The organism is Senegalia massiliensis (genome assembly GCF_900626135.1).
In the GTDB taxonomy this organism is placed as follows: domain Bacteria; phylum Bacillota; class Clostridia; order Tissierellales; family SIT17; genus Anaeromonas; species Anaeromonas massiliensis.
This window is the reverse complement of sequence record NZ_LR130785.1, coordinates 218079-311898: the sequence shown is the minus strand read 5'-3', so window position 1 is coordinate 311898 and position 93820 is coordinate 218079. Positions and strand designations below refer to the sequence as shown.

The 93820-nt window shown below is 27.3% G+C and carries 96 protein-coding genes, 2 tRNA genes, 1 rRNA gene, 1 other RNA gene and 5 other annotated features; of the genes, 11 read left to right on the top strand and 89 right to left on the bottom strand.

The genetic code is table 11. The annotated features are described in order from the left end of the window. From E0D94_RS01510 to E0D94_RS01455, 12 genes are all read right to left on the bottom strand, one after another. Positions 1-479, bottom strand: a 479-nt coding sequence (locus E0D94_RS01510) for a hypothetical protein (RefSeq protein WP_165442828.1), incomplete at its 3' end; no start/stop codon positions are given. A gap of 82 nt (positions 480-561) precedes the next feature. Then, complete coding sequence (rsmA, locus tag E0D94_RS01505; protein ID WP_130805544.1) at positions 562-1431, bottom strand: 16S rRNA (adenine(1518)-N(6)/adenine(1519)-N(6))-dimethyltransferase RsmA; 870 nt, start codon at positions 1429-1431, stop codon at positions 562-564. Next, on the bottom strand, positions 1421-1969 hold the full coding sequence (gene rnmV, locus E0D94_RS01500) for a ribonuclease M5 (RefSeq protein ID WP_130805543.1): 549 nt from the start codon (positions 1967-1969) through the stop codon (positions 1421-1423). The genes rsmA and rnmV overlap by 11 nt, the downstream gene beginning before the upstream one ends. An 88-nt stretch (positions 1970-2057) precedes the next feature. Then, positions 2058-3119, bottom strand: coding sequence for a 3D domain-containing protein (locus tag E0D94_RS01495; RefSeq protein WP_130805542.1), 1062 nt, complete (start codon positions 3117-3119; stop codon positions 2058-2060). A 272-nt stretch (positions 3120-3391) separates the two neighbouring features. Then, positions 3392-3784 (bottom strand): hypothetical protein, encoded by a 393-nt coding sequence (locus tag E0D94_RS01490; RefSeq protein ID WP_130805541.1) that lies wholly within the window; start codon positions 3782-3784, stop codon positions 3392-3394. A gap of 66 nt (positions 3785-3850) precedes the next feature. Continuing rightward, positions 3851-4618, bottom strand: a complete 768-nt coding sequence (locus tag E0D94_RS01485; RefSeq protein WP_130805540.1) for a TatD family hydrolase — start codon at positions 4616-4618, stop codon at positions 3851-3853. Positions 4619-4653: 35 nt separating this feature from the next. Further along, on the bottom strand, positions 4654-4839 hold the full coding sequence (locus E0D94_RS01480; RefSeq protein WP_130805539.1) for a cysteine-rich CWC family protein: 186 nt from the start codon (positions 4837-4839) through the stop codon (positions 4654-4656). An 11-nt stretch (positions 4840-4850) separates the two neighbouring features. After that, entirely contained in the window at positions 4851-5357 is a 507-nt protein-coding gene (locus E0D94_RS01475; protein WP_130805538.1) for a DUF5673 domain-containing protein, read from the bottom strand. Between the two features lie 90 nt (positions 5358-5447). Then, positions 5448-7403, bottom strand: coding sequence for a methionine--tRNA ligase (gene metG / locus E0D94_RS01470; protein WP_130805537.1), 1956 nt, complete (start codon positions 7401-7403; stop codon positions 5448-5450). Between the two features lie 60 nt (positions 7404-7463). Then, positions 7464-7693: a binding site (T-box leader), on the bottom strand. A gap of 116 nt (positions 7694-7809) precedes the next feature. Continuing rightward, positions 7810-10182: an immune inhibitor A domain-containing protein gene (locus tag E0D94_RS01465; RefSeq protein ID WP_130805536.1), complete on the bottom strand. Its 2373-nt coding sequence runs from the start codon at positions 10180-10182 to the stop codon at positions 7810-7812. 373 nt (positions 10183-10555) lie between these two features. Further along, complete coding sequence (locus tag E0D94_RS01460; RefSeq protein WP_130805535.1) at positions 10556-11644, bottom strand: dipeptide epimerase; 1089 nt, start codon at positions 11642-11644, stop codon at positions 10556-10558. Positions 11645-11779: 135 nt separating this feature from the next. After that, the gene (locus tag E0D94_RS01455; RefSeq protein WP_130805534.1) at positions 11780-12043 is read right to left on the bottom strand and encodes a hypothetical protein; all 264 of its coding nucleotides are present in this window, start codon (positions 12041-12043) and stop codon (positions 11780-11782) included. A 161-nt stretch (positions 12044-12204) separates the two neighbouring features. Between E0D94_RS01455 and E0D94_RS01450 the strand changes: the two genes are divergently transcribed. Next, positions 12205-12951 (top strand): DUF6612 family protein, encoded by a 747-nt coding sequence (locus tag E0D94_RS01450; protein WP_130805533.1) that lies wholly within the window; start codon positions 12205-12207, stop codon positions 12949-12951. A 34-nt stretch (positions 12952-12985) separates the two neighbouring features. Here the strand turns inward: E0D94_RS01450 and E0D94_RS01445 are convergent, their stop codons facing one another. The 6 genes from E0D94_RS01445 to E0D94_RS01420 form a co-directional block, all read right to left on the bottom strand. Then, the gene (locus E0D94_RS01445; RefSeq protein WP_130805532.1) at positions 12986-13603 is read right to left on the bottom strand and encodes a ribonuclease H1 domain-containing protein; all 618 of its coding nucleotides are present in this window, start codon (positions 13601-13603) and stop codon (positions 12986-12988) included. Further along, positions 13600-15240: a diguanylate cyclase gene (locus E0D94_RS01440; protein ID WP_130805531.1), complete on the bottom strand. Its 1641-nt coding sequence runs from the start codon at positions 15238-15240 to the stop codon at positions 13600-13602. The genes E0D94_RS01445 and E0D94_RS01440 overlap by 4 nt, the downstream gene beginning before the upstream one ends. 207 nt (positions 15241-15447) lie before the next feature. Beyond that, on the bottom strand, positions 15448-15975 hold the full coding sequence (locus E0D94_RS01435; RefSeq protein WP_130805530.1) for a GNAT family N-acetyltransferase: 528 nt from the start codon (positions 15973-15975) through the stop codon (positions 15448-15450). 47 nt (positions 15976-16022) lie between these two features. Continuing rightward, the gene (locus E0D94_RS01430; RefSeq protein ID WP_242620457.1) at positions 16023-17543 is read right to left on the bottom strand and encodes an HD domain-containing protein; all 1521 of its coding nucleotides are present in this window, start codon (positions 17541-17543) and stop codon (positions 16023-16025) included. After that, entirely contained in the window at positions 17491-19344 is a 1854-nt protein-coding gene (locus tag E0D94_RS01425) for an ATP-binding protein (protein WP_130805529.1), read from the bottom strand. Before E0D94_RS01425 ends, E0D94_RS01430 begins: the two co-directional genes overlap by 53 nt. Positions 19345-19356: 12 nt before the next feature. Beyond that, positions 19357-20373 (bottom strand): DNA double-strand break repair nuclease NurA, encoded by a 1017-nt coding sequence (locus E0D94_RS01420; RefSeq protein WP_130805528.1) that lies wholly within the window; start codon positions 20371-20373, stop codon positions 19357-19359. 139 nt (positions 20374-20512) lie between these two features. On the opposite strand from E0D94_RS01420, the gene E0D94_RS01415 reads away from it, so the two are divergent. Next, complete coding sequence (locus E0D94_RS01415) at positions 20513-20749, top strand: AbrB/MazE/SpoVT family DNA-binding domain-containing protein (protein WP_130805527.1); 237 nt, start codon at positions 20513-20515, stop codon at positions 20747-20749. A gap of 73 nt (positions 20750-20822) precedes the next feature. Here E0D94_RS01415 and rsmI read toward each other — a convergent pair whose 3' ends face one another. The 40 genes from rsmI to E0D94_RS01230 all read right to left on the bottom strand — a co-directional run bounded on the left by rsmI (position 20823) and on the right by E0D94_RS01230 (position 48637). Next, the gene (gene rsmI / locus E0D94_RS01410) at positions 20823-21671 is read right to left on the bottom strand and encodes a 16S rRNA (cytidine(1402)-2'-O)-methyltransferase (RefSeq protein ID WP_130805526.1); all 849 of its coding nucleotides are present in this window, start codon (positions 21669-21671) and stop codon (positions 20823-20825) included. A gap of 11 nt (positions 21672-21682) precedes the next feature. Beyond that, a complete protein-coding gene (locus E0D94_RS01405) occupies positions 21683-22417 on the bottom strand; it encodes a tRNA1(Val) (adenine(37)-N6)-methyltransferase (protein WP_130805525.1) in 735 nt (244 codons plus the stop codon). A gap of 103 nt (positions 22418-22520) precedes the next feature. Next, positions 22521-22691 (bottom strand): DUF362 domain-containing protein, encoded by a 171-nt coding sequence (locus E0D94_RS01400; RefSeq protein ID WP_130805524.1) that lies wholly within the window; start codon positions 22689-22691, stop codon positions 22521-22523. 85 nt (positions 22692-22776) lie between these two features. Then, a complete protein-coding gene (locus E0D94_RS01395; RefSeq protein ID WP_130805523.1) occupies positions 22777-23586 on the bottom strand; it encodes a PSP1 domain-containing protein in 810 nt (269 codons plus the stop codon). Between the two features lie 5 nt (positions 23587-23591). Continuing rightward, complete coding sequence (holB, locus tag E0D94_RS01390; RefSeq protein WP_130805522.1) at positions 23592-24569, bottom strand: DNA polymerase III subunit delta'; 978 nt, start codon at positions 24567-24569, stop codon at positions 23592-23594. A 92-nt stretch (positions 24570-24661) separates the two neighbouring features. Beyond that, a complete protein-coding gene (locus tag E0D94_RS01385) occupies positions 24662-24991 on the bottom strand; it encodes a cyclic-di-AMP receptor (protein WP_130805521.1) in 330 nt (109 codons plus the stop codon). Positions 24992-25046: 55 nt separating this feature from the next. Beyond that, positions 25047-26087, bottom strand: coding sequence for an ABC transporter permease (locus E0D94_RS01380; protein WP_130805520.1), 1041 nt, complete (start codon positions 26085-26087; stop codon positions 25047-25049). Beyond that, on the bottom strand, positions 26078-27157 hold the full coding sequence (locus tag E0D94_RS01375) for an efflux RND transporter periplasmic adaptor subunit (protein ID WP_130805519.1): 1080 nt from the start codon (positions 27155-27157) through the stop codon (positions 26078-26080). Before E0D94_RS01375 ends, E0D94_RS01380 begins: the two co-directional genes overlap by 10 nt. Next, complete coding sequence (locus E0D94_RS01370; RefSeq protein ID WP_130805518.1) at positions 27157-27969, bottom strand: carbohydrate ABC transporter permease; 813 nt, start codon at positions 27967-27969, stop codon at positions 27157-27159. Before E0D94_RS01370 ends, E0D94_RS01375 begins: the two co-directional genes overlap by 1 nt. Further along, entirely contained in the window at positions 27969-28790 is an 822-nt protein-coding gene (locus E0D94_RS01365) for a carbohydrate ABC transporter permease (RefSeq protein ID WP_165442827.1), read from the bottom strand. Before E0D94_RS01365 ends, E0D94_RS01370 begins: the two co-directional genes overlap by 1 nt. A 21-nt stretch (positions 28791-28811) precedes the next feature. Next, complete coding sequence (locus tag E0D94_RS01360; RefSeq protein WP_130805516.1) at positions 28812-30137, bottom strand: ABC transporter substrate-binding protein; 1326 nt, start codon at positions 30135-30137, stop codon at positions 28812-28814. 113 nt (positions 30138-30250) lie between these two features. Continuing rightward, positions 30251-30874, bottom strand: coding sequence for a dTMP kinase (tmk, locus tag E0D94_RS01355; RefSeq protein ID WP_130805515.1), 624 nt, complete (start codon positions 30872-30874; stop codon positions 30251-30253). Positions 30875-30886: 12 nt separating this feature from the next. Then, positions 30887-32287, bottom strand: coding sequence for an aminotransferase class I/II-fold pyridoxal phosphate-dependent enzyme (locus E0D94_RS01350; RefSeq protein WP_130805514.1), 1401 nt, complete (start codon positions 32285-32287; stop codon positions 30887-30889). Positions 32288-32349: 62 nt separating this feature from the next. Then, positions 32350-32529, bottom strand: a complete 180-nt coding sequence (locus E0D94_RS01345) for a sigma factor G inhibitor Gin (RefSeq protein ID WP_130805513.1) — start codon at positions 32527-32529, stop codon at positions 32350-32352. Positions 32530-32611: 82 nt separating this feature from the next. Continuing rightward, complete coding sequence (locus tag E0D94_RS01340; protein WP_130805512.1) at positions 32612-33109, bottom strand: hypothetical protein; 498 nt, start codon at positions 33107-33109, stop codon at positions 32612-32614. Positions 33110-33205: 96 nt separating this feature from the next. Next, positions 33206-33379, bottom strand: a complete 174-nt coding sequence (locus E0D94_RS14680; RefSeq protein ID WP_165442826.1) for a hypothetical protein — start codon at positions 33377-33379, stop codon at positions 33206-33208. A gap of 119 nt (positions 33380-33498) precedes the next feature. Continuing rightward, complete coding sequence (locus E0D94_RS01335) at positions 33499-34116, bottom strand: 50S ribosomal protein L25 (protein ID WP_130805511.1); 618 nt, start codon at positions 34114-34116, stop codon at positions 33499-33501. Positions 34117-34187: 71 nt separating this feature from the next. Then, entirely contained in the window at positions 34188-34451 is a 264-nt protein-coding gene (locus E0D94_RS01330) for a pro-sigmaK processing inhibitor BofA family protein (protein ID WP_130805510.1), read from the bottom strand. A gap of 64 nt (positions 34452-34515) precedes the next feature. Then, a complete protein-coding gene (locus E0D94_RS01325; protein WP_242620456.1) occupies positions 34516-34812 on the bottom strand; it encodes a DUF2508 family protein in 297 nt (98 codons plus the stop codon). A 73-nt stretch (positions 34813-34885) separates the two neighbouring features. After that, complete coding sequence (locus tag E0D94_RS01320; protein WP_165442825.1) at positions 34886-35134, bottom strand: hypothetical protein; 249 nt, start codon at positions 35132-35134, stop codon at positions 34886-34888. An 86-nt stretch (positions 35135-35220) separates the two neighbouring features. Beyond that, positions 35221-35853, bottom strand: coding sequence for a CBS domain-containing protein (locus E0D94_RS01315; protein WP_130805508.1), 633 nt, complete (start codon positions 35851-35853; stop codon positions 35221-35223). Positions 35854-36073: 220 nt separating this feature from the next. Further along, positions 36074-36772, bottom strand: a complete 699-nt coding sequence (locus E0D94_RS01310; RefSeq protein WP_130805507.1) for a pirin family protein — start codon at positions 36770-36772, stop codon at positions 36074-36076. A 181-nt stretch (positions 36773-36953) separates the two neighbouring features. Beyond that, a complete protein-coding gene (locus E0D94_RS01305) occupies positions 36954-37361 on the bottom strand; it encodes a DUF6438 domain-containing protein (RefSeq protein ID WP_242620455.1) in 408 nt (135 codons plus the stop codon). A gap of 102 nt (positions 37362-37463) precedes the next feature. Beyond that, complete coding sequence (locus tag E0D94_RS01300; RefSeq protein ID WP_130805506.1) at positions 37464-37919, bottom strand: GNAT family N-acetyltransferase; 456 nt, start codon at positions 37917-37919, stop codon at positions 37464-37466. Positions 37920-37970: 51 nt separating this feature from the next. Further along, positions 37971-38648: a hypothetical protein gene (locus tag E0D94_RS01295; protein ID WP_130805505.1), complete on the bottom strand. Its 678-nt coding sequence runs from the start codon at positions 38646-38648 to the stop codon at positions 37971-37973. Positions 38649-38908: 260 nt separating this feature from the next. Then, positions 38909-39088 (bottom strand): hypothetical protein, encoded by a 180-nt coding sequence (locus E0D94_RS01290; protein ID WP_130805504.1) that lies wholly within the window; start codon positions 39086-39088, stop codon positions 38909-38911. Between the two features lie 585 nt (positions 39089-39673). Next, on the bottom strand, positions 39674-39856 hold the full coding sequence (locus E0D94_RS01285) for a hypothetical protein (RefSeq protein WP_130805503.1): 183 nt from the start codon (positions 39854-39856) through the stop codon (positions 39674-39676). A gap of 486 nt (positions 39857-40342) precedes the next feature. Then, positions 40343-40465: a hypothetical protein gene (locus E0D94_RS15060; RefSeq protein ID WP_278044673.1), complete on the bottom strand. Its 123-nt coding sequence runs from the start codon at positions 40463-40465 to the stop codon at positions 40343-40345. A gap of 44 nt (positions 40466-40509) precedes the next feature. Then, complete coding sequence (locus tag E0D94_RS01280) at positions 40510-40689, bottom strand: hypothetical protein (RefSeq protein WP_130805502.1); 180 nt, start codon at positions 40687-40689, stop codon at positions 40510-40512. A gap of 119 nt (positions 40690-40808) precedes the next feature. Next, on the bottom strand, positions 40809-41192 hold the full coding sequence (locus tag E0D94_RS01275; protein ID WP_130805501.1) for a hypothetical protein: 384 nt from the start codon (positions 41190-41192) through the stop codon (positions 40809-40811). Positions 41193-41481: 289 nt separating this feature from the next. Continuing rightward, positions 41482-41772, bottom strand: a complete 291-nt coding sequence (locus E0D94_RS01270) for a sodium:dicarboxylate symporter (protein WP_130805500.1) — start codon at positions 41770-41772, stop codon at positions 41482-41484. Between the two features lie 95 nt (positions 41773-41867). After that, a complete protein-coding gene (locus tag E0D94_RS14675; RefSeq protein ID WP_165442824.1) occupies positions 41868-42023 on the bottom strand; it encodes a hypothetical protein in 156 nt (51 codons plus the stop codon). Between the two features lie 858 nt (positions 42024-42881). Further along, entirely contained in the window at positions 42882-43481 is a 600-nt protein-coding gene (gene recR / locus E0D94_RS01265; protein ID WP_130805499.1) for a recombination mediator RecR, read from the bottom strand. 52 nt (positions 43482-43533) lie between these two features. Beyond that, positions 43534-43869: a YbaB/EbfC family nucleoid-associated protein gene (locus E0D94_RS01260; protein WP_130805498.1), complete on the bottom strand. Its 336-nt coding sequence runs from the start codon at positions 43867-43869 to the stop codon at positions 43534-43536. An 18-nt stretch (positions 43870-43887) separates the two neighbouring features. Then, entirely contained in the window at positions 43888-45558 is a 1671-nt protein-coding gene (gene dnaX, locus E0D94_RS01255; RefSeq protein WP_130805497.1) for a DNA polymerase III subunit gamma/tau, read from the bottom strand. A 106-nt stretch (positions 45559-45664) separates the two neighbouring features. Then, positions 45665-45929: signal recognition particle sRNA large type (ffs, locus tag E0D94_RS01250), an RNA gene on the bottom strand. A 13-nt stretch (positions 45930-45942) separates the two neighbouring features. Continuing rightward, positions 45943-46035 (bottom strand) — tRNA-Ser (locus E0D94_RS01245). Positions 46036-46156: 121 nt separating this feature from the next. Further along, complete coding sequence (locus E0D94_RS01240; RefSeq protein ID WP_130805496.1) at positions 46157-46633, bottom strand: DUF948 domain-containing protein; 477 nt, start codon at positions 46631-46633, stop codon at positions 46157-46159. 29 nt (positions 46634-46662) lie between these two features. Beyond that, the gene (locus tag E0D94_RS01235; RefSeq protein WP_130805495.1) at positions 46663-47079 is read right to left on the bottom strand and encodes a YtxH domain-containing protein; all 417 of its coding nucleotides are present in this window, start codon (positions 47077-47079) and stop codon (positions 46663-46665) included. Between the two features lie 88 nt (positions 47080-47167). Continuing rightward, positions 47168-48637, bottom strand: coding sequence for a nicotinate phosphoribosyltransferase (locus tag E0D94_RS01230; RefSeq protein WP_130805494.1), 1470 nt, complete (start codon positions 48635-48637; stop codon positions 47168-47170). Between the two features lie 248 nt (positions 48638-48885). Here E0D94_RS01230 and E0D94_RS01225 point away from each other — a divergent pair, with 248 nt between their 5' ends. Beyond that, entirely contained in the window at positions 48886-50196 is a 1311-nt protein-coding gene (locus E0D94_RS01225; protein WP_130805493.1) for a DUF2254 domain-containing protein, read from the top strand. 63 nt (positions 50197-50259) lie between these two features. Continuing rightward, positions 50260-51120, top strand: coding sequence for a YitT family protein (locus E0D94_RS01220; RefSeq protein WP_130805492.1), 861 nt, complete (start codon positions 50260-50262; stop codon positions 51118-51120). Between the two features lie 79 nt (positions 51121-51199). Here the strand turns inward: E0D94_RS01220 and pyrE are convergent, their stop codons facing one another. The 11 genes from pyrE to E0D94_RS01165 all read right to left on the bottom strand — a co-directional run bounded on the left by pyrE (position 51200) and on the right by E0D94_RS01165 (position 63775). Further along, positions 51200-51763, bottom strand: coding sequence for an orotate phosphoribosyltransferase (gene pyrE / locus E0D94_RS01215; RefSeq protein ID WP_130805491.1), 564 nt, complete (start codon positions 51761-51763; stop codon positions 51200-51202). A gap of 20 nt (positions 51764-51783) precedes the next feature. Further along, positions 51784-52686: a dihydroorotate dehydrogenase gene (locus tag E0D94_RS01210; protein WP_130805490.1), complete on the bottom strand. Its 903-nt coding sequence runs from the start codon at positions 52684-52686 to the stop codon at positions 51784-51786. Beyond that, positions 52679-53377, bottom strand: coding sequence for a dihydroorotate dehydrogenase electron transfer subunit (locus tag E0D94_RS01205; protein WP_130805489.1), 699 nt, complete (start codon positions 53375-53377; stop codon positions 52679-52681). The genes E0D94_RS01210 and E0D94_RS01205 overlap by 8 nt, the downstream gene beginning before the upstream one ends. Beyond that, positions 53370-54221: an orotidine-5'-phosphate decarboxylase gene (gene pyrF, locus E0D94_RS01200; RefSeq protein WP_130805488.1), complete on the bottom strand. Its 852-nt coding sequence runs from the start codon at positions 54219-54221 to the stop codon at positions 53370-53372. The genes E0D94_RS01205 and pyrF overlap by 8 nt, the downstream gene beginning before the upstream one ends. Further along, a complete protein-coding gene (locus tag E0D94_RS01195) occupies positions 54208-55380 on the bottom strand; it encodes a dihydroorotase (RefSeq protein ID WP_130805487.1) in 1173 nt (390 codons plus the stop codon). Before E0D94_RS01195 ends, pyrF begins: the two co-directional genes overlap by 14 nt. Before the next feature lie 10 nt (positions 55381-55390). Continuing rightward, on the bottom strand, positions 55391-55813 hold the full coding sequence (locus E0D94_RS01190; RefSeq protein ID WP_130805486.1) for an aspartate carbamoyltransferase regulatory subunit: 423 nt from the start codon (positions 55811-55813) through the stop codon (positions 55391-55393). Then, positions 55814-56728, bottom strand: coding sequence for an aspartate carbamoyltransferase (gene pyrB / locus E0D94_RS01185; protein ID WP_130805485.1), 915 nt, complete (start codon positions 56726-56728; stop codon positions 55814-55816). A 178-nt stretch (positions 56729-56906) separates the two neighbouring features. Next, positions 56907-58169: an NAD(P)H-hydrate dehydratase gene (locus tag E0D94_RS01180; protein WP_207289594.1), complete on the bottom strand. Its 1263-nt coding sequence runs from the start codon at positions 58167-58169 to the stop codon at positions 56907-56909. 2 nt (positions 58170-58171) lie between these two features. Further along, positions 58172-60562 carry an ABC transporter permease subunit gene (locus tag E0D94_RS01175; RefSeq protein ID WP_165442823.1) on the bottom strand — a complete coding sequence of 797 codons (2391 nt, stop codon included), beginning with the start codon at positions 60560-60562 and terminating at the stop codon, positions 58172-58174. Between the two features lie 80 nt (positions 60563-60642). Further along, on the bottom strand, positions 60643-61464 hold the full coding sequence (locus E0D94_RS01170; RefSeq protein WP_130805482.1) for a hypothetical protein: 822 nt from the start codon (positions 61462-61464) through the stop codon (positions 60643-60645). Positions 61465-61492: 28 nt separating this feature from the next. Then, the gene (locus tag E0D94_RS01165; RefSeq protein ID WP_165442822.1) at positions 61493-63775 is read right to left on the bottom strand and encodes an ATP-dependent DNA helicase; all 2283 of its coding nucleotides are present in this window, start codon (positions 63773-63775) and stop codon (positions 61493-61495) included. Positions 63776-63893: 118 nt separating this feature from the next. Between E0D94_RS01165 and E0D94_RS01160 the strand changes: the two genes are divergently transcribed. From E0D94_RS01160 to E0D94_RS01145, 4 genes are all read left to right on the top strand, one after another. After that, complete coding sequence (locus tag E0D94_RS01160; protein WP_130805480.1) at positions 63894-64253, top strand: ArsR/SmtB family transcription factor; 360 nt, start codon at positions 63894-63896, stop codon at positions 64251-64253. 16 nt (positions 64254-64269) lie between these two features. After that, on the top strand, positions 64270-66402 hold the full coding sequence (locus tag E0D94_RS01155; RefSeq protein WP_130805479.1) for a heavy metal translocating P-type ATPase: 2133 nt from the start codon (positions 64270-64272) through the stop codon (positions 66400-66402). 161 nt (positions 66403-66563) lie between these two features. Next, entirely contained in the window at positions 66564-68099 is a 1536-nt protein-coding gene (locus E0D94_RS01150) for an AbgT family transporter (protein WP_130805478.1), read from the top strand. A 68-nt stretch (positions 68100-68167) separates the two neighbouring features. Next, positions 68168-69283: a M20/M25/M40 family metallo-hydrolase gene (locus tag E0D94_RS01145; protein WP_130805477.1), complete on the top strand. Its 1116-nt coding sequence runs from the start codon at positions 68168-68170 to the stop codon at positions 69281-69283. 42 nt (positions 69284-69325) lie between these two features. Here E0D94_RS01145 and E0D94_RS01140 read toward each other — a convergent pair whose 3' ends face one another. Genes E0D94_RS01140 through E0D94_RS01130 form a run of 3 tightly spaced genes read right to left on the bottom strand, consistent with a single transcriptional unit; the run spans position 69326 to position 72080 of the window. Continuing rightward, positions 69326-70519 (bottom strand): TraB/GumN family protein, encoded by a 1194-nt coding sequence (locus E0D94_RS01140; RefSeq protein WP_242620454.1) that lies wholly within the window; start codon positions 70517-70519, stop codon positions 69326-69328. Between the two features lie 42 nt (positions 70520-70561). After that, positions 70562-71446, bottom strand: a complete 885-nt coding sequence (locus E0D94_RS01135; RefSeq protein ID WP_165442821.1) for a diacylglycerol/lipid kinase family protein — start codon at positions 71444-71446, stop codon at positions 70562-70564. 43 nt (positions 71447-71489) lie between these two features. Next, a complete protein-coding gene (locus E0D94_RS01130; RefSeq protein ID WP_207289592.1) occupies positions 71490-72080 on the bottom strand; it encodes a rhomboid family intramembrane serine protease in 591 nt (196 codons plus the stop codon). 126 nt (positions 72081-72206) lie between these two features. Between E0D94_RS01130 and recQ the strand changes: the two genes are divergently transcribed. Next, the gene (gene recQ, locus E0D94_RS01125) at positions 72207-74345 is read left to right on the top strand and encodes a DNA helicase RecQ (protein WP_130805473.1); all 2139 of its coding nucleotides are present in this window, start codon (positions 72207-72209) and stop codon (positions 74343-74345) included. Between the two features lie 14 nt (positions 74346-74359). Here the strand turns inward: recQ and msrB are convergent, their stop codons facing one another. Both msrB and E0D94_RS01115 read right to left on the bottom strand, forming a co-directional pair. Beyond that, on the bottom strand, positions 74360-74806 hold the full coding sequence (gene msrB / locus E0D94_RS01120) for a peptide-methionine (R)-S-oxide reductase MsrB (RefSeq protein ID WP_130805472.1): 447 nt from the start codon (positions 74804-74806) through the stop codon (positions 74360-74362). A 61-nt stretch (positions 74807-74867) separates the two neighbouring features. After that, entirely contained in the window at positions 74868-75677 is an 810-nt protein-coding gene (locus E0D94_RS01115; RefSeq protein WP_130805471.1) for a nucleotidyl cyclase domain-containing protein, read from the bottom strand. Positions 75678-75847: 170 nt separating this feature from the next. Here E0D94_RS01115 and E0D94_RS01110 point away from each other — a divergent pair, with 170 nt between their 5' ends. Beyond that, positions 75848-77368, top strand: a complete 1521-nt coding sequence (locus E0D94_RS01110) for an FAD-dependent oxidoreductase (protein WP_130805470.1) — start codon at positions 75848-75850, stop codon at positions 77366-77368. Positions 77369-77375: 7 nt separating this feature from the next. Here E0D94_RS01110 and queG read toward each other — a convergent pair whose 3' ends face one another. The 13 genes from queG to E0D94_RS01045 all read right to left on the bottom strand — a co-directional run bounded on the left by queG (position 77376) and on the right by E0D94_RS01045 (position 90302). Beyond that, complete coding sequence (queG, locus tag E0D94_RS01105) at positions 77376-78281, bottom strand: tRNA epoxyqueuosine(34) reductase QueG (RefSeq protein WP_130805469.1); 906 nt, start codon at positions 78279-78281, stop codon at positions 77376-77378. 13 nt (positions 78282-78294) lie between these two features. Beyond that, on the bottom strand, positions 78295-79098 hold the full coding sequence (locus E0D94_RS01100) for a Cof-type HAD-IIB family hydrolase (protein ID WP_130805468.1): 804 nt from the start codon (positions 79096-79098) through the stop codon (positions 78295-78297). 145 nt (positions 79099-79243) lie between these two features. Beyond that, positions 79244-79885: a lactate utilization protein gene (locus E0D94_RS01095; protein ID WP_130805467.1), complete on the bottom strand. Its 642-nt coding sequence runs from the start codon at positions 79883-79885 to the stop codon at positions 79244-79246. A gap of 115 nt (positions 79886-80000) precedes the next feature. Then, positions 80001-80459 (bottom strand): tRNA adenosine(34) deaminase TadA, encoded by a 459-nt coding sequence (tadA, locus tag E0D94_RS01090; RefSeq protein WP_130805466.1) that lies wholly within the window; start codon positions 80457-80459, stop codon positions 80001-80003. A gap of 73 nt (positions 80460-80532) precedes the next feature. Continuing rightward, positions 80533-80609 (bottom strand) — tRNA-Arg (locus tag E0D94_RS01085). Positions 80610-80673: 64 nt separating this feature from the next. Continuing rightward, positions 80674-81816, bottom strand: coding sequence for a D-alanyl-D-alanine carboxypeptidase family protein (locus E0D94_RS01080; protein ID WP_130805465.1), 1143 nt, complete (start codon positions 81814-81816; stop codon positions 80674-80676). Positions 81817-81835: 19 nt separating this feature from the next. Next, on the bottom strand, positions 81836-83359 hold the full coding sequence (locus tag E0D94_RS01075) for a M1 family metallopeptidase (protein ID WP_242620453.1): 1524 nt from the start codon (positions 83357-83359) through the stop codon (positions 81836-81838). Between the two features lie 63 nt (positions 83360-83422). Next, a complete protein-coding gene (gene serS, locus E0D94_RS01070) occupies positions 83423-84700 on the bottom strand; it encodes a serine--tRNA ligase (RefSeq protein WP_130805464.1) in 1278 nt (425 codons plus the stop codon). Positions 84701-84755: 55 nt separating this feature from the next. Beyond that, positions 84756-84957 (bottom strand) — a binding site (T-box leader). 103 nt (positions 84958-85060) lie between these two features. Beyond that, the gene (locus tag E0D94_RS01065) at positions 85061-87886 is read right to left on the bottom strand and encodes a UPF0182 family membrane protein (RefSeq protein WP_130805463.1); all 2826 of its coding nucleotides are present in this window, start codon (positions 87884-87886) and stop codon (positions 85061-85063) included. A 54-nt stretch (positions 87887-87940) separates the two neighbouring features. Then, on the bottom strand, positions 87941-88939 hold the full coding sequence (locus E0D94_RS01060; RefSeq protein ID WP_130805462.1) for a PTS sugar transporter subunit IIC: 999 nt from the start codon (positions 88937-88939) through the stop codon (positions 87941-87943). A 67-nt stretch (positions 88940-89006) separates the two neighbouring features. Beyond that, positions 89007-89531, bottom strand: coding sequence for a transcription repressor NadR (locus E0D94_RS01055; RefSeq protein ID WP_278044672.1), 525 nt, complete (start codon positions 89529-89531; stop codon positions 89007-89009). Between the two features lie 60 nt (positions 89532-89591). After that, positions 89592-90005 (bottom strand): hypothetical protein, encoded by a 414-nt coding sequence (locus tag E0D94_RS01050; protein ID WP_130805460.1) that lies wholly within the window; start codon positions 90003-90005, stop codon positions 89592-89594. Between the two features lie 51 nt (positions 90006-90056). Beyond that, on the bottom strand, positions 90057-90302 hold the full coding sequence (locus E0D94_RS01045) for a hypothetical protein (protein ID WP_130805459.1): 246 nt from the start codon (positions 90300-90302) through the stop codon (positions 90057-90059). Between the two features lie 191 nt (positions 90303-90493). On the opposite strand from E0D94_RS01045, the gene E0D94_RS01040 reads away from it, so the two are divergent. Further along, positions 90494-90988 carry a hypothetical protein gene (locus E0D94_RS01040; protein WP_130805458.1) on the top strand — a complete coding sequence of 165 codons (495 nt, stop codon included), beginning with the start codon at positions 90494-90496 and terminating at the stop codon, positions 90986-90988. On the opposite strand, the gene E0D94_RS01035 is transcribed toward E0D94_RS01040, so the two are convergent. Both E0D94_RS01035 and rrf read right to left on the bottom strand, forming a co-directional pair. Then, positions 90985-92874 carry an LTA synthase family protein gene (locus E0D94_RS01035; protein ID WP_130805457.1) on the bottom strand — a complete coding sequence of 630 codons (1890 nt, stop codon included), beginning with the start codon at positions 92872-92874 and terminating at the stop codon, positions 90985-90987. The genes E0D94_RS01040 and E0D94_RS01035 overlap by 4 nt on opposite strands. Positions 92875-92992: 118 nt before the next feature. Beyond that, positions 92993-93109: ribosomal RNA gene (gene rrf, locus E0D94_RS01030) — 5S ribosomal RNA — on the bottom strand. Between the two features lie 95 nt (positions 93110-93204). Then, positions 93205-93467 (bottom strand) — a sequence feature (23S ribosomal RNA rRNA prediction is too short). A 19-nt stretch (positions 93468-93486) separates the two neighbouring features. After that, positions 93487-93646: a sequence feature (23S ribosomal RNA rRNA prediction is too short), on the bottom strand. Positions 93647-93665: 19 nt separating this feature from the next. Continuing rightward, positions 93666-93811: a sequence feature (23S ribosomal RNA rRNA prediction is too short), on the bottom strand. Positions 93812-93820: the final 9 nt, after the last annotated feature.

Here is a 93820-nt window from a genome sequence, read left to right as displayed (position 1 = left end):
CCTTCTTCTTGCTTTTCCTCTACTTCCTCAACCTCTACTACTTCTTTTTGTTCTTCTTCTGCTTCCTCTTGTTTTGTGTCCTTTCTAGATACTATAGAAAGAATATCTTTATCCTTCTCTTTTCTATGTATATATCCATATAAGACTTCTGAATTGGAACTTTTTATTGCTATAATATTATAGTCATCTATTGCTCTATCTGAATGTAATACATTTTTAGGATTAAAATCATTTTTATAGAATGATTTACCTCCTCCTACATCAGACATAGTTCCAAAATATAAAAATCCTTCTTTTGAAGCATTGTCATCAATAAGAATTATGTCATATACGTTATTTACATCTTCTATTCCACTGATATTTACTTCTAATTTCCCTCTTCCATCTCTGACTTCAATTTTGGAATGTCCTTTTATATGGGTATTAGAAGTCGCACTTTCTAACATAATAAATTTTCTTAAATATTTAATATTACTCACAATTGACCCCCCTTTAATCCTTATTAGTATTATATGTACAAATACTCAAATAGTTGACAAAAAAAATTAGAGGATTAATCCTCTAATTTTTTTTGCTATATATACTATCTGCAAGGAGAGCAAATTGTTCTATTGAAAGTTTTTCTCCTCTTATATTTTCTTTTATATTTAAATCTCTTAATATTTCTTTTATTTCTTCTTTGTTTATACCTACATCACTAGAACTCAATGAATTCACAAGGGTTTTTCTTCTAAGAGCAAAAGCTCCTTTAACTACATTAAAGAATAATTGTTCATCTTTAACATCTACTCTTGGCTTACTATAAACATCTAATTTTATAACTGCAGAATCTACATTTGGCTTAGGTATAAATACATTTTTAGGAACTATAGTTACTATCTCAGGATTACTATAATATTGAACTGCAATAGATAATGCACCATAAGCTTTAGAACCAGGTGAAGCCTTCATTCTTTCTGCTACTTCTTTTTGAACCATAACTATTATGCTTTCTAAATTTACCTTCTGTTCTAACAATTTCATTATTATAGGAGTAGTTATATAATAAGGCAAGTTTGCAGCAAGTTTTACTTTCTTATTCTCAAACTTTTCTTCTATTATATTATTTAAATTTAATTTTAAAACATCTCCATGAATAACTTCAATATTTTTATAACTGTTTAAAGTATCATCCAATATAGGTAAAAGTCTTTTGTCTAATTCTATAGCTATAACTTTCCTAGCTCTTTCAGCAAGAGCACTAGTAAGTGTGCCTATTCCTGGACCTATTTCTATTACTTCATCATCCTTATCAAGATTTATTCCATCACATATCTTATCTAATATATTCCCATCTATTAAAAAATTTTGACCAAGATTTTTTGAAAATCTAAAATTATACTTTTTTAAAATATCACTCATTACCTTTGGTGAATATAATTTATTTTCCATCTATATTTTCAATCCTTTCTAAAGCTATTTCAAATTCATTTCTTGATATTCCATAATTATTAAGTCGCTTTAAAAACTGTTTTGAATTACAATATCCTATAGAGAGGATTTTTCCAAGTATAGCACGCCTATAAGAAGCGTTATTTCCACCATTTAATCCATTTTTCAATAAATCTACTTTAGTAAATTCATTTCTCTTTTTACTTGCTTCATATCTTGCACCTTTTAAAGCCTCTATTATATCTTTTGGTTTAGCATTTTCTATTCCTATATTATCATTTAATGTTGCTTTTTCTTGTGGTAAAAATGCATGCTTACATCCTTGCACGCGAGATGATATAAAATTTCTTATTTTTTCACCTGCAAAATCTGGATCAGTAAAAATTATTACACCTTTATTTTTTTGTGCAAGTTTAACTCTTTCTATAAGATCATCAGGGTATCCAAATCCACCTGTAGTTATAACTTCACAATCTACTGCTCTTTTAAGTGCAGACACATCATCTTTACCTTCAACTACTATAACCTCTTTAATCATCAGTACACTCCTTTTATAATGTATAGTATATTATACCATAAGTAACTTTGAATTATATAAAAAAGCAAAGGCGGAAATCCGCCTTTGCTTAATTTAATATATGAACTTTTATTTTTCTTCTACCATATTGTAATGCTGTACTTCTATTTGAGTAAAATAAATCAACCTTATTTCCTTTTATTGCTGAACCAGTATCTGCTGCTATTGCATATCCATAATCTGACCAGCCATCTAATGATTCAATGTATAATCTTGTTCCTAATGGTATCACATTTGGATCTACTGCTACTTTCCCTGGACCTGATGGAACACCAGAAGCAGTAATACCTTTTATACTATAAGCAGTAGAACTCATTACTATTGTTCTCTTTGCATTAAACTTGTTACTTGAAGAACTGCTACTTGAAGAACTGCTACTTGAATTAGAAGATGGTTTTGATACCTTATTTCTATCTGAGCTACTACCTCTTGAAGCTACTGTTAAAGGTTTTTTACCTTTTTCTATAATTTGATTTACAGGTTCTTTAACTACTTCTTCAGAAATTATATCTTCTTTTACAAGTTTTCCATTTTCAAATATTTGAGCTTTAGTTATTTCTTTTATTCCTTTAGCACCTTTTTTAACTGTATTTGTTTTACCAAGTTCTAATCTCTTATTGTCTTTATACAGAGTTTTAAATTCTAATTCTTCTTCTTCAACTACTTTTTTCTTATCTACTTTTGTAAGAATTATATTTCCTTCTGTATGTTTTGCATTTAAACCTGGTTTTACTTTATCATCTTTATCTACTTTTATGCCAAAGTCTTTTAAGATTTCCTTTATATTATCTTTATATGTCTTTTTTGTGATTGTTTTAGTTCCAATTTCAACAGTAACTGGTTTGGAACGCTTTACCACTATCTCCATATCTTCTTCTACTTTATCTTCCAGATCAAAATTAATATAATCTGATTTTCCTATATATATCTCTTTTTCTTCAATTACTTCTCCAACTGTTTCGTTAGATGTTTTTATATTCTGAGTCTTATCGTCTATTGTCAATTTTACTTCTGCAAATGAATCTTGATATAGGAAAACAGAAAATAATGCAATTACAAAAACAACACTAATAGCTATAAGCCATCTTTTGCTTTTTAATATATTTTGCATTTTATAACCTCCATTTCTTGATTCTTAAGTAGTATATTAAGTATTTTTCTATTTGTCAAATTTATTGACATATTTATTTGTTAAATATACTTCAATGAACCTCCTTTTATGTATATAACCCACTTTAATCATATTGAAATATAAATGTTATATTTCTGTAATAATATGTACATGTATAGATAATATTATTCAAAAAAAACATAAAAAAGAAGAACTTTTTAAAAAAAGTTCTTCTTTTTTATGTTTTTACTTAATATATACGTAATATACTTTTAATACATTGGATACATACCATTATATCCTTCATCATCATCCCAGTCTTCCATACAATCTTCCATATCTGGCATCATTGGATATGGACACATTGGATACATTGGACCACAATTATTATTCATTCTATCTCCCAATACTTCTTCTATACATTCCATTATGCAATAACATAATTTCATTTTAATTGGATCCATATTCATAGGCATATTTGGCATTGGCATAGGTCTAGGCATTGGCATAGGTTTTGGCATTGGTCTTGGGCAAGGTCTCATCTCTGGATTTGGCATATGTGGAGGTGGACATGGCCTCATAGGTTTATCTTCTATAGGTAATCTATCTGGCTTATATGGTTTTTTGGGCATTTTAGGATAATCATATTTTTTATCTTTTTCCATTTAACAATCTCTCCTTAATAATAGTATTTATATCTACTATCATTATATGGAGATATATTAGGGGTGTTACTCTATACCAAAAATTTTCTTAGCATTTCTTGTAGTACTATATTCTATTTCTTCTAATGGTACATTTTTTAAATCTGCTATAGTTTGAGCTACATATTTTACATATTTAGGTTCATTTCTTTTCCCTCTATATGGATGCGGTGTTAAATAAGGAGAGTCCGTTTCAATTAATAATCTATCTAAATCTATACCTTTTGCTACTTCTTTTGGTGTTTTTGCATTTTTAAATGTAGTAGGACCTGCTAAAGATATATAAAACCCTAAATCTATAAACTGACTACTCATCTCTAAAGAACTTTGATAGCAGTGCATTATACCTCGTAACTTTTCATCATTTTCTTCTTTTAAGATATTATATGTGTCTTCATGTGCATCTCTATCATGTATAATTATAGGTAAATCAAGCTCTTTAGCTAATCTTATCTGCTCTTTGAACCATTTTTTTTGTAATTCCCTAGGTGAATTATCATAATAATAATCTAGTCCTATCTCACCTATTGCAACAACTTTTTCTTCTTTTGCAAGTTTTCTTAATTCTTCTATTGTATTTTTATCCATATCCTTTACATCATGAGGATGTACTCCTACTGCTGCATAAATCATCTTATTATTTCTTGCTAATTCTACAGCACTTTTAGATGTATCTAAATCTGCACCTGGATTTACTATAAATTCTATATTATTTTCCTCTAATTCTCTAATTATATCTTCTCTATCTTTATTAAATCTTTTGTCATCTAAATGTGCATGACTATCTACTAACATTATCAAATCTCTCCTTTAACTCTTTTGTACATCTATTACCCATTATTATATTTATCTATACATGTTTTACAAATACATGCTTTTCCTTTTTTGTCTTCTGGCACTTTTTCTATAAGTTCTTTTGGAACTTTAACTTTGGTACACCAGCAATCTCCATCATGAGCCTTACAATAATTAGGTTGTCCACACAATGGACATATTTTATCATTTAATCTATTCAATCTATTCACCTCTAAATTTTTCTTATAACTTTTTTTCGGAATATATTCTCTATTTCTTCTTTATCATAAATATCTATAATAAGTCTTTTTACTTTTAGTTCAGTATCTCTTTTATACTTTATAATCAATTTATATTTTTCTCCTTTTGTATCCTTAAACTCATAATTTTGAATATGTTTAAACCTTATAAAGTTATTATATTTTATTACACCTTCTTCTCCTATAACAAAAGGTTTTGTATAATAATTTGCAAAGAATATATAGTATACTGAAAAGAATACACCTATATCAATGTTTTTTATTATATTTTTATCTATTATCATATTATATCCTGAATATATTAAATATATTGAAGCTACTCCAAATAATATCCATTTTATAATATTTATAATGCCATTTTCTTTTTTATCCTCATATAAAACTTCTCCTACTAATTTCATATTAGCCCTATCTTTTAATAAACTCACTACAGCAAAAACTAATACTAGAAAAGTAAGAACAAAATATGTGCTATCCATATCAATTCCTCCATTCATATATACTATAATTTAATTATATCATTAAATTATAATAATCCCCATATAGAAATTTCTATATGGGGACTGTTATTATAATACTTTTGCTCCACTTTCTATTTCATCTAATGTTGTAAGAAGTGAAATTGCTTTTCCTTTTTCTGCTGAAAGAATCATTCCTTCTGATTTTACTCCTCTTAGTTTAATAGGTTTTAAGTTTGCTACTATTACTACTTTTTTACCTATAAGTTCTTCAGGAGAATAAACCTCTGCTATTCCTGAAACTATTTGTCTTTCTTCCTCTCCAACCTTTAGCTTGAATACTAAAAGTTTATCTGCATCTGGATGTTTTTCTGCTTTTATTATTTCAGCTATTTTTAAATCAACTTTATCAAATTCATCTAATGATATATAATTTGTTTCCACTTTCTTTTCCTCCTTATCCTTCTTACCTGTTCTTTGTTCTACTAACTTTTTATTGGCTTCATCTAATTTTTCTATTTCTTTTTCTACCTCTAATCTTGGAAACATTGGGCCTTGTTTTCTTACATTTAATCCTGACTTAAGTCTTCCCCAATCAGATAAGGATTCCCAAGTAGTTACTAGTCCTTTATCTACACCTAATTGCTTCCATATTTCATTTGATGTATTTTCCATAAATGGTCTTATAAGTACAGATATTATTCTTATAGATTCAGATAAATTATAAAGAACAGTATCTAACCTATCTTTTTTATCCTCATCTTTAGCTAGAATCCAAGGTGTAGTTTCATCAATATATTTATTTGTTCTACTTATAAGTTTCCATATTTCTTCTAATGCATTACTATATTTAAGTTCATTCATATGACTATCTACCATAGTAGGTGTTGATATAGCAAGTCCTTTTAAGCTATCATCAAACTCACCTTCTTCTTTAACATCTGGTATTATTCCGCCATTATATTTGTCAATCATTGCTATAGTTCTACTTACTAAATTCCCCAAATCATTAGCAAGATCAGAGTTTAATCTATTCATAAACTTTTCTTTTGTAAATGATCCATCTTGACCAAATGTAAATTCACGAAGCAAGAAATACTTAAGCGCATCTACACCATATAAATCTATAATAGACTCAGGATATACAACATTTCCTTTAGACTTTGACATTCTATCATTATCAAAAAGTATCCATCCATGACCAAATACTTGCTTAGGTAATTCTTCACCTAAAGCCATCAGTATTGCAGGCCAAATAATAGTATGGAATCTTACTATTTCCTTACCTACAAAATGTATATCTGCTGGCCAATATTTCTTATAATCGCTATCATCATCACTTAAATATCCTAAAGCAGATATATAGTTACTAAGTGCATCTGTCCACACATATATTACATGCTCCTCATCAAAAGGTACTTTTATTCCCCAATCAAATGATGAACGTGTTACAGATAAATCATCTAGACCAGGTTTTAAGAAATTATTTAACATTTCATTTTTTCTAGATTCTGGTTGTATGAAATCAGGATTTTCTTCTATATATTTAATAAGTTTATCCGTGTATTTAGATAGCTTGAAAAAGTATGTCTCTTCCTTTTGTTTTTCAACACCTCTATTACAATCTGGACATTTTCCATCATTTAATTGTTTCTCAGTAAAAAATGCTTCACAAGGTGTACAATAATATCCTTCATATACGCCTTTATAAATGTCACCTTTCTCATAAAGTGTTTTAAATATCTTTTTTACTGTTTCTTCATGATAATTATCTGTAGTACGAATAAATATATCATAAGATATATCCATAGTTTCCCAAAGTTCTTTTATTTCACCTACTATTTTATCTACATATTCTTTAGGTTTAACACCTTTTTCACTTGCTACTTTTTCTATTTTTTGTCCATGTTCATCTGTTCCTGTAAGGAACTTCACATCATATCCTTGCAACCTCTTATATCTTGCTAATGCATCTACAGCTACAGTAGTATAAGTATGACCTATTGTAAGATTTGCACTAGGATAGTATAAGGGAGTGGTGATATAAAAACTATTCTTATCTTTCATATTTTTCCTCCTCTAAATTTATTTTTACCCAATTTTCACAATAAAAAAATCCCCATCTCTTGTAGAGACGAAGATTCGTGTTACCACTCTAATTTACTTAAATTTCTCAATTTAAGCCTCAATAGGTTCTAAGACCTTCCAAATTAACGTTTTGTATACGTCTAGACCTACTTTAATTCAACCTAGAAGCTCAGGGGCCATCTTCAATTAATTTTCTACCGCTAGCTTTCACCTAACCTAGCTCTCTTTTGGGTATCTTCTTAATTTACTCTTCCCTTCATAGCTTTTATTTTATTATATACTATTATTGATTAATGATATCCAAACTATTCATTTTTGTCAAGATTTTTTATATGATAATAGAAAAAATCAAAGGAGATTGATCTCCTCTGATTTTTTAGTTTTATTATTTAAATAATAATATTTTACCTACAGAGTTATCTTTACTTTTGCCAACAACTCTTATTTTTAATCCATAACTAGAGATATTACGACCTGCATCAACTAAATCTGGATTACTGTAATCATTACTGTCATCAAATAAAGCATTGGCTTTAGTATAGTTATCTTTCATTGTTACACCTAGTAAATCAGTATAATCTAAGAACATCTTAGAAGATTTTTCTGTACTAAAAGCAGCATCATGAATTTGATATCTAGTAGAACCTATAGATTTGTCACTCCATTCATTACCACGCTGATCAGCATCTACTATTCCAAGGAATCCTTCTCCAGGATGTGCTCCCGTCCAATTGTTATCATAAGAATTATCAACATACCAAACAAGCATACCAGGATCGAAACTCATTAATGAATCTCCTCTTCTAATATTTGATAATCCTTCATCTACTCCTGTATGAGTTCTCCACTCAACTAAATAATAATGCTTTGAATAAGATTTACCTGTATCTTTTGAGAAACCATCCAATGTGAATAATGTATCTGATTCTGCATCATCAGAAAAGATATCTGTTCCATCAGCTGTTACATTTATATTATCTACATATAATCCATCAAGGTTAGTTCCCCAATCAGTCATATAACGGAATTGTAATTTAACTTTTTGACCAGCATACTCACTTAAATCAATAGATTCATTTAACCATCCGTTACTATTGCCAGTATATCCTGGTATATTCTCTTTTATTTCTGGATAACCATCTTCAACAATATCAGATACTGTATTTGGAGTTTCTAATGACGTCCAAGTCTCTCCATCATCAGTAGATATTTGAACCATACCAAAGTCCCAATTTGATTCAATATTATACCAAACATCATAATTTAAAGAAGCTTCTTTAACTCCACTTAAATCTACAGAAGTTACCATTTTATTGTCAATTTCGTCCCCTCTTCCACTGAAATACTCATATTCTCCTCCTGCTGGAGTATTAACTGTACTTTCCTTGTCAGGAAGATTAATTCTTACTACATCATTGTTAACTCCTTTTGAACTAGCTTGATCTAATACAGCTTCAACCCCTTTAGAAGTTATTTCATCAACCTCTATAGTAGTTCCACTTAACCAATTTCCTCCATGAACAGCTTGTAAAAATTCTTTAGCATATGGACTCATTCCTGTAGGCTCTGTTCCAGGAATATCTCCTGCCCAACTACCACTACTCATTAATGACCAATACCCTACTGGTTCTCCTTCACCTGTATATTGTGTGTCATATTCATCAGGTAGTCCTAAATCATGACCATATTCATGAGCAAATACACCAGCTGCTCCATCTTCTGGTTCTATAGTATAATCATATGCACCTAGTAATCCACCAAATCTATCACTATTTGATGTACCACCTGGAACTGCAACTAATTGTCCTAAATTCCATCTATGAGACCATATAGCATCTCCACCTAATTTTCCACCACCAGCTTCTTCTCCAACGCCAGCATGAATTACCATTAAGTGATCTATGATTCCATCAGGCTCATCATATACTCCATCTCCATCATAATCATCTCTGTCCCATACATCATATTCACTTAAATCAATATTAGGATCTTGTCCTGCTTTTGTAAGAGCTTCAAATACTAATTCACGAGGACGATGATCTGATCCATCAGGTGTTGGATAGTTTCCTCCATAATAAGCTGCTGGATGATCTGCAGTATACCAGCCTGCTACTGTCCCATCAACTGTATAGCTACCACCTGACTGTTCTTCATAATATTGTCTCATTGAAACTAAAGTTTCACCATTTGGTCCATTATATCCATCTTTACCAAATATCATATTTTGAAAATGCTCATTTGTATAGTCTTCATACCACATATCCGTTTCTTCTTTAGTAATTGAGCCATTTTCATAGTCTGGGAAATCAATAGCAAGAACTAAAACTTTATCTTTTCTTACATTGCCATTATAAGCTTCCTTTTCAAGAGAATCTAAATCTTCAACATGACCTTTTTTAACTCCTTTACCGTTAAAAGTTCCATTATTAAGATTTTTAGCTCCTGGAATAACTTTGTCTATGCCTTTTACTTGATTATCTCTTTTCTTAGTAGATTCAGCTTTAGATTTTAAATACTTATTTAATGCCTTTTCTGCTTCTTTAAGAGTTGCATTTTTAGATATTTTACCTTCATCTTTTAACATTTCTATTAATCTCTCATCATTAGCTATGCCTAGGTCAAAGGAACTTCCCCTATATGCCTGTACTTTATGTTCTGAATTTGAATCTAAAACTTTTGATTCTGGTGCTTCTGCTGCAAAACTAAATGAACTAAGCAACATACTGCTTGCAACTGCTAAACTTAAGATCTTTTTCATCAATAAACCTCCTTGATTAAATTTATCTTTTAAACCTGTTACATAAATATACCTCTTCTCTTGTACACCTCCTTATACTTTTTTATTTATGATTATGATATTATGCTCTATTAGTTTGAATATTGCGAATATTAGTTATTAATATAATACATCAGCCATTAGTTTAATGCAATATTTTCCAAATAAATAGTTCTAACTTCCTATAAGTTGTACAACCTAACTAATATATATTATTTTACTTTTTAAAATATTACTTGTTTTATTTATTATAACTAATATTTATTACAAAATTTATCGAAATGACTTGTAAATTTACTTCTATTTTTGAAAAAAACATAAAAATAAGAAGATTTTTTAATCTTCTTATTTTTACCTATATATATTCTATTCCTTCAATTCTTTCAATACCAAATCCAGGTGCATTATTTAATGTTATATTTGCATTTTCAAATATAGATCCACCTATTACAGGGTCTATTTCACATAATACTGGACCATCTAAATCTATTTTTGTAATTATTTTTTTAGATGCTGCCAAATGAGCTGCTGCATTTACACTTACTTTAGCTTCTAACATACATCCTATCATACATTCTACATCATATATCTCTGCCATAGTTATTATTTTAAGCGCCTTATTTATTCCGCCTGTTTTCATTAATTTTATATTTATAAGATCTGCAGCTCTTTTCTGTAATATTTCTAAAGCATCTCTTTCAGAAAATACACTTTCATCTGCAAGTACTGGTATATTTACATTATCTGTAACAAGCTTCATTCCTTCTATATCATATGCTGCAACTGGTTGTTCTACTAACTCTAAATCAAGTCCCAAATATTCCATCTTATTAAGAGTTTCTATAGCTTCTTTAGGTTTCCAGCCTTGATTTGCATCTATTCTTATATCTATATTATTCCCTACTGCATTTCTTATAGAGACAAGTCTTTTTATATCCATTTGAGAATCTTTTCCTACTTTTACTTTAAGAGTTTTATACCCTAATTTTATAGCATTTATACTGTCTCTAACCATTTCGTCTGGGTTATTTACACTGATAGTTATATCTGTAGTAATATTTTTTCTATATCCACCTAATATTTTATATATAGGTGCATTATAAAGCTGTCCATATAAATCATATAAAGCTATATCTATAGCAGCCTTTGCGCTAGTATTTCCTACAATAGATGAATGTAATTTAATCATTGATTCTTCAAAGTTTTCTATATCACATCCTTTAATTGAAGGTGCAATATGATCCTTTATAGCCCCTATTATAGATAAATTAGTATCACCTGTGATTACTCCAGTTGGTGGAGATTCTCCATAACCAATATTTCCTGTATCTGTATGAATTTCAGCTATTATATCTTCTACAGATTCTACTGTTCTAATTGCTGTTTTAAATCGAACTTTAAGTGGTACTGATATTTTACCAAGTCTTATATCTGTAATTTTCAAAATATGTCCCCCTATATTAGAAAATTTTATTTTATTACTTCTAATAGTATATTATTTAAAGAAAATTAAATTAATACTAATAAAAGCTATTAGATATTATATCCAATAGCTTTTTGTGATTTTATATTGAGTTTTTTACTGTTCTTCCTCAGTTTTCTTTTCGTCTTCATTCATATTATCGTCTTCTTGGTCCATATCTAATCCATCTTCTTCATTTTGTTCTTCAGATGGCTCCTCATCAATATCAGGCTCATATTCATCATCACCCATCTCATCATTTGGGTCTTCTGCTGGTTCTTCATCTAAATCAGGTTCTTCTGGATCTGAACTCGTATCACAAGCTATTACACTTAAAGCAAGCATAAAAGTTAATAAGATTATTAAAATTTTCTTTTTCATTTTTTATACATACTCTCCTTTAATTTTAAATTGTTTGTATAGCTCTTATAATTCCCAACATATATTTTTTTAATACATAGTTTAAATTTTAAAAATATAAATAAGCTATATATTTAATTATAAAGGGTATGAATTGTATAAATATAGAAAGGATGATATATATGAAAAAAATTAAATTGATTTTATTTATATTATTTATTTCTATAACTTTAGTGGCATGTAATTTAAATGAAGATGCTAATAGTAATTTAGATAAAGAACAAGTTATAGAAAAAACAGAAGAAAGTTTTAAAGAACTTAAATCTTTAAACGAAGAAGTAGATATGGTATTATCAGGTTTAGTTGAGGGCCAACAACAAAAACAAAGTATAGAAATGGAAGTAGAAATGATTTATGATGATAATAAAGATATCGAAAGCATTCATACAAAAACAGAAGTTACATCAAATAATCAAACTCAAACGATGGATTTCTATAAAAATCCAGAAAATATGTATATCAATCAAGGTAATGGTTGGATAAAATTTAATGGTCAAGAAGACTATTCTACAACTTATGAACCCATATTAGATTCTTTTTTAACTGTAGTAGAGGATTTAGATATGGAAGAAAAAGAAGAAAAATATATTTTTAAATATAAAGGAAAAGATGCAAAGATATACAGATTAATGGGAGTTCCTTATAATATCGAGTACAATGGTATAGATAATAAGGATATTGAACTAGATTTAGAATATAGTATCTCAAAAGAAAATATGCTTTTAAATGAAATAAAAATTAAAACCTTTGGCGAAATAGATGAACAAAATAATATTGAAATTAATGTAGATGTAGATTTTGATGATTTTAATGAGATAGATGAAATAGAAATACCAGAAGAAGTTACAAACTCAGCAAGTATTAAATAAAACTACTGGAATTTCCAGTAGTTTTATTTAATATTTATAAAGCCTCTTTAGCAAGTTTATCTGCTAAATCATTGTATTTATCACCTGAATGACCTTTTACCTTTACAAAATTAATTTTTATTTTTTTGCTAGCATCCATACAATATTTTTTATAAGCTTTTGTACCATCTTTATTAGCTTTCCAATCACCAGTAGCCCATTTTGATATTCCCTCATAATCATGATAAATAGCTATTTCTTTAATATTATTTTCTATTGCAAATTCTATAGCTTTCTCTGCTCCTTTTAATTCTCCTGATACATTTCGCATTTTTGAAAGTTCTTCATCATCAAATTTATCAGAAAAATGGTATTCTTTATTATTCCAAAAAATCACTGCTCCATATGAAAATTCTTTTGTTTTCTTTTTATAGCTGCCATCTACATATGCAATAGCTCTATTTTTATCTTTAACTATAATTGTATCTATATTCTTTTCTTTTTGTACTGTATATTCTTTTCTATCATTCATATATTTTTCTGCATCAATTTTACTTTTAAAAGATTTATATTCTGCACCAGAATAACCATTAACACTTTTCTTACAATCATCCCAACTTGTAAATATACCTGTTTTTTTACCTTGTCTTACTGCATAATATTTTTTTGTCATGAAATCACCTTTCTTAAAAACACTCTATTTCTTCCCATATTTTTAGCTCTATAAAGCTCTTTATCAGCAAGTTCCATAATATCTTGTATGGAATTGAAATCCGAACTATTACCTATTACTCCCCCAATACTTATTGTTACAAACTTCTTTTCTCCTTTATATATATAATAAAGACCACTATTTTCAACTTCCATTCGAATAATATTAGCTAGATTAAAAGCCTGTTCATAATTTATACAATTAGAAATATATACGAATTCTTCCCCTCCATATCTTCCAAAAGTATCATTTCTTTCTATTTGAATTCTCTTTATACAATCTACAACTTTTTTTATGCATAAATCCCCTTCAACATGTCCCCAATAATCATTATATATTTTAAACTTATCTATATCTATCATAAATAATGCCACTAAACTTTTTGATGTTTTATTTAAAATATTTTTAAGATGTAAATTTATGCTTCTTCTATTTTTAATTCCTGTTAAATCATCTTCATAAACTTTCTTTTCAAGAATTTTATTTGAATTTTTTATATTTTCAAGCTCATATTTTTGTCTAGATATTTCATTTTCAAGTCTTATTCTTATCTTTTCAACTTCTACTGTCTCATCAATATTTTGAAATTCTATATTTAATATTTCTAATTTACTCTTTAGCTTTGAACTCATAATTTCTTGATTTATATTAGAATATTTTTTGTAATATTCTAAAGAATTCTTATAATCCCCTTCTTTTTCATGATATTCAGAAATAAGTCTATATACATTACAAAGTTTATTTTTAGATCCAACAGTTTCTGCAAATTCCATAGCTTTTTCATAAAAATTTAATGCTCTTCCCGTTGACATCTCAATATAAAGCTCTGCTATATTTATCAATACATCTATCACATAATATTTATTATTTATGTTTTGAAGTCTTTTAAAAGATCTAAAATAATACTCTTTAGCTTTTTTAAAGTTTTTCATAACAAAGTAAACTTGTCCTATTCTATTTTCAAGCTCTCCGATGCTAATCATATCATTATCACAATCAAGCAATTTATATGCTTTATTAAATACTTCAAGTGCTTTTTCATACTCTTTTTTAGTAAAATAAACTTCACCAATATTCCCAAGTATAGCTGCATGATTTAAAGTATAGTTATTCTGAAATATAGTATCAATAGCTTTATTATAATAATAAACAGCCTTATCATACACCTCTAATTCTCTATATACTTCTCCAATATTATTCAAAACACTACTTACCAAAGATTCATCTTCATTAAATTTTAATAAATTATCTGCCTCTAAAAAATTTTTTATAGCTTCTTCATACATATCATTATAAAAGTATGCAATTCCTATAAGGTTTAGTGATTTTGCTTGTCCTACAGTATGGTTTTCTTGTCTAAATATCACAAGAGCTTTATATGAATAGTCAAGTATATTACTTATATCTGACTTTATTCTACTACCCAAAGAAACACTAAGAAATGCATAAGCTTCCTCTATTACTAAATTACTAGATTTAGCTAACTTACAGGCATCTTTACTTATTTTAATAGCCTCATCTGGATATATAGATACTATACTTTTTGCATAGTTAATTTTATTATATATTTCTTCTGATATATTTTTTATGGTAATCAAATCCTTTATTTATATATGATTAACTTGTTTTTATTTATAAAAATTTATCATTTATTTTCTTAAATTAATATATTCTATAAATAAATATAAAACCCTTTAAATGTTCAGATAAAAATAACAATAAAAAACCTATGAATCTATTATATTTATAATAACTTCATAGATAAAAGATTTAATCGTAAGGATAAGCTAGTAACTTATTTATCATCAATTTCTATTTGAATACACAACATTATATAACTTATTTTTAACTATATTAAATTCTTCTTTTTCTATAGCATTAGGATATGTCATAATCATTAATGGTATAGATTCTTTTTCTTTATCATAAGCTGGTTGCTCATATGGATATTTATTTAACTTAAATTTTAACCTTTCATAAAAGTTAATTCTTCTTTTTGCTTGAATTGTATTTGGTTTTTCTACTTCTAATACAATCTTTTTATTTGTTGTGTCTATAAGCCTTTCTAAAAATTTCTTTCCATAACTTTTCCCTCTATGTTTTTCATCTATTGCAAAATGTTCTACAAATAAGAACTCATCTAAATCCCATGTTGTTATAAAACCCACTATTTCTTCACCATCTTTTAAAGGTTTCATTTTATACCTAGGATTTTTTAATATCTTTTTTTGTAATTTTAAATCTCTCTTTTCATCTTTGGGAAAAGATTCATTATATATATCCCATATTTCATTAAAGTTTTCCATGTAAATTTTCCTTTCTTTTCTATTCATATAAATGCTGAGGAAAAGTTTCCCTCAGCATTTATATAAGTAATGCTTTACAATATATTTTTCAAATACTTCATAATAGAATTCTTATTCCTACCTATCTTACCCATAAATATTGCTTTTCTAATTTCTTCTAATATTTTTGATACAAGTAACTCTTCTGGCAACTCAAATTCTTCTAATATATCAGCTGCTGTAATTACATCTGAAATATCTTGTGATTCTTCAAATCTTGTAATATAATTATTTGCCATGAACTCTACATGTATTTTGAATTTACCCATTTCCTCATCTGGGTGCAATAGTTTTCTTGTGCCTACTATATCTGAAAGTGCTATTAATAGTATATCTAATGTCTCTTCTTTAGTTTCTTTAAACATCTTATATAAGAATTTAGAACTTACATCATTTGATTTATATGATACTAGTGGATACATGTGCTTTGCTACTATTCTATATAATATATCTCTTTCTTTTATACTTAATTTAAACCTTTCTGATATGTTCTTTATTATTTCTGCTCCAGTTATCTCATGTCCTTTAAATCTTACTCTTCCTTTATCATCTACTTTTCTAGCTGAAGGTTTACCTACATCATGGAAAAATGCTGCTAGTTTTATAAGTTCCATTCTAGTATGCTCACCTACTATTTCCTCACATACATGCTTTTCATAGGCTTTCCTTATATGATCTTCAAAATAACCTTCATAATATATGATATTTTCAGTAAGTTTAAGAACATATAATGAATGAGTAAATGAATCTACTACATGATATTTACATTCCCCTACATCTTTCATTTCTGATACTTCAGGGAATATTTCCTCTAATATATTTAATTCTTTATCCATAAAGCCAAAATAATGATAAGATTTTCTATTCCTAAGTATCTTAAATACTTGATCTCCAAGTTCCTTTCCATCAATTTGAGATACTAGCTTCTTATTTTCATTTATAATCTTTATAGTATTATCATCCATACCAAAATCAAGTTCACTCATTAGACTTACTGCTTTTATCATCATTATAGGTCTTTTTCTTAATACTTCGCTATCCCATATTCTAATTTTATTTTCTTCTATATCATCAAATCCACCAGTAGGGTCTATTATACTTTCTTTCATATCTCCTGAAAACTTAGATACATCTATTGCAAGCGATTGTATTGTAATTCCTCTGTTTCTAAGATATGAATTTATATCTTGTTCCAATGGTAAAAACTCTATTTTTAAATCTCTATCTATATCAATCACTTTAAAAGAATTATCTTCAGGTATAATATCAATATCTACTTTTTCAGCAAAGTTCTTTGCAATAGTAGCTGTATCACCTTTTACAAGTAGCTTCATTTTTTTGGTTACTCTACCTATTAGAAAATCTCTCAAATATCCGCCTATAACATATATTTTTGTATCTTCTTTTTCACTTATATCCTTTAATAGGGAAAAAATACTATCCATATATATCACTTCCTTTACTTTCTTATACCCAGTTTTTATCTTTATATACCTAGATAAATCATTCTTGTTTCTCTTTATAAGTTGTGGCAAATGCATTTTTAGTTTTTTCAATTAATCCTTCTTTTACTAAGGTTTCTAAAGCTTGTTGTAAATCTTTTGAAGTAAATGACTTTTCATTATTATTTTCTTCTTCAATTTCTGCTATTACATTACTCATATTTAAGTCAGTTATTGGTAACTTATCTTTTATTAATTCTAACAATTTATCATTTTTTTCATTCTTCATATTTTTAAGTTCATCAAATGGGTTTATAGTATGAGGACTTGTAGTAAGTGCTGCCCTTATTCTTATTGAAAAAGTTCTACCCATAATAGCAGATGAAATAAAAGAATCACCTGATCTTAAATAAGGAAGTCTTTTTGCTTCTTCTGCTGTTAAATCTGTCTCTTCTTTTATTGTTTGAATGTCTGAACTTCTAACTGTTCTAAATACTAATTTTGTATTTAACTGTGCTGTTATTGTTTCATCTAAAAGTGTAGGTCTTTGAGTTGCTAAAAGTAAAAATACACCATACTTTCTTCCTTCTTGTGATATTTCTTTTAGTATAGATTTTGAAGGAGAATCATATCCTTTTGGTGCAAAATTATGTGCTTCATCTGTTGCTATGATAAATGGGGGAAAATAATCCCCTGCTGTATTTTTATATTGTGCATCTTTATAATCTCTTCTCTTATGATAAATATTATTTAATAAATATGTGGAAAATACCTGAAGCAATCTAACATTTCCTTGTATTACTAAAAGTTTTCCTGTATTTAATCCATCATATATAGCATTTATATCATTACTGAATACTCCATCATTATATAGTCTATTAAGTCTCCATATTATTCCTTTTACAGAACTTGCAGGACAAGTTTTGTCATACTTATCAAATAATTCTTTTATATCTTTTAGTCTTTCAATTTCTGTATAATTTTGTTCAGCTGCTATAAGTTTATCTATTTTTTGAGTTGAACCTATATCTTGACCTCTTGATAAATTTTTTAATCTATCATTAAAACTTTGAAATGTATCTTTTCTTTTATGAAGCATATCTATTGCATTACTCATGGCATCTGATAATTTTCCTGAAGCATCAAGCAAATTTTTTAGATCTGAAGTATTTAAGTCTTTAAATTTCACACCTATATCATGTCCTATTTGAAGACATTGAAACCTTTCACTAAAATCTACTGTATCTTTTTTATCTAAATAGGGTGCAGAATTTGAAAAATCCATTTCAAAATGAGGATCAAGTACTATAGCAGGTATACCAAGCTTCATAGTTTCTTCAAGTAAAACTCTCATACCAAAAGATTTTCCTGATCCGGAACCACCAAATATTCCTATATGAGGATATTGATGCATGCTTTTTATATCAAATATAAATGGTATTTCTTTTTGAGCAATTAATGTTCCATCACTAAATATAGGAGAAATATCTCTTAATTCATTATCCATATCTTTTATCATTTCATCTGTGCTTTTTATAATTCCCATAACAAGCCCTTCATCTGGCCTCTGTTTTACCATTATATCTTTTACTTCATAAAATTTAGGGCTTCTCACATCAGATGCTGTTTCTACAGGGTACTGAGCTTCATTTAATAATCTTAATTTTCCTATATGTATAGTTTCATCATCTATATTGTAACCTATAGCATTTAAGGATTCTAGCACAGAAGAATCTACCATTCCATCATTTATATTAAGTGGAATATATCTATTGTATGAACTTGTTTCTACTATTTCACCCATTAATTCGCCTTGAGATTTATCCTCTATAATTAAAAATTCATTTATCCTAAATGGTTTCTCTTTTGAACCTATAAATACCTCTTGTTGTGTAGTAAGTCCTACTACTTTCATCAAAACTCCTCCTTAAAGTGTCCTTTTACTTCGTTCTGATACAAATAATTTTTCAAGTATATTTCTATCTAAATATTTATCTAAAAGTCCTAGCATTAATTTATCTGATATTCTTACTTCTTTATCTATTATATCAATCCAAAGCGGTATACCTCTACTATTTTCTGGAGTTAATGTATATACTAAGTTTGCCATCTCCTTCAAATAGCTTTCCTGAGAAGATAATATATCTACTCCTGTAATCATAGGGGATTTAGATGAACGAATAAAAAGTGAACTAAGGCCTTCTTCATATTTTGGTGTGTTTTTTTTCTCTGGAATTAAAAGTTCTCCTATATCTAATACACCATATAAAAGTTCTCTATCATATAAAAAACTCATAGGTGGATTCAAATATTCTTTTTCAGAAAGTATTGTACCTATTATATTAGTCTTTATATCCTTTACTACTCCTATTAATATTATATCCTTTTCATTACATATTTCTTTTAATTCCTTCCACTTATCAGCACATTCTATCTTATACCTTATAAGAGAACCATCCATCATTATTACCTTTGGATTTAACTTTTCTGCTGCACCTATTGCAGCTTTTAATTCTATACAAGATAATTTATAATTTTTAATAAAAGAATCTATCTCTACTTTAGTAGGGTTGTCCTTCGCTAATTTATCAATTATTTCACTTTCTCTTTCCATATACAGTGGAGTATAAAAGTCAACTTCAATTATAGGCGCATCATTTTTAAGTGAATTTTTAGCAAGACCTTGATATAATTCTATAAAATGAGGATAAGCTCCACCAAATTTATTATTTGAACCATCTACAGCAACTATTCCACCATTTTCAGCATACTCTTTTAATTCATTTTTCGACAAAATTCGACTTTTTCTTATATTTCCTACGTTTTCAGTTATAATATTTTTAATATCTTTTATATCTATATTAGATATATTTTGGTATTTTTCTCTTAAAATATCATTTAATTCAAAAACTACATTCTTGAGCTTTTCATCTATTTCTAGCACTTTTTCATCCCCTTTTATATTTTACCATTGGTAAATCTTAACTATATTTATTTTTATGTTGACTTTATTTGTAAACTCTGCTACTATTTAAAGTGTAAGAAATTTGTCGAATTATAATTTTAAATTAGGAGGATATCGTATGAAATCAACTGGTATTGTAAGAAAAGTGGACGAGCTTGGAAGAGTTGTTCTACCAATCGAACTAAGAAGAACATTAGACATAGCTGAAAGAGATGCTCTAGAAATATTTGTAGACGGAGAAAAAATTATACTTAAAAAATATGCTCCAGCATGTATATTCTGTGGAGAAGCAGAAGGAGTAAGTCAATTTAAAGGAAAAAATATTTGTGAAGATTGTAAATCTGAAATTAAATAATACTCAGTCAGATTCAATCAAATTTTTTTATAATTTCTAAGCTTCTCCTATTTAGCTTAGAAATTATTTTTTTCTATAAATCAATACTCTCTTTATATACTTCTCTTTTTGGAATATTTCTTTCCTTAGATACCTTTTTTACAGACTCTTTTTTGCTATATCCTTTTTTCATATATTCTAATATATGTTCTTTTATAGTTAAGCTAGCCCATAAATCATCCTCTATATCTTTTATATCTTCTTTATCTACACCTTCAACTACAATTACAAATTCACCTTTTGGTGATTGTTTTTTAAATCTATCTAGTGCCTCTCTTATGTCACTTCTAATAACCTCTTGATATTTCTTAGTCAGTTCTCGTGCTACTGATATGTTTCGATTTCCTAAAATTTCTAATAAGTCTTCTAACATATCTTTTAGCCTATGAGGAGACTCATAAAAAATTATTGTTCTATATTCTAATTTTAGTTCTGTTAATCTCTCTATTCTTTCTTTTTGTTTAGAAGAAAGAAATCCTTCAAATACAAATTTCTCTGTAGAAAGTCCAGATAATATTAATCCAAGTATACTAGCTGTAGCACCAGGTAATACATCTACTTCTATTCCATTATCTATTGATTTTTTTACCATATCACTACCAGGATCAGATATACCAGGCATACCTGCATCACTTACAAGTGCAATATTATCACCATCATATAGTTTTTCTATCAAAACTTCAGATTTTTCTTTTTTATTATGTTCATGATAAGAAATAAGAGGCTTTTTAATATCGAAATGATTTAATAATTTTAAAGTATGTCTAGTATCTTCTGCTGCTATTAAATCTACACTTTTAAGTGTATTTAATGTTCTTATTGTTATATCTTCCAAGTTTCCTATAGGTGTAGGACATATAAATAATTTTCCTACTGTACTCATATTGTTCACTCCTAATCTAATCTGCCATATATCTCATTTATTTCCTTTGTATAATTTCCATTTTGGTCATACACATATAATGGAGGTTTAATTTTAAGCTCTGGATTTCCATATTTTGATGCTTTAATAAGTACCATATTTGGTGATTTACCCATTTTTGGATATACAAATCTCATTGTTTTTGGTTCCAGTCTATGTTTTCTTAAGAGTTCTACTATATCTGCAAGTCTGTGTGGTCTATGTATCATAAAAAACTTACCATTATCTTTCAGAACCTTTTTTGCACTTACTATTACATCTTCTAAATTACATAATATTTCATGTCTAGATATAGCTTTTTTATCACTTGGATTTACAATACCATCTCCACTACTCATATATGGTGGATTAGATACTACTACATCTACTAAATCTCTTTTTATATATTTATCTGTATCTTTTAGATCTATATTTAATATTTCAATTTGTTCTTCTAAATTATTTAACTTCATGCTTCTTTGTGCCATTTCTGCAACTTCTTTTTGCACTTCTATCCCATATATTTTTCTTATATTATTTTTCCCCCATAATATAAGGGGTATTATTCCAGTACCTGTGCCTAGATCTACTACAGTTGCATTCTTTTTTATTTCACAAAAATTTGCAATTAAAACAGCATCTATTCCAAAACAAAAACCATCTTTATTTTGAATTATTTTGAGCCCCTTAAGCTCAATATCATCAATTCTTTCATTTTCTTTAAGCATATTATCACCTTTTAACTAAGTATATTATTATTATATCATTTCTACGGATTTTTAGACAATAAAAAAGACCCTTCAATTTAATAGGGCCTTTGGATATTTAATATTACTCTGGTTGAGGAGCATCTACTGGACAAACATTTGCGCAAGCTCCACAATCAATGCATCCATCTTGATCTATAACGTATTTATCATCACCTGCACTAATAACACTTACTGGGCACTCAGGCTCGCAAGCTCCACAGCTAATGCAATCATCATTTATAAAATAAGCCATCAGTTTCACCCCCTTATCCATATTCATTTTAACATTTCTTTCACAATATTAAAAGCTTTTTTTTATCATATTTAATTAATTTAATTTATTTTATTTCATCTAATACAAATGGAATTATTTCTTCTAAATCCTCTTCTGTCTTAATTTTAACTTTTACCATTTCAAGAAGTGGATTAGTGTCTACAACTATTCCACTTCCCCTAGGAGTTTTTACTTTCTTGCCAATATCTGGTAATTTTGCTATTGATTCTTCATATGTTTTATGTTCATATCTAAGACAACACATAAGTCTACCACATAATCCTGATATCTTTGTAGGATTTAGAGATAAGTTTTGCTCTTTTGCCATTTTTATACTTACAGGATCAAATTCACCTAAAAAGGTATTACAACAAAGAGATATTCCACAAGGTCCTATTCCACCTATCATTTTAGCTTCATCTCTTACACCAATTTGTCTAAGTTCTATTCTAGTTCTAAATATTGAAGCTAAATCTTTAACTAGATCTCTAAAATCTACTCTACCATCTGCTGTAAAATAAAAGATAACTTTGTTATTATCAAAAGTATATTCTACATCTACTAACTTCATTTCAAGATTATGTTCATCTATTTTTTCTGTACATACAGTAAATGCATGTTCTTCTTTTAATTTATTTTCTTTGTTATTTTCTATATCTTCTTTTGTAGCAATTCTTATGACAGGCTTAAGAGGTAGTATGTCTTCTATTTCTTTATCTGTTACTTGTTTTGGACCTACTACTACTTGGCCAAATTCTACACCTCTAGCTGTTTCTACTATTGCATAATTATCTTTTTGTATTCCAGTCTCATCAGGATCAAAATAATATATTTTACCTGCTTTTTTGAACCTAACTCCAACTACTTTAACCATTTATATTAACCCCCTATATTTAAGAGAAGTAATTCTATACTAATTTTAATATTGACATTACTCTTTATATTATCTTCTGTTTCTAATATATTATCTATTATATCATGAATTTTCCTATTAGAAAGCTTAAATGCTTGTTCTCTAAGCACATTTTTTTTATCATTATTTATTATAAGTTCATTTCTATCTGTATTTTTATAAATTAATAAGTCTCTAAACCAAGTTAACATCATATTAAATATTAATTCTATATTTTCACTATTTTCTTCAAAAAAATCACTTTGACTAAACACTCTAAAACTTTCTTTATCTATACTACTACTAATTATATTTATCAGTTCTTCCCTTAAGGCATTAAATTCATCAGAATCAGCTAAATCTATAGCTTTCCCCATATTACCTTTAGAAAAACTAGCTATAAAATGTGCTTTTTCATTTTGGATATTATATTTATTTTCTATATAGGTTTCAATTTCTTGATTTTTTAAAGGGGAAAATTTTAATATCTGACTTCTAGATATTATAGTAGGAAGTAATCCTTTAGTATTTTCTACTATTAATATTATTATAGTATCTTCTGGCGGTTCTTCTAATGTCTTCAAAAATGCATTTTGTGCTTCCACTGTCATTTTATCAGCACTTTTTATTAAAAATACTTTTTTACCTTCTTCATAAGGTAATGTCCTAATTTTTTTCATCATTTCTTCCACTTGTTCTTTTTTAAATGATTTACCTTCCTTTTCTTCTATATGAAAATCTGGATGATTTAAGGAATCAAATTTAATACAAGAACTACATTTATCACATGAATTTATACCATTTTCTTTACACAGAAGAGCTTTTGAAAATACTTTTGCCATCATTGTTTTACCAATTCCAGCTTCACCTTGAAATATGTATGCATGTGCTATATGTTTATTTTTTATAGCATGTTGAAGCCTATTTTTTATAATGTTTTGACCTATAATATCATTAAAATTCATAATATCCTCCAAACAAAGTAAAACTCACTAAACAATAAATTAGAGGATGACACATCATCCTCTAATTTATTATATCATAAAATTTATATTGATTATACCTTTTCAAACTTTTCTACGTCTACTACAAATATAGTAGCTCCCCCTACCTCCACTTCTACTGGATATGGCATATATACTCCTTGTGACCAAGTTGTTAAAGGTGGAGTTGTTGCTATTTGAGTTCTAGTCTTCGCTATACTATCTATAAGCTCTATAACTTCATCTACACGTTCATTTTCTACACCTATTATTAATGTTGTATTTCCTGATCTTAAAAATCCTCCAGTAGATGCAAGTTTTGTTACTCCAAATTTATTTTTCATTAGCTTATCCATTAATTTGTGTGCATCTTCATCTTGTACTATTGAAATTACAAGTTTCATAGGTATGCCCCCTTTATTGTTATTTATATTATATATATACCACTTTATTTATAATTTATTCTTTAACATCTCTAATTAGTATTGTAACCAGTATATTTATAATTATAAATATTACAAATATTATACCATATAGTTTTATGGTATCTATCCATATACTGATAAATCCACTTTGCATATAATATAAGAATTTTTCATAGATTCTTAAAATTACATCTCTATAAGATAACAAAGAAAACAAATTACTAGGTATCAAACTATTAGGTATAGTTAAATATCTTAATGAAAATATAGCAATATATATAATAGAAATAAATACTATTAACTTTAGTATTAATAAAGATATAGGTTTTCTTTTAATATAAATAAACTTATGAAAGTATTCTCTTCTTTTGTTTTGATTATAATAAGCTGTTAAAGTCTTTATATTCTTCTTTATTTTTAAATACAAATATATAGATAACTTTATAATTATAAATATAGATAATAGTATAATGATATTTAGAAAGCTATCTATATTATCTTTATAAATTATAGTATCTATAACATTTATTCCTATAGTTTTAAGTAAAACTTCTACATCTCTTATAAAAAAATCAGTTTCTTCTTGATTTACAGGTACATAGCTAATTGATACTTCATCCCAATATTCATTTAATTTTTTTTCATCATATGGTATGTAAATGTTATTATTATCCTTTATAATACCTATAATTTCATAATTTTCATCAAATACATTTATTTCTTTTCCTGTAATGTTTGAAAAACTATAATTTTTTTCAGCTATATCATCACCTATTACAGCTATTTTTTTATCCGTGGAATATAAAAAATCTCCTTTTACTAAATCTATATTTTTTATATCTAAATTATTACCATCAGTCATAATAATTTCTTTATTCTTATAATTTTTACTATAATTTATAGCATAATCTTTTATATATAGTCTTTCATTTATAAAGTTAAATTGTTCCTTAGTTATAGGCTGATCTAAAGTTATTTTTACTGCATCTTTATTGTAATTCATATTTAAAATTGCATAACCAAATAATAAAAGTATAATAAAGAATATTATTAATATAGTTTTCTTTATTCCCATATAAACACCTTTGATCCATCTTTTATTTTATATGATGGATTTGTTATAACTCTAAGTCTTGGTCTATCTAACCCTGATACTATAACTTCATGATCTCCTATCACTTCCATTTTTACATTTATCCTTTTAGCAATATATTCTTTGCCTAATATACCATCCTTTTCTTCTACGATATAAATATCTGCATCATTTCCATTTATAAAATCTCCATAAGGATTCAATACTGCTTTTGAAACAGTGAGATAACCCTTTATCTTTTTTTTCATAACTATCTTAGCATTTAACTTCTCTCCTATAAATAAATTTCTAGGATAATCATTGGTGAAATTAGCTTCTAATTTCATCATATCATCTTCAACTACAGTATTTATATTATTTATTTTAAGCTTTGTAACATCATCATAATATTCTTTTTGTAATTCTATTTCACCTACTTGATTGATAAAATCATATTGATCTCTTGAAAAGTTTGCCACATATTTATAATCCTCTTTTCCCTTTACATTTGCTATTTGAAGAATAATTGCATCTTGGACTAAAGGAACATTTGTATTATTTAAATTTATGACTATTCCATCTGTTTCTGCTTTATATACTCCATTTTTATCTACTTTTTGATAAAAAGTATTTGCTTTTTCCAAACGTTTTATCTTTGCCTCTATTTGTTCTATTTGTTTGTTTAATATTTCAAGTTGCTCTTTAGCTCCTTCACCTAATTGTTCCAAACTATTCTTTCTGATTTTTTCTATTTCTAGGCTATCTTTATACTCTTCTATTATTTCACTATTACCTTTTATTCCATAAGTTGTATCAATTTTAAATATAGGAGTACCTTTTTCTACTTCATCACCATTTTCCACTAAAAATTCTTTTATTATTACAGAACCAGGAAGCCTTATATCTATCATATTATTTGCAACTACTTGTCCATTTACTTGTATTGACTTTTCTACAGGAGAACCAGTAGCTCCTGTTACTTTTACTTGTGGTAAAAATAAATTTATTATACTTTTAGAAAAAAAGCCCATAAAAATTATCAATATAAAAAAAACCATTACTATTTTTTTCATTACTTATCTCCCCCTAGTATAAGTCCTTCACTTAAATACTTCTCTCCTTTATTAAATATAAATATAGCTGGTATTATATAAAGTGCTGCTCCTGCAAAAAATACAGATTTATCTTTTGTATATATAGTATTTAGAAATACAGATAAAGGCATCTTTTTGTCATCTTCAATTAATACTATAGCTTGATCTATAAGATTCCAATTATCTATAAATGTAAGAATTATAAGTGCAAATATAGCAGGTTTTATTATAGGTAATACTACTTTTCTTAAAATAGTTAAAGTTCCTGCACCATCTATCTTAGCTGCTTCTATAAGTTCATTAGGGATCCCTTTTATAAATTGAGTCAATATAAAAACTCCTAGTGGATAAAATATTCCAGGTATTATAAGGGCTAAATGAGTATCTAATATTGTTATACCAGATCTATCTAATGTATCAAATAGCAGAAAGTTTGGAACAAGAGTTACTTGATAAGGTAGTAAAAGTAAGAAAACATATAAAACAAATAATATTTTTTTACCTGGAAATTTTACTTTTGCAAATGTATATGCTGCAAATACACCTATAATCACTTGACCTAATATAATAAAAATCGTGATTTTTATAGAATTTAAAAAGAACTTGAAATATTCAGTTTTATTTATGACTAGTGAATAATATTGCTGTAGATTGAATTGTTCAGGTATTAATTGGATACTATCTTTTGACAATTGAATAAATGTCATAAAAGAATTTGCAACTGTATAAATTATAGGAAGTAAAAATAATAATGACAATAAAATTATAAATATATATACTATCTTTTTCATCAATTATCACCTACCTTTTTGCTATATCTCCTATCTAAAAAGACAAATAAAAATATAAATGCTAATATCATTAATGTAAAAATATAAGCAGCAGATGTTAAATGATGATATTCTATACTATTAAATTTATTTGTTAAGTAATGTTGTAACATATATAAGTTTGGATTTGGATACTTCCCTTGTAGTATGTAAATTTCTTTAAATACTTTAAATGAGTTGATTATAGTTATTATTCCAACTATAACAGTAGTAGGTGTAAGTAAAGGTATTATAATATATCTAACAAGGCCCCAATAGTTTGCTCCATCTATTTTAGCTGCTTCTATAGCTGATTTATCAATTTGTGTAAGACCTGCTAGATATATTATTAAATTATATCCAGTGTTTTTCCATAAAAACATAATTATAACAACAATCATAGCATATTTAGAATCAAGTAAATTTAAACCATATATACCAAAACTCTTTTCAAAAAATGCTGATATGCTAGCTGTAGGTATTGCAATAGGTAAGATTATGAATAATTTTATAATAGGATTTACTTTAAGTTCAAATATAGATAAAGCTAATAAAAAAGATATTATAATAATTAAAGGAATACCTAGTAACATAAAAATAGAAGTATTTTTAATTGCAAGTTGAAATGCTTCACTTTTAAATACATATATATAATTTTTAAATCCAGCAAAATTAGAATTAAAAGTTGTTTCACTAAATGATATTCTTATACCAATTACAAATGGTATTATATATAAAGTAAAAAATCCAATTAAGCTAGGCAAAAGAAAAGTTATGTTTTTAAACTTTCTTATGTCATTCAATTTTCCCCCCATGATATCCCCCTATTCATTTAACCAAATATTGTATGTGTCTTCTATTATTTTAAGCCTATAGGTTAATTCTTTCTCAGTAAACTCCTCTTCAGAAAATACATAATCTATAGTTAATTGATATAAATTTGCTTTTTCAGTATCAGGTGCAGAATTACCAGGTACTATTACAGAATATTCTCCATCTATAATTTTTTCTAATACAATTTCTCTAATTTTCAGAAATCTTTCTGGAATATCTCCTTTTTGCTTTATTGTTTTCATTAAATCTTCTTCTAAACTTTGTAATACAGGATACATATAGTAGTGATTGTAGTTTATCATATTTTGTTGAACTTCTTCTTGTAGAACATAATCTAAAAACTTCCAAGCAAGATCTATATTTTCACCATTTCTATTAACTATAAATCCACTTGTTAGAATATTACCATTTTTACTTTTTATTGGAGGTTGATGAATATATTTTTTCATCATGATACTATCAAATTTAGTTATAGGAAATAATACATTAAAACCTCCTCCTCCTAATAATCTTTCATTAGAAATACTATTAGAAATAGCATCAGCTCTTTCCCATTCTTCAGATTTATACTCTTTTAATAAATTTTCATAGTTTTCAAAGGTATAATTTTCAGGATGTTCGAAATATGATGAATGTATTATATCTTTGAATTCCTTGAATGCTTGTTTTACTTGGCCATTATTAAAATTAGCTTCCTTTTTTTCTCTATTAACAAATTGTATTTTATCAAATATAACACTAAATGCTTCTGAATAGGTTTGAGCACTTAATATCTTCCCCCTCTTCTTAGCCTCAGCTAACCATAAATCCTTATAATCACTATAATCCCATTCTAAAGGAGGAGGATTTTCTCCAATTTCTTCTAATACAGCCTTATTTATAACCCTAGAATATACACTTAATGATATAGGCGTGAAATGTTCATCCATATTTATATATTCCAATAATTTTTTTCTGTTTGAAACTTTTCCTTCTGCATTTAAAGCTACTCCAGATTCTATATACCATTTATAGCTGTCATTTGTACCTACAAATATAAGTGATGGACCATTTTCTTTACTCATCATAGAAGTTATAGCTTTATTTCTATCTTCATATTTGGTATCTTTTAATGTATCTATATTTATTTTCACATTATTTTCTTTTTCAAACTTATCTTTTTGACTCACTATAAATGTAAGTTCAGGATTATTATACATACTAGGAACATATATGGTTAAATTTTTAGTTTTTGAGTCCTTATTAGAACCTGTATCACTACAAGAGGTGATAATTACTATAGACATAAAAAAAAGTATTAATATGTATTTTTTCAATGGCGACTCCCCCAAGCCCTTTTTTAGAATTATCAAATAATTCTTTATGGATATTTTACCATATAATTACTATGGGAATTATTACGTTTTTTTAATAAAAAAGGGACTTTCAATTAAGAAAGCCCCTTTTCATATAATTTATTTATAACATCTTCATGTATATCTTCTATTGATTTTGTAGCATCTATTACTGTAAACTCTTCAGGATATTTTTCTATTAATTTTTTATATCCATCATATACTTTTTTGTGAAAATCTATTTTTTCATTTTCAAGTCTATCCCTTTTGTCTATTTTTCCTTTCCTCTTTAGTGCAACTTCAGGTGATATATCAAAAAATAATGTAATATCTGGCATTATTCCTTTTATTGCAAAATCATTTATCTTTTTTACTTCCTCTATGCCAAGTCCTCGACCAAGTCCTTGATAAATTAGACTTGAATGCACAAATCTATCACATATTACAACTTGTCCTTTTTTCAAAGCTGGAATTATTTTTTCACCTACATGCTGTGCTCTAGATGCTGCATAAAGTAATGCTTCTGTAGTATATTCCATTTTTATATTTTCATTATCTAATATTATATCTCTTATTTTTTCACTTATTAAAGTCCCTCCGGGCTCACGGGTAATTACTATGTTTTTTCCTTTTTCTTTAAAATACTTCTTTAATAATTCTATCTGAGTACTTTTCCCTGCTCCATCTGGTCCTTCTATAGTTATAAATAATCCTTCCATAAAAAACATCCTTTACTTATCTATTATATTTATTTTATTATTATTTAGTCCTAATATTTCTATATCTGCATCTATAAATTTTTTTATATGATTTATTATATCTTTACTTAAAATTTCTCCTGGAGCAACAAATGGAACCCCTGGAGGATATGGTATAATATAATCTGATGCTATTTCTCCTATGGCATCATCTAGATTTTCAAACTTACTATTTTCATTAAAAGCTTCATATATTTCAACATATTTTATAGGATGTAAAAATTTAATATCTTCTTTTATTTTAAGTTTCTTTTTACAATGAGTATTTGATATATCTTTAAGTGCTAAATACAGTTTGTCTAAATCCTCCTCTGTATTCATTACAGATACCATTGCAAGTGCATAGAATAAATCACTCATTTCCAATTCTATATTATAATTTTTTCTTAAAATATTTTCTAAATCACTTCCACGAAGTCCTAATTCTGTAGCATTTATTACTATTTTAGTTTTATCAAAACTATATTTTCTATCTCCTAAAAATAAATTTATTCCTTCTAAATTATCAACTTTAGATGTAAATTCATCTATATAATTTAATACTTTTTCTAACCTATTCTTTCCTTCATTAATCATATAGTCCATAGCCATATCAAGAGAGCTCATTAGTATGTATGAAGGACTTGTAGATTGAAACATACTCATCATTTTAGATAACCTATCACTATCTACTCTATTTGAATTTACATGTACCATAGAACTTTGAGTGTATGATGGAAGAGTTTTATGAGTGCTTTGAACTATTATATCAGCTCCTGCACTTTCAGCAGATATAGGAAGATTATTACTAAATTCTAGATGACTTCCATGTGCTTCGTCAACAATTAGTATTTTATCATGTTTATGAACTACATCAACTATGGTTTTTATGTCTGAACAAATCCCAAGATATGAGGGATAAGTCATAACTACTGCTTTAATATTTTTATTTTCATTTAATATATCATTAATCTCATTAGGATCAATTACAGTCAGAATATTATTTTCGCTATCATATTTTGGATATATAAAATTACCTTTTATTCTTCCTATTACTAGAGAATTATATATTGACTTATGACAATTTCTTTGTATGAGTATTTCTTCTCCAGGCTTTACTGAAGATGTTATAGCAGCATAAATTCCAGCAGTTGTTCCATTTACTGAATAAAATGTCTTTTTAGTTCCATATATATTACTTGATCTTTTCTGAGATTCATTTATTACACCTTTTGGATTATGTAAATTATCAGTACCTTCTACCTCTGTTACATCTATATCTGGTATAACTTTAGCTAAATCATATATTGTTCTTCCTTTATGTCCTGGCATATGAAATCTTATACTTTTCTTGTCACTATATTCTAAAAGTCCTTTTATAAGAGGAGTATACATATAATCATCCTTTTACTTTTAGATTAATTATAACATAAAATAAGGGAGATTTTACTCTCCCTTTAATTTGCTATGTAATCTAGCCACATTTTCTTTATATTAGCTTTATAATATTCATAATTAATAATATCATCTACATCAGTACTAGATATTTTATCTACACATGACTTGCAAATTTTACTGCCTAAAAAATCAATACTATCTTTATCATTTCCCCCGCATATTTTACAATTATAATCCACAGCTATCAACCCCTTATAATATTATATCTAGATTATTACCTTATTTATTTATTTTATTCATAACAATAGAAACCTGCTCATATTAATTATGGGCAGGTTCTAAATTTAGTGCTTTTTTCATTCTTGTTCCTGGTTCAAACAAAAATCTATATTTTTTATTGTTTCTTATAAATTGTCCAACATACATTTTAGATTTATCTTTTTTAAATATAAATTTATATGTTTGCTTTACTCCTTTACATTTTTCCGCTTCATAAAAGGGCTTTATCCATTGTATCTCATCTTGTTTTACTATAAGCTCAGCTTTTTCTTCTTCTCTTATGCCTTTTTTAAATATCAATACATTTTCATCCAATATATATATATAGTTTATAAGGTGTCTATATGAAAAATAAACAAATACAGCTAAGGAAACTATTAATATTGAAATGCTAACAATATATGCATAAATTCTTTGCAATTTATTACTCTGGGTTATAAGAAAATTAATAAATATAATTCCTATCATGACTATAATACTAGTTTGCCAAACTGGCCTATAATCACGATGTTTAACTTCTTTTACTACATGTCTAATCATATACATCACCTCTATAAAACATATTTATTGGCTTCATATATTATACGTGCTATAGATATAATTTTCAATACAAAAAAGCAAACTAAATCATAGTTTTTAGTTTGCTTTTTTAAATATTCTTTCCTTTTGTTCTTCTTTATAATGTTTTTCATGTATTTTAGAAGAATTATTTGTTTGTATTTTTCGTGAAGTATGTATAATATCTGATAGTATGGTTAGTTGCAAAAAGCCTATTGGAAGTATAAGTAAAATTAAGAATATAATTTTCACATAACCATCTCCATTCTCTTCTTTTGTTTATTATACTACAATTTAAACTGTATTTCTACATAATATTCAGAAAAATTATAAAAATTTTAAGAGAGTACAATTTGTACTCTCTTAAATATTTATTCTAATACACTTTTTTCATCTTCATATATTGGCTCTTCCGATTCATCTTCCTCATCTTCTTCAGGCTTTGAAGCATAAGTAAGACTTGCAATAACTTCTTCATCATCATGTAATATGTTTACTCCTTCTAAATCTAAATCACCTATAGTTATAGAAGGACTATCCTTTAATTTTTTAGCATCAATATTTACATGACCTACAATGTATTTTGGTAAACATTCTATATCTATTTCTGAAAGTTGTAATTGTACAATTGTATCATTGTCTTCTGCTGCTTCTCTATTTTCAAGATAAAGTGGTATAGTAAGTCTTATCTCTTCATTTTCGGAAAGTTCTTGGAAATCTGCATGTAAGAAATCATCTTTAACTATTTCTTTTTGTACATCTTTTAAAATAGCTGCAGTGTTATTTCCATCTATTTCAAGAGTTACTAATGCTCCATATCCTTCTTCTGATACAATTTTTTGAAGTTGTTTTGTATTAAAAGCTATGTTTTTAGTTTCTTTATTTCTACCGTATAAAACACCTGGCATATATCCTTCTCTTCTTAACTCATGTGATTTTCCTGTACCTACTTCTTCTCTTAATTTCGCTTTTAGTTTTCTCGTCGCCATTATTCTTCCCCCTTAGTTTTTTTCTACATACTTAATATATACCTAATAACTGAAAGTTTAAACATTTCAATTTATAATATTAGATTGAGTATTATTAATAATATAAATCCTGGAATTCCAAGTATAGTAACTACAAATACAGTGACTAAATTTATACCTATATAAACTCCGGTAATGCCACTTAATAACATATTATATAATAACAGTGATATTATGCCTACTATACTATTTAATACTAATTTCATTATTCTTCTACTATTTAACATGATTATAAAACCTAAGAAAAAAAGAGCTATAATTATTATGGGTATTGATATGCCCCACTCACTAAACATTTAATCACCTCTATAAATTTACTTACTATATTATATAGGGATTTAAATTTATATATTCTTAATTTTATGCTTTTTCTTTTGCTATCTTTTCTCTTACTCTATTTAAAAGATAAAAATATTTCTTTTTTGCTGCCTCCAAGTTATAGATTGCATGATCAATTAATTCATCATCTTTTACACTTTCAAAATATATTTCTGCTTGAGTCCATTCTTTATGAGCTTCTTTTAAATTTTTCATTTCTTCTTCATATTCAAAATCATTATTTTTCATATCTGGTTTCACCCTTTTAAGAAGATTTGATATATTATATATTATGCTCATATTTTTTTCTTTATTACTGAATGATTGTTGTCCTCTCATTTTTATACCCCCTGTCTTAATCTAATAAAGATTATTGACAAGGGGTAATCATATTATACATTTATTTTAGAGTTTATTCTTGTGTTGTATAGATATTATCCAATATACCTATACCTTTAATTGTAAAGCTTTCTCCATTTTCATATTGAAATTCTTTTTCTACTGTCATAAATAGTCCATATCCTTTTTGGACAGTCACCATATCTTGTATTTTTTTATTCTTATATTCATATATACCATAAGATTTATCTAGTACTTTCATATTATATTCCTTTGTTAACCATTCATTTATATCTTCAATATTAGGAACAGTTATAATCATTACCAGTATTATTAGTAAAAATATAAGAAATATTGTAGCTCTAAAATTCAACAAATACACCTACTTCTAAATACTAATTAATTAATTTATTTATTTAATTCTCTTATAGAAAATCCTCTTTTAGATAATCTCTGTTTTAGAGCATCTATATTATCTGTTTCTACTCTAATTATAACTTGCTTTACATTTAACGGTGTATCAGGATCATATACTACTAAACTTATGATATTGCTATTTGACTTTCTGATAGCATTAGTAAGATCTGACAACTTACCTTTCATTTCCGGTACATTTATTACAATTCTAGTACCTCTCTTATATCCTAAAAGCCTACTAAATCCATTAAATATAGCTTTTTGAGTTATGATTCCTTCAAGTCTTTCCTCTTCATCAATAACAGGTACAAAAGGAATGTTTTTCCTTCCAAATAATTCTGCAGCATCTTCAATTAAAGAAGTCGAAGATATTTTTGGTATGTTTTCTTGAATATAATTTTCTATTGTACTATTTAAAAACTCTTCTTCTTCACCTTTATCTTTATCAATTAGTTGTTTATAAATATTATATATTGGTATAGCACCTACAAATTTATCTCCATCTAATACGGGTAATGATAGAAATCCTCCATCTTCAATTACTTTTTTAGCTTTTTTTACACTATCATCTTTTTGTAAAATAGTAAGATTTTCTCGTCCTAATAAAACGCTTGTTATATACATTTTTTAAAACCTCCTTGAATTTCAAGCTTTATACCTTTATAAAGTTTATACCCATTTGTTTTCTATTTAACACCAAATAAAAGTATGGTTTAAATATAGTTTTCCAGGTAAGGTAAAATAATATTATAATTTTTTCCATAAAAAATATACCTATAAAGAATCATATGGTTCTTTATAGGTATATTTAAATTTTATAATAAGACTTAAAATACTAGTATCACTAAGCCTTTTTCATTTCAATAACAAGCATATGTGAGGTGCCATTTGCTTTTATCAATATATCTTCTTCTACAATTTCCAGGGCATCTCTTTCACCTAATGAAATATTGTTCACATTTGAAGTTCCTTCTATTTGAACTAAGTAAGCTTGTCTGTTTTTATCAACTGAAAAATCTATAGTATTATCTTTATCTAGCTCTAAAACATAAAAATTAACATATTGATTTATTTTAATTGGTGCTTTACCATTTTTACTAGATACAATATGAAACCATTTATTCTTTCTTTTTTCCCAATCAAATTCATAATCTCCATAATTAGGATTATGACCTTTTTTGTCAGGAACAATCCAGATTTGAAGAAATCTTAAAACATCATCTCCTAAATTATGTTCACTATGATATATACCAGTTCCAGCAGTCATATATTGTACATGTCCACGGGTAACTTTATTTTCATTACCCATATTATCTCCATGAGTTAATTCTCCATTTACAACATAGGATATAATCTCCATCTCTCTATGAGGATGCATATCAAAACCAGTATTTGATTCAACTAAATCATCATTTAACACCCTTAAGACTCCAAAGTTCATATTATCTGGATTGTAATAATTAGAAAATGAAAAATGAAATATACTTTTTAGCCACCCTAAATCGCTTGTTCCCATATTGTCGTGTTCAACTTTTCTCAGCATATCTTTATTCTCCTTTCTAAAAGCTCAATATGATATTTATTATAGTATCTAATTTATTATACCCATTGATTTATAGTTAAAATACTTATTTTTATACCCTGAAAAAAGGATCTCCCATAATTTTAATCATGTGTTCTCCTTATATACTAATGTTATATTAAATTAACTATCAAAGGGAAATTTAGGCCCCATTCCCATTTAGTTTTTGATTTACATATTTTTTAGTACCAATTATTCTCTCAATCTTATTCTCAAGTTTCGTTAGGCTGTCATCTATCAAAAAATGTCCATAGTAATGATCAATCTCTTTCTTTTTACCATTGATATATATCACTGTAGTAATACAAGAAGGCTGATCTGTTGCAAATTTATCATCTGGATTATATTCAAAGGATGAAAAGCCAAAATCATTAATTAATTTATTTAATTGTTCTACTTTTTTCTTTGATATTTTCCACTTATACTCTCCAGTCTTATATACAAAGATTTCTCCATAATAATTTACATTACCATTTTTATCTACAGTTACACTGTACACTGGACAAGGTCCGTAGCACATTGTTCTTTCTATTTTTATATAATCAAACATGATTTTCCTCCAAATATCCTAATAAAAATTTTGTGTTATATAAATAAAAAAGTCTATTATTTCTACTACCACGTCATTATATATATCAATAATATTAATTAATCACATTTCTAATTCCATTATTTCATTATTCATTGAAAAACCTTGACGTTCATAGAAAGTTACTGATTTTTGACTTGGCCAAACAAATAATAATTCAATTTTATTATTTATGGCCCATTGTTTTACTTTTTTTAAAAGTTCTGTTCCTACTCCTTTATTTCTAAATTCAGGCTTTGTATAAACATTTGTTACATAACCTATTTCCGCGAATAGTTTTTGTGGCTTTGGTACTTTCCGTATTCTATTTATGTAAATATTTGAAATAATTATATTGTTTTCTTCTGCAACCCAGTAATCCCAAGTGTCATTTTTAAGACCATCACCTAAAAATAATTTACACGCTTTAATAAAATCTTCTTTTGAAGTATCGAATTTTCCTTCTTCCTCATATTCATGTTCCCATCTCATTTCTGAAAGCATTGAAATGTCACTTTCTCTTGCCAATCTATATATCACATTAACATCTCCTTATACATTTTATAGATGATACGAAATAAGTGATTCTCCTTATCTTTCTGGTTCTTTGGGTTTATCTAAAGACTCATTATTAAAAAAATCTACTCCATCTTCTGCATTACTAGCATTTAAACCAAATGTAGAGATATATTTTTCTCCATCTACTTGATAATAAATTCTTATAATATTATAATGCATAAAATATTTTTCTTGTTGAGTTCTATATCTATTTAATTTATATCTATATTTCCCATCTTCATATTCCAATTTATCATTTATGATTCTATTATTCTCAGTATTATAAGGCGAAGTATCACTTGAACTTTCTGGTACTTCTATTTCTATTTTTGGCATATAATTTGGCTCTACCTCTTCTTCATTTTTTATAAAAGATATGTATATAACATCTTTATCATCTCTAAGATGAACTCTTGGAATATCACCCTCTATATTTCCCGAAATCGTATCCATTATTTTTCTTATTTTAATTTTATTAAATTTCTTATACTTTTCTTCTTTATACGTTCTGATAATAGGATTTCTAGTTTCACTTTTATCATTAATATCTACTTCTATTTTTACATTAGTTTCAGATATATTTCTCTCATGTTCTGGAGTAGGTCTAGTTGCCCTATCTATATAGAATATAAATCCCGCTAACACTATAAAAAATATTAACATTAAAAAAAGTATAATTTTAAATAATTTAATTAATATAGTTTTAATCATTTATTCTCCTTTCTCTCGTACTTTTCTACTAATATGTAATATATATACCATCTATTTCTCATTGAATCTTTAAATAATAAGATAAATCCTATAATCATAAGTATGATAGGTATAAAGTAATACTCCACTCGTATTTGTACGATACCATAATATTATACTTATTTTAAACCATTTCATCACTATAACTTTCTATTTAAGGCAATTTATCATGCATAAGGCCTATTTCAAAAATAATGTTAATTTAACTACTATTAATATTCTTATAAAATATGTTTTCTTTTCCAGAGTAATGAAACTATTAGAAGTATTGCACCAATAAATACACCTATAAGTTGATCTAATAGAAGTTCATCCATTCTAAAATAACGAATAGTAAAAACTCCCCCAAAAATAATAATCATTATATATGATAATTGAATTAAAAATTGATTGATTTTCATGTTATAATACTCCTTTATTAAAAATTCTGCCTAAATAATATCCATCTCTACGTGATATCTTAAAATCTCTTTTAGTCTTATATTAATATCAGTATACATTATATTAAGTAATTTCAAATCTTATTAAGGAATATATCCTGTATTAAAATATTCTCTCTTACTAAGAGTATATATAATTATCACACTATAAAATATAATAGATACAATCATACTAAAATTAGATAGCTGTTGACTATCTTCCTGAAATATAATTATATTTCTTAATAGTAAATAGAATGAATTAGCCATTAATACCCAATAGCCCCATTTCTTTAATTTTAAATATCCATATACCATTATTAAATACATTAAAATAACTAATGTTTTAACTATATTTTCTGATATACTCGATACTCCGTATCTAATTGCAAGATCAGTTTGTTCAGTGGGTTAATTATTAATACAAGTACGCCAAATATATAAAAATAACCAATTGCTTTTATTCCAAATAACGTTTTCCAGTTCATATATATACCTCCCCTTTATTAAAAATTAGCAAAATATATAATAAGAACTATTTTAGGAATATTATTCATTCATTTCCTTCTAGAACTTTTTAAAATAAATCTTTAATAATGTAAAGCATGAGAATATCCCTAATCCAATTGCCATATATGAATAATTACTACTAAAAAATAAAATACTTATTATTCCTATCAATGAACTTAATCCTGCTAGAATACCAATAATTAAACCGACTTTTTTATACGTTTCATCTGTTATAAACACATCAATCTCTCCTTCCTCTAAGTAAAAATTTACTATAAATATAATTTATTTTTGATAACTCCTTTTATTAAAAAGTATAGATATAATTGGTCTTATACCAATATATGAAAATGTCCATATCATTAAATCTTTTACAAATAATATTAAGTCAAATTTATCATGAAAAGGATTAAAGGATATGTCTGTGAACCCACGAATTAGTGTTGCAACAAGATATATTATTAGAAACTTAATAAATCCTAGTTTTATTCAACTGATTTGATGTTGGTGCTATCCAAAATTGCTTTAGATGCACAATATTCTATATTATAATCAATTCTTATCTCCAGAATATTTGTTCTATAAAACTATACTTTCTTTTTAATGCAATATATCTTTTTGTGGTATATAATCTTTTGCTTTTTTATAAACAAAATCTATAATTACTGTTCATTATCTCTATGATTAGTATCGTTGGAAATTTTTTATGATTAATATATGCATTTATTAAAAAAGAACACATGCACTTGCATTTAAAATTGGTGCTAGAATAAATGTAGTATCTATTATTTGAAAAATAGTGCTTATTAAAAAACAAAGCCCACCAATTATCCATAAGTTTCGAGTCATCTTAAAATTCTCCTCTGATAATTCTCTAAATATAAAAATATAGACTAAGAAAGTTCTCTCTTAAAGTAAAACCATTGACCAGATACACCTGCTAATTCCCATCCTTCTTTGCCAAACCCATTTAATTTTTCATGGATCCACTTATCATCTGGACTGTTATTGGATTTAAACACATCCTTTAATCCCATTTTAATGAACTCTACTTTATATTCATATTGTTTCACATAAATCACTCCTAAATTTAATTTTAGTTCAATATAATCTACTACTGCATATGGAGTTAAATCCACTATTAATCATTTTATTACATAGTTTATCAATGTCGAGAATTGACTTAAACTCATTACATTAAAATTTTCCATAAAATACTTTCTTTTTCGATAGTAATAATCATTTTTCCAATCTCTAAGGTTCTAATGGTAAAGCCTTCATCTGAATTTAATTCTCTAAATGCTATAACTGTAGAGCCACCCCCTAATAACTTTTCATCATCTTTATATTCAAAGTTTTGTTGTCTTGTTGCAAATATTCCAAAACGTTTTTGATACGTACTTCTATCAAATAATTCAATATCCCCTTTGGTATAATAATATAATTTATCACTTTTTTTTATATTATACTCGTCCTCTAACCATTCATAATAGTCATCTTTCGATGGTACTGTTAAATTTAGCATTACCAAAATTATAAATAGGCTTCCCAAGATAATTTTTGTTCTTTTTTTCAAAATATCACTCCAAACTTTTATTAATAAATAGTATTCATAAATATATTGTAGTTCTTTGTTGACTTTTTTCTACTATTACGTCACTTAAACTTTCTACCTTAAACCCTTAAATTTCCTTTAGTTATAATTTTCTATTTACCCTTGGCTCTTGTAAAGGGTAGAATTAATCCAAAAACTATGATTATAATAGGTGTATAAAATCATATCTAGTCGAACGCAATTCAAAAAAATAAAGGAATACTCCAATCACTAATAATACGATTGATAAGTTTTTAATGTTCTAGTCCCCCTAATTATCTCTTTTGGTATAAATAAACTTTCTTATAATAATTCCAAAAATAGCCCCTATCCAAATTCCTAAACAAATACTGATAGTAGAAACTCCTATTATTAACCATTCCCACCTTCTAATCTCCAGCAGACTATAGATGAATAACCCTATGCAGAATAAACTCAATACAATTGATATCGAAAATAAAATTTTTCTTGAAATTTTTAAAGATACAATTAAACTTCCAATAGCAAATATAATTCCTACAATATATATAAGATTCCAATCTTCTAGCAATAATGTGTCCATTTAATCCTCCTGCTTTGTAATTATTACACTTCAGTAAAATTCACTATTTAATCAATTTATTGCGTAGTTTATGAAAATTGTGTCATAAATTAAACTTACTCTTTTAACAGAAATATTAAAGTAAATCCTATCAGCCCACCTATTAAAAATAACCATTGATTCCATATTACATAACTTATACATCCTGCACACAATATAAGAGAACTCGAAACCAATGATGATTCCCTTTTTGGGTATTTTGATTTTTTCATTTAGTTTCCCCCATTTATATAAATAATCTTTGTTTCATATAATTCTACTATTACATCTTAATCCTTATCCCTAAAGTATTTTTTATGATAAAACTTTATTTTATTTTTGATACAACTTACCATTTTCTTGATTTTTATATTGATTACCTTTTCAGAAACAAAATTTCACCCCATGTTTTATCATTAATTAAATAAAATTATATCATTAATTGTAAAATTATTCTAATTATGTTTTAAGATATAAATCTATATAACACAGTAATTACAATACTTAAAACCTATTTTTAAAATTATAATAAGTATATAATAATAAATCTTTATTTTATTTTTTATAAAACTTTCCTTTAATCAATATTTATTTTATTTTTTTCCTTAAAACTTACCCCTTGAAACGTAATCCTAACTATATGTAACGCATTTAAAATTTTATCATCATGAATTTAAACTTCTTTCATAATAATCCCCCTCCCCACTCATTTTCTCATTCGTCTTTTCTCGACAATTTTCAACATTTCATCATTATTACCCTTGTTTTTACCCTCTTTTCCCTTGATCCTTGGTACTTATCACTAACAAAAAGCAAATAAAGATTTATCAGAATTAAGGACTAAGATTTAAGGTTTAAGTGGTGGTTTTTATCTATTTGTCTTTTCTATTTTCTTTTCTATTTAGTACTTCAATCCTTTGGTTTTAAGCCATTCTATTCTTTTCTATTTATCTTTTCAATAAAAAAACATGCTTTTAAAGGTGTTTCATTTCCTCTAAGAGCATGTATTATTATAAAAGTTTATTTTCAGTTATAGAACTAATTTACTTTTTGATAGGAGTTTATTTGATTTATACATCATAAATTATACTCTAAAATTCTCTTCTTCCCTCAAGAGCTTTTGCAAGAGTTACTTCATCTGCATATTCCAAATCTCCACCTACTGGTATTCCATGGGCTATTCTTGTAGTCTTTATTCCCATTGGTTTTACAAGTTTTCCTATATACATAGCTGTAGCTTCACCTTCTATATTAGGGTTTGTAGCTAATATCAATTCTTTTACTTTATCATCTTTTAATCTATTTAATAATTCTTTTATTTTTATTTCATCTGGGCCTATTCCTTCCATAGGTGAAATACTCCCATGTAATACATGATATAATCCATTAAAATCACGAGTTCTCTCCATTGCTACAATATCCTTTGGGTCTTCAACAGCACAAATGATTGAATCATCTCTTTTCTTGCTGGAACATATTTTACAAGGATCTATATCTGTAAGATTAAAACAATTACTACAATATTTTATATTTTTTTTAGCATTTATTATGGATTTTACAAAACTATTAGCATCTTCATTGTTCATGTTTAATACATGAAATGCTAATCTTTGTGCTGTTTTTTTACCTATGCCAGGAAGTTTTGCAAATTCTTCTATTAATGCTGATAGTGGTCTAGCAAAATAATCCATCATTTCACCTCTAATCATAAAAAAGTTAAAGGGCCTATTAGGCCCTTTGATATTACATAAGTCCTGGGATATTCATTCCACCAGTTAATTTACCCATCTCACTTGATACCATTTCTTCTGCTTTTCTAATAGCTTCATTTGTAGCTGCTATTATAAGATCTTGAAGCATTTCTATATCATCAGGATCTACTACATCTTCATCTAAGTTTACTTCTAATACTTCTTTTTTACCATTTACTCTTACTGTAACAGCTCCACCGCCTGCACTTGCTTCTACTTCTTTTTCTTCTAATTCCGCTTGCATCTTTTGCATTTTCTTTTGCATTTGTTGGACTTGTTTCATCATGCCACCCATATTTCCCATTCCTTTAAATCCACCTTTTGCCATTGAAAATCACTCCTTATTTTATTCTTCTATTTCTACAATATCTGCTCCAAACACATCGATAACTTCTTGTGTAAGGCTATCAACTACATCTTCTTTTTTAGAAACTTCATCTTCCATCATAAACTTTATATTTAGATTGGAATTTAGAATACTATTCAATGTATTCTCTATATATTTTTTATTATCATCTTTATCTACTGCATCTTTATGAAAACCAAATCCATCTTTAAATAAAACATATAATGTTTTCCCTTCTATATCATGAGGATTTCCTTCAGATAATAAAGCTTGAACACTTATTTTCTCTGACTTTATTCGCTTTAACATATCAGGCCATATTTTCATTATATCATTTATATTTATATTTTCATTTATTTCCTTATTATGAACTGTATCTTCTTTTAACTTTGTTTCTTTTATAGAGACTTGTTCCTTTTTATTTTTATCTATATCTTTTTTCAAAATTTCTTTTGATTGTATTGTTTTTTTCTTTTTATCTTCTCTTTTTTCTTGTAATTTTGATTCCTCTACTACTATATTACCCATTTTAATCTTATTTTCTAATAAATTTACACGAATTAAAAGAGATTCAATTGAAGTATCAAGTTCAACTGATATCATTTTCATAAGTGTAGTTTCTAATATTATTCTAGGTTGAGAAGAATATTTACTACTTACTTCAGCCTCTGATAGTAATTTAATTATTGATATTATCCTATTTAAACTTATATTTTGAGACTGTTCTTTAAATCTATTTATAGTTTCATCTGTACCGTCTATTATATCATTTAGTTTGTCTGAAGATTTAGATACCATAAGATTTCTAAAGTGACTTATTAAATCTTTTATAAATTGATGTATATCTTTACCTATAGAAATTAAGTTGTCTACAGTTTTAAGGGAAGCTTCTAAATCTTTTTCAATTATATTTTCAGCCATATCAAATATTATATCATTATTTACTGTTCCAAGTACTTCTAATACATATTCATAACTTATATTTTTATCTGCAAAGGATATACATTGATCTAATATACTTAATGCATCTCTCATAGCTCCATCTGAATTTCTAGCTATTAATTGTAATGCTTTTGCTTCTGCATCTATATTTAAATCTTGTAAAATATCTTTCATAGTATCTACTATTTGATTCACAGTTATTCTCTTAAAATCATACCTTTGACATCTTGAAAGAATAGTTGCAGGTAGTTTTTGTACTTCGGTTGTTGCAAGTATAAAAATCAAATGATTTGGAGGCTCTTCTAGTGTTTTAAGTAATGCATTAAATGCTCCTTTAGAAAGCATATGAACCTCATCTATTATATATACTTTGTATCTTCCTTTAGAAGGGGGATATTTAACTTTTTCTTTCAAATCTCGAATATCATCTACACTATTATTTGAAGCAGCATCCATTTCGACTACATCCATTATATTGTCATCTAATATGGATTTACATACTTCACATTTATTACAAGGAATATCTGTATCACTGGTACAATTAACAGCCCTTGCAAATATTTTAGCTGTTGAGGTTTTTCCTGTGCCTCTTGTTCCAGAAAACAAATATGCATGAGCTATATTGTCATTTAATATTTGATTTTTTAGTATTTTAGTTACATGATCCTGACCTACTACATCACTAAATGTTTTTGGTCTAAATCTCCTGTAAAGAGCTTTAAATGCCATCTTCTCACCTACAATATCTATTTTCTAAAATCATTATACCATAATCTGTTACTTTATAGAACAAAAAGCTATGGAATATTCCATAGCTTTTGTTTTAATTTTTAAGCCGTGAACCTAGAATCGACATAACTAACCAGGCGTTACCTAGGCAGTTAGCTCGGATCAGGTTTCCCTACGGCACACGAAAGTGTTCACTTACCGCTGCTTCCTTCCAGACCTGACGGGATTCATGAATTTCCGTTGCGTAGGACCCAATCGTCAACACCACTTACCTAGGGCAGACCCTAACAAGTTAGGCCTCAACTAGGAATTCGATCCTGCTATAGCGGATTGCAGGTTACAAGGCACCGCTACCTCCCCATCTATCACGGCAAAGATTTATACTGGCGGAGAGAGAGGGATTTGAACCCTCGAGACGGTACTACCGCCTACCCGCTTTCCAGGCGAGCGCCTTAAACCAGACTCAACCATCTCTCCGTATATTTTTATTTTATAACAGTTTGTACTGTCAACAGATACTTATTATATAAAAAAAAACTATATTTGTCAAGAGACAATATAAAAGTCAAGGGAAAATTCCCTTGACTTTTATATAATATTATTTTAGTCTAGCTGCAATAACTTTTAATATTTTTGCAATAACCTTTATGTAGGTGGTTGCATTTTCACTACTATCTTTAACTGTATATATTGTTCCTTTTACTGTCTCAACTGTATCTTTTACACCTTGTTCTACTGTATTTACAGTTTGTCCTGCCTTTTCTACAGTTACTCTTGCTGTAGTAGTAATTCCTTCAACATCTCTAACTATAACAGGAAGAGATTTGGACATATCATCTAATGCATAATTTACATCATCAGTAATTTCATTCACATTATTCATTATATCAGGTAAATTTTTAAGAGCATCATCTACATTTTCTCGATTATCATCAACAAGTACCTTTACATTTTTCAAGACTCCAGCTAAATTTTTAAGTACCAATATAAGGAAAATACCGACTCCTATTCCTACAAGGGCTAATAAACCAACTAGTAAATCTTCTAGTGATATTAATGCATCGATATATAACACCCCCTTAGTTTATTATATTCTATTATTTGTTATTTGTTTTTTGAATCCTTATTCATTTCATCTAAATCATTTTGAGTTTTATCTATTGCATCTTTTGTTTCTTGTGCTGCTTCTTTTGTTTCTTGTAAATTTTTCTTAGTTTCATCTGCAGTTTTTTTCAAACCTTCTGTTGTAGTTTGAACAACTTGTTTTGTTTGTTCTATTTTTGCTTTTAAATCTTCTTTTTTTTCATTTGCCATTTCCATTAAATCTTCTCTTGTTTCATTTGCCTTAACTTTTATATTTTCTCTTGTCTCTTTACCTGATTTAGGTGCAAATAATAATCCTGCTACTGCTCCTAAAGCTGCTCCTACTGTAAGACCTTTAGTAGCGCCTTTTGCCATAGCTCTTTTTCTTTCTTTCTCTCTCTTATTTAATACATCATCAATCATTGATTTAAAAAACATACAAAACCCTCCTATTATTTTCTATTGTTTTTCTGTTATTCCTCTTTATACCCATGGAAAGCTTGTATTAACATCTTTTTAACATTTATTAACTTAATTTTTCAACTGAATATTCTTTTAGCAAGTCATCTTTTATTTTCCATAAATCATATGATAAATCTACATAATATTTATGAGGATGTTCAAACCTTAATACTTCTTCCCAAAGAGTATCTATTTGTTCTTTACAAAATCTTTTTATATTATCTACATTAGGGCTTTCATATATACATTTTCCTTTATCAAATATTTTTGTAAGTATCTTTTCTGCTCTAAAATTATAAACTTTTTTTCTTTTCCAAGTATATAAAGGATTAAATAATTCATATGGTCTATCTTCATATACCTTTTCTCCTTCCATTGTAACTAAATCTGCTATAGCTTTACCTGTTTCTTTATCATATAATCTATAAAGATCTTTAGCACCTGGTGTTGTAATTTTTTCAACATTAGCACTTACTTTAATTTTTGGTATTATATTTTCATCCTTTTCCACAGCTACAAGTTTATAAACACCACCAAATACAGGTTCAGATTTAGATGTTATAAGTCTTTCACCTACACCAAATGAATCTACTTTTGCATCTTGAAGCAGTAATTCACGTATTATATATTCATCTAATGAATTTGATGCTACTATTTTACAATCTTCTAACCCTGCTTCATCAAGCATTTTTCTAACTGCCTTTGAAAGATATGCTATATCTCCACTATCAAGCCTTACTCCTTTTGGCCTATAACCTTTTTCTACTACTTCTTCTTTAAAAACTTTAATTGCATTAGGTACGCCTGATTTAAGTACGTCATAAGTATCAACTAATAATACACAATTATCTGGATAAGTCTTTGCATAAGTTCTAAATGCTTCTTCTTCTGTTTCAAATAACTGTACCCAACTATGAGCCATAGTTCCTGTAGCAGGTATATTATAATCCCTGTCAGCTATAGTACAAGCTGTTCCAGCACATCCTCCAATATATGATGCTCTTGCTCCTAAAGTAGCACCATCATAGCCTTGTGCTCTTCTTGAACCAAATTCAAGTACTGGTCTCCCAGCTGCAGCCCTTACTATTCTATTAGCTTTTGTTGCAATCAAACTTTGATGATTTATAGTTAAAAGTATCATAGTTTCTATAAATTGAGCTTGTATGACAGGTCCTCTTACTTTTACAATTGGCTCTCTTGGAAATATTGGCATTCCTTCTTTTACTGCCCATACATCACATTCAAATTTAAAATCTCTTAGATAATCTAGAAATTTTTCACTAAACATATTTTTTTCTCTTAAATAGTCTATATCTTCCTCTAAAAACTGTAGATTTTTAAGATATTCTATTAATTGTTCTACCCCTGCCATTATTGCAAATCCACCATTATCTGGAATTCGTCTAAAAAACATATCAAAATATGCTATTTTTTCATGTAAACCATGTTCTAAATATCCATTTGCCATAGTAAGTTCATAGAAATCTGCAAGCATTGTTAGATTTTTTTTATCTTGCCAATCAATTTTTGTCATTGAGTTCGCCCTCTTCCTTTATTATGTAATCGTTATCTCATTAGTTTTATTATAACCTTTAATGTGTATAATTCAAAGAAAAAATATTTTAGTTTATTTTTTATATAATTATGTTTGTTTTTTTTATGCTTGGGTATACTATTATTAACCCCATGCAAAGCCCCTTTAATAGTGGTAGAAAGAGAGTAGGAACTCCCCCATAGACCTACTCTCTTTTCTTTATTCAATTTAAATTTCGGAGTGATTATATGGTCAATAGGTGGATATTAAAAATTAGATCAAAAATTTGGTTTGTGCCAGTAATATATGGAGTTATTTCCTTTATATTATCTATAATAATAATATCAATTGATACTTTTCTTGCAGAAGAGATAAAAATTTATATTCCACAAGTACTATTAACTGATTTTGATTTGGCTCAAACAATACTTTCATCACTTGCTGCTGCCATTATAACTATGATGACTATAGCATTTTCTACAATGATGGTAGTACTAAGTACATATTCGTCCCAATATTCACCTAGAACATTACAAGATTTTTTAAATAAAAAGATAACTTTAAGAATATTAGGGGTATTTTTGGGTACTTTTATATATCTTATAATGTCTCTGTTATTTCTAAAAGAAGATTTAGAAAATAGCTTTGTACTTTCTGCACTTGTTGGTGTAATAGCATCTATTTTTTCTGTTGCCTTTTTTATATTTTTCATACATCATGTAGCTACGTTCATGCAAGTAAATAAACTTATAAATAATATATCTAATGAATCAATATATTTAATAAATGAACTTGATAACCGTGTTATAAATGATGAAAGAATACGATATGAACCTTTATATATGATAGAAAATCCAGACTTATCAATACAAGTTCTAGCTCCAGAAACAGGGTATATCCAACTTGTAGATACATCGGAAATTATAAACCTTGCAAAAGATCTGGATATTTCTATTGAAATGGAAAGAAAAATAGGTGAGTTTGTTATTAAAGGAAATCAAATACTTACAGCTTATAGTAATAAATCTTTAGAAGATGTCAAAATAATTACTGAAAATATCACTATAGGAAACTATAGATCTATGTTTCAAGATATTGAATTTGGAATACAAAAAATAGTAGATGTAGCGTTAAAGGCACTATCTCCTGGCATAAATGATCCTAATACAGCTATACTTTGTATAAAGAAGCTTTCAGTAATATTATCTCAAATATCAATGTCGCAAATCCATACTATGTATTATCATGATAATAAAGATGTATTGAGACTTACTATGAAATACTCTGACTTTGATGAACTATTGTATCTATCTTATTATCAAATAATATATTATGGAAATGGAGATCAATCAATACTTACAGAAATACTAGAGTCATTATGTATATTAGTTGAAAGTAATATTAAAATTAAATTAAAGGTATGGGACTTTGCCAAATATGTAATCAATAGTTTTAAGAAAGACAGCTTAGAAGATTTAGATAAAAAATACATAAATTTAAAAATAGAAAAATTAGCACGGTTAACAGAACAGAATAAGAGTAAATTAATATTAAAATAGGTATTGATTTAATGATTCCTATGATTTATTATAGTAGAAGTAATCTTTTCTGGAGGTGTTTATATGGCTAAAAAAATATTAAAATCAGAATGGCTAAAAAGCTCAGTTGTAATACTTTTAGGTACACTTATAATGTCTATTGGAATAAATGCATTTATTATTCCACATAATTTACTTGCTGGAGGAGTATCTGGTATTGCAATAATTTTAAAATATATTACAGGTTTAAATACTGGTATTTTTGTACTTCTATTAAATATACCTATATTTATATTTGGAATAAAGGAAATTGATAGACGTTTTGCATTTGTAAGTATAGTTGGAATGACCTCACTTTCATTCTTTCTATATATAACAGAATTTTTAAGTGAAACAATGTGGATAGAAGATATATTAGCATCTACAATATATGGTGGAATATTTATTGGATTTTCATCAGGGGTTATATTCAAAGTCCGAGCATCTACTGGTGGCACTGATATAGTTTCTGTAATCATGAAAAAAAAGTTTGAAATAGGTATATCTACAATTTTATTTGTAACAAATGTAATTATAGTTCTTATAAATGCTACAATAAGTGATTATACTTTAGCTATATATACTCTTATAAGCATGTTTATAGCTAGTGCTGTTATGAATAAAATAATAATAGGATTAGATACTAAAAAATTAGTATTAATAGTAACAAATAATTATGAAGATCTTTCAAATGCTCTTATGAAAAGTGTAAATAGAGGAATTACCTTTTTGGAAGGAGAAGGAGCTTACAGTAGACGTAAGCAAAAAGTAATATATTGTGTAGTTTCAACTAGACAACTTGCTGTAGTTAAAAATGTAGTAACTGATATAGATGAAGATGCTTTTATGACAGTCATGGATACAGCAGAAATTCATGGAAGTGGATTTAAAAAACCTGTATTTTAGATTAAATACAATTGTCCTAGAAGGTTTTTATGTAAAATAAAAGGGATATGAAAGATTAATCTTTCATATCCCTTTTATTTTAATTTCTACTACCTGGTTTTACTGGAGTACTTCCATCTTTACACAATGGGCAATTTTCTTTTTCAAATGTATCTATATCTATTTTTACTGCACCATATAATGGGATATTAAGTTCTGATTTCCCACCAGTTCTGTCTATAATTGATGCAACTCCTATAACATCTCCACCTAACTCTTCTATAACTTTTTTAGTTTCCATAGTGGATTTTCCGGTAGTTACAACATCTTCAGCTATCATAACTCTAGCTCCATTTCTTATTTCAAAACCACGTCTAAGAGTCATCTCTCCATCTTTTCTCTCTGTAAATATAGCAGGTATTTCCAATTGTCTACCCATTTCATAAGCTACAATTACTCCACCCATTGCAGGGCCTACTATTAAGTCTATGTCTAAATCCGATATTTTTCTTACTACTTCAGATATAACCATTTCTGCATATTCTGGATAGCTTAAAACTTTTGCACATTGCACGTATCTATTACTATGTTTCCCTGATGATAATAAAAAATGTCCTTCCATTAGTGCACTCGATCTTTCTAATAGTTTTATAACATTATTCATTTAACACTCTCCCTTATTTTTTATATTATTCCTATTATTTCATCTAAAGATTTTATACCCTCTTTTTCCATGAAATTATCTATACCTTTTATAATATCTATAGCTATTCTTGGATTTACAAAATTAGCTGTGCCAACTTGAATACATGTTGATCCTGCCATTATAAATTCGATAGCATCAGTTGCATTCATTATTCCTCCCATACCCATTATAGGTATGTTAGTATTTTTATATACTTCATTTACCATTCTAAGTGCCATAGGCTTTATTGATGGTCCTGATACTCCTGCATATATATTTTCAAATATTGGTTTCCTTTTTTCTATATCTATAGCAAGACCTTTAAATGTATTAACTAAAGATAGTCCATCTGCACCTTCCTCTTCACAGGCCCTAGCAATATCCACTATATCTTCTGCATTAGGAGATAATTTCACTACAAGTGGTAGATTTGTAACTTTTCTTGCACTTTTTACAATTTGTCTTGCATCTTTAGTTTTTATACCAAAAGCCATACCTCCTGCTTTTACATTAGGACATGATATATTTAGTTCGATCATATCTATATTTGTCTCTGATACCTTTTCTATAGCATATAAATAATCACTCTCACATGCTCCTCCTATATTTACTATTATATTAGTATTTAATTTTTCTAGAAATGGTATTTCATTTTTTAAGAATCCTTCTACTCCTGGATTTTCAAGTCCTACACTGTTCATTATTCCAGATGAAGTTTCATGTATCCTCATACCAGTATTTCCATCTCTTTTTTCCTTTGTGATTCCTTTTGTAGATATTCCACCTAAAAGATCTATATCATAAATTTCTTTGTATTCTCGTCCAAATCCAAATGTACCAGATGCTGTTATTACAGGATTTTTAAATTTAACTTTTCCAAACTCTACATTTAAATTACTCATAAAATACATCCTCTCCCGGGTAAACTGGACCATCTTTACAGACTCTACTCATCCCATTTTTTGTTTTACAACTGCATACAAGACACGCTCCTACTCCACATGCCATATGTTTTTCTATTGAAACATAAGTTTTTACATTTTTGTCTTTTGACATATCTACTATTTTTCTCATCATAATCTCTGGCCCACAAGTAAGTATATGATCATAATTATCTACGTTTAATTTTTCAGTTATAAAATCACCTACTGAAACATATAAATTATCTGCATATTTCCAAAATTCCTCTGTTAAATATTCTTTTTCTGTAAATCCTAAATATATATCTAATTCTTTTACTCTGTTCTTTAAATTTTTAGCAGTATAAAGTAAAGGTGCAATACCTATCCCCCCACCAACTATAGCTATTTTTCCTTTAACAGTTGGATAGCCGTTACCATATGGACCTTCTAATTTAACATTGTCCTCTTTACTTAACTCCGTTAATTTATTTGTTCCAATACCTTCTACTCTATATAAAAATGTTATACTTTCATTATTTTTATCATGAATACTAAGTGGTCTAGATAAAAGAGGATAGTCACCCCATCCTCTTATCATAAAAAATTGGCCCATTTCTCCATGAAATTTACCTTCTATAATTAATTTATATATTCTATCTGATACTTTTATATTTTCTAGTATTTTAGCCAATGATTAAATCCTCCTTCATAGAAAGGACTGCTTGTCTTGTGTATTTTACAAAGTTTTCATCTTCATTTTTTCCTTTATGAGCAGTTATAATTCCTCTTGAAGAGTTTATAACTCCACATATACCATCTTTAAATATCTCTTTTATACTCTCCCCTTTTCCTCCTTGAGCCCCATAGCCAGGAATTAAGAAAAATGTATTTGGTGTCTTTTTCTTTATTTCTAAAAATTCTTCTGGGAAAGTAAGACCTACTACTCCACCTATTTTATTAAATCCAGATTCACCTATAGAATTTTCTCCCCACTTATTACATTTTTCTGCTACCTTCATATATAATTTTTCTTCATGGATTTTTAACTCTTGAAAATCCTTTGAACTTTTATTTGAAGTATGAATTAACATAAATAGTGCTTTATCTTTATTTTCCATATATTTTTCATATGGACTAATTGAATCATAACCCATATATGGATTTACAGTAATTATATCTACTTCAAAATCACCACTAAAATGAGCATCTGAATACGCTTCTGCTGTTGATGATATATCTCCTCTTTTTATATCTCCTATTACAATTTTTCCTTTTTTTCTTATATATTTAACTGTTTTGCTATATGCTTTTAATCCTTCTATTCCTAATGCTTCATAAAAAGCAATTTGAACTTTAAAACATGCTACTAAATCACTTGTATTATCTATTATCATTTTATTAAATGTAAATATCTTTTCTTCTATACTCATATCATTTTTCATTAAATACTCTGGCAAATATTCTATTTTTGTATCAAGCCCTACACATATTGGGCTTTTCTCTATACATTCTTTGTATAATTTATCTATTATCATATTTTCTCTCCTCATTTTTATATACTATTTCACCATTTTTTATGGTCTTAAGAATTTTTCCATATACTTGTCTACCTTCAAAAGGTGTATTCTTACCTTTTGATACAAAATCGTTTGTATTGATTTTATGGCTTTCATTTAAATTTACTAATACTAAATTTGCATCTTTTCCTTCTTCTATAAGCGCTTCATCAAGTCCTAATAATTTTGAGGGTGTATAAGACATCTTCTCGCTTAAACAATTGAGTGAAATTCCTTCTTCTTTAAATATAGTATAAACATATGAAAATGCCTCTTCTATTCCTGATATTCCAGGAGCTCCATTTTCTTTATCCTTCTTTGTATGAGGAGCATGATCTGTAGCTATTACATCAATTATTCCTTCTTTTATCCCTTCTATCATTGCATCCCTATCATCTTTTGTTGCAAAAGGAGGATTAACTCTATAATCATTATCCCATTCAAATATATGATGTGGCATTACTTCACAGCTAAATTTAAGTCCTTTATTTTTATATTCTTTTATTAAATCTAAACTTTCTCTAAGGCTTATATGACAAATATGAAGGTTTCCACCAACTTCTTCTATTAATTTTAAATCTCTTTTTATAGTTTCTGCTTCTGGTTCACAATGAGTAAGTATTTTAAAATTTTTTTCTTTTGATAATTTTAAAGCCTCTTTAAAAAGTTCATCATCATCTACATTTACTCCATCATCTGAAAAGAGATTAGTAAACTCAAGCATTTCATCTATATCTACAAACTCTTCACCTTTAAGGCCTTTTGTAAGTGCTGATATTTGAGTTAAACCACATATTTCATTTTCTTTGTGTTTATTTAATATATATTCTATAATTGTCTTATTATCACAAACTGGATTTGTATTTGCCATGGCACATACATGAGTAAATCCACCTTTTACTGCAGCTTTCTCACCTGTTATTAAATCCTCTTTTTCAGTCTGTCCAGGTTCTCTTAAATGAACATGCATATCTATAAAAGATGGCATTACTACTTTTCCTTCTCCATCTATAATTTCTTTTCCAACACTATCTATATTATTTGATATTTTTTTTATTTTTCCATTACTTATCCACAGGTCCCCTGTAAGAGTTTTTCTCTTATCCACAATTTTCGCATTTTTTATTATATAATCCACATTTAGCCTCCTATAAAGAAGTTTTTGTATCACAGTATTCACATCTATATTCTTTTTTATCTTTATCCACAAGTATAAATTCTACATCTTCTATATTTTCTTCACTTGTTATACATCTTGGGTTTTTACAAGTAAATATACCTTTAACCTTTTCTGGAAGTGATAATTTTATCTTTTCTTTTATTTCTTCATCTTCAATTATATTTACAGTTAAATCTGGATCTATTATTCCAAGTACATTTAAATCTAAATCTATTTTATTTTCTATTTTTATAAGGTCTTTTTTACCTTGTTTTCTAGATGAAACATTTCTTATAAGTGCAACTCTATAATCAACTTTGTGAAGTCCTAACTCTTTAAATATCTTATATCCATATCCTTCTTTTATATGATCAATTACTATACCTTTTTTAATACTATCGATATTTAACATTTACTCCACCCCCAATAATTTTAATATTAAAGCCATTCGTACATACATCCCAAATTTTGCTTGCTCAAAATATACAGCTCTTTTATCCCTATCAACTTCAACTGCTATTTCATTTACTCTTGGAAGGGGATGCATTATTATTAAGTCTTCTTTTGAATTTTTAAGTTTTTCATTTGTTAGAATATAGCTATCTTTTAAACGTACATAATCTTCTTCATTAAAAAACCTTTCTTTTTGTACTCTTGTCATATAGAGTATATCTAATTTATCTATTACTTCATCAAGGCTTTCAGTTTCATAGTAGCTATTTTCTTGTAAATCATCTTTTATATAATCAGGAATTTGAAGTTCTTCAGGAGATATAAATACAAAATTTATATTTAAATATCTTTTCATTGCTTTTACTAGAGAATGGACTGTTCTACCAAATTTAAGGTCTCCGCATAGTCCTATAGTATGATTTGATAAGTCTTTTTTTAGAATTCTTATGGTGAGTAAATCAGTTAATGTTTGAGTAGGATGTTGATGACCTCCATCACCAGCATTTATAATAGGCATATCAGTATTTTTAGAAGCAAGAAGTGGTGCTCCTTCTTTTGGATGTCTCATTACAGCTATATCAGAATAACATGCAATAGTTTTTATAGTATCAGCTACAGATTCACCTTTTGATACAGAAGAGCTTGCTGCTTCAGAAAATCCTACCACTTGTCCTCCGAGCCTATACATTGCAGATTCAAAACTAAATCTAGTTCTAGTCGATGGTTCATAGAAAAGTGAAGCAAGTAATTTACCTCTACACTTATCCAGATAATTTTTTTCATTTTTTATAATGTCTTCAGCGAGAGAAAAAATTTCATCTAATTCTTCTAATGAAAAATCTCTTGGTTCAATTAAATGTCTTCCTTTTAACATAATTATACAACTCCTTTCTAGTTTCACAGAACTATTTTAAAGGTATTTATTTTGGCATTAAAAAATGCCTTCTTAAAGATTTCTTTAAGAAGGCATAAATATGCATAACTATCCCATAGTTCATTGTACCTTTTTGGTCTCTCGGACCAACTTAAAGATATCTTTATTTTATTTAACTTTAATTAAGTTTACTACTAAATTTTTTATTTGTCAATAGAAAATTTATAGCATCTCCAATACTATCCACAATATCACTAGCTATCATAGAATGCTCACCTTTTTTATCCCTTGCAAAATCACCAGCTAGACCATGAATATATACTGCAAGTTTTGCTGCATTAAATGGTTCTAATCCTTGACCTATAAGAGATATTATAATCCCTGTAAGTACATCACCACTACCAGCTTTCGCCATGCCAGGATTTCCTGAATTGTTTATATATATTTCATCTTTGTATGAAACTATAGTATTACTTCCTTTTAATACAGTTACAATATTATATTTATTACTTATATGTTTTGCATAATAAACTCTATTATTTTCAATTTCTTTTATACTTTTATCAAGTAATCTAGCCATCTCTCCAAGATGTGGTGTGATTACTATTGAATTTTTCTTATTTTTTAAAATATCTATATCTGTAGATAATGAATTTAGTCCATCTGCATCTATCACTAAAGGTATATTTATATTTTTTATAATTTCTCTTAATAAATATATATTATCTTCAAAAGTTCCCATGCCTGGTCCTATTGCTAATACGTCTTTATCTTTTGTATTATTTAATATCTCTTCTAAAGATTTTTTTATAAAATATCCTTTACCATTATCTTTTGCTATCTTTACTATTTCTTCAGTTAGCTTTATACTCATTATGGTTTCTAAGTATTCTGGTACCATAGTATATACTAGCCCTGAACCTGTTCTCATAGCTGATTTAGAAGATAAAGTTACAGAACCTGTCATACCCCTACTTCCACCTATTATTAATACCTTTCCATAATCACCTTTATGACTTTCTGGATTTCTCTTAGTTAATAACCCCTTTAATTCTTCTGGTATTTCTATAATATTATCATTTATTTTAAAGTTTACCTTTGCAAAACTAACAGCATAATCTATTTCATGAGTAATAGTTAAATCAATTTTTGAAATTCCAAAGCTTTTAACCTTTTCATTTATAATTACTATAGGCTTGCCAAATTTATCATGAGATATTTCTATATCTTTAAATGAAACTTTACCTATCCCAGTTCCTATAGCTTTACTTATAGATTCTTTTGCAGAAAATAGCCCTGCTATAGTTTGAGGACTATATTTTTTTTCTTTTATATACTGTTTTTCTTCTGTAGTAAATATTTTATTTAAAAAGCTATCTCTTTTTTTATCTAAAATATCTTCTATTCTATGAATCTTTACAATATCTATTCCCACACTCATATTTATTCACCATTCTCCGTTAAAGTATAATCATACATTGTAATAGCATCTAATATTGTTTGAGTTTGTTTTTTTAATATTTCTTTATCAATTGTAGTAACTTCTCCTTCAATAGAAGATTCTATTCCAGATATAGAGGTTAAACTTGTACCATTATTATACATTATTCTTACACTTCTAGAGTCAAAGTTTGTTCCTACTAAAATTGTATCTAATTTAAAATCTTCTCCTCTTTTCATCGTATTTCTAACTATGCCATAATGTCCTCTATTATCTGAATAAAGTCTTGAAGTATCAAATGCAAGTAAATTACTTTCTTTTTGACCTAAATTTTTAGTGTATATTAAGAAATGATTTTTTTCTAATTCATCATATAGATCACTAGATACAAAGGCACTTATTCCTGTTGCTTTTGAACTTGTAGATCCATCAAAAAACATAAATATAATATCTCTATCTGGTCGAAACTCACTATTTTTTAATGTTTTTGCTATCTCTAAATTTGCTGCAATAGATGTTCCATTGTATATTAGACCTTTATTTTTATTATTTTCACTATCATCTAATTTATAATCATAATCAGTAGCTATAATAAGAGGAGATTTTTCCTTATTTTGCCCTTGTAATACAGCTCCTATATTTGATATATCTGCATATCTTTGCATTTCTATATCTGTAGAAAATACTATTTCTTCATCTATATTTTCTTTTAAAGTATCTATAACTTGATTACTTACATTAATGTATATATCACCAAATCCCAAACTATTTTCTACTTGTTCTAGACTTCCTATTATATTTACATCATAATTAACTTCTAGTGATTTATCTTCAGTGTAATATAATCCACCACTAACAAAATCTTCAACTAATATATTTGTGATTTTATTAAAATTTCTACGATATTCTGCATCTACAATTAATAAGTATTTCTGTTCTGGATCATATTCTCCATTTTCATACATTTCTACAGTCATAATCTTTCTTCTTAATTCACCAGTATAATTTTTTTCATCTATTTTATTTAAATAAATATCCCAAAAATTAAAATCTTTTAAGTATTCAAAAGATATATTTTTACCTTCTATATATATTTCTGATTTTTTTACAATTTGTGAATTAACTTCTATTTTATGTTTATTTGTATAGCTTTCATCATCTAAAGGTCTAAGCCCTATATCTTTTAAATTTTCTACAATATAATTTCGAGTGTTTCTATTGCCTTCACTACCAATTTGTCTTTCTAAATATTTATCTTCTGATAACTCTTGTATATGACTATATATATCATCTGAGTTGATATTATATGTACTATTTTTTACAGGCCAAATTAATATTAATACTATTAAACCTATTAAACCTAGCTTTATTCCAACACTTTTTTTATATCTATTTATATTCTTAATTTGATAGATAAAAGTAATCGGTGATAAATGATATGGAATGTGCTTAATAAATGTTATAAATTTTGAGTTTCTTTTATTTAACTCTATTTTTAATCCTTCCCCTAATAAATTAAATCCTAAAACTGATATGAATATAGCAAGTGCAGGATAAAACACTATCCATATCTTGCCAGCACCTATAGCATATCTAGCGGTTGCAAGCATTGAACCCCATTCTGGATAATATGCAGGTATAATATCTAATTTTAGTTCTTGTATAAGAAAAGGATCTATTGTAATAGTACCAACTAAAAGTCCCAATACTCCTAGCTCGGCTAGTATTATTAATACTCTACTTGTTTCTATAAATAAATGTATAACCATAGTTGCAAAAAGATGAGGTAGCACATTTCCAAATGCTATCTGAATTTTACTTTTTCCTATAGCTATTTCTCCTTTTATAAAATCTTCTCTTAATATTTCATTTATCCTATCTCTCAATATAGATCCAATTCTACCCCAGCCTACAAATGTAAGAATAAAAGTATAAATGAATATTACTTCTTCAAGTGTTGGTTTTATAGCACTTAAAAGTATAAAACTTATTATAAGGGGAGGTATTGCACTAAAAGTGGTTTTAAATATATCTATTATTTTAGATATTATCTTACTTCCAAACCCTGCAAAAAGCCCAAGAATAACACCTACAACAAGTCTCGCTAAGGCTGTATATATACCAATTTGAAGGGTCATTCTAGCTCCATACACTATTCTACTAAATACATCTCTGCCTAGTATATCAGTTCCCCATATATTTATATCATCAGGTGGATTTGGTGGATTATCTATTACTAAATTTCCATCTTCAAAATGAGGTAATGCAAAATTTGTAGCAAATGGATCTAAATTCATTATATCTATTCTAAATATAGCTATAATAGATACAAATATAAGTATTATAATTCCTATAACTAACGGTAAATTAATTTTTTTCAATCTATATAACAAATCCAACTCCCCCTTTTCCTTATAGTTCTATATTCTACAAAAGGGTAGATATCTCCTTTTTAATTTAGTTAAAAATTAATTTATATATCTTTATTTTCAACAAAAAATAAATCATCAAAACTTCCTAGTTCCACCTTTTGATCATCAATATAGTCAATATAAATAAGGTTATTCTTATATTCCATTTCACTTTTTAGCATTTTCTTTTTTAATATTATATTATTTTTTGTATCATCTATTAATATTTCAATTTTAAAAATATCTATATCCTTAGAAAATAATATATCTTTATATGCAGTTATGAAAATTTTATTATCATTTATTCTATTTATTTTATAATTAAATTTTCTGTATTTTTGTTTTGTTTTATATATTATATATGTTTTAGTAAATTCCATATATGTTTCATCGTCATATATCCAATTTCCTAATAATGAGTCTTTTGTTTTTAAATTTTTTCTAGATTCCCTTTTAACTTTAGATCTCTGTAAATTACCATCCATTTTTTCTTTAGAATCAATTTTGTTATATATATCATTTATATCCTTATCTATACTATACCAATTTTCATCATACAACATATTATTACCTTTAAAGGATATTTTTCTTTCTTGATCACTATTTTCATAAGTAAATATAATTTTATACCTATCTTCTATTTTATCACTTGATAAATTTTCAATATTTACTTTTTTAGCTTCTATATTTTTTAGTACCTTTTCAAATGATTCTAAATCCTGTATTTGCTTATAAGCTGATCCTTTATATATAATTATTTTATCAACATCTTCAAAATAGCTATTTTTTATTAAACTTTGTTCTCCACTTTGAATTGAACATCCTATTGTAAATAATATTATTATACACATAGATAAGATAAAGACTTTCTTTAAATAACTCATTATTCCCTCCAATATATGACTTATTATTTTAATATTTATTAGTAGTCTTTCCTTTAATAATATGTCTGAACTGTCCCCATTTTCCAAATCTTCTACCTATTAAACATACTACACCTTTATCAGTCTCTGTTCTTATAACTCTCCCCATGGATTGTAATACTTTATTCATTCCAGGATACATATATGCATATTCATATCCTAATCCATTTTTTTCATTGAAATATTCTCTTATTATATTTCTCTCTAGACAAATTTTCGGAAGACCAATTCCAACTATTATAGCTCCTGTAAGTCTATCGCCTTTCAAATCTATACCTTCTGAAAATATTCCTCCCATTACTGCAAATGCTATTAGAGTATTTGTTGGGTTTTGCTTAAATGATTTTAAAAACTCTTCCTTTTCTTCCTCTTTCATTCCTATCTCTTGTACCATTGTTCTAAATTGTGGAAACTTTTCTATAAATACATCATATACATCTTCCATATATTTATATGATGGAAAAAACACCATATAGTTACCTTCTTTATATTTAGTCGTATCATATATTACATTAGCTATTTTTTCATAAGAATATTTTCTGTCTCTATATTTTGTGGATATGCTATCTTTTATTATTATTTTAAGATTTCTAGGATCAAATGGAGAATCTAAAATCATTATATTATCTTTTTCTTTTCCTCCTAATATATCTTTATAATAATCTATAGGACTTAGTGTTGCTGAAAAAAGAATTGAAGATAATCCACTACCTAATGTAGTAGATAATAAATAAGATGGATCCAAACAAAACATTTTCAACTTTACATTTTTCCCCTGCAATTCAGTATAGGTTACAAACCTATCATCATAATCTTCTGATACTCGTAGAAAAGATAATACATTAAAATATAATTCTAATAAATCTTTATGCTCTTTTTTATCTCCATTTTCCTTTAACCAATTATCAGCTTTTTTCACAAACCCCTTTAAGGGATAAAACATATCTTCTGGCTCTTCTTTTTCTAAAAAATAATCATTATTTTTACACTTCTTTTTTATCTTTAAAAAATAACGATTTATTTTATCTAATGATTTTGCCATTTTAGGTTCAATATCTTTAAATAATCTTTTTAATTCTAAAAAGTCATTTTTAAAAAGTTCTGCTGAAAACATGTCTCTTGACCTATCTACTAAATTATGAGCTTCATCTATTAAAAATATATATTTGTTTTTATCTTCAATAAAAAATCGTTTCAGTTTAGCTTTTGGGTCAAATACATAATTATAGTCACATATAACACTATCTGCCCATATACTTATATCTAATGAAAATTCAAATGGACATACTTTATGCTTTAATGAGTATTTCTCTATTGTTTCACGTGAAATAATATCTTCATTAGTAATTACATCATATATTGCATCATTTATTCTATCAAAATGTCCCTTTGCAAATTCACAATCTTCTGGATTACAACTAGATTCTTTACAAAAACAAATTTTATCTTTAGCTGTTAATGTTACTATTTTAAAGCGTAAACCTTTATTTTTTAATATATTGAAAGAGTCCTCTGCTACTGTTCTAGTTATAGTTTTAGCTGTAAGATAAAAAATCTTTTCTCCTTTACTTTCTCCTATAGCTTTTACTGATGGAAATATTGTAGATATAGTCTTTCCTATTCCAGTAGGTGCTTGTGCAAATAACTTTTTTTCTTGTTCTATTGTTCTATATATACCTACTGATAATTTTCTTTGTCCTTTTCTATAATTATCAAAAGGAAATTGTAATTTTTTTATGGACTCATCACGAGTTCTTATCCACTTTCTAGAAAGGTCTGCCCAAATATAATATCTATCTGTTAAATTTTTAAAGAACTTTTCCAACTCCTTGTAGGTGTAAGTATTTCTTATTCTTTTTATTTCTTCTGTATCTATTTCTACATATGTGAGTTGAATATCTATTCGTTCTAAATTATTATCCATAGAATAGATATAGGCATAACATTTAGCTTGTGCCCAATGAAGTTCATTGAAATTTTCATCTATTTTTTCAAGTGATGTTGTAGTTGATTTTATTTCATCTATTATAACTTTTTCTTTTTCTGTTATAATTCCATCTGCTCTTCCTCCTACTGTAAGTATTAAATCCTCAAATTCTACTTCAGTTTTAAGTGTAACTTCAGGCATATAGTTTTTATCCATCTTTTTTTGTACTAATTGATGAATTCTTGTTCCTTCAGTCATTCTATTTCTTCCTATATATGTGGAGTTTATATCTCCACTTCTAAGTATAAATTCAACTAAATTTCTTACAGATATTTTAATATTCATAAATTTTATCACCAATATTATTTTATCATATTTATGGTTGCAAAAATCACTTTTGGGGTATATAATAATATATGAATAATTGCTCATATATTCAATTATAATTTAATGAGGTGAAAACATGACTAAAGATATTCCAGTTTGTAATTGTAATGAGATACATGAAGATGTACTTAAAAATGTAAAAAATGATTTACCTAAAGATAATTGTCTTTTAAGTCTTGCTGATTTTTTTAAAGTATTTGGAGATTCCACAAGAATAAAAATCATATATGCTCTTTATGAGTCTGAAATGTGTGTATGTGATATAGCTGAACTTTTAGATATGACTCAATCAGCAATTTCCCATCAACTTAGAACTTTAAAAGATAAAGGTGTTGTAAAGTATAGAAAAGAAGGTAGAACTGTATTTTATTCATTAGATGATGAACATATATATGAGATTTTGAACTCAGGTCTTACTCATATTTGTCATAAGTAGAAAGGGGAGAATTATTATGAGTATAGAAAAAAAATTAATTTTAGAAGGATTAGTATGTACCAGTTGTGCAGGCAAAATAGAAAGAAAAATAACTAGTTTAGACTATGTAAATAATGCAACTATAAACTTTTCTAATGGTAATTTAATCATTGATATAAAAGATGAAAAAAAGTCTATAGAAATATTAGACAAATCTAAAGAAATAATTAAAAAAATAGAACCTGATGTAAAAGTTTTTGATTATGAAGAAAAAGAAAACCTAAAGGAAAAGGAATTAGATAAAAAGAACAATATCATAGATACTATTGGAAAAAATAAAATTATAAAATTATCTATTGGTCTTATTATATTTTTAACTGCAATAATAGGTAATTTTAGTAATCCTATAGAAATTACACTTTTTATAATAAGTTATGTGCTTATAGGTGGAAATGTACTTTTAACATCAGCTAAAAATATATCTCATGGACAAGTTTTTGATGAAAACTTCCTTATGAGTATTGCTACCCTTGGTGCATTTTTTATAGGAGAATATCCTGAAGGTGTAGCTGTAATGCTATTTTATGAACTTGGAGAAATTTTTCAAGATATAGCAGTCAATCGTTCTAGAAATTCCATAAAATCACTTATGGATATTAGACCTGACTATGCTAATTTAATTGTAGGAGATAACAGTAAAAAAGTTGACCCTGAAAAAGTAAATGTTGGAGATACTATTATAGTAAAGCCTGGTGAGAAGATACCACTGGATGGTACAGTTACAGAAGGTAGTTCTATGGTTGACACTTCTGCTTTAACTGGTGAGTCAGTACCACGTTCTGTTAAAAAGGACGAAGAAGTTCTTGCAGGGTTTATTAATAAAAATGGAGTATTAACTATTAAAGTTACAAAAACTTTTGGTGAATCTACTGTAGCAAAAGTACTAGACTTAGTTGAAAATGCTGGAAATAGAAAAGCCCCTACCGAGAAATTCATTACTAAATTTGCAAGATATTATACACCAGTAGTAGTATTTTCTGCTCTTGCCCTAGTTATAATTCCACCTCTTGTAATAGAGGGTGCTGAATTTAGTGAATGGTTATATAGAGGACTTGTATTTTTAGTTATATCTTGTCCTTGTGCCCTTGTAGTATCTATTCCACTCGGATTTTTTGGTGGTATTGGATCTGCATCTAAAAATGGTATCTTAATTAAAGGTGGAAATTATCTTGAAGCATTAAATGAGATAGATATTGCAGTGTTTGATAAAACAGGAACTCTTACTGAAGGTATTTTTGAAGTTACAGATATTAAAGTTCATAATGAATATAGTAAAGAAGATGTGCTAAAATATGCAGCATATGCAGAAAGTTTTTCTAATCACCCTATAGCTACTGCTGTAGTAGACGCATATGGTGAAAATATTAGAAGTGAAGAAATATCTAATTATAACGAAATAGCAGGTCATGGAATCGAAGTAAATTACGGTGACTCTAAAATATCTGTTGGTAATAAAAAATTAATGGATAAAAATAATATAGAGATAATTGAATCAACTGAAATAGGTACAGTTATTTATGTAGCTAATGATAATAATTTCATAGGATCTATTGTTATTTCAGATAGAATAAAAAAAGATTCAAAAGAAGCTTTAAGCAATCTGAAACAATTGGGTATATCTAAAACAGTAATGCTTACAGGTGATAATAAAGCTATTGGTGATAAAATAGCTAATGAATTAGGTATAGATACAGCTTATACGGAACTACTTCCTGATGGAAAAGTAGAAAAATTAGAAGATTTATATAAAGAAAAACAAAAAAGCAAAAAACTTGCTTTTGTAGGCGATGGTATAAATGATGCTCCAGTTCTTGCAAGAGCAGATATTGGTATAGCTATGGGAGGACTTGGTTCAGATGCAGCAATAGAAGCTGCTGATGTAGTTCTCATGACAGATGAACCCTCCAAACTAGTTGATTCTATCAAGATAGCAAAAAACACTAGAAAAATAGTATATCAAAATATAGTATTTGCATTAGGTGTAAAGCTTATAGTTTTAGCGCTAGGTGCATTAGGATTTGCATCTATGTGGTCAGCCGTATTTGCAGATGTTGGAGTAACACTTCTTGCAGTATTAAATTCACTTAGGGTATTGAATACAAAATTATAACAAACACTTTGGCACTATTTGCCAAAGTGTTTGTTTGGAATATTAGCAATATAAAAAGTTTTCATAGTATTAAATTTTATTAACAAATTGTAAAACACATTAGGTCAAAAAGTTGATAAAATGTTTAAGTAACTTAAAATATTTATATAGGAGGAATTATTATGAGTAATAATATTCAGACAAAACAGAAATTTAAGTTATTTAATAAATTTCTAAATGTCATTGAAAATGTGGGTAATAAACTTCCACATCCAGTAACAATATTCATACTATTTGCTCTTGCTGTCATCATAATATCTGAAATCGCTTTCAGAGCAGGATTATCTGTAGATTTTTATGATGCAAAAGCAGGAGCAGATCAAACAGTAGCAGCTGTTTCACTTCTTAGTGCTGATGGATTAAGGTTTATGATTAATTCAGCAACAGTAAACTTTACAAGTTTTGCTCCTCTTGGAACAGTTCTAGTGGCAATGCTTGGAGTTGGAGTTGCAGAAGGAACAGGACTTATAAATGCCGCTCTTAAAAAATTAGTATTAAGTACACCTAAAAGACTAATAACTGCAGTTGTTGTTTTTGCAGGTGTTATGTCAAATATTGCATCAGATGCAGGGTATGTAGTTTTAGTACCACTAGGTGCAATGGTATTCTTAAGCTTTAAACGTCATCCTTTAGCAGGACTTGCTGCTGCTTTTGCAGGGGTTTCTGGAGGATTCTCAGCAAATTTATTATTAGGTACATTAGATCCACTATTAGCTGGAATCACAAATGAAGCATTAACTGCTAGTGGAATGGATCTATCTATTTTACCAACTTCTAACTATTATTTCATGGTTGTATCAACATTCCTTATTACAATACTAGGTACTTGGGTAACTGAAAAAATAGTTGAACCAAGACTTGGGGAGTATAAAGGAATAGATACTAATGAATCAATGGAAGTTACAAAGTCAGAGAAAAAAGGTTTAATTGCAGCAGGTCTATCTATAGTAGTATTTGGTGCAATAATGTTATATTTAACAGTCCCAGCAAACGGTATGTTAAGAGTTGATGGATCTTTAGATGCATTTACTCATGATGGTTTAGTTCCAGCAATAATGTTATTCTTCTTAATTCCAGGTTTAACTTTTGGAATGGTTTCAGGCAGTGTTAAAAATGATAAAGATGTGGTTAAATTCATGTCTAAGTCAATGGCTTCAATGGGTGGATATCTAGTACTAGCTTTCTTTGCTGCACAATTTATACAATACTTTGCTTATACTAACTTAGGTACAATACTTGCAGTAAGTGGTGCTAATTTCCTTGAAGCTATAGGATTTGTAGGATTCCCATTAATCATAGCATTTATAGTAGTAGCAGGATTTATAAATCTATTTATAGGATCAGCTTCAGCTAAATGGGGTATTATGGCACCTGTTTTTGTTCCAATGTTATATAGATTAAATTTCTCACCTGAGTTTACACAACTTGCTTATCGTATAGGAGATTCTACAACTAATATAATATCTCCACTTATGACTTATTTTGCAGTAATAGTTGTATTTGCTCAAAAATATGATGAGGATACAGGTATAGGTACTTTAATTTCAACTATGGTACCATACTCAATAGTATTCCTACTTGGCTGGACAGTTCTTCTTGCAGTTTGGTATATGTTAGGAATTCCTATTGGACCAGAAGCTTTCATAAGAGTAAATTAAACAAAAGTCACCCAATTGGGTGATTTTTGTTTTATAATAGTATACAATAAAATTAAGGAGATGATTAAATGATAAATAAAGATAGAATTGTTGAAGAGTTTATGAAATATGTACAAATAGACAGTCCTACTAAAAATGAAAAAGAATTCGCAGAATTTTTAACTAAAGAATTAAAAGAATTGGGATTTGATGTATATATAGATAGTGCTGGAGATAAAGTTGGTAGTAATACAGGTAATATAATAGCTAAACTTGAAGGTACAATAGATGTTGAACCTATATTATTTAGTTGTCATATGGATACAGTGTCTCCAAGTATAGGAATTAAACCAATAATCAAAGATGGTGTTATATACTCTGATGGTACAACAATATTAGGTGGAGATGACAAAGCAGGAATTGCAGCAGTTATAGAAGCTTTAAAAGTTATAAAAGAAAATAATATAAACCATGGTCCTATTGAAGTAGTGTTTAGTGTCTATGAAGAAGGTGGATTAAATGGAGCTAAAAATTTAGAATATGATAAGATAAATTCTAAAAGAGCTTTTGTATTAGATAGTGGTGGAGATCCTGGACAAATCATAATACAAGGCCCTGCACAAGACAAAATAGACATTAAAGTTATAGGAAAGCCTGCACATGCTGGTGTAGCTCCAGAAGAAGGTATAAGTGCAATAAATGTAGCAGCTCATGCTATAAGTAAAATGAACTTATTAAGAATAGATAAAGATACTACTGCAAATATAGGAAAAATAGAAGGTGGTAGTGCTACTAATATAGTAACTCCTGAAGTAACTATAAAAGCAGAATCAAGAAGTCTTAGTGATGAAAAATTAGACAAACAAACATCACATATGGTAGAAACATTTAATGATACTGCAAAAGAATTTGGAGCAAAAGCTGAAATAAATGTTGAAAGAATGTACAGTTCTTTTATCATAGATGAAAATGATGAAATTGTAAACATGGTTAAAAAAGCATGTGAAAATTCTAATATAAAGCCTTTCCTAGATGCAACTGGCGGTGGAAGTGATACTAATATATTAAATGCTAATGGAATAAAAGCAATAAACTTAGGTATTGGAGAAAGAAAGCCACATACATTAGAAGAACATATGCATATTAAGGATCTTGTTAGTTCCGCAAATTTAGTTTTAGAAATAATTAAATTATCATCTATTTAAATTAAAAAGAACCTTTGGTTTAATTAAACCAAAGGTTCTTTTTTAAAATAAATCTAAAAATATTCTAATTACCTCTGCTCCACCTATCATAGTTCCAAATACACTACCTAGATTTGCAAGAACTACTACAAGTAATATATGAGTTACTTTGTTTTTCCAAAATCCTTTTACTGTTGTAATATCGTCTGATAAATTTTCAAAATCTCTTACTTTTGGTTTTCTAATAAATGCTTCTGCAAGTCCTACAAACCAACCTGCTGCAAGTAGAGGATTAAGTGAACTTATAGGTGCTACTACAAAAGCTGTAAGAATAGATAATGGATGTGCTAATGCAATAAGAGCTCCTATTGCTGAAAGTGAACCATTCCATAAAACCCAACCTATAGTTTGATCTAGTGCCATTTCACGACTATTAATAAGTGTAAAAAGTATTATAGCTAGAATTACAATAGGTATAGTCCACTTTATATATTTTGAAGTATTTGATTTTGGTGGTAAACTTTTAAGCTTATTTAAATTATTTTCTTTATGAATTTCTTCTTTTATACCTGGTATATGTCCTGCACCAAGTACTGCAATTATTTTATTTCCTGGGGCATCTTTTATTTTCTGAGCAAGATATTTATCCCTTTCATCTATTAACGTAGTTTTAAGCTTTGGAAACGAATCTTTTAATTCATCTAACATTGAAGTTAGTATATCTTCTGTTTTTAAACGCTCTAATTCTTCTTCACTTACTTCCTCATCACTAAACATACTATAAACTAGTCCTGTAAGTAATTTCATTTTACCCATAAATCCTATTCCTCTCCAAATACGTTGAAATGTTATTTGGATATCTCTATCAGCTAAAACTATTTTTGCATCATTTTCTTTTGCAGAATTTATAGCTGTTATCATTTCTTCTCCTGGGTTTATTCCAAATTGATTTGCCATTCTCTTTTGAAATGAACTCATCATTAAATTTACAAGTAATAGTGTAGCCTTTTTTTGTTTTATTACAGATACTATATCAGTATCGCTCCATTTTTTGCCTTCAGTTATTGATTTATATCTTCCTTTATCAAGCTCTATGCATACTGTATCAGGTTTTTCATTATCTATCATCTCTTTTACTTGTTCAGCACTTTTTTTGGATACATGCGCTGTACCTATAAGTATTATTTCTTTATCATTTATATCTAACCTTGTAATGTTTTCTTCTGCCATATTACCCTCTCTTTCTAAATTACTCATATATACATTATATACTTCTAGAAAGATGATAACAACAAAAGATTAACCTGTTATAAATTTTATTTTTTTATTTTCTACATCTACATTTACAGGTGTATTTAAATATACTTCCCCATCTGTATCAATCATCATTTCATTTTTTGTTTCTAATTTTATTTCATTTGCTTTTATATGTTTTATTTCATTTTCCGTTATATTTTCTTCAAAGTTTTCTTTTTGAGTCAAGTATTTAATTAAAAGTGAAAATCCAGCATTATAAACTATAAATATATCAAACATACCATCTGTCATAGATATATTTTTTACTGGTACTAATGTAGAACCTACATGATTCCCATTTAATATTACTACCATTCCTGCTTTATCTTTTAGTTTGTTATTTTCTGTGTGTAAAATAAATTCAAAATCATCTTTTTCACTCATACTCTTTATAGTACTGGTATAATAACTTATTCTACCCATAATATTTTTAGTGTTAGAATTTACATTTTCAGATATATCAGTAATAAGTCCTGTGCCTACAAAATTTGTAAAATACCTATTATTAACTTTTCCAATATCAATTTCTGACACATTGCCTTTTAATATAGTATTAGAAGCATCCTTTAAATTTAAAGGTATATTTAAGCTTCTAGCAAAATCATTACATGTACCACTAGGAAGTATAGCAACTATTGGTGGGTTTTTTAACCTTGCTATACCATTTATTACTTCATGTAATGTACCATCTCCACCAAGGGATATTACAACATCATATTCTTTTCCTTTTTCATATGCTATTTCTTCGGCATGATTTACTTTTTTAGTTTTAGCTATAGTTAAATTATCTATTTCATTACTTAAAATAGGAATAATTTCTCCAAGTAATTTATTTTTCTTTTTTTGACCTGCATTTCCATTATATATAAGAAGGGCATTTTTATACATCATTTCAACTCCTAAAATTTATTTATTTAAAATATACCCTATTTTAAGCTCTGTATTTCTTTTTATAACTTTTTTTATTAGTTAACTGAATACCTCCAAGTCCTGCTCCTGAAATTCCTCCAACTATATGTGCCATTTGTGATATATTATCTTTTAATGTTATTGCATCAACTAATTCTCTACCTATAAATATTACTCCCACTATTATAAGTGTAAGTGGAATATAACCTGATCTTGTATTGGCAAACGAACTAAGTATTATCATCATAAATACTATTCCACTTGCTCCAATAAGCCCTGTTCTAAATAAGATTACATTTAAAAATCCTGTTACAAATGTAGTTATTAATATCATTTTTATTAATGGTTTAGAACCATATTTTTCTTCTAATATAGGACCTAACAATAATATTATTAGAAAATTACTTGTGAAATGTTGCCATGAACTATGTCCTAATACATAACTAAAAAGCCTAATATATTGCATAGGGTCATCTACAGATGTTCTATAGTTAGTAAAAATATATGTCATAAACTCTATTCCATATATCTCTTTTAATAACAATACACCTAATGCAGTAAAAGTAAATGTTAATGTAACTGGTGCATTATAATTAATTCTTAATCTATCCATAAAATCAATCCTTTACTTTTATTTATTCTATATATTCTATAAATGTAGCCTAATATCCTTTATTTTAAACTACCATTGAATTTTGGGAAGATAAAATATACAATAATTTTAAAAGGAGACTGTAATATGCATATAAAAAATATATTAAAAGAATATTTCGGATATGATGATTTTAGACATGGACAAGAAGAACTAATACAATCAGTATTAAACAAAAAGGACGTACTTGGTATAATGCCTACTAGTGGAGGTAAATCCATATGTTATCAAATACCCTCTTTGATATTAAAGGGTAGTACATTAGTGGTTTCTCCTCTTATTTCACTTATGAAAGATCAGGTAGATGCTCTAAATGAAATAGGAGTATCAGCTACATTTATAAACAGTACACTTACTAACTATGAATTAGAAAATAGGTTTAAAAATATACAAAATGGAGAATATAATCTGATTTATATAGCTCCAGAAAGATTAAATAATATAGGTTTTAGAAATATAATAAAAAACATAGATATTCCTTTCTTAGCAATAGATGAATCACATTGTATAAGTAAATGGGGTCATGATTTTAGACCTAGTTATAAAGAAATACCACGATTTATAAATAGTTTAGATAAGCGTCCAATAATAGGAGCTTATACTGCTACTGCTACTGAGGAAATAATAGAAGATATAAAAATACTTTTAAATTTAAATAAGCCTGAAGAGATTGTTACAGGTTTTGATAGAAAAAATCTATATTTTAAAGTTGAAAATAATATTGATAAAAGATCATTTATATTAAATTATTTAAATGATAAAAAAGATGACTCTGGTATAATATATTGTTCTACAAGAAAAGAAGTAGAATCATTATATGAGTTTTTAAATTCTAAAGGACATAAAGTAAGCTTATATCATGGTGGAATGAATAATGCAGACAGAGAAATTTCTCAACAAGATTTCATATATGATAAAACACCTATAATGATAGCTACAAATGCTTTTGGTATGGGAATAGATAAATCAAATGTTAGATATGTTATTCACTATAATATTCCTCAAAGTATGGAAAACTATTATCAAGAAGCTGGTAGAGCTGGTCGTGATGGAGAAGATAGTGAATGTATATTGCTTTTCTCACCTCAAGATGTAGCTAAACAAAAATTCTTGATTAGTGAAAGTCATAAAGACCCTGAAAGAGCTTCTGTTAGCTATAAAAACCTTCAATATTTAGTTGATTATGCATATAGTCATGACTGTCTACGAGGTAAGATACTTGAATATTTTGGAGAGATAGACGTCAAATCTAATTGTAATAACTGTAGTAACTGTAGTATTGAACATGAGTTTAAAGATGTAACTATTGAGGCTCAAAAGATACTTTCATGTGTATATAGATTAAATGAAAAGTTTGGTACCACAGTTGTAGCCCAAGTTTTAAGTGGTTCAAAAAATAAAAAAATATTAAGTTTTAATTTAGATAAAATATCAACATATGGAATAATGAAAGATTATACTGAAAAAGGAATTAAAAATATAATAGCAATGCTAATATCTCAAGGTTATTTATCTCTTACAGAAAGTAAATATCCTATAGTAAAACTTACATCCCTTTCTAGAAAAGTATTAAAAGGAAAAGAAAAAGTATATATGGCTATAGATATGTTTAAAGATAAAAAGGAAATTACTCCTGATTATTATTTAGAGTTATTTGTGGAGTTAAAGGATTTAAGAAAAAAACTAGCATTAGAAAAAAATATACCACCTTATATTATATTTTCAGATACTACAATTAAAGAAATGGCAACTTATCTTCCTATAGAAAAAGATTCATTTTTAAATATAAAGGGAGTTGGAGATAAAAAGTATGAATCTTATGGTGATATGTTTATAGAAAAAATAAAAGGTTTTAAAGAGAAAAATAATGTTAAATCCTCACCAAAACAGATAAAGTATACTGATCCTATTGAACCTAAAATTAAAACTCATATTGAAACATATAATTTATATAGAGAAGGAAAAACAATAGATGAAATATCTGAAATTAGAGACCTTACAAAGGATACTCTATTAAACCATTTTGTAAAGTGTCAAGAAGAAGGTAAAGAAATTAATTGGAATGATTTTGTAGACACACAAAAGGAAAAAGAAATTTTAAATGCTATTGATACTGTAGGTAAAAAATATCTAAAACCTATAAAGCAAGCTGTATCAGATAATATTAGCTATTTTGATATAAAAACTATAATTTATAGAGAAAACTATAAAAAAAGCCCTGCTTAAACTGCAGGACTTTTTTATTCAAATATCTTTTTATATTCACTATAACCTTCTTTTTCTAAGTCTTCTTTTGGAATAAATTTTAATGATGCACCATTTATACAATATCTAAGACCGCCTTTATCTTTTGGGCCATCTGTAAATACATGACCTAAATGAGAATCACCTGTTTTACTTCTAACTTCAGTTCTTCTCATACCATGACTTAAATCACTTTTTTCTTTTATATTTTCTTCTATAGGCTTTGTAAAGCTCGGCCAGCCACAACCTGCATCATATTTATCTTTTGAAGAAAATAATGGTTCACCTGTAACTATATCTACATATATTCCTTCTCCTTCATTATTATTATATTCACTAGTAAAGGGTCTTTCTGTTGCATTTTCTTGAGTCACTCTATATTGTTCTTCAGTTAGTTTTTCTCTTAGTTCTTTATCTGTAGGTTTATTGTATTTTTTACTCAAATTATCACCCTTTCATAACCTTATAGTGATAATATACCCTATTTATACTAATTAAAATATACTAATTTTTATATAATTTTTGAGATATTAAATCTATTATATCTATTAATTCATTCTTTATATCATTTTTCATATTAACATCTTCTATGTTTTCTACTATATTTGATATATTTGATAGCTTATTTTGTATATGCTTAAAATCATCTATTTGATTATTTTTTATATTATTATTAATTTTTTTAATATCTCTTTCATAAATTTCTTGTAATTCTTCCTTATTTTTAGTATGAGATATCTTAGTTTTAATATTAAATTTTTCTTTTAATTCTTTTTTTATACTATGTAATATATCTTTAGATTTTTCTATATCATTACTTGGTAAAATAATAATAAATTCATTTTTTCCACTTCTAATTGCTATATCCACAAGTGCTAATTTATCTTTAATTATATTTTTTATGTTTTTTTCTAAATCTATTGTTGGATTAATAGAAATTGTCATCATAGAATATATATCAGTTTTTATAGGAGACATTATATTTTGCTTTATTTTATTCCAAAGGTTTTTGTTGTATAATCCTGTTACTTTATCTGTATAAGCCATAGAAATAAGTTCATTTGAATTTGATGATTTTATACTATAAAAATTAGCAAAAAAATACTTTCTGAAGTCTAAATCTAAAGATTCAATTTTTACAATATAATCTTTAATTATGACTACATTATTATCAACTAATTCTTTTTTTATCTGTTCTCTGTTTCTTTCAATGTATTGAAGATTTTTATCATCTATAGTAGGATATTGTAATCTACCTTCAGTATCAAATATAATAAAAATTCCTTCTTTTTTAGAAAGAGTATACTTATCCATGATATTCACTTCCTATAATTTTCTATAATTAGGTCTATAGTCCTATAATATAACTTTAAAAATGTATAGTCAACCTATTTTAAATATTGAAAATATTTATTTTTATTATAATTATAGTCATATATGGGAATATTTATTACTAAAATCACATTATACTTAGGAGAGATTATATGAAAATTTTTGAAAATGAACCACTATCTTATTGGTTAGATTCAACAGAGAAAACAAATTATCCTTCTCTTGATAAAGATATAAATACTGATGTAGTAATAATAGGAGGAGGAATTGCAGGTATTACATCTGCTTATATATTAAAACAAAGAGGTTTAAATGTAGCTTTATTAGAAGTAGATAATATATTAGAAGGTACTACTGCTCGTACAACTGCAAAGGTTACATCTCAACATAACCTTATGTATAATAAACTTATAAAAGAAATGGGAGAAGATTATGCTCGTAAATATTTACAAGCAAATGAAGATGCTATAGAATTTATAAAACAAATAATAAAAGAAAAAAATATAGATTGCGATTTTAGTGAATTACCAGCATATGTTTATACAACTGATGATAAATATATAAAAGATATTAAAGATGAGGTAAAGGCTGTGCAAAAACTTGGGAAAGATGCAATATTTGTAGAAACTTTAGATCTTCCTTTTAACGTAAAAGGTGCTATGAAATTTAAAAATCAAGCACAATTTCACCCTAGAAAATACCTTCTAAAATTGGCTAAAGAAATAAATTCTAATGGAAGTTATATATATGAAAATACTAAAGTAGTAGATATAAAAGATGGAAATACTGTAAAAGTTATTACTAGTAATGAAAATATAATTTCAGCAAAAAAAGTAATAATAGCAACTCACTTTCCTATAGAGAATTTTAGAGGATTATATTTCTCTAGAATGTATACAGAAAGGTCATATATATTAGGTGTTTTAGCTAAGGATAGTATTCCAAATGGCATGTATATATCTGTAGAAAAACCTATAAGGTCATTAAGATATCAAAATTATAATGATAAGAAAATGTTATTAATAGGTGGAGATGGTCACAAAACTGGTCAAGGTGAAAATACTAAAAACCACTATAACAATTTAAAAAAATTTGCAGAAGAAAATTTTCAAGTAGAAAGTATTCCATATAGATGGTCAACTCAAGATTGTATGCCAATGGATGATATACCCTTCATAGGTCAAATAACAAGTAATTCAGAAAATATATTTTTATCTACAGGTTTTAAAAAATGGGGAATGACTAATGCTACTGCAGGAGCAATGATTTTAGCTGATATAATTACAAATGGAAAAAGTCCATATAGTGATGTGTTTTCCCCATCTAGATTTAATATAAAAGGAAGTATATCTAATTTTATAAAAGAAAATTTAAATGTAGGATATGAATTTATAAAGGGGAAATTAAAAACTGGAAATATTGATATAGAAGTAGCTACAGGACAAGGAAAAGTAGTAGATTTAAACGGTAAAAGAGTTGGTTTCTATAAAGATACTGAAGGTAAAACTTACATAGTTGATACCACTTGTACTCATCTAGGATGTGAGCTTTCATGGAATGATGCTGAAAAATCATGGGATTGTCCTTGTCATGGTTCCAGATTTTCATATGATGGAACAATTATAGAAGGCCCTGCATTACATGAACTTAGTGTAAAAATAATAGAGGATTAGATTTATTCTAATCCTCTATTTCTATACCTTCTATTATTTCATAATTTCTTTTTATTACTTTTCTTCCTCGCCAAGCAAAAGCTCTATCTCCATATTTTCTTTTAAATCCCTTATTGCTCATATCTTTAATTTCATCATAGTCTAATTTATGAATCAAATCTTGTTTAAACTCTTTTATATTAGTTTCTTTTATACCATCATTATGAGGACAAACTAGTTGACAAATATCACATCCAAATAAAATATTATCCTTTTTTATTATATCTTTATCTATTTCATCTATATCTCTCTTTTTTTGAGTAATAAATGACCTACACCTTAAAGGGTTAATGTCAAAATTACCAAGTATAATATTTCCAGGACATTCATATTTGCATTTCATACATTGAAAACAAGTCTTATCTAAAGGTTTGTCATGTTCAAAAGGAAAATTATTAATAATATACCCAATAAAAAAATATGTTCCATAGTCATCATTTATTAAATGAGCATTTATACCAAAAAAACCAAGTCCTGCTCTATAACCTAAATATCTATCTACTAAAGGTCCTGTATCTACATGTGCTTGATATTCAAAGTTATCTATTTTCTCATTTAATAATTCTCCTATTTTTTCTAATTTTTCTTTTACTATTAAATGATAATCTTTTGAATAAGTATAATTTGATAAATTAGATCTTTTGCTTTCTTTTGTAATATATGGAAACAGACAAACTATAATAGATTTTGCATTTTTCATAGTAAGTGTAGGATCTACTCTCAGCTCTATATTAGAACCCTCTAATCCTGTAAGCTGTCCTTCCTCTTCTCTACGAATTAATATCTCTTTTAACTCTTTATATGGACCAATATCTGCTATACCTACTTTTTCTATTTCTATTGATTTTGCATATTCTATTAATTTATCCTTCATATAATCAGCCCTCTTATTTTAGATCAAATATTTCTTCTAATTTTTTTGCTAATCCTTCTTCAGTATTTGGTCCTATAATTTCATGATTTGGTAATTCTTTTATTAATTTATCATGTGCATTTCCCATTATATAGCCTTTACCAACAGTTTGAAGCATTTCTAGATCATTTAATCCATCTCCAAAGGCTATTGTTTCTTCAAGGGATATATTATGTCTTTTTAATACTTCTTTTATAGCATACCCCTTTGATACACCTTTTGGCATTACTTCAAGGCATGTATCCAGTGAAAATGTTATATTTAATTTTCCAGGATATAATTTTTCTATTTTTTCTTTTAAATCCACTAATTTTTCATGTTCTAAACTTAAAAAGAATACTTTAGGTGACTTTATGTTTTCTAATGTTTTTAAATCAGTTATTTGATATAAAAAAGGGGAGTCTTTTACAAAGTCATCTAAATAATCATTTTCTTTTTCAATATACCATTCATTTTCCATATATATATTTTTATGAATACCTTCTTCAATGTCTAAGTTTATTAATCCTCTTACTATTTCTTCATCAATATCATGTCCGATTAATTTATTTTTTTCCTTATCATGTATTCTGCATCCATTTGATGTTATAAATATTGAATCTAAGTTTAAACCATTTCTTACAAAATCAATATCTTCATGATGACGTCCTGTTGCAATAAAAAATTTTACACCTTTATTTATTACTTTTTCTATAACTTGTTTAGTATATTCACTTACTTCATGCTCACTATTTAAAAGTGTACCATCTAAATCAGATATTATAGCCTTATATTTCATTTTTATCTCTCCTCTTTACATGTCTTGTATACTCTAACACAAGACTGTATTTTGCTTGTTTTATACACAGACTACATATAATTATATGTAGTCTGTGATTTAATTAATTTTAGTTACCAATAGTAATGCTTTAAAAAATAAATAATTAATATCCTAACTGCTTTCCTACAATAATTACTTTTATTCTATCTTTGATAAACTGCCCTCTAATTATTGTAAAATCATTACATATTCTATTGGGACTTTTACAGTCTACACAATAGCCTAAGGTAGTACATGGAGTGTTTTTCTCCAATCTTTTTGCGTCAATTGGAGCAGAGTAATTCCTAACTCTTTTTTCTGCTTCTTCTGTATTCTTAACAATCTTATTTATACCGGTTACTAAAATAACCTGTTTAGGTCCATAAATCATTGGTGCAACTCTACTTCCATTACCATCAATATTGTAAAGTTCTCCATCTTCGGTCAAGGCATTTGTACTACACATAAAAGTATCAGCAGAAAAATTTTTTATATAGATTTGCTTTTTTTCTTCACTTGTAATATCTTCTCTATACTTATCTAAAAAAGTGTAATTCCCCTTACGAAGAAAATCTATAGAACCTGTTTCAAAGAGTGTCATTGAGTCTCCTACACCAACTACAGAATTTTCACCTATAAGTTCCTTTAAAAGTCCTTCTAATTCAACATCATCCTTGACGAAAAAACCTGCCATATTACGTTTTCTTAAATTATTTATAGTTCTTTTAATTTGTTCTTCTAAATACCATAAAACATTATTATCCATCTAAATCTATATCCTTTCCATAAATATAGTTCAACTATTACTTTTATAATAATATCATATTTCATAATATCTAACATTTAGGAACTACTATATAATTAACTACACTATATTCCTGTTATTTCTTATTTTTCTTCCTTAAATCTTTAAAAAAGTTTTTCATTATATTAGAACATTCTTGTTCCATTATACCAGTAATCATTTCTACTCTATGATTTAACTTATCATTTTGGACTATATTCAATACGGACCCACATGCACCTGCTTTTTTATCCATTGATCCTATTATTAATTTATCGATTCTAGAGTTTACAATAGCTCCAGCACACATAGCACAGGGCTCTATTGTAACATACATAGTACATCCTGTAAGTCTCCATCCCCCAAGTGTTTCAGATGCATCTTGTAATGCAATTATTTCTGCATGAGCTGTAGGATCATTTAATTCTTCTCTCATATTATATGCACTTGCTATTATTTTACCATCTTTTACTATAACACACCCTATAGGTACTTCTTCTTTCTGGTATGCTATTTCTGCTTGTTTTAATGCTTTATTCATAAAATAATTGTTCAATTTTATTCTCCTAATTATAATAAGAGTCCTTTGATAATACAAAGAACTCTTTCATTTAAATTTATTTACTTTATGGTGCTCCCGAGAGGAATCGAACCCCTGGCCCACGCCTTAGGAGGGCGTTGCTCTATCCTACTGAGCTACGGGAGCAATATTATAAATCCTTATCTATTATATATTAATTTACTTATATTGTCAATGATAATTACTGCCATTACAACCATCCAAATAAGGTTCTATATATCCTAATAAAAATATTAGCTTTTTTTAAATCTCTATTTGTAAATAAATCTAATTTATATTTTAATTTTTTATTTTGATAAACCTCTAATACTCCTGCTTTTTTATCCTTTTTCAAAGGAAGTTTTAAATTTTCATCTATTAGTACTTTGGTGCTTATTTTATCGCCATTTTTAACTACTAAATAATCATCACCTTTTGGTACTAATTTCACTTCTTGATTTTTAGCTTTTTTTAAATTTATATTTATACCTTTATCTTTTGTTATTATTTCTTTAGTACCAAAATTTTCAATTCCATATTCAAGTAATTTTTGACTTTTTTCTTTTCTTTCCTTTCTAGTTTCTGCCCCCATTACTATAGCAATAAGTCTCATTTCCTTATCCTTATTCTTATCTTTAGGTAGTTTTATACTTGATACTAAACATAATCCTGCAGCATTTGTATTACCTGTTTTTATTCCATCTACTAATGGTATATCTTTAAGAAGTGGATTAGTATTTTCTTCAAACTTTCTAGGATTAATTTCTATATACATTTTATCTGTTATTTCTAAAATTTCTGGGTACTCATGTAATATATATTGAGTTAATACATTTATTTCTCTTATTGTCATAGTATTTTCTCTTTTATCTTCTTCAGGTAATCCATTAGGATTGTAAAAAACTGTATTTTCAAGACCTAATTCTTTTGCTTTTTGATTCATCATTTTTACAAACTCAGCTTCACTACCTGCAACATGTTCTGCAATTGCAACACATGAATCATTAGCTGAAGCTATAAGAATAGATTCTATAAGGGTTTCAAGTGGTAACATATCACCTTCTTTAAGATAAAAAGTTGATCCATACTCTTTTGGTGGATTTTCGCCTATTTTTACGATATCACTTAAATGAACTTTTCCTTCTTTTAATGCATCTTTTGTAACAACATAAGTCATAAGTTTTGTAATACTTGCTATTGGTAATTTATCATCAATATTCTTTTCATAAAGTAGTTCTCCTGTTTCATAATCAACAAGCATAGCTCCTTTTAGTCCTTCACTTAATTCATCTGCATATGTAAATTGACTAAAGCATATTATCATTAAAAGACATATTGTAATTATCTTTTTCATTTTTTCCCCCTTTTGAATATTACTTGTTTAAATACTCTTTTGAATTCTTAAACTCACTATTTATTTTATCTTCAACTATTCTTAAAAAATCTTCTGTAGTAGCATTTTTAAATTTAAATTCTTCATAATATGTTTTTAGTATATCATATAGTTCTTCTTTACCAAATTGTTTATTTATATCATGTATCATCATTGCTCCACGTGAATATACTAAAGGTCCATAATCATTCCATCCTACAAATTCATTTAATGATTTTAATATATTTTTATCTTTTATTAACTCTTTTGACATTTCATAATTATTTTCAATTCCATTTTTATAGTATTCATTAGCAGTATCCTCTCCATATTCTTCATAAGCATATATATATTCAGAATAAGTTGCAAGTGATTCATCTAGCCAAGCTTCATCTATTTCATCATTACCAACTATACCATACCACCATTGATGTGCTATCTCATGAACTATTACAAGCTCTAAACTTCCTATTTTTTTCTCATTATAATAATTATCTCCTATATATACTATGCCCGGATATTCCATCCCGCTAGGAAAACTGGTTTGAACTACAGATAACTTTCCATATGGATATTTTCCAAATATATTATTAAAGTATTTTAAAGAACTTTTAGAAAAGTCTATTGCTCTTTGTTTTACAACTTCACTTACACCATCAAGAAAATAAAGATTAATTGCAGTATTATCATAATTTTTAGTTATTTTTTCAAAATGATTACTAGCTACCCATGCAAAGTCTCTCATTAGTTTTGCTTCTATATCCCATATTTTTTTGTCACCTTTTATTTTCTCTTCTATTATATTTCCACTTGTTGCAAGAACTATATCTCTTGGTGCTTTTATTTTTACATTATAATTGCTTACATCACTATAAAAAGGATCTCCTACACTATAATAGGGGTCTAAGTTCCAACCATCTTCATCATATACTGCTGCAATTGGATACCAATTACCAAAATTAAATGTTTTATCTCCATATCCAAATCTATCTTGTGCTGGTGGTAATTTAACAGTATATTTCATAGAAATATCTATAGATTTGCCTTTATTTAACTTTTTATTTAAATCTAATTTGAGTATTGTATCTCCTTTTCCTATAAGTTTATAATTAATTTTATTTCCATTTACTTTTACTTCCTCTATATCTATATATCCTTTTTCAAATCCATTTGGATATGCAGTTTCAAAACTATCAAATAAAAATGGAGCTGTTTCTCTTTTTTTAAATGCATTTGGATATACATGAAAATATACATTTTTCAAATCTACATTTTCTTTATTTATATAAGTTGTTTTTTGCTCTGCATGATATTTTTTATCTTCAGGAAAAAATTCCACCTCAATATTGTATTTATCTATTTTATTTATATCTAAGTTATTATAATCATCTGTAATTAATGTATTAAAATCTTTTTCTTTATCTCCTCTTACCATATTTTCAATAGGTTTTTTTGAACAAGCTGTAAATCCTATTGTTATGATAGTAATAATTAATAAAATTAATGATTTTTTTATAATTTTCAAATTATCACCCCTGATATATTTTATAATTAGTATAAATAAGAGAGCTTTACGCTCTCTTAAATACTATGCTTTTTCTATTTTTTCTATTCCACCCATATAGTTTCTTAAAACTTCTGGTATTTCAACAGTTCCATCACTATTTTGATAATTTTCCAGTATAGCTGCTGTAGTTCTACCTAGTGCAAGACCTGAACCATTTAATGTATGAACATATTCTAACTTATTAGTATCTTCATTTCTATATCTTATATTTGCTCTTCTAGCTTGAAAATCTTCAAAATTACTACAAGAAGATATTTCAACATATCTATTATAACTTGGCATCCAAACTTCTAAGTCATATGTTTTTGCTGAAGAAAAACCTAAATCTCCTGTACAAAGCTCTACTACTCTATATGGTAACTTTAAAGCTTTAAGTATTTTCTCAGCATCATTTGTTAATTTTTCTAATTCATCATAAGAATCTTCAGGTTTTGAAAACTTAACTAATTCTACTTTATTAAATTGATGATTTCTTATAAGCCCTCTTGTATCTCTACCTGCTGAACCTGCTTCTTGTCTAAAGCATGGAGTATATGCTGTATATTTTATAGTTAAATCATCTTGGCTTAATATATCATCTCTATGAATATTTGTAACTGGAACCTCTGCTGTAGGTACTAAAAATAAATCTTTTGAAGGTATATTAAAAGCATCTTCTTCAAATTTAGGAAGTTGACCTGTACCTGTCATACTATCTCTATTTACTAAAAATGGAGGAATTATTTCAGTATAACCCCCTTCTCTTGTATGAGTATTTAGCATGAAATTCATTAATGCTCTTTCAAGTGATGCTCCCATACCTTTATATAGTGAGAAGCGTGCGCCAGTTATTTTAGATGCAGTTTCAAAGTTTAATATGTCTAAGTCAGTTCCTATATCCCAATGAGCTTTAGGCTGAAAGTCAAAACTTTTAGGTTCAAATACTTTTCTTATTTCTTTATTGTCATTATCGCTATCTCCTATTATCACTTTATCATTAGGTACATTAGGTAGCATTAATAACTTAGAGTTTAATTCATCTTCTATTTCTTTTAATTCTTTATCCATATCCTTAATTTTAGAAGATAAGTTTTTCATTTCATTTAAAACTTCTGATATATCTTTACCTTCTTTTTTAAATTGAGGTATCTTTTTAGATACATTATTTTGTTCTGCTTTCATATTTTCTACATCTTGTAATATTTCTCTTCTTTTTAGGTCTAGATTATATACTATGTCTACATCAAATTCACCTTTTCTTTTAGAAAGTGCTCTTTTTACACCTTCTTTATCATTTCTAATCATTTTTACATCAAGCATTTTTTCATCTCCTTTTTTATTAAACGATAAAAAACCTCTCGTCTCTATCTATATAGATAGGGACGAGAGGTTAAAATTCCCGCGTTGCCACCCTAGTTGACTTTACAGTCCACTTAGTACACTTTAACCAGTGCAAGGTTTATCTTTTAGATAAAATGCTAAGAGGTGGATTCAATAATATATATCATCGATTTTCACCAACCATCGACTCTCTTTAAGATATAAGATTATTTACTATGTCTCTTAATTGCATATAACTTTATTATTTTAAAATATAACACATTTTTAATATTTATTCAAGCCTTTTAAATTCTTTTAATATATTATATCTATATTATAGATAATTATACTAATTAATTTTTATTCTACATCTTCTGATGGTGATTCTTCTTTTGGTTCATCTGAACCTAAGTTTTGATTTAGTTTGTTTAACACAGATTCTAATTCCTCTATATATTCACCATATTTTGCCCAATCACCATTTTGAGATGCTTTTTTAGCTTTATTAAATAATTTATTAGCTTCTTTTACTATATTATCCAAGCCTTCAACAGGTTTTTCTTGGTCAGTTTGCTCTTCATCGTCTGGATCTGTTCCTTCTCCATCTTCACTTTCTTCTTTATTTATATCTCCAAATATTTTTGATAAAGCAGTATCAAGATCTCTTTCCATGACTATTTGATCTTTATATGCTACAATTACTCTTTTCATTTCAGGTATATTATTTTCATTTGCTGCTTGAATATATACTGGCTCTACATATAATAAAGAATTTTCAATAGGTATAGTCATTATATTGCCTCGAAGTACATTGGAACCTTCTTGTGACCAAAGAGTCAGCTGAGGTGATATATCTGAATCTTGGTTTATTTTTGATTCTACTAACATTGGTCCATTGACTGTTATACCTTTTGGAAATCTGTATAAATAAAGCTTTCCATAATCTTCTCCATCATTTCTAGCTACAAACAAACTAGTCATATTTGGCTTTGTAGCAGGAGTATATGGGACAGTAAGTAAAAATTCTACATCTTCTTCTTCAGGCAATTTAAACATTTTATAATTAGGTTTAATTGGTTGTTCTTCTCCCATATATATCTCTTCACCTGTATTCCATACATCCTCTGAATTATAAAATACTACTGGGTTTTCCATATGATAAGTTTCATATATCCTTGATTGTATAGAAAATAAATTTTCAGGATATCTTATATGACTAAATATTCCTTTTGGCATTTCATCAGATGACTTAAATAAACCTGGGAATATTTTTTCATATGTTTTTATCATAGGGTCCTTTTCGTCAAAAACATAAAAATCAGTATCACCATTATAAGCATCTACTACTACTTTAACTGAATTTCTTATATAATTTGTTGCACTTTCTTCACTAAATGGTTGTGAATAAGGAAAGTTTGAAGTTGAAGTATATGCATCTATCATCCAATATAATTTACCATCTTCTTGATTTACAACAATATATGGATCATCATCATACTCTAAAAATGGTGCTATTTTTTCTACTCTTTCTTTTATATTTCTATTTATTATAATCTTACTATCATTATTTATATTACTTGATATTAGCAATTTTAAATTTGCTTCTTTTATTGCATAAAGAACTCTATTAATTCCACCTAAACTTATTCCCGCTGTTCCTTCATAAAAGACTTCTTCATTATCAGAACCTTTAGGATAGTCAAATTCAGGTTCATCTGAATTTATTACTGCATAATTATCAGTCATTTCTCCAAAATATATCTCTGGTCTTTCTATTTTTAAATCTGTACTTGTAACAGGTGGTATACTATTAACAAGTAAATTTGGTTGACCATTTGGAGCTACTGAATTTACTGGGGATAATACAAAACCATATCCATGTGTATATTTTAAATGTTGATTTATCCAAGTTTTAGTTTTTAACTTAGAAACATCCATCTCTCTAGCAGATAAAAATACTTGAGTATATTTTCCATCTATCATATATCTATCAGTATCTACCCCATTAAATTTATAATAATATCTTATACCTTGTAATTCATTATATACTTGATTCAATGGTTGATAATCATTTATACGAATATTTTCTATAGTTTCTTTATTGTTTATTATATCTTCTTTAGTTAAATTTTGTTCTACTGGAAATTCTTTTTGAGTAACATTTTTCAACCCATATGCTTCTTGAGTCATGTCTATATTGTATCCAATATATTCACTTTCTTTTGAAATTTCATCAGGTTCTACTATAAATTGTTGAACTAATCCTCCTGCAACAGTTCCAAGTATACCTATGGTTATCAATAAAACTGGCCCTGATAAAGCAGTTTTTAGTTTTCTTTTATATGCCCCATAAAGAATAGTAAAAGCAGATATTAATGATAATACTGCCATTATTCTATATTGCCAAAGTGTAATATTTATGTCTGTAAAACTTGCTCCATATGCTACTCCTCTTGGTGAGTATAATAAATCAAATGTATTTAAATAATAGTTTACACCTATTATCACAAATCCTACAAATCCAAATACACCTACTTTTAAAAGTGCTTTTTTAAAAATATCTTTCTTTAATATATCTTTAATAGTTTGTTTATTTTTAAATTTATTCATATCTAATACATTTTCTGGTCTTTTTATATTAGGCTTTCTTATAGAAATTAGTAATAAATAAAAGACTACTGTAGATACAGCTAGAACAAATAATAAAAATAAAACTAATGATATTATCTCTTTAAATAATGGTATATTAAAAACATAAAGACCAACATCATTATTAAATATAGGATCTTTTAATCCAAATTTAGATGAGTTTATAAATTGTAATATGTTAAGCCAAAGCCCTCCTGCAAATGTTGTAGATACAAGAAGAGAAACAAGTGCAGAGCCTATACCTAATGCAATATTTAAATTTCTTTCTCCACCTTTTGGAGGAGTGATTTTCGCCTCTTTATAATAATTTCTTTTGGAAGATATAAAATAAAAATATATCGAAAAGAATAATATTAGAAATAAAGGCACTCCTATCGAAATTTGTGTAGTCAATTTCTTTAAAAATGTATCAGTATATCCAAGTTCATTGAACCATTGATAGTCTGTTACAAAAGCTACAATGCTAGTTAAAGAACTAAATAATACTAGTAAAATAGCTACAACTATAAATAAAATAAATTTTGTTTTGTTTTTCAATTCTTAACCCCCTTCCTTATTATTATACTACCCAATTATATATTATTCAATTTTTTAACTTTCAATTCTCATATCATTAATTTTTATTAATCCTTTCTTTCTCATCCAACTAGATATTATTAACGTGATTATTGATGGTAATATAAAGTGTAAGACTAATATACCTATCATTCCACTCATTCCCATTGTTTCTAATGTTGCAAATTGTCCTACTAAACCACTTGTACCCATACCTGCACCTAATTTATTATTTTGCATTTCAAATACTACAGTAGATATAGGACCAAGTATTGCTGAAGCTATTATAGGAGGAATCCAAATTCGTGGATTTTTAATTATATTTGGTATTTGAAGCATACTTGTACCAAATCCTTGAGCAATAAAGCCTCCTATACCATTCTCTTTAAAACTTATAACAGCAAATCCAATCATTTGTACACTACAACCTACTGTTGCAGCACCTGCTGCAAGTCCTGAAAGACCTAAAGATATTGCAATAGCAGCACTACTAATAGGTAAGGTTAACATTATACCCATAAGAACAGAAACAAGTATTCCCATAGATATAGGATCTTGCTCTGTAGCTATATTTATAATTGTACCAATTCCTGTCATAAATTTTGATATGACAGGTGCTACATATATACCTGCTATACCTCCTGAAATAATAGTTAAAGCAGGAATTAATACAATATCTACTTTAGTTTTACCACTTACTAATTTAGAAATTTCAGCACCTATATATGAAGCTACAAGTGCACCAACAGGCTCCCCTATTATTATTAATGTAGTTCCATCTACAACTTTAAATGTTCCTGCACCTATGGCACCTGTTATAATAGATGCAAATATGCCTAAAGGTGGTGCTCCTATGGAACTTGCTACTGCTGCACCTATGGCAGGGCCCATCATAAATTGAGCAATACTTCCCATATTTATTAATATTTCTAATTCTAATAAAGTACCTATCTGTTTCAATATAAGCCCTATTATTAAAGATGAAAATAAGCCTAGAGCCATTCCATTTAATATTTTTATAATATAATTTTTCATAATAACCCCCATTAAAATGTATTTACTGCTGTCTTGTCACTACATTTAAAAATATATCACTTTATAATCATTCTAGCAAGAAATTTTTTTCTTTTAATTTTTCTTTTATTTGAGAAAATACATCTTCATTTGGAACCCTTATTGTATGAATATGTACTCCTTCTGTAAGGGTTGCTAAAGTACTTGCATTATTTTCTTTCATATTTTTTATAAAATCTTTTACATCTTTTCTTGAAGAAATCATAAGTTGCCCTTTAATCTCTCCATAAACTGGATGCTCTACTATAACATCTAATACTTTTGCTCCTAAATCTACAATTATATTTAATTCTTCTTCAATATTTTCATCATCTTTATGAACTGATACAATAGTTTTTTCTAAAAAATTATTTTCATATTTTATGATCATATATCCATTAGGTGTTGCCATTATTTTTTTACCTTTAGCTCTAAGTATTGCTATATCTTGAACTATTACTTGTCTACTTACATTAAATTTTTCTGCTATAATAGCACCTTTTATAGGGTTATTTTCTTTTATTAATAATTCTAATATTTTTTTTCTTCTATTATTTGAATCCAATATATTCACCTCAAATTCATTATAACATACATATAAAGCTAAGGATAAATTTATCCTTAGCTTTATAAATTAATTAACTAAATATTTTTTCATATTTTCTGGTACATCTTGTTTTTCACATTCTACAGATATAATAAATTCTGTTTCATTATATTTATCTATTACTTTTAAATATTCTATAAATTTTTCTAAAAGGTAAAAGTCAAGTTCAATCATTTTATAAAGCCCATCAATATAAACCTTCTGTACATCATAATCACTAGCTACAATACCACATAAAAGGCCATAGAAGGTATCAATTTTATCTATATTGAACTCCATGGCATTAATATATCTTATTTTATAATTTAACTCTAAAGAATGCTTATTTGTTGCCTCAATAAATACAACTCCACCTGTAACATTTTCAGCACTATCATTTGCCATATTAATTAATTGTTTAGTTTTTCCAGAACCTTTTCTTCCACAAATAAACTTAACCATTTAAATTAACCCTCCTAATTAAATTTTAAAAAATTTAAATTAAAATGTTCTTTAAATATCCTTACCCTTTTTTTGTTCTTTAAAATCTAGATCTAAGTTCTTAATTTTATTAATTATATCATTACTCTCATTAAAATAGAATACTTTTTCAGAATTAGTATTTATATATATATATTCTTTATTATTATCTTTTAAGTCATTTAAAGAAATATAGTGCATATTTCCATCTTGTTCTGCAATTAATTCATTTTCTTCATTTAACATATCTAGTAATAAATCTAACATTTCCTTTTCCAAAAAATCATCTCCTAATGAATATTATTTATTTCAGTAGAATATATAATATATTGTTTTTGCTATCTCTTCCATAAAAATATTATTTATCCTGTTGTTTCAACTTGTATTTGTAAAAATAAAGACATAAAACTTTAATCTGTATATAACTTATATTTATGATATACTATTAAATATTGAGGGAGGTAAAAACTTTGAATCCAAATAAGAAAAAAACATATACTATAATAGCTCTTATAGTAGTTAGTGTAATGATACTTTCACCTATATTATATATGATAACTACAGCATTTTCTACATCAAATACCCCTGTGACTCAAGACGTAAATCCTGATATAAAAGATGAAGTAACTAATGAGACTGCTTTAAAAATAATTGATATGCATGAAAATTTAGATCAATATAAAGATAAAGAAGTTTCAATGGAATTACAATTTTTTTTAACAGAAGAAGAAGATAAATTTTCTTTAGGGGTAATAGATTCTTTCAATGGAGAAGAAATGCTATTTAATATATTAGCTGAAACAGAAGATAATAAAATTCCTGAAGGTTTTCAAAATTACGATAAAGTGAAAGTTAATGGTACTATAAAAGAATTAAAAGAAACTCATGAAGATCATAACCATAATGTTCCTTTAATGATGGTAAAAAATATAGAAAAAATAGAACAAGAAAAAAAGGATAATTAATTATCCTTTTTTTCTTGTTCTTCTATAATATCATCTATTAAATCATTTTCTAATATTAATTGACTTTCCTTAAACTCACTTATAGCTCTTTCATAACCTTCTCTACATTCTTCTATATCTATAGGTTCTTTTGTTTTTCTATCCCAAGCCATACTATTTTCAAATATCCCATCTTTAGACATCTTAAAAACTTTCTCATCATCTATAAATGATCCTAAAGGCACATAATATTGATTTAATACAAATCCTTTTTTAGAATTAAACAAATCTCTACCAAATCTTTTTCCTTTATTATCTTCTATTCCTGTAAGATTCAATATTGTAGGCATTAAATCTAATTCTCCACCTACTATTTCATTTGTTTCTTTTATACCACTGCCTGGCAAGTTAACTATAAGTGGAATATTCATATATTCATCAAAGCGATATTCATAGCCTAAAAATTCACTCATTATTTTTCCATTTTCAGCTCGAGTAGGATAAAGTCCTGCATGATCACCATATAAAACTATAATGGAATCTTCATATAATCCTTCTTTTTTAAGCTTTTCTATGAAATTTCCAAATGCTTTATCAGCATAATTTATACTTTGTATATAGTTTCCAAATATAGTGTTTTCATGTTCTTTTTTTAATTCTACTTCTATCAATTCTTCTGGCATATCATATGGATGATGGCTAGTTATAGAAATTACTGTTGAATAAAATGGTTTTTTTGCTTCTTTTAGATGATCTACCGTTTGATCAAAAAAATCCATATCATTTAAACCTAAATTTATAAGATCTTCTTTTTCATCATATTCAAAATCTTCTAAAGATATAAAGTTATCTATTCCTAGATTAGGATACATCTCATCTCTATTCCAAAACTCTTTATCATTACCATGAAAAGAATACGTAGAGTATCCCTCTTTTTTTAATATCTTTTGAAGTGAATAATAATAGTTTTCTTTATAATGATTAAATATAGATAAATCATTTGTTGGATATAATGAATTACTCATAACAAACTCAGCATCTGAGGTATTTCCTGGTCCTACTTGCTGATAAAAGTTATTAAAATACATACTATCTTTAGATATTAATTTATTTAAATTTGGAGTTATTTCCTTACCATTGTATTCTCTATTTATAAGAAAGTTTTGAAGAGATTCAAATTGTACTACAATAATATTTTTTCCTTTTGCTATTCCATGATATTTTTTATTTGTTTTTTTATCATTTTTATCATTAGATATGTTTTTAACTTTATTTTTTAAATCTTCATCTGCTAATGTTTCTTTCTCCTTATTGGTTAACTGAGTATATGCATCATATATATGATATGTAAATATACCGTAATTATTATATGCATAAGTTGTATTTCCTTTTATAAATAAAATAGGTGATAAAAACATTATTAATAGTATTGAAACTACAGATATTGTTATGTTCTTTCTACTAATTTTTAATCTATTATATTTTATATTTCTGTTTTTTAAATAAATTCCCAACGGAATTATATCTATTATCATAAAAAAATATATTGGTCTCAATACAAAAAATATACTTTTCCATACTGTAGGAACATTTCCTACAAATAATAACATAGTGATAGAAGGTAAAAATCCATAATATTGATAATATACTAAATCCGCAAATAATATTATTCCAACAACAGCATGTACAATAAAAGCTATTAACTTTATATTTTTAGACTTAGCAATAAACAATAATAAATATATAAATGCTATAGTTGGAATGGTAGTAATAAATGCAATAATTATATTTTTTTCAATTGTAAATATGTATAAAAGTAATACTTTCAGTAATGACAAAATAAACATAAAGAGTATAATTTTGTTCATTTTTATAGGTTTTAATTTAGATGTATTTATGTTAAACATGACTATCTCCTTAATTTTTGATAAATTAAAAACATTACATCTTTTATTATACCCTATTTTTTTCTATTTCTACATTAAATTCTCTTTACAATTACAATATTAAAAATGAGCATAAAAAAACCAGCAACGTCCTACTCTCCCAAGGCGTTACCACCTAAGTACCATCAGCGCTGAAGGGCTTAACTTCTGTGTTCGAGATGGGAACAGGTGTGACCCCTTCGCTATCGTCACTGGATTTATACTTAAATTTTAATTTAAGTCATGTTATTAATTTAGGATTGTACCCTAAAAATTACACAGAAAATATTTACAATTTTATTGGTCAAGTCCTCGACCTATTAGTATCCCTAAGCTAAAAGTATTGCTACTCTTACACCTGAGACCTATCAACCAGATAGTCTAATCTGGGGTCTTACTCACTAATGTGATGGGAAATCTAATCTTAAGGGATGCTTCGCGCTTAGATGCCTTCAGCGCTTATCATTTCCATACTTAGCTACTCAGCTATGCTCTTGGCAGAACAACTGATGCACCAGCGGTATGTCCATCCCGGTCCTCTCGTACTAGGGACAGCTCCTTTCAAATTTCCTGCGCCCACGGCGGATAGGGACCGAACTGTCTCACGACGTTCTGAACCCAGCTCGCGTGCCTCTTTAATGGGCGAACAGCCCAACCCTTGGGACCTACTACAGCCCCAGGATGAGACGAGCCGACATCGAGGTGCCAAACCTCCCCGTCGATGTGGACTCTTGGGGGAGATAAGCCTGTTATCCCCGGGGTAGCTTTTATCCGTTGAGCGATGGCCCTTCCACTCGGAACCACCGGATCACTAAGTCCAACTTTCGTTCCTGCTCGAGATGTATCTCTCGCAGTCAAGCTCCCTTATGCCTTTACACTCTTCGCACGATTTCCGACCGTGCTGAGGGAACCTTTGAGCGCCTCCGTT

Coding starts and splice junctions, on each gene's coding strand:
- holB (WP_130805522.1), bottom strand. CDS start 24,569: ATGAATTTTAATGATATTATAGGTCAAAACATTATAAAAAATAGGCTT.
- E0D94_RS01115 (WP_130805471.1), bottom strand. CDS start 75,677: ATGGATAAGTATACTCTTTCTAAAAAAGAAGGAATTTTTATTATATTT.
- E0D94_RS01330 (WP_130805510.1), bottom strand. CDS start 34,451: ATGTTTAGTGAGTGGGGCATATCAATACCCATAATAATTATAGCTCTT.
- E0D94_RS01350 (WP_130805514.1), bottom strand. CDS start 32,287: ATGTATACTCCTCTTATAAAAGGACTTTTAGAATATAGTGACAAGAAA.
- E0D94_RS01485 (WP_130805540.1), bottom strand. CDS start 4,618: ATGTTAGTAGATAGTCATGCACATTTAGATGACAAAAGATTTAATAAA.
- E0D94_RS01135 (WP_165442821.1), bottom strand. CDS start 71,446: ATGTATAAAAATGCCCTTCTTATATATAATGGAAATGCAGGTCAAAAA.
- recR (WP_130805499.1), bottom strand. CDS start 43,481: ATGGATTATTTTGCTAGACCACTATCAGCATTAATAGAAGAATTTGCA.
- E0D94_RS01145 (WP_130805477.1), top strand. CDS start 68,168: ATGATAAATAAAGATAGAATTGTTGAAGAGTTTATGAAATATGTACAA.
- E0D94_RS01425 (WP_130805529.1), bottom strand. CDS start 19,344: ATGAAAGTAGTAGGACTTACTACACAACAAGAGGTATTTATAGGTTCA.
- E0D94_RS01290 (WP_130805504.1), bottom strand. CDS start 39,088: ATGAAAATCAATCAATTTTTAATTCAATTATCATATATAATGATTATT.
- E0D94_RS01225 (WP_130805493.1), top strand. CDS start 48,886: ATGGTCAATAGGTGGATATTAAAAATTAGATCAAAAATTTGGTTTGTG.
- E0D94_RS01375 (WP_130805519.1), bottom strand. CDS start 27,157: ATGAAAAAAATAGTAATGGTTTTTTTTATATTGATAATTTTTATGGGC.
- serS (WP_130805464.1), bottom strand. CDS start 84,700: ATGCTTGATGTAAAAATGATTAGAAATGATAAAGAAGGTGTAAAAAGA.
- E0D94_RS01495 (WP_130805542.1), bottom strand. CDS start 3,119: ATGCAAAATATATTAAAAAGCAAAAGATGGCTTATAGCTATTAGTGTT.
- tmk (WP_130805515.1), bottom strand. CDS start 30,874: ATGGAAGGATTATTTATAACTATAGAAGGACCAGATGGAGCAGGGAAA.
- E0D94_RS01035 (WP_130805457.1), bottom strand. CDS start 92,874: ATGTTTAACATAAATACATCTAAATTAAAACCTATAAAAATGAACAAA.
- E0D94_RS01325 (WP_242620456.1), bottom strand. CDS start 34,812: ATGAGAGGACAACAATCATTCAGTAATAAAGAAAAAAATATGAGCATA.
- rnmV (WP_130805543.1), bottom strand. CDS start 1,969: ATGATTAAAGAGGTTATAGTAGTTGAAGGTAAAGATGATGTGTCTGCA.
- E0D94_RS01400 (WP_130805524.1), bottom strand. CDS start 22,691: ATGGCTTATTTTATAAATGATGATTGCATTAGCTGTGGAGCTTGCGAG.
- E0D94_RS01165 (WP_165442822.1), bottom strand. CDS start 63,775: ATGAATATTAAAATATCTGTAAGAAATTTAGTTGAATTTATACTTAGA.
- E0D94_RS01170 (WP_130805482.1), bottom strand. CDS start 61,464: ATGAGTTATTTAAAGAAAGTCTTTATCTTATCTATGTGTATAATAATA.
- E0D94_RS01235 (WP_130805495.1), bottom strand. CDS start 47,079: ATGTTTTTTAAATCAATGATTGATGATGTATTAAATAAGAGAGAGAAA.
- E0D94_RS01080 (WP_130805465.1), bottom strand. CDS start 81,816: ATGAAAAAGATAATTACAATATGTCTTTTAATGATAATATGCTTTAGT.
- pyrB (WP_130805485.1), bottom strand. CDS start 56,728: ATGTTAAAAGGAAGACATTTAATTGAACCAAGAGATTTTTCATTAGAA.
- E0D94_RS01395 (WP_130805523.1), bottom strand. CDS start 23,586: ATGGTTAAAGTAGTTGGAGTTAGGTTCAAAAAAGCAGGTAAAATATAT.
- E0D94_RS01415 (WP_130805527.1), top strand. CDS start 20,513: ATGAAATCAACTGGTATTGTAAGAAAAGTGGACGAGCTTGGAAGAGTT.
- E0D94_RS01140 (WP_242620454.1), bottom strand. CDS start 70,519: ATGAGTAATTTAGAAAGAGAGGGTAATATGGCAGAAGAAAACATTACA.
- E0D94_RS01260 (WP_130805498.1), bottom strand. CDS start 43,869: ATGGCAAAAGGTGGATTTAAAGGAATGGGAAATATGGGTGGCATGATG.
- E0D94_RS01490 (WP_130805541.1), bottom strand. CDS start 3,784: ATGGAAAAAGATAAAAAATATGATTATCCTAAAATGCCCAAAAAACCA.
- E0D94_RS01130 (WP_207289592.1), bottom strand. CDS start 72,080: ATGGATAGATTAAGAATTAATTATAATGCACCAGTTACATTAACATTT.
- pyrF (WP_130805488.1), bottom strand. CDS start 54,221: ATGATAATAGATAAATTATACAAAGAATGTATAGAGAAAAGCCCAATA.
- E0D94_RS01320 (WP_165442825.1), bottom strand. CDS start 35,134: ATGATTATAACTGTTCCTAATATTGAAGATATAAATGAATGGTTAACA.
- E0D94_RS14675 (WP_165442824.1), bottom strand. CDS start 42,023: ATGAAAAAATCAAAATACCCAAAAAGGGAATCATCATTGGTTTCGAGT.
- E0D94_RS01305 (WP_242620455.1), bottom strand. CDS start 37,361: ATGTTTGATTATATAAAAATAGAAAGAACAATGTGCTACGGACCTTGT.
- E0D94_RS01435 (WP_130805530.1), bottom strand. CDS start 15,975: ATGAATAGAAAAGAAAGGAAAATTTACATGGAAAACTTTAATGAAATA.
- E0D94_RS01445 (WP_130805532.1), bottom strand. CDS start 13,603: ATGACAAAAAAATATTATGCAGTAAGACAAGGTAAAAAAACAGGTATA.
- E0D94_RS01380 (WP_130805520.1), bottom strand. CDS start 26,087: ATGGGAATAAAGAAAACTATATTAATAATATTCTTTATTATACTTTTA.
- E0D94_RS01335 (WP_130805511.1), bottom strand. CDS start 34,116: ATGGCGACGAGAAAACTAAAAGCGAAATTAAGAGAAGAAGTAGGTACA.
- E0D94_RS01100 (WP_130805468.1), bottom strand. CDS start 79,098: ATGAAATATAAGGCTATAATATCTGATTTAGATGGTACACTTTTAAAT.
- rsmI (WP_130805526.1), bottom strand. CDS start 21,671: ATGAGTACAGTAGGAAAATTATTTATATGTCCTACACCTATAGGAAAC.
- E0D94_RS15060 (WP_278044673.1), bottom strand. CDS start 40,465: ATGACTCGAAACTTATGGATAATTGGTGGGCTTTGTTTTTTAATAAGC.
- pyrE (WP_130805491.1), bottom strand. CDS start 51,763: ATGAATAATGTTATAAAACTATTAGAAAGATCGAGTGCACTAATGGAA.
- metG (WP_130805537.1), bottom strand. CDS start 7,403: ATGAAAGATAAGAATAGTTTTTATATCACCACTCCCTTATACTATCCT.
- E0D94_RS01475 (WP_130805538.1), bottom strand. CDS start 5,357: ATGGATAGCACATATTTTGTTCTTACTTTTCTAGTATTAGTTTTTGCT.
- rsmA (WP_130805544.1), bottom strand. CDS start 1,431: ATGGAAAATAAATTATATTCACCAAAGGTAATGAGTGATATTTTAAAA.
- E0D94_RS01385 (WP_130805521.1), bottom strand. CDS start 24,991: ATGAAACTTGTAATTTCAATAGTACAAGATGAAGATGCACACAAATTA.
- E0D94_RS01180 (WP_207289594.1), bottom strand. CDS start 58,169: ATGAGTGTGGGAATAGATATTGTAAAGATTCATAGAATAGAAGATATT.
- E0D94_RS01220 (WP_130805492.1), top strand. CDS start 50,260: ATGGCTAAAAAAATATTAAAATCAGAATGGCTAAAAAGCTCAGTTGTA.
- E0D94_RS01050 (WP_130805460.1), bottom strand. CDS start 90,005: ATGGTTAAGTTTATTTGTGGAAGAAAAGGTTCTGGAAAAACTAAACAA.
- E0D94_RS01110 (WP_130805470.1), top strand. CDS start 75,848: ATGAAAATTTTTGAAAATGAACCACTATCTTATTGGTTAGATTCAACA.
- queG (WP_130805469.1), bottom strand. CDS start 78,281: ATGAAGGATAAATTAATAGAATATGCAAAATCAATAGAAATAGAAAAA.
- E0D94_RS01190 (WP_130805486.1), bottom strand. CDS start 55,813: ATGTTAAATATCGATAGTATTAAAAAAGGTATAGTAATTGATCATATA.
- E0D94_RS01455 (WP_130805534.1), bottom strand. CDS start 12,043: ATGAAAAAGAAAATTTTAATAATCTTATTAACTTTTATGCTTGCTTTA.
- E0D94_RS01060 (WP_130805462.1), bottom strand. CDS start 88,939: ATGAAAAATTATATTATAAAAATATTAAATGGAATGGCTCTAGGCTTA.
- E0D94_RS01405 (WP_130805525.1), bottom strand. CDS start 22,417: ATGCTTAAAGAAAATGAAAGAATTGATGATATTGAGCTTAAGGGGCTC.
- E0D94_RS01295 (WP_130805505.1), bottom strand. CDS start 38,648: ATGATTAAAACTATATTAATTAAATTATTTAAAATTATACTTTTTTTA.
- recQ (WP_130805473.1), top strand. CDS start 72,207: ATGCATATAAAAAATATATTAAAAGAATATTTCGGATATGATGATTTT.
- E0D94_RS01095 (WP_130805467.1), bottom strand. CDS start 79,885: ATGGATAATAATGTTTTATGGTATTTAGAAGAACAAATTAAAAGAACT.
- E0D94_RS01270 (WP_130805500.1), bottom strand. CDS start 41,772: ATGGACACATTATTGCTAGAAGATTGGAATCTTATATATATTGTAGGA.
- E0D94_RS01340 (WP_130805512.1), bottom strand. CDS start 33,109: ATGATTAGACATGTAGTAAAAGAAGTTAAACATCGTGATTATAGGCCA.
- E0D94_RS01160 (WP_130805480.1), top strand. CDS start 63,894: ATGACTAAAGATATTCCAGTTTGTAATTGTAATGAGATACATGAAGAT.
- E0D94_RS01370 (WP_130805518.1), bottom strand. CDS start 27,969: ATGAAAAAGATAGTATATATATTTATAATTTTATTGTCATTATTATTT.
- E0D94_RS01230 (WP_130805494.1), bottom strand. CDS start 48,637: ATGACAAAAATTGATTGGCAAGATAAAAAAAATCTAACAATGCTTGCA.
- E0D94_RS01150 (WP_130805478.1), top strand. CDS start 66,564: ATGAGTAATAATATTCAGACAAAACAGAAATTTAAGTTATTTAATAAA.
- E0D94_RS01450 (WP_130805533.1), top strand. CDS start 12,205: ATGAAAAAAATTAAATTGATTTTATTTATATTATTTATTTCTATAACT.
- E0D94_RS01465 (WP_130805536.1), bottom strand. CDS start 10,182: ATGAAAAAGATCTTAAGTTTAGCAGTTGCAAGCAGTATGTTGCTTAGT.
- E0D94_RS01155 (WP_130805479.1), top strand. CDS start 64,270: ATGAGTATAGAAAAAAAATTAATTTTAGAAGGATTAGTATGTACCAGT.
- E0D94_RS01210 (WP_130805490.1), bottom strand. CDS start 52,686: ATGAGTAATTTAAATGTAGAGTTTGGAAAAGTTAAATTTAAAAATCCT.
- E0D94_RS01315 (WP_130805508.1), bottom strand. CDS start 35,853: ATGTATATAACAAGCGTTTTATTAGGACGAGAAAATCTTACTATTTTA.
- E0D94_RS01310 (WP_130805507.1), bottom strand. CDS start 36,772: ATGCTGAGAAAAGTTGAACACGACAATATGGGAACAAGCGATTTAGGG.
- dnaX (WP_130805497.1), bottom strand. CDS start 45,558: ATGGCATTTAAAGCTCTTTACAGGAGATTTAGACCAAAAACATTTAGT.